This is a genomic window from Serratia oryzae (assembly GCF_001976145.1).
Taxonomy (GTDB): domain Bacteria; phylum Pseudomonadota; class Gammaproteobacteria; order Enterobacterales; family Enterobacteriaceae; genus Chania; species Chania oryzae.
Genome location: NZ_MOXD01000003.1, coordinates 56,794 through 172,136, shown reverse-complemented (window position 1 = coordinate 172,136; position 115,343 = coordinate 56,794). Strand labels below are relative to the sequence as shown.

103 protein-coding genes, 7 pseudogenes and 1 riboswitch (2 of these 111 only partly in view) are annotated in these 115,343 nt (G+C 52.3%); of the genes and pseudogenes, 51 read left to right on the top strand and 59 right to left on the bottom strand.

The features are described 5' to 3' along the window. Both BMI79_RS06780 and BMI79_RS06775 read left to right on the top strand, forming a co-directional pair. Positions 1-1,016: the 3' portion of an amino acid aminotransferase gene (locus BMI79_RS06780; RefSeq protein WP_076941386.1), read on the top strand. 181 nt of this gene lie to the left of the window's left edge; the window shows 1,016 of its 1,197 coding nt (coding positions 182-1,197); the start codon falls outside the window, past its left edge; the stop codon is at positions 1,014-1,016. A 15-nt stretch (positions 1,017-1,031) separates the two neighbouring features. Next, positions 1,032-2,435 carry an amino acid permease gene (locus BMI79_RS06775; protein ID WP_076941385.1) on the top strand — a complete coding sequence of 468 codons (1,404 nt, stop codon included), beginning with the start codon at positions 1,032-1,034 and terminating at the stop codon, positions 2,433-2,435. Positions 2,436-2,479: 44 nt separating this feature from the next. Here BMI79_RS06775 and paaY read toward each other — a convergent pair whose 3' ends face one another. The 19 genes from paaY to paaA all read right to left on the bottom strand — a co-directional run bounded on the left by paaY (position 2,480) and on the right by paaA (position 21,780). Then, positions 2,480-3,076 carry a phenylacetic acid degradation protein PaaY gene (paaY, locus tag BMI79_RS06770; RefSeq protein ID WP_076941384.1) on the bottom strand — a complete coding sequence of 199 codons (597 nt, stop codon included), beginning with the start codon at positions 3,074-3,076 and terminating at the stop codon, positions 2,480-2,482. Between the two features lie 12 nt (positions 3,077-3,088). After that, a complete protein-coding gene (gene paaX, locus BMI79_RS06765) occupies positions 3,089-4,030 on the bottom strand; it encodes a phenylacetic acid degradation operon negative regulatory protein PaaX (RefSeq protein WP_076941383.1) in 942 nt (313 codons plus the stop codon). Between the two features lie 375 nt (positions 4,031-4,405). Next, complete coding sequence (gene cueR, locus BMI79_RS06760) at positions 4,406-4,798, bottom strand: Cu(I)-responsive transcriptional regulator (protein ID WP_076941382.1); 393 nt, start codon at positions 4,796-4,798, stop codon at positions 4,406-4,408. 14 nt (positions 4,799-4,812) lie between these two features. Then, the gene (locus tag BMI79_RS06755; RefSeq protein ID WP_076941381.1) at positions 4,813-7,308 is read right to left on the bottom strand and encodes a heavy metal translocating P-type ATPase; all 2,496 of its coding nucleotides are present in this window, start codon (positions 7,306-7,308) and stop codon (positions 4,813-4,815) included. A gap of 60 nt (positions 7,309-7,368) precedes the next feature. Then, positions 7,369-7,578 (bottom strand): heavy-metal-associated domain-containing protein, encoded by a 210-nt coding sequence (locus tag BMI79_RS06750; RefSeq protein WP_076941380.1) that lies wholly within the window; start codon positions 7,576-7,578, stop codon positions 7,369-7,371. A gap of 250 nt (positions 7,579-7,828) precedes the next feature. After that, positions 7,829-9,256, bottom strand: coding sequence for a pyridoxal phosphate-dependent aminotransferase (locus BMI79_RS06745; RefSeq protein ID WP_083704385.1), 1,428 nt, complete (start codon positions 9,254-9,256; stop codon positions 7,829-7,831). 81 nt (positions 9,257-9,337) lie between these two features. Beyond that, complete coding sequence (locus BMI79_RS06740) at positions 9,338-10,543, bottom strand: cysteine desulfurase family protein (protein WP_076941378.1); 1,206 nt, start codon at positions 10,541-10,543, stop codon at positions 9,338-9,340. A 36-nt stretch (positions 10,544-10,579) separates the two neighbouring features. Beyond that, a complete protein-coding gene (locus BMI79_RS06735; protein ID WP_076941377.1) occupies positions 10,580-11,455 on the bottom strand; it encodes a hypothetical protein in 876 nt (291 codons plus the stop codon). A 676-nt stretch (positions 11,456-12,131) separates the two neighbouring features. Beyond that, positions 12,132-13,439 carry a phenylacetate--CoA ligase PaaK gene (gene paaK, locus BMI79_RS06730; RefSeq protein WP_076941376.1) on the bottom strand — a complete coding sequence of 436 codons (1,308 nt, stop codon included), beginning with the start codon at positions 13,437-13,439 and terminating at the stop codon, positions 12,132-12,134. Positions 13,440-13,456: 17 nt separating this feature from the next. Beyond that, entirely contained in the window at positions 13,457-14,662 is a 1,206-nt protein-coding gene (pcaF, locus tag BMI79_RS06725) for a 3-oxoadipyl-CoA thiolase (RefSeq protein WP_076941375.1), read from the bottom strand. After that, complete coding sequence (gene paaI, locus BMI79_RS06720) at positions 14,659-15,099, bottom strand: hydroxyphenylacetyl-CoA thioesterase PaaI (protein WP_076941683.1); 441 nt, start codon at positions 15,097-15,099, stop codon at positions 14,659-14,661. Before paaI ends, pcaF begins: the two co-directional genes overlap by 4 nt. Beyond that, positions 15,099-16,616 carry a 3-hydroxyacyl-CoA dehydrogenase gene (locus tag BMI79_RS06715; RefSeq protein ID WP_076941374.1) on the bottom strand — a complete coding sequence of 506 codons (1,518 nt, stop codon included), beginning with the start codon at positions 16,614-16,616 and terminating at the stop codon, positions 15,099-15,101. The genes paaI and BMI79_RS06715 overlap by 1 nt, the downstream gene beginning before the upstream one ends. A 2-nt stretch (positions 16,617-16,618) precedes the next feature. Beyond that, positions 16,619-17,410, bottom strand: a complete 792-nt coding sequence (gene paaG, locus BMI79_RS06710; RefSeq protein WP_076941373.1) for a 2-(1,2-epoxy-1,2-dihydrophenyl)acetyl-CoA isomerase PaaG — start codon at positions 17,408-17,410, stop codon at positions 16,619-16,621. Between the two features lie 3 nt (positions 17,411-17,413). Then, positions 17,414-18,187, bottom strand: coding sequence for a 2,3-dehydroadipyl-CoA hydratase PaaF (gene paaF, locus BMI79_RS06705; RefSeq protein WP_076941372.1), 774 nt, complete (start codon positions 18,185-18,187; stop codon positions 17,414-17,416). An 8-nt stretch (positions 18,188-18,195) separates the two neighbouring features. Then, positions 18,196-19,254, bottom strand: a complete 1,059-nt coding sequence (paaE, locus tag BMI79_RS06700) for a 1,2-phenylacetyl-CoA epoxidase subunit PaaE (RefSeq protein ID WP_076941371.1) — start codon at positions 19,252-19,254, stop codon at positions 18,196-18,198. Positions 19,255-19,262: 8 nt separating this feature from the next. After that, on the bottom strand, positions 19,263-19,760 hold the full coding sequence (gene paaD / locus BMI79_RS06695) for a 1,2-phenylacetyl-CoA epoxidase subunit PaaD (RefSeq protein ID WP_076941370.1): 498 nt from the start codon (positions 19,758-19,760) through the stop codon (positions 19,263-19,265). Positions 19,761-19,768: 8 nt separating this feature from the next. Continuing rightward, a complete protein-coding gene (gene paaC / locus BMI79_RS06690; RefSeq protein ID WP_076941369.1) occupies positions 19,769-20,530 on the bottom strand; it encodes a 1,2-phenylacetyl-CoA epoxidase subunit PaaC in 762 nt (253 codons plus the stop codon). Between the two features lie 9 nt (positions 20,531-20,539). Next, positions 20,540-20,827 carry a 1,2-phenylacetyl-CoA epoxidase subunit PaaB gene (paaB, locus tag BMI79_RS06685; protein ID WP_076941368.1) on the bottom strand — a complete coding sequence of 96 codons (288 nt, stop codon included), beginning with the start codon at positions 20,825-20,827 and terminating at the stop codon, positions 20,540-20,542. A gap of 14 nt (positions 20,828-20,841) precedes the next feature. Then, positions 20,842-21,780, bottom strand: a complete 939-nt coding sequence (gene paaA / locus BMI79_RS06680; protein ID WP_076941367.1) for a 1,2-phenylacetyl-CoA epoxidase subunit PaaA — start codon at positions 21,778-21,780, stop codon at positions 20,842-20,844. 317 nt (positions 21,781-22,097) lie between these two features. Between paaA and paaZ the strand changes: the two genes are divergently transcribed. Next, positions 22,098-24,176, top strand: a complete 2,079-nt coding sequence (gene paaZ / locus BMI79_RS06675) for a phenylacetic acid degradation bifunctional protein PaaZ (RefSeq protein WP_076941366.1) — start codon at positions 22,098-22,100, stop codon at positions 24,174-24,176. Between the two features lie 64 nt (positions 24,177-24,240). On the opposite strand, the gene BMI79_RS06670 is transcribed toward paaZ, so the two are convergent. Then, on the bottom strand, positions 24,241-24,657 hold the full coding sequence (locus tag BMI79_RS06670; protein WP_076941365.1) for a VOC family protein: 417 nt from the start codon (positions 24,655-24,657) through the stop codon (positions 24,241-24,243). 696 nt (positions 24,658-25,353) lie between these two features. Here BMI79_RS06670 and BMI79_RS06665 point away from each other — a divergent pair. After that, positions 25,354-25,602, top strand: coding sequence for a GlsB/YeaQ/YmgE family stress response membrane protein (locus tag BMI79_RS06665; RefSeq protein WP_076941364.1), 249 nt, complete (start codon positions 25,354-25,356; stop codon positions 25,600-25,602). Between the two features lie 121 nt (positions 25,603-25,723). On the opposite strand, the gene BMI79_RS06660 is transcribed toward BMI79_RS06665, so the two are convergent. Then, a complete protein-coding gene (locus BMI79_RS06660; protein ID WP_076941363.1) occupies positions 25,724-26,731 on the bottom strand; it encodes an NAD(P)H-quinone oxidoreductase in 1,008 nt (335 codons plus the stop codon). Between the two features lie 457 nt (positions 26,732-27,188). Between BMI79_RS06660 and cspE (BMI79_RS06655) the strand changes: the two genes are divergently transcribed. After that, positions 27,189-27,401 carry a transcription antiterminator/RNA stability regulator CspE gene (cspE, locus tag BMI79_RS06655; protein WP_004946278.1) on the top strand — a complete coding sequence of 71 codons (213 nt, stop codon included), beginning with the start codon at positions 27,189-27,191 and terminating at the stop codon, positions 27,399-27,401. A gap of 210 nt (positions 27,402-27,611) precedes the next feature. Continuing rightward, entirely contained in the window at positions 27,612-27,812 is a 201-nt protein-coding gene (gene dsrB / locus BMI79_RS06650) for a protein DsrB (protein ID WP_125828745.1), read from the top strand. 203 nt (positions 27,813-28,015) lie between these two features. On the opposite strand, the gene rcsA is transcribed toward dsrB, so the two are convergent. Further along, positions 28,016-28,645 carry a transcriptional regulator RcsA gene (gene rcsA, locus BMI79_RS06645; RefSeq protein ID WP_076941361.1) on the bottom strand — a complete coding sequence of 210 codons (630 nt, stop codon included), beginning with the start codon at positions 28,643-28,645 and terminating at the stop codon, positions 28,016-28,018. A 783-nt stretch (positions 28,646-29,428) separates the two neighbouring features. Further along, entirely contained in the window at positions 29,429-30,844 is a 1,416-nt protein-coding gene (locus tag BMI79_RS06640; protein WP_076941360.1) for a pyridoxal phosphate-dependent decarboxylase family protein, read from the bottom strand. 105 nt (positions 30,845-30,949) lie between these two features. On the opposite strand from BMI79_RS06640, the gene BMI79_RS06635 reads away from it, so the two are divergent. The 3 genes from BMI79_RS06635 to mgtA all read left to right on the top strand — a co-directional run bounded on the left by BMI79_RS06635 (position 30,950) and on the right by mgtA (position 35,888). Further along, positions 30,950-31,819: a LysR substrate-binding domain-containing protein gene (locus BMI79_RS06635; RefSeq protein ID WP_076941359.1), complete on the top strand. Its 870-nt coding sequence runs from the start codon at positions 30,950-30,952 to the stop codon at positions 31,817-31,819. 474 nt (positions 31,820-32,293) lie between these two features. Continuing rightward, positions 32,294-32,992, top strand: coding sequence for an MgtC family protein (locus tag BMI79_RS06630; protein ID WP_076941358.1), 699 nt, complete (start codon positions 32,294-32,296; stop codon positions 32,990-32,992). A gap of 196 nt (positions 32,993-33,188) precedes the next feature. Continuing rightward, positions 33,189-35,888: a magnesium-translocating P-type ATPase gene (gene mgtA, locus BMI79_RS06625; protein ID WP_076941357.1), complete on the top strand. Its 2,700-nt coding sequence runs from the start codon at positions 33,189-33,191 to the stop codon at positions 35,886-35,888. On the opposite strand, the gene BMI79_RS06620 is transcribed toward mgtA, so the two are convergent. Together BMI79_RS06620 and BMI79_RS06615 are read right to left on the bottom strand one after the other, a co-directional pair. Next, on the bottom strand, positions 35,883-36,659 hold the full coding sequence (locus BMI79_RS06620; RefSeq protein ID WP_076941356.1) for a DUF3307 domain-containing protein: 777 nt from the start codon (positions 36,657-36,659) through the stop codon (positions 35,883-35,885). The genes mgtA and BMI79_RS06620 overlap by 6 nt on opposite strands. Continuing rightward, on the bottom strand, positions 36,656-37,255 hold the full coding sequence (locus BMI79_RS06615; protein ID WP_076941682.1) for a hypothetical protein: 600 nt from the start codon (positions 37,253-37,255) through the stop codon (positions 36,656-36,658). Before BMI79_RS06615 ends, BMI79_RS06620 begins: the two co-directional genes overlap by 4 nt. Before the next feature lie 217 nt (positions 37,256-37,472). Here BMI79_RS06615 and BMI79_RS06610 point away from each other — a divergent pair, with 217 nt between their 5' ends. Both BMI79_RS06610 and kynA read left to right on the top strand, forming a co-directional pair. Then, on the top strand, positions 37,473-38,015 hold the full coding sequence (locus BMI79_RS06610) for a cytochrome b (RefSeq protein ID WP_076941355.1): 543 nt from the start codon (positions 37,473-37,475) through the stop codon (positions 38,013-38,015). 158 nt (positions 38,016-38,173) lie between these two features. Beyond that, positions 38,174-39,016, top strand: coding sequence for a tryptophan 2,3-dioxygenase (gene kynA, locus BMI79_RS06605; protein WP_076941354.1), 843 nt, complete (start codon positions 38,174-38,176; stop codon positions 39,014-39,016). Between the two features lie 61 nt (positions 39,017-39,077). Here kynA and BMI79_RS06600 read toward each other — a convergent pair whose 3' ends face one another. From BMI79_RS06600 to ydgT, 3 genes are all read right to left on the bottom strand, one after another. After that, positions 39,078-40,112, bottom strand: a complete 1,035-nt coding sequence (locus tag BMI79_RS06600; protein WP_076941353.1) for an NADP-dependent oxidoreductase — start codon at positions 40,110-40,112, stop codon at positions 39,078-39,080. Positions 40,113-40,477: 365 nt separating this feature from the next. Further along, positions 40,478-40,897, bottom strand: a complete 420-nt coding sequence (gene uspC, locus BMI79_RS06595; protein WP_076941352.1) for a universal stress protein UspC — start codon at positions 40,895-40,897, stop codon at positions 40,478-40,480. A 152-nt stretch (positions 40,898-41,049) separates the two neighbouring features. After that, positions 41,050-41,265 (bottom strand): transcription modulator YdgT, encoded by a 216-nt coding sequence (gene ydgT / locus BMI79_RS06590; protein WP_076941351.1) that lies wholly within the window; start codon positions 41,263-41,265, stop codon positions 41,050-41,052. A 1,562-nt stretch (positions 41,266-42,827) separates the two neighbouring features. Here ydgT and flhD point away from each other — a divergent pair. From flhD to BMI79_RS24565, 4 genes and pseudogenes are all read left to right on the top strand, one after another. After that, positions 42,828-43,178, top strand: a complete 351-nt coding sequence (gene flhD, locus BMI79_RS06585; RefSeq protein WP_076941350.1) for a flagellar transcriptional regulator FlhD — start codon at positions 42,828-42,830, stop codon at positions 43,176-43,178. Then, positions 43,178-43,762, top strand: coding sequence for a flagellar transcriptional regulator FlhC (gene flhC / locus BMI79_RS06580; protein WP_156293893.1), 585 nt, complete (start codon positions 43,178-43,180; stop codon positions 43,760-43,762). The genes flhD and flhC overlap by 1 nt, the downstream gene beginning before the upstream one ends. Positions 43,763-43,866: 104 nt before the next feature. Further along, positions 43,867-44,561, top strand: a pseudogene (locus tag BMI79_RS24105) (OmpA family protein); the annotation flags it as partial. A gap of 81 nt (positions 44,562-44,642) precedes the next feature. Then, positions 44,643-44,834, top strand: a complete 192-nt coding sequence (locus BMI79_RS24565; RefSeq protein ID WP_422066815.1) for a hypothetical protein — start codon at positions 44,643-44,645, stop codon at positions 44,832-44,834. Between the two features lie 126 nt (positions 44,835-44,960). Here the strand turns inward: BMI79_RS24565 and BMI79_RS06565 are convergent. Continuing rightward, positions 44,961-45,269, bottom strand: a pseudogene (locus tag BMI79_RS06565) (flagellar basal-body MS-ring/collar protein FliF); the annotation flags it as partial. Between the two features lie 276 nt (positions 45,270-45,545). On the opposite strand from BMI79_RS06565, the gene fliE reads away from it, so the two are divergent. Next, positions 45,546-45,842, top strand: coding sequence for a flagellar hook-basal body complex protein FliE (gene fliE, locus BMI79_RS06560; RefSeq protein WP_076941349.1), 297 nt, complete (start codon positions 45,546-45,548; stop codon positions 45,840-45,842). 1,238 nt (positions 45,843-47,080) lie between these two features. Here the strand turns inward: fliE and BMI79_RS24560 are convergent. The 5 genes and pseudogenes from BMI79_RS24560 to BMI79_RS06540 form a co-directional block, all read right to left on the bottom strand. Continuing rightward, positions 47,081-47,257, bottom strand: coding sequence for a hypothetical protein (locus BMI79_RS24560; RefSeq protein WP_158069106.1), 177 nt, complete (start codon positions 47,255-47,257; stop codon positions 47,081-47,083). A 213-nt stretch (positions 47,258-47,470) separates the two neighbouring features. Next, positions 47,471-47,770: a hypothetical protein gene (locus BMI79_RS24555; protein WP_143555409.1), complete on the bottom strand. Its 300-nt coding sequence runs from the start codon at positions 47,768-47,770 to the stop codon at positions 47,471-47,473. Between the two features lie 377 nt (positions 47,771-48,147). Next, positions 48,148-48,510 carry a flagella biosynthesis regulatory protein FliT gene (gene fliT, locus BMI79_RS06550; protein WP_076941347.1) on the bottom strand — a complete coding sequence of 121 codons (363 nt, stop codon included), beginning with the start codon at positions 48,508-48,510 and terminating at the stop codon, positions 48,148-48,150. Then, positions 48,510-48,803, bottom strand: a pseudogene (gene fliS / locus BMI79_RS06545) (flagellar export chaperone FliS); the annotation flags it as partial. The pseudogene fliS and the gene fliT, both read right to left, overlap by 1 nt. 1 nt (position 48,804) lies before the next feature. Beyond that, positions 48,805-48,975: pseudogene (locus tag BMI79_RS06540) on the bottom strand (flagellar cap protein FliD N-terminal domain-containing protein); the annotation flags it as partial. A gap of 488 nt (positions 48,976-49,463) precedes the next feature. On the opposite strand from BMI79_RS06540, the pseudogene fliA reads away from it, so the two are divergent. The 6 genes and pseudogenes from fliA to tcyN form a co-directional block, all read left to right on the top strand. Beyond that, positions 49,464-49,599: pseudogene (fliA, locus tag BMI79_RS23295) on the top strand (RNA polymerase sigma factor FliA); the annotation flags it as partial. 20 nt (positions 49,600-49,619) lie between these two features. After that, a complete protein-coding gene (gene fliZ / locus BMI79_RS06535) occupies positions 49,620-50,132 on the top strand; it encodes a flagella biosynthesis regulatory protein FliZ (protein WP_076941346.1) in 513 nt (170 codons plus the stop codon). A 199-nt stretch (positions 50,133-50,331) separates the two neighbouring features. Then, a complete protein-coding gene (locus BMI79_RS06530) occupies positions 50,332-51,318 on the top strand; it encodes a D-cysteine desulfhydrase (RefSeq protein ID WP_076941345.1) in 987 nt (328 codons plus the stop codon). A gap of 153 nt (positions 51,319-51,471) precedes the next feature. Further along, positions 51,472-52,272 carry a cystine ABC transporter substrate-binding protein gene (tcyJ, locus tag BMI79_RS06525; RefSeq protein ID WP_076941344.1) on the top strand — a complete coding sequence of 267 codons (801 nt, stop codon included), beginning with the start codon at positions 51,472-51,474 and terminating at the stop codon, positions 52,270-52,272. Then, on the top strand, positions 52,272-52,934 hold the full coding sequence (tcyL, locus tag BMI79_RS06520; RefSeq protein WP_076941343.1) for a cystine ABC transporter permease: 663 nt from the start codon (positions 52,272-52,274) through the stop codon (positions 52,932-52,934). Before tcyJ ends, tcyL begins: the two co-directional genes overlap by 1 nt. A gap of 3 nt (positions 52,935-52,937) precedes the next feature. Beyond that, positions 52,938-53,690, top strand: coding sequence for an L-cystine ABC transporter ATP-binding protein TcyN (gene tcyN, locus BMI79_RS06515; protein ID WP_076941342.1), 753 nt, complete (start codon positions 52,938-52,940; stop codon positions 53,688-53,690). A 64-nt stretch (positions 53,691-53,754) separates the two neighbouring features. Here the strand turns inward: tcyN and BMI79_RS06510 are convergent, their stop codons facing one another. Further along, the gene (locus tag BMI79_RS06510) at positions 53,755-54,690 is read right to left on the bottom strand and encodes an NAD(P)H-dependent flavin oxidoreductase (RefSeq protein WP_076941341.1); all 936 of its coding nucleotides are present in this window, start codon (positions 54,688-54,690) and stop codon (positions 53,755-53,757) included. A gap of 24 nt (positions 54,691-54,714) precedes the next feature. Next, complete coding sequence (locus BMI79_RS06505) at positions 54,715-54,957, bottom strand: YdgH/BhsA/McbA family protein (protein ID WP_076941340.1); 243 nt, start codon at positions 54,955-54,957, stop codon at positions 54,715-54,717. A gap of 211 nt (positions 54,958-55,168) precedes the next feature. Between BMI79_RS06505 and BMI79_RS06500 the strand changes: the two genes are divergently transcribed. Next, positions 55,169-55,798 carry a TetR/AcrR family transcriptional regulator gene (locus BMI79_RS06500; RefSeq protein WP_076941339.1) on the top strand — a complete coding sequence of 210 codons (630 nt, stop codon included), beginning with the start codon at positions 55,169-55,171 and terminating at the stop codon, positions 55,796-55,798. Between the two features lie 33 nt (positions 55,799-55,831). Here BMI79_RS06500 and BMI79_RS06495 read toward each other — a convergent pair whose 3' ends face one another. The 4 genes from BMI79_RS06495 to putA form a co-directional block, all read right to left on the bottom strand. Continuing rightward, positions 55,832-56,488: a DUF799 domain-containing protein gene (locus BMI79_RS06495; RefSeq protein ID WP_076941338.1), complete on the bottom strand. Its 657-nt coding sequence runs from the start codon at positions 56,486-56,488 to the stop codon at positions 55,832-55,834. Then, complete coding sequence (locus BMI79_RS06490) at positions 56,485-56,844, bottom strand: DUF4810 domain-containing protein (RefSeq protein WP_076941337.1); 360 nt, start codon at positions 56,842-56,844, stop codon at positions 56,485-56,487. The genes BMI79_RS06495 and BMI79_RS06490 overlap by 4 nt, the downstream gene beginning before the upstream one ends. An 18-nt stretch (positions 56,845-56,862) precedes the next feature. Further along, positions 56,863-57,531 (bottom strand): CsgG/HfaB family protein, encoded by a 669-nt coding sequence (locus BMI79_RS06485; RefSeq protein ID WP_076941336.1) that lies wholly within the window; start codon positions 57,529-57,531, stop codon positions 56,863-56,865. Between the two features lie 307 nt (positions 57,532-57,838). Next, entirely contained in the window at positions 57,839-61,807 is a 3,969-nt protein-coding gene (gene putA, locus BMI79_RS06480; protein ID WP_076941335.1) for a trifunctional transcriptional regulator/proline dehydrogenase/L-glutamate gamma-semialdehyde dehydrogenase, read from the bottom strand. 700 nt (positions 61,808-62,507) lie between these two features. On the opposite strand from putA, the gene putP reads away from it, so the two are divergent. The 4 genes and pseudogenes from putP to phoH all read left to right on the top strand — a co-directional run bounded on the left by putP (position 62,508) and on the right by phoH (position 66,601). Then, entirely contained in the window at positions 62,508-63,992 is a 1,485-nt protein-coding gene (gene putP, locus BMI79_RS06475; RefSeq protein WP_076941334.1) for a sodium/proline symporter PutP, read from the top strand. Positions 63,993-64,227: 235 nt separating this feature from the next. Then, positions 64,228-64,296: pseudogene (locus BMI79_RS24190) on the top strand (hypothetical protein); the annotation flags it as partial. Further along, positions 64,295-65,166: pseudogene (locus BMI79_RS06470) on the top strand (Dyp-type peroxidase); the annotation flags it as partial. The pseudogenes BMI79_RS24190 and BMI79_RS06470, both read left to right, overlap by 2 nt. 646 nt (positions 65,167-65,812) lie before the next feature. Next, entirely contained in the window at positions 65,813-66,601 is a 789-nt protein-coding gene (phoH, locus tag BMI79_RS06465; protein ID WP_076941333.1) for a phosphate starvation-inducible protein PhoH, read from the top strand. Positions 66,602-66,645: 44 nt separating this feature from the next. On the opposite strand, the gene BMI79_RS06460 is transcribed toward phoH, so the two are convergent. The 3 genes from BMI79_RS06460 to BMI79_RS06450 form a co-directional block, all read right to left on the bottom strand. Further along, positions 66,646-67,896 (bottom strand): MFS transporter, encoded by a 1,251-nt coding sequence (locus BMI79_RS06460; RefSeq protein WP_208611179.1) that lies wholly within the window; start codon positions 67,894-67,896, stop codon positions 66,646-66,648. A 109-nt stretch (positions 67,897-68,005) separates the two neighbouring features. Then, positions 68,006-69,112 (bottom strand): sodium-potassium/proton antiporter ChaA, encoded by a 1,107-nt coding sequence (chaA, locus tag BMI79_RS06455; protein WP_076941332.1) that lies wholly within the window; start codon positions 69,110-69,112, stop codon positions 68,006-68,008. Between the two features lie 421 nt (positions 69,113-69,533). Further along, positions 69,534-70,352 carry a siderophore-interacting protein gene (locus BMI79_RS06450; protein WP_076941331.1) on the bottom strand — a complete coding sequence of 273 codons (819 nt, stop codon included), beginning with the start codon at positions 70,350-70,352 and terminating at the stop codon, positions 69,534-69,536. Between the two features lie 480 nt (positions 70,353-70,832). On the opposite strand from BMI79_RS06450, the gene BMI79_RS06440 reads away from it, so the two are divergent. From BMI79_RS06440 to BMI79_RS06430, 3 genes are all read left to right on the top strand, one after another. Then, a complete protein-coding gene (locus BMI79_RS06440; RefSeq protein WP_076941329.1) occupies positions 70,833-71,528 on the top strand; it encodes a gamma-glutamylcyclotransferase in 696 nt (231 codons plus the stop codon). Positions 71,529-71,834: 306 nt separating this feature from the next. Further along, positions 71,835-72,788: an HTH-type transcriptional regulator Cbl gene (gene cbl / locus BMI79_RS06435; protein ID WP_076941328.1), complete on the top strand. Its 954-nt coding sequence runs from the start codon at positions 71,835-71,837 to the stop codon at positions 72,786-72,788. Between the two features lie 598 nt (positions 72,789-73,386). Then, positions 73,387-74,406, top strand: coding sequence for an NAD-dependent epimerase/dehydratase family protein (locus BMI79_RS06430; RefSeq protein WP_076941327.1), 1,020 nt, complete (start codon positions 73,387-73,389; stop codon positions 74,404-74,406). A gap of 27 nt (positions 74,407-74,433) precedes the next feature. On the opposite strand, the gene BMI79_RS06425 is transcribed toward BMI79_RS06430, so the two are convergent. Genes BMI79_RS06425 through BMI79_RS06415 form a run of 3 tightly spaced genes read right to left on the bottom strand, consistent with a single transcriptional unit; the run spans position 74,434 to position 76,993 of the window. Beyond that, positions 74,434-74,580, bottom strand: coding sequence for a DUF2474 domain-containing protein (locus BMI79_RS06425; RefSeq protein WP_095996098.1), 147 nt, complete (start codon positions 74,578-74,580; stop codon positions 74,434-74,436). A gap of 2 nt (positions 74,581-74,582) precedes the next feature. Continuing rightward, positions 74,583-75,590 (bottom strand): cytochrome d ubiquinol oxidase subunit II, encoded by a 1,008-nt coding sequence (gene cydB / locus BMI79_RS06420; RefSeq protein ID WP_076941326.1) that lies wholly within the window; start codon positions 75,588-75,590, stop codon positions 74,583-74,585. Between the two features lie 2 nt (positions 75,591-75,592). Continuing rightward, positions 75,593-76,993 (bottom strand): cytochrome ubiquinol oxidase subunit I, encoded by a 1,401-nt coding sequence (locus BMI79_RS06415; RefSeq protein ID WP_076941325.1) that lies wholly within the window; start codon positions 76,991-76,993, stop codon positions 75,593-75,595. Between the two features lie 145 nt (positions 76,994-77,138). On the opposite strand from BMI79_RS06415, the gene BMI79_RS06410 reads away from it, so the two are divergent. Continuing rightward, positions 77,139-78,557 carry an aminotransferase-like domain-containing protein gene (locus tag BMI79_RS06410; RefSeq protein WP_076941324.1) on the top strand — a complete coding sequence of 473 codons (1,419 nt, stop codon included), beginning with the start codon at positions 77,139-77,141 and terminating at the stop codon, positions 78,555-78,557. 1 nt (position 78,558) lies between these two features. Here BMI79_RS06410 and BMI79_RS06405 read toward each other — a convergent pair whose 3' ends face one another. Continuing rightward, the gene (locus BMI79_RS06405; RefSeq protein ID WP_076941323.1) at positions 78,559-79,533 is read right to left on the bottom strand and encodes an alpha/beta hydrolase; all 975 of its coding nucleotides are present in this window, start codon (positions 79,531-79,533) and stop codon (positions 78,559-78,561) included. A 663-nt stretch (positions 79,534-80,196) separates the two neighbouring features. Between BMI79_RS06405 and BMI79_RS06400 the strand changes: the two genes are divergently transcribed. The 6 genes from BMI79_RS06400 to BMI79_RS06370 all read left to right on the top strand — a co-directional run bounded on the left by BMI79_RS06400 (position 80,197) and on the right by BMI79_RS06370 (position 87,643). Then, positions 80,197-81,411: an aspartate aminotransferase family protein gene (locus tag BMI79_RS06400; RefSeq protein ID WP_076941322.1), complete on the top strand. Its 1,215-nt coding sequence runs from the start codon at positions 80,197-80,199 to the stop codon at positions 81,409-81,411. 110 nt (positions 81,412-81,521) lie between these two features. Next, positions 81,522-82,556 (top strand): arginine N-succinyltransferase, encoded by a 1,035-nt coding sequence (gene astA, locus BMI79_RS06395; protein WP_076941678.1) that lies wholly within the window; start codon positions 81,522-81,524, stop codon positions 82,554-82,556. Then, on the top strand, positions 82,556-84,028 hold the full coding sequence (gene astD / locus BMI79_RS06390; protein ID WP_076941321.1) for a succinylglutamate-semialdehyde dehydrogenase: 1,473 nt from the start codon (positions 82,556-82,558) through the stop codon (positions 84,026-84,028). Before astA ends, astD begins: the two co-directional genes overlap by 1 nt. An 18-nt stretch (positions 84,029-84,046) precedes the next feature. Continuing rightward, the gene (gene astB / locus BMI79_RS06385; protein ID WP_076941320.1) at positions 84,047-85,387 is read left to right on the top strand and encodes an N-succinylarginine dihydrolase; all 1,341 of its coding nucleotides are present in this window, start codon (positions 84,047-84,049) and stop codon (positions 85,385-85,387) included. A gap of 11 nt (positions 85,388-85,398) precedes the next feature. Further along, positions 85,399-86,382: a succinylglutamate desuccinylase gene (astE, locus tag BMI79_RS06380; protein ID WP_076941319.1), complete on the top strand. Its 984-nt coding sequence runs from the start codon at positions 85,399-85,401 to the stop codon at positions 86,380-86,382. A gap of 919 nt (positions 86,383-87,301) precedes the next feature. Continuing rightward, the gene (locus BMI79_RS06370; protein ID WP_076941317.1) at positions 87,302-87,643 is read left to right on the top strand and encodes a DUF1304 domain-containing protein; all 342 of its coding nucleotides are present in this window, start codon (positions 87,302-87,304) and stop codon (positions 87,641-87,643) included. A gap of 8 nt (positions 87,644-87,651) precedes the next feature. On the opposite strand, the gene BMI79_RS06365 is transcribed toward BMI79_RS06370, so the two are convergent. Continuing rightward, the gene (locus BMI79_RS06365) at positions 87,652-88,038 is read right to left on the bottom strand and encodes a helix-turn-helix domain-containing protein (protein WP_076941316.1); all 387 of its coding nucleotides are present in this window, start codon (positions 88,036-88,038) and stop codon (positions 87,652-87,654) included. Positions 88,039-88,506: 468 nt separating this feature from the next. Between BMI79_RS06365 and BMI79_RS06360 the strand changes: the two genes are divergently transcribed. From BMI79_RS06360 to BMI79_RS06330, 7 genes are all read left to right on the top strand, one after another. Next, on the top strand, positions 88,507-93,069 hold the full coding sequence (locus tag BMI79_RS06360; RefSeq protein ID WP_076941315.1) for a CHASE domain-containing protein: 4,563 nt from the start codon (positions 88,507-88,509) through the stop codon (positions 93,067-93,069). A gap of 6 nt (positions 93,070-93,075) precedes the next feature. Next, positions 93,076-94,044 (top strand): diguanylate cyclase domain-containing protein, encoded by a 969-nt coding sequence (locus BMI79_RS06355; RefSeq protein ID WP_076941314.1) that lies wholly within the window; start codon positions 93,076-93,078, stop codon positions 94,042-94,044. A gap of 601 nt (positions 94,045-94,645) precedes the next feature. Beyond that, positions 94,646-95,209 carry an HdeD family acid-resistance protein gene (locus tag BMI79_RS06350; RefSeq protein WP_076941313.1) on the top strand — a complete coding sequence of 188 codons (564 nt, stop codon included), beginning with the start codon at positions 94,646-94,648 and terminating at the stop codon, positions 95,207-95,209. A 59-nt stretch (positions 95,210-95,268) separates the two neighbouring features. Beyond that, on the top strand, positions 95,269-96,183 hold the full coding sequence (gene cbpA, locus BMI79_RS06345) for a curved DNA-binding protein (RefSeq protein WP_076941312.1): 915 nt from the start codon (positions 95,269-95,271) through the stop codon (positions 96,181-96,183). Further along, positions 96,183-96,488 carry a chaperone modulator CbpM gene (gene cbpM / locus BMI79_RS06340; protein ID WP_076941677.1) on the top strand — a complete coding sequence of 102 codons (306 nt, stop codon included), beginning with the start codon at positions 96,183-96,185 and terminating at the stop codon, positions 96,486-96,488. The genes cbpA and cbpM overlap by 1 nt, the downstream gene beginning before the upstream one ends. Before the next feature lie 122 nt (positions 96,489-96,610). Beyond that, the gene (locus tag BMI79_RS06335; protein WP_076941311.1) at positions 96,611-96,850 is read left to right on the top strand and encodes a DUF2766 family protein; all 240 of its coding nucleotides are present in this window, start codon (positions 96,611-96,613) and stop codon (positions 96,848-96,850) included. Between the two features lie 151 nt (positions 96,851-97,001). Then, positions 97,002-97,277: a YebO family protein gene (locus tag BMI79_RS06330; protein ID WP_076941310.1), complete on the top strand. Its 276-nt coding sequence runs from the start codon at positions 97,002-97,004 to the stop codon at positions 97,275-97,277. 89 nt (positions 97,278-97,366) lie between these two features. Here the strand turns inward: BMI79_RS06330 and fos are convergent, their stop codons facing one another. Next, positions 97,367-97,774 (bottom strand): fosfomycin resistance glutathione transferase, encoded by a 408-nt coding sequence (fos, locus tag BMI79_RS06325; RefSeq protein WP_076941309.1) that lies wholly within the window; start codon positions 97,772-97,774, stop codon positions 97,367-97,369. A 97-nt stretch (positions 97,775-97,871) separates the two neighbouring features. Here fos and BMI79_RS06320 point away from each other — a divergent pair, with 97 nt between their 5' ends. The 4 genes from BMI79_RS06320 (at position 97,872) to cspE (BMI79_RS06305) (ending at position 100,483) form a co-directional block, all read left to right on the top strand. Further along, positions 97,872-98,186 carry a phage protein NinX family protein gene (locus BMI79_RS06320; RefSeq protein WP_076941308.1) on the top strand — a complete coding sequence of 105 codons (315 nt, stop codon included), beginning with the start codon at positions 97,872-97,874 and terminating at the stop codon, positions 98,184-98,186. 152 nt (positions 98,187-98,338) lie between these two features. Beyond that, complete coding sequence (locus BMI79_RS06315; protein ID WP_076941307.1) at positions 98,339-99,337, top strand: MBL fold metallo-hydrolase; 999 nt, start codon at positions 98,339-98,341, stop codon at positions 99,335-99,337. Positions 99,338-100,115: 778 nt separating this feature from the next. Next, positions 100,116-100,232: a DUF2627 domain-containing protein gene (locus tag BMI79_RS06310; RefSeq protein WP_002211058.1), complete on the top strand. Its 117-nt coding sequence runs from the start codon at positions 100,116-100,118 to the stop codon at positions 100,230-100,232. 41 nt (positions 100,233-100,273) lie between these two features. Continuing rightward, positions 100,274-100,483, top strand: coding sequence for a transcription antiterminator/RNA stability regulator CspE (gene cspE / locus BMI79_RS06305; RefSeq protein ID WP_002221949.1), 210 nt, complete (start codon positions 100,274-100,276; stop codon positions 100,481-100,483). Between the two features lie 65 nt (positions 100,484-100,548). On the opposite strand, the gene pgeF is transcribed toward cspE (BMI79_RS06305), so the two are convergent. Next, positions 100,549-101,262 carry a peptidoglycan editing factor PgeF gene (pgeF, locus tag BMI79_RS06300; protein ID WP_076941306.1) on the bottom strand — a complete coding sequence of 238 codons (714 nt, stop codon included), beginning with the start codon at positions 101,260-101,262 and terminating at the stop codon, positions 100,549-100,551. 144 nt (positions 101,263-101,406) lie between these two features. Between pgeF and rlmA the strand changes: the two genes are divergently transcribed. Continuing rightward, a complete protein-coding gene (gene rlmA, locus BMI79_RS06295; protein WP_076941305.1) occupies positions 101,407-102,228 on the top strand; it encodes a 23S rRNA (guanine(745)-N(1))-methyltransferase in 822 nt (273 codons plus the stop codon). A 45-nt stretch (positions 102,229-102,273) separates the two neighbouring features. Here rlmA and mntP read toward each other — a convergent pair whose 3' ends face one another. The 5 genes from mntP to manX form a co-directional block, all read right to left on the bottom strand. Continuing rightward, positions 102,274-102,843, bottom strand: coding sequence for a manganese efflux pump MntP (gene mntP, locus BMI79_RS06290; protein ID WP_076941304.1), 570 nt, complete (start codon positions 102,841-102,843; stop codon positions 102,274-102,276). A 12-nt stretch (positions 102,844-102,855) separates the two neighbouring features. Further along, positions 102,856-103,036, bottom strand: a riboswitch (yybP-ykoY riboswitch). A gap of 220 nt (positions 103,037-103,256) precedes the next feature. Beyond that, on the bottom strand, positions 103,257-103,715 hold the full coding sequence (locus BMI79_RS06285; RefSeq protein WP_076941303.1) for a DUF986 family protein: 459 nt from the start codon (positions 103,713-103,715) through the stop codon (positions 103,257-103,259). Positions 103,716-103,880: 165 nt separating this feature from the next. Then, positions 103,881-104,723 carry a PTS mannose transporter subunit IID gene (locus BMI79_RS06280; RefSeq protein WP_076941302.1) on the bottom strand — a complete coding sequence of 281 codons (843 nt, stop codon included), beginning with the start codon at positions 104,721-104,723 and terminating at the stop codon, positions 103,881-103,883. A gap of 15 nt (positions 104,724-104,738) precedes the next feature. Next, positions 104,739-105,539: a PTS mannose/fructose/sorbose transporter subunit IIC gene (locus BMI79_RS06275; RefSeq protein WP_076941301.1), complete on the bottom strand. Its 801-nt coding sequence runs from the start codon at positions 105,537-105,539 to the stop codon at positions 104,739-104,741. Positions 105,540-105,596: 57 nt separating this feature from the next. Continuing rightward, positions 105,597-106,559 carry a PTS mannose transporter subunit IIAB gene (gene manX / locus BMI79_RS06270; protein WP_076941300.1) on the bottom strand — a complete coding sequence of 321 codons (963 nt, stop codon included), beginning with the start codon at positions 106,557-106,559 and terminating at the stop codon, positions 105,597-105,599. 556 nt (positions 106,560-107,115) lie between these two features. On the opposite strand from manX, the gene BMI79_RS06265 reads away from it, so the two are divergent. Continuing rightward, on the top strand, positions 107,116-108,651 hold the full coding sequence (locus tag BMI79_RS06265) for a TerC family protein (RefSeq protein ID WP_076941299.1): 1,536 nt from the start codon (positions 107,116-107,118) through the stop codon (positions 108,649-108,651). A 13-nt stretch (positions 108,652-108,664) separates the two neighbouring features. Here BMI79_RS06265 and BMI79_RS06260 read toward each other — a convergent pair whose 3' ends face one another. The 4 genes from BMI79_RS06260 to pabB all read right to left on the bottom strand — a co-directional run bounded on the left by BMI79_RS06260 (position 108,665) and on the right by pabB (position 114,329). Continuing rightward, positions 108,665-110,272 (bottom strand): EAL domain-containing protein, encoded by a 1,608-nt coding sequence (locus BMI79_RS06260; RefSeq protein WP_076941298.1) that lies wholly within the window; start codon positions 110,270-110,272, stop codon positions 108,665-108,667. 426 nt (positions 110,273-110,698) lie between these two features. Further along, positions 110,699-112,063, bottom strand: a complete 1,365-nt coding sequence (gene sdaA, locus BMI79_RS06255; protein WP_076941297.1) for an L-serine ammonia-lyase — start codon at positions 112,061-112,063, stop codon at positions 110,699-110,701. 317 nt (positions 112,064-112,380) lie between these two features. Next, positions 112,381-112,959: a CoA pyrophosphatase gene (locus BMI79_RS06250; protein ID WP_076941296.1), complete on the bottom strand. Its 579-nt coding sequence runs from the start codon at positions 112,957-112,959 to the stop codon at positions 112,381-112,383. After that, positions 112,956-114,329, bottom strand: coding sequence for an aminodeoxychorismate synthase component 1 (gene pabB, locus BMI79_RS06245; RefSeq protein WP_076941295.1), 1,374 nt, complete (start codon positions 114,327-114,329; stop codon positions 112,956-112,958). The genes BMI79_RS06250 and pabB overlap by 4 nt, the downstream gene beginning before the upstream one ends. 259 nt (positions 114,330-114,588) lie before the next feature. On the opposite strand from pabB, the gene BMI79_RS06240 reads away from it, so the two are divergent. Continuing rightward, positions 114,589-115,343, top strand: partial view of a glycosyltransferase gene (locus BMI79_RS06240; protein ID WP_076941294.1) — the 5' portion only. The gene runs 253 nt beyond the window's last position; the window shows 755 of its 1,008 coding nt (coding positions 1-755); it begins with the start codon at positions 114,589-114,591; its stop codon lies beyond the right edge, outside the window.

Below are 115,343 nucleotides of genomic sequence, written 5' to 3'. Positions count from 1 at the left end.
GGCCGCATACCTATCCACCGATCGAAGGTTCCGCCTTGTTCGCCCGTCAGGTTCAAACGTTGCTGTTTGGTGAAGCGGCGGCGCAGTCAGCACGTCATTTGGCTACGGTGCAAACCGTGGGCGGCTCGGGGGCATTAAAACTGGGGGCAGATTTTCTTTGTCATTATCTATCGCGGCGCGAAATCTGGGTTTCTGATCCGACCTGGGCCAACCATTGGGCCATTTTTGAAGGGGCGGGGCTCAGGGTGAATACCTATCCATACTTTGATAATGCCAGCGGCGAGCTGCGTTTTGACGCTATGCTCGACGCGTTCTCCGCCCTGCCGGAAGGCGCGGTGGTGCTGTTGCACCCCTGTTGCCATAACCCGACCGGCACCGATCTCAGCCAGGCGCAATGGCGTGCGGTCATCGACGTACTGCAGCGCCGCCGCTTGCTGCCATTCTTTGATATTGCTTATCAGGGGTTTGGCGATGGGTTGGAAGAAGACTGCTTCGCGCTGCGCGAGACGTTAAAAACCGATCTGGATTTTCTGGTCAGTAACTCTTTCTCCAAAAACGTGGCTTTGTATGGCCAACGGTTAGGGGGGCTTTCGGTGTGTTGTGGTTCGGCAGATAGCGCGGCAAACGTGAAAGGCGCCTTAAAAACGCTGATCCGCCGCAGTTATTCCTGCCCACCTACCCACGGCAGCCAGATTGTGGAAGCACTCTTGGCCGACGATCACCTGCGCCAACTGTGGGCAAGTGAACTGGCGAGCATGCGCCAGCGTATCAAGCAGACGCGCGTCAGCCTAGCCGCCGGGTTGGAGCAGGGGGGGACCACCCTCGATTATCGCCGCATTCGCGATCAAAAAGGCATGTTCAGCTACACCGGCCTGAACGAACAGCAACTCAGCCAGCTACGGCAGCAATATTCCATTTATCTGGTTGCGCCCGGCAGGATGTGTTTGCCGGGCCTGAATCAGCACAACCTGGACTATGTGACTGCCGCCATCCTGGACGTAACCCTTCCGGCGTGAAAAAGGTGAGCAATCATGAAAGATGCAAAACGTTTTGACGATATCGCTCAGCGGCAGGGGGGGCTGAAAAAGCAACTTACCGCCGGGCAAATGTCGATGTTGGCGATCGGCGGGGCGATTGGTACCGGCCTGTTTTTGGGCAGTGCTTATGCGATCCAAATGGCAGGGCCGAGCGTCTTGCTGAGTTATTTCATTGGTGGCGTGATCGCGTTGCTGCTGATGGGATGCTTGGCCGAGATGACTTCCGAGCATCCGACACCGGGTTCCTTCGGTGATTATGCCGAGTTTTATCTCAGCCCGCTGTTTGGTTTTCTGGTGCGTTATTCCTATTGGTCTTGCGTGGTGCTGGCGGTGGGCACCGAGGTGACCGCCATTGGGATGTATATGCAGTTCTGGTTCCCCAGCACGCCGATCTGGCCGTGGGTGCTGCTGTTCTCCGCGGCGGTCATCATTATCAACATCGTGGGGGTGAAATCCTTCGGTCAGGTGGAATATGCGCTGTCGACCATCAAGGTGGTGGCGATTTCGGCGTTTATCGCTATCGGTATCGGCATTCTGGTGTTTTCTTCCAACCCTACCTTCGGCATTCGCAACTTCACCGCCAACGGTGGCTTCTTCCCGTTTGGGGTGAAAGGCATGTGGTTCGCGGTGATCGTCTCTATCTTCAGCTATTTGAGCATTGAGATGATCGCCGTCGCCGCTGGCGAGGCCAAAAACCCAGTGGTCGCGGTCAAAAAAGCGTTTAAAGGCACCATCCTCAGGCTGTTTATTTTCTATATGCTTTCCATCGCCCTGATGCTGGCGATAGTGCCGTGGCGCGAGTCTGGCACCGGGGAAAGCCCGTTCCTGGTAGCGATGAACGTGATCCACCTGCCCGCCGCAGCCGGCATCTTTAACTTTATCGTGCTGGTTGCCGCGCTCTCGGCCATGAACAGCCAGTTGTATATCACCACGCGCATGATGTTCTCACTGTCGCGTGCCGGGCAGGCACCGGCGGCGCTGGGCAAGATCAGTCAGCGCGGGATCCCGGTCAATGCGCTGGCGATCTCTTGCGTTGGCATCGTGGTTTCCATTGTGCTGAGTATTGTCTATCCGGAAAAGTCGTTTGCGGTGATGATGTCGATCTCGGTATACGGTGCCTGTTTTACCTGGCTGATGATTTTTATCACCCATCTGTTTTTCCGCCGCCAGCATAAGGAGACAGTGCTGAAGTTCCGCATGTGGGGCTACCCCTATTTCACCCTGCTGGGCGCGGTTCTGATGGCCGCGCTGATGGTGACCACGCTGTTTACTGATTTCTTCAGAATGACGCTGTTGTTTGGTGTTCCCTTTACCCTGCTGCTGGTGGCGATCTACTTCTACAGCCGCCAGGCGCGAGCTGCGGTTGCGGCCAAAGTGCCAACGCCGGGGATGGAGTAAGCCAACGCCGCACCGGGGCTGGGGGGCCTTCGGTGCGGCTGAGGTTAAAGCAGGCTCTTAGGGATGATTGCATCGCCGAAGCTCAGGCGTTTACGGCCAGGTTCTTCGGCGCTGAGTGGTTCCACTTCCTGCAGGCTGTTTTTACAGCGTGCCACCAATTCCTGATACTGCTGGGTGCCGACGCGTTTCCACGCCAACTCCTGTTCGGTCAGATCGCGGATAACCCGTGCCGGGCTGCCGACGACCAGTTTATTGGCGGCGATCTCCGCGGCGGCTTTGACGAAGGCACCGGCACCCACGATGGTATTTTCACCGATATCGGCACCGTCCATAATCACCGCATTCATGCCGATCATCGCGTTACGGCGCACCCGGCAGCCGTGCAGAATGGCGCTGTGGCCGATATGCCCGTCCTGCTCAACCACCGTGTCCTGCTGTGGGAAACCGTGCATCACACAGTTGTCCTGCACGTTGGCGCCGTCTTCTACCACCAGGCGGCCAAAGTCACCGCGCAGGCTGGCATTCGGGCCGATATAGACGTTCTTGCCGATAATTACATCGCCAATCAGCACCGCCGTTGGGTGCACAAAGCTGCTCGGGTCCACCACCGGCGTCAGGCCATCAATCTGATACACAGGCATAGCATAGTCTCCTCAAAACGTAGCGCGATCGCGCGGTAGCCCACCAAAGCGCCGGTAATAGGCGGCACCAGGGGCGGGCAGGGCACCGATAGTGGTTTCTGCCAGCTCGCTGACATACTCCGTTGCGGCGCGATCCACCCGCTGATACAGGTTGATGCACAGATTGCGCGCAATCTGGCCTTCCCATTGGGCGGGCAGCAGGGCATCGGGCAGCAGCGGATCTTTCAGCACCACGCGGCGGAAGAAGTGGATCAACAGTAGCTTGATCTGGAAACAGCGCTTGGGCGTCAGCACGCCGTCGTCGGCTTCGCGCAGCAGCGCCATCAATGGGCGGAAAGAAACGATAAATTCATGGTAGTAGCCAGCGACTTCGCTCAGCGACCAGCAGTTGGCAACCATCTGCCGCAGCGTTTGCTCGGAGCGGTTATAGGGATAATCGGCACGGAAGTAGATCACCTGCTCACCGGCATTCAGTTCTCCTAACAGGGCCGTCACGTCGGTCTGCGCATGAGTCGGGGCGGCCATCAGGTTATTGGCGATCTGGCCAAAACCCAGCCAGCCCAGCTCTTTTTTCAGCCGCGCCCGCTCGGTTTTTTCTGCGTTCTCCAACAGCAGCAGATCCCACTTGCCATCCCAGGCCGGTTGTTCGCTGAGGTAGATTTTGGATTCAGCATGGCGGAACTGGCGCATGCCTTGCTCGGTGACGCGGTAATAACTGCGCCGACCGATCTTCTCTACGTCCAGCCAACCCTCTTTCTGCAGGCGAAATACCGAGGTGCGTACAAAGCGATCGCCAAACCCCAGCGCATCAAGCAGCGCGCTCAGGCTGCCGAGCCAGATTTCACCACCACGGTGGCTCAAGGCATCGCCGTATAACGAAATGATCAACGAAGTACCACTGATGGGCTGTGCTTCTAAGGCATGGCGAATAAATTCATCCAGTTTATGTTCCATATTTTCCCATGGGTTAGCCTTGGCTGAAGCACAACATTAGCATAAAAGGTAACGGGGTAAATATGGTGTCAGTTAACGGGAGCACTGTCTAACGCATTCACAGCGCTGAGCAATTTCCTGATTTGCTTGCAGGGTGGCTATCTGGAGCCTGGGAAGGCGCGCCATTATTCTTAGGGTCAAGATAGTCGATAAGCGCGGTATTCAACTGAGCTTGTTCATCATACGAGAAATGCATTCAGATCGGTTTTGGCTTAATGTTTTGATGGCGTTAGGTATTTTTTTGTCCGTAATGTGCCTGTATTTGTTGTCTGAAAGAACAGGTCAAAAACAGGCAATTACATAATCTTGCTGACTCTCTCCGGCTCGAGCGTTGCTTCACCTCATACCGGCCAGCCCCTCGATGATCGGACAGTTCGACCGATTATCACCGTGACAGTTATCCGCCAGATAGGCGAGCTGGCTGCGCATGGACTGCAAACGTGCAATGTCGCGATCGAGCTCATTCATGTATTGCTCAGCAAGCGTTTTAACATCAGCACTCATGCGCAGTTTGTTTTGCCATAATTCAATTAACGCCTTGATACGCTCCAGTGAGAAGCCAAGGTCGCGTGCTCTTTTAATGAACGATAATACTCGGACTTCGTCATTAGTGTAATAACGGTAACCCGACTCAACCCGGAGTGCTGGCGGGATGATGCCAATTTGTTCGTAGTGGCGGATCATTTTGGCGCTCAGCCCCGATGCTTTTGATGCCAGACCGATATTCATTCGTCACTCCTTTCTTACTTACCCATCTTGGCCGATAGTGTGAAACGACGCAGGCGCAGTGCATTACTCAGCACAAACACGCTTGATAACGCCATCGCTCCTGCGGCAAATACCGGCGAGAGCAGCGTGCCATTGATGGGGTATAACAGGCCAGCTGCCACGGGGATTAACGCCACATTGTAGGAAAATGCCCAGAACAGGTTTTGCTTGATATTGGCTAACGTTGCTTTTGATAGGGCGATGGCGGTGGAAACACCCAACAGATCCCCTGACATCAGCACCACATCGGCGGCTTCAATGGCGATATCCGTGCCGGTGCCGATGGCGATCCCCACATGTGCTGCAGCTAATGCAGGAGCATCGTTGATCCCGTCACCGACATAGGCCACCGGCCCGTAGGTGGTTTTGAGTCTTTCAATAGACATGACCTTACCGTCGGGTAAAACCTCAGCCACGACCTCGTCGATGCCTAACTGACGCGCAATTGCCTGCGCAGTACGGCGGTTATCACCGGTGATCATTGCCACTTTAAGCCCCTGAGCATGGAGCGCTTTGATGGCCGCTATGGTGGTATCTTTAATCGGATCGGCCACTGCAATCATGGCAGCGAGTTGACCATCGATAGCCGCATACAAAGGTGTCTTACCCTCGTCCCCCAGACGCGCCGCGTCTTCTGCAAGCTGCGCCACATCCACACCCAACTGCAGCATGTAACGATCCGCCCCCACTTCGACACGCAAGCCATCAATAGTGGCATTGACACCAAAGCCGGTTTTGGCCTCAAAGTGCGTCATCTGCGACAAGGGAATATTCTCTTTCTGAGCCGCGTCGACAATAGCGCGTGCGATGGGATGCTCTGACTTGGCTTCGACGGTCGCAACCAGCCTCAGCACATAGCGGTGTTCAAATCCATTTGCTAATACCAGGTCGGTCAATTCTGGGTGACCTTTGGTCAGCGTACCGGTTTTATCTACCGCCACTACGGTGGCATCTTTCAGTGATTGCAGGGCCTCGCCTTTACGAAACAACACGCCCATTTGTGCCGCACGCCCAGTACCAACCATGATCGATGTTGGCGTGGCCAACCCCATCGCGCACGGACACGCGATGATCAATACGGCGACCGCATTGACCAAGGCAAAAGATAGCGCTGGCGATGGGCCGAAGATAAACCAGACCAGAAACGTCAGCACTGCACCTGCCATAACCGCAGGCACGAACCACATAGTGATACGGTCAACCAGTGCTTGGATTGGTAGCTTAGCGCCCTGTGCCTGTTCTACCATGCGGATGATCTGTGCCAACATGGTGTCGCTGCCGACTTTGGTTGCTCGGAAAGTGAGCGTACCATTCTGGTTGATCGTACCCCCTACCACTTCAGTTCCTTTCTTTTTCTCGACAGGAATAGGTTCGCCACTGATCATGGATTCATCAACAAAACTTTCTCCTTCAATGACTTCCCCATCAACTGGAATACGTTCTCCCGGCCTGACCTCAATGAGATCGCCGCGGCTGACCTCGGCAATCGCAACCTCCACAATATTACCGTCACGCAACACGCGAGCTATTTTAGCTTGCAGGCTGATTAATCGTTTGATGGCTTCAGACGTATTGCCTTTGGCTATGGCTTCGAGGTAACGCCCAAGCAGAATCAGTGCAACGATCACGGCGGCGGCTTCGTAGTAGACATTAATGGTGCCGACAGGGAGCCACTGCGGGGCAAATGTGGCGACCAGCGAATAGGTATAAGCGGCGCTGACGCCTGTTGCGACCAGTGAATTCATGTCAGGTGCGCCACGCAGCAGAGCTGGAATACCTTTCTGAAAGAACCGCAGCCCAGGGCCAAACAGCACAATCGAGGTCAACACAAATTGAAGGTACCAACTCGCCTTCATACCGATCGTACCAGCGATAATCTCATGCAGGCCTGGAACGAGATGTGAACCCATTTCCAGCACGAAAACGGGAAGCGCAAACAGGGCCGCAATCAGAAGTGCGCGTTTCAGTTTTAGGGTTTCTGCAGCCTGGTGAGCCGCTTGCTCAGCAGTATTGTTGCCATCCTCGGCAATCACTTGTGCTTCATAACCAGCCTTAGCAACGGTAGCCAGCAAGTCAGCGACACGGACATCGGCCATAACCCGCAGTTGGGCACGCTCTGTGGCGAGGTTTACCGAGACGTGGCTGACACCGGGCACTGCGGCTAACGCACGCTCAACCCGGCCGACGCATGAGGCACAGGTCATGCCGGAGATAGACAGCTCGATGAGTTCCTGCGCAACGGTATAACCCACTGCATTGACAGCCTGAATGACCGCAGCCACGTTGGGTTGCCCCGAAAAGGTGACGGTTGCACGTTCAGTCGCAAGATTGACACTGGCGCTGGCTACGCCAGACACTGCTTTGAGTGCGCGTTCCACCCGCCCTACACACGAAGCGCAAGTCATCCCCTCAATAGGTAAATTGATTAATGTCGGTATCTCTGGAAAGGGTATTGTCGCATGAGTGTTCATAACTGATTCCTTATTACGAATGTCGCCCTAAAACGCAACGTACAATGTCTGTCATGTTGATCAGCCTTGTTCGACACTTGATGGGAAACCCGCTGTTGCAAGCGCGGCAATGATTACTGCGCCATCAGCACTGCTCTCGATGTTGACTCGCTTAGTCGCTGGATCGGCATCGATGCGGGCGGCGGAGTCCAGCGCCTTCACGGCCTTGGTGATTGAGGCTGCACAGCCGCCGCATTTCATGGTAGGGATGCGTAATTGAATGCTATTCATGATGAGCTCCTAGTCAGTGAATACTCATCATCAACCTTTCCCTAGAGTCAAGGTCAAGCATTTATCGTGATTAATTTTTGTTTTTAGGTTGGCCTAGAGTGTGAATTATTGGGGGAAGTATGGGAACGAGCAAAAAATCCCCCCAACCAGGGAGGATATTGTTGTTTACGGTGTGAACCGCAATAAATATATATCATTGATACATGAATACTGCGGTTTAACTCATTGAAAATCGCACGCTTACTTGTGCCTACTCTGAATATTCATCGGTTTTTGATACGGACGATAAACTCTCTGGCGCCCTGCGAAGAGGGGGGCCTTCATATGTAAAGTCTGGTTTCCTCAGCGCCCGGATCGCATTCTTCACTTTGGGTAACGCTGCCTCTATCTGCTCAGGTAGAACGGCACATACTGCAGCTCTGAACCACCATTCGGCGTGCGCCATGCCAAAAAAATCAAAAGGTACTACCGCAAACCCGGCATGATCGATGAAATATAGGCTTGCCTCTTTCGCTGTGCGTAAAATCTTTCCTTCCGGTGTAATCATTCCTTGCAGGTTGATTTGTAGAGAAAGATAGATTCCTCCCATCGGCTCCATTGAATCAACAGGCAGTCCTTCATCTTTCATCTGTTGAATGCCTAAATGCAATATCTGTAAAGAATTAAATATCTGCGTTTTAAAAGACGAAAGATGGTCTTGTAGCAATTTATCATTGTTCAATAATACCGCTGTAGCCAGCTGTTCTGCTTTTGGCGCGATGGCACCAACGTGCTCGATCATTAATTTCATTTTATCGATGACGTCAGCGGGCCCCATTCCCCATCCTACCCTAATTCCTGTTGCGGCAAAGGCTTTTGAACCACCGTCGACGATCACAACATACTCCTTCAATTCGGGCCTGAGTTGCACGGGGTGGTGATGTTGAAGTTGCTGGTAGGTCAACATCCAATAGACTTGATCAAAAACGATGTAAAGGGGCCTCTGATGGCCGCTGCGCCGTTGGTTTTCAGCAATGACTAAGTCACAAATATCTTCCAGAGTCTGTTTGGAAAACATCGTTCCCACGGGATTTTGCGGTGAGCAAAGCGCGATTACCCGGGCATTTTTTATTCGCTGAGCGAAATCGCCAGCAGTAGGTAAAAACTGATTTTCTACTGAAGTCTCTATCGCAACGCCATTAGCCCCACACATTGTGGCATAGTACATATTATTCCAGGAGGGGGCGGGATAGATGACGATTTCCCCTGGATCAACCAACGCCAATAAGGCCATATAAAGTAAAGGCCGCGCACCACCAGAGATAATGATCTCATGGGCAGAGTCATAATTAATTCCGAAATGGTTTTTAGTAAGCTGGGCGATAGCTTCTCGTAAAGGTAATACTCCCTCTAAAGGAGGATAATCGTTCTGGTTGTCGTCATAAGCCTGTTGAATGGCTTGGCGCAGAGCCGTTGGTAATCGAAATCGAGTGGTGTCAAAGTCACCGATAATCAGATCACAGATTGATTTTCCTCTACTCACCTGTTGCTGCACATATGATGCCAGTTTAATAATTCCAGAATAGTCAAGCTGAGTTGAAAGCGTTGACAGTCGGGAGGGGGGGAGTGAATCCTGAGTCGGATCAATGCTTAATAAACTGAGGTCTTCAGATTTGCTGGATAGCGTATTTATAGACATAATCTTTATACTCTCACCACTTAAATTGACCTGTTTTCACTAAGTGGAAACAGGAGTCATGAATATTTTTAGTGCTTATTTTTATGGCGTAGGCGTTACCTCAGCAAAAGCTGGAGATAGTACCCGAAGGGCCTTATGAATTTCTGTTATTGTAAATTCAATATCCTCATCTGTTGTCTGTCGCCCTAGGCTGAAACGAATGGTGGCTTGGGCCAACTCCTCTGATAACCCTAATTCTATTAATACATGACTAGGAGTGAGGTTGCTTGATGAACATGCTGAGCCGGTGCTGATGGAGAGGCTCTTTTTTAATATGTTTAATAACTTGCTCCCATCAACATTTTTGAAGGATATATTTGAAACATGAGGTAAACGACGACATGCCCCGCCATTCACCTGAATATTGCCGACTTGCATCAGTTCTTTTTCAAGTTTATCACGTTGATATTGGTACTGCTTCATCTCTAAACCGAGCTTATGGGAGGCTAACTCGGCGGCTTTACCGAAGCCTACAATCCCTGGCACATTTAATGTCCCCCCCCGCATTCCTTGCTCACTGTTTCCTCCAGTAATCTGAGGGCGAATATCCACAACCTTTTTACCCTTTTCCCGCCGAAGGTATAATGCACCTATCCCCTTTGGCCCATAAACCTTATGAGCTGAACAGGTAAGAATATCAATAGGGCATTCTTTCAGGTTAATGGGGATTTTTCCCACGGCCTGGGTCGCATCGCACATAAATAAAATATTATGCTGCTTGGCAATGGCGGCTATTTCTTCGATTGGATTAATGACGCCCAGTTCATTATTTGCATACATCACTGAAATGAGAATTGTTTCTGGTGTAATTAACGTCTTGAGAGCCTCAAGGTTAAAGCTGCCATCTTTTTTGGGTTTAATTAAAGAGACTCTTGCACCGGTGCGCTCTAAATCTTTTAAGGTTGCTAATGTTGCGGAGTGTTCGATAGAAGACGAAATAATATGATTCCCCTGGTGTTGGCAAGCCGCGTAAACACCACGTAGCCCTAAGTTGTTGCTCTCAGAGGCTCCAGATGTGAAGATAATTTCATTGGAGTTGGCGTGCAATAAACTGGCAATTTGTTCTCTACTTCGTTCAACGGCCAAGTGCGCCTTTAAACCATGCTGGCTTGATATACTTGCAGCATTTCCAAAGTGATCACAAAAAAAGGGGAGCATCTCTTTCAGAACCATTTCGTCGCAAGGTGTTGTTGCATTATAATCAAGATATACTGGTGCTTTTTTAGCTGTGTGATTTTCTGCAGACATGTGGAATATCCCTTATATAGAATTAACGGTAAAAAATCATACTTCCGTTTCTAATGCTTCAACTTTATTAGATGTGGAATGAATAATATAATCCTCCTCCTCGTAGGGAGAGAGAAATACATTGGTGATTTTCACTTCTCTATTGGCAGTCTGTTCCTTCGCTAGGAAAAGCTTTATTGCGACATCGGCACCATTAATGACTTTGTTATAATCATCAGTTTCAGAAAAGTCGATAATATGAACGGAGTGGGTTTGCGGGTGAAGCCTTGAAACCCTATGATATACATCACTGTAATGCTGGGCCATAATGAGAGGGCATTTAGCGATCCAAACATCTTTCGATTTAGACTCAGAGAGTACGATGCGTTGCCCATCCTCATTTATAAAAAATATTTTAGAAGCCTGGGTTCCACTTTCTTCTTCAATATCTAATTCAGGAAATGGTGTTTTATTATGCTGATTAAGAGTGCGCCTTAATGTTTGTATGCCGCGATTCTTACAATTTCTTTCGCCTTGTACAATGACACGTTCACGTTTAACAATAGTATATTTCGCTAGGATTCCCTCTAGTGAGAGAGGCAATTCACCAGTGGATTCTTCTTCATTAATTATATTTTCTGGTAGGGGGGATATGTCGCAATAATCAGCGCCACACTGTAATCCCAAGTCATCAACTAATACACCAAGTGATATCTTGAGATTTTTTTTATGATTAATAATCGCGTTATTGGCAATGTTTAAAGCATGATGTAGTGAGGTGACAGAAAACTCAGTGACGGGATAGCGGGGATCATAGTGCCCACCTTCAAGATAAATGACGGGTATTTGGGGTGTGATTAATTTAATATCATTGCTAATGATGCCAATTATCTTTCTTTCTAACTTATTTAAGTTAATTTCAGTCAGTTTCATTTCATTTACCTTTAACTATGTTAGCGTTTTTAACCTTAAGAATAGGTATATAAATAAAGCATTGTACATCTTTACTGTATGAAATTTTTAGCCTAGCATTTAGCTAGGATGTATTAGGCATTGAGCACAACCATATTTATTAACATGAGCATACTTTTTGAGTAATGCGATGTTAACTATGGAGCATTTCTGTCTCTTTAACGTAAACCTTCACCTAAGTGGAAGGTCAATAGAATAATCGTAGATTTGATTAAATACTTATAACAAATTGAAAAATAACGATAATTATTACAATGGATAGTAAGGGTATTGCTATCGGACTTCTTTTTGACTCTCTATTTTAATTATTTTTGTTAGAATAATCCTAATCATCGTGATTGTTGATATAATGATGGTGCTAATTAGTGCAATTGTTGGCATTGCATATTCTTAATATGAATATTTGCACACCACAATTTAGCATCAGCCGAGATGTTGATTCTGTAACCAATCTTATCTCGCTTGCCAGGCTTCATGAAGGTTAGATGCATAATCCTTATGGGCATCGAACATGAATGGGATAACGGGCAATTCTTTGCAGATTAAAGCGGTCATCAAGACTTATCTGGAAATGGGGCAGTCTCTTAATCAGGGGCGCTGATCAAGAGACTGCCCTTGAGAAGAATGCGAGGAATAACTAGCGTGGCCGCAGGTCAATCACCCGCTGGGCCTTGCCTTCCGAGCGTGGAATATCGCCGCAGTTGGCAATGCTGACGTCGGTGCTGACACCGACAATCGACTTAATATGGTGACGCAGTTGGTGGCAGATATCACAACGTTGCTGGTGGCTGAGCGTGAGCGCCGACTCTTTCAATTCTACCCGCACCGCCAGGGTATCCAGGTGCCCGGCGCGGCTTACCTGCAGTTGGTAATGCGGCGACAGATGCTCAAACTGCATAATCTGTTCTTCCACCTGCGATGGGAACACGTTCACACCGCGGATGATCAGCATATCGTCGGAGCGGCCGGTGATTTTGCCCATGCGGCGCATATTGCGCGCGTCACCCGGCAGCAGGCGGGTGAGATCCCGCGTGCGATAGCGGATCACCGGCAGTGCTTCTTTGGTCAGCGTGGTGAAAACCAGTTCGCCGTGTTCGCCGTCCGGGAGCGTAAGGCCGTTGTCCGGGTTGATAATCTCCGGCAGGAAATGGTCTTCCCAGATGGTGGGGCCACCACCGCTTTCCGCGCACTCCATCGCCACGCCGGGGCCCATCACTTCGGAGAGGCCATAAATATCCAGTGCCTTAATCCCCATGCGTGTTTCAATCTCGTGGCGCAGCGCCTCAGTCCAAGGCTCGGCCCCAAACACCCCCAAGCGCAGTGAACAGCTCCGCGCGTCGCCGCCCATTTTGCGCTCCAGTTCATCGATCAGCGTCAGGCAGTAAGAAGGGGTTACCATGATCACGTCGGGTTTAAAATCCAGGATCAACTGCACCTGTTTCTCCGTTTGGCCGCCGGACATCGGGATCACCGTTGCGCCTAAGCGCTCTGCGCCATAGTGTGCTCCCAGCCCGCCGGTAAACAGGCCGTAACCGTAGGCAACGTGGATTTTATCTTTAGCGGTGGCCCCGGCAGAGCGCAGGCAGCGGGCGACAATATCCGCCCAGGTATCGATATCGCGCTGGGTGTAGCCCACCACCGTAGGGCGACCGGTGGTGCCAGAAGAAGCATGAATGCGCACCACCTGTTCCATTGGCACGGCGAAGGTGTCGAACGGGTAGTTATCGCGCAGATCCTGTTTGGTGGTGTAAGGGAAGCGTGCCAGATCGCTTAACTGCCGCAGATCGCTGGGATGCACGCCCGCCTGATCGAACTTGCGTCGATACATCGGCACATTGTTGTAAGCATGGTGTAGGGTCCATTGCAGGCGTTCCAGCTGTAATGCTTCTATTTCGTCGCGTGAAGCAAACTCAATCGCGTCGAGTGGCCGTGGATTTGTAGTCATCTTTTTAGCCTCAGAAATTAGACACGTTCAATAATTATGGCAATACCCTGGCCGACGCCGATGCACATGGTGCACAGAGCGTAGCGGCCGGCTCGCCGTTCCAGTTCAAACAGCGCGGCCAGCGCCAGGCGCGCACCGCTCATACCCAATGGATGGCCGAGGGCGATGGCGCCACCGTTGGGGTTTACCTGCTCGGCATCGTCCGGCAGGCCAAGCTGGCGTAATACCGCCAGCGCCTGTGCGGCAAAGGCTTCGTTAAGTTCAATCACATCCATCTGTGCCAGGCTTAATCCGGCGATCTCCAGCACCTTGCGGGTGGCCGGAAGTGGGCCAATCCCCATCAGCCGGGGCTCAACGCCGCAGGTGGCGGTGGCGACGATGCGCGCCCGGGGGGTTAAACCTTGCTGCAGGGCCATGGCTTCGGAAGCGACGATCAGCGCGGCGGCGCCGTCGTTCACGCCCGAAGCATTACCAGCGGTAACGCTGCCCGGTTGGCGGAACGGGGTTTTCAGTTTTTGTAATTGTTCCAGCGTGGTTTCCGCGCGCGGGTGCTCGTCTTCGGCAAACTGGCTAATCACTCCCTTCTTGCTGGTGAGGCTAACCGGGATGATTTCCTGTGCCAGGATCCCTTTCTGTTGCGCCTGTGCGGTGCGTTGCTGGCTGCGTAAGGCAAAAGCGTCCTGATCGGCACGGCTGATAGCAAACTGTGCGGCAACGTTTTCGGCCGTTTCCGGCATGGAGTCGGTGCCGAAAGCGGCGTGCATCTGGGGATTCACAAAGCGCCAGCCAATGGTGGTGTCGAACAGTTGCGCCTGGCGGCTGAAGGCGCTGTCGGCTTTACCCATCACCAGCGGGGCGCGGGTCATCGACTCTGCACCACCGGCCAGCACCAGGCTGGCTTCTCCGGCTTTGATACTGCGCGCCGCCATCGCCAATGCATCCAAGCCTGAACCGCACAGGCGGTTAAGGGTGGTGCCGGAAACGCTCAGCGGTAACCCAGCCAGCAGCGCCGCCATGCGGGCCAGATTGCGGTTGTCTTCCCCCGCCTGATTGGCACAGCCGAGGATCACATCATCCACCCGCGACCAATCGACATGTGGGTAGCGCTCCAACAAAGCGCGCAGCGGCAGGGCGGCCAGATCGTCGGTACGTACGTTGGCTAACGCGCCGCCATAACGGCCGATCGGCGTGCGCACGCCATCGCAGATAAAGGCCTGATTCATGGTTGTTCTCCTAAAATGCTGTGGCCCAGGCGATGGGCACGGCCACGGAACCAGGCGACGGTTTTACCCTGTTGATTGACGATCTCGACGTCATATAACCCGGTGGTTTTACCCTGATGGCGCACTTCTGCGCTGGCGGTGAGGCGATCGCCAGCCACTGCCGGGCGGATGAAATCGATGCTGCAGCCAGAAGCCACCGCCGCCAGCCCTTGGCTGTTACAGGCGTAGGCAAATGCGGTGTCCGCCAGGCTGAACAGTTGGCCGCCGTGGCAGGTTTGGTGGCCGTTAAGCATTTGCGGGCCGACGATCATGCTGACCTGCGCGAAGCCAGCATCCACGGCGTCCACTTGCATACCCATCGCCTGGGCGCAGGTATCTTGTTTAAACATCTGTTCGGCGCAGCGCTGGGCCAGCGCGCGGGGAGTGTTGGCATTCATCAGCATTTGGCTCCTGAATAATTAGCGGCATAGCAGCGCAATAGCGGCATGGGGCGATAACGCGGCTCGGCGTAATAGCGTTGCAGGTTTTCCAGCGTGGCGAGAATGTGCGGCCAGCCGAGCTTTTCGCCCCAGGCCAGTGGCCCTTGTGGATAGTTGACGCCAAAGCGCAGGGCATTGTCGGTATCGGCAGCGTTGGCAACGCCTTTGTTCACCACGTCGAGCGCCTCATTGCTCAGCATGGCGACGGTGCGCATCACCAACAGGCCAGGGTAGTCCGGCAGGTGGATCACCCGTTTGCCCAGCGACTGCAGCAGGCGGATCACTTTGGCGGTTTGCGGCGCGCTGTTCTGTACCGCGCTGCTGATAGCGATAACCGGTGCGTGCTGATAGTTGACGGACAGATCGAACAACACCACGGGCGCTCCGATGTCTGCGGCAATCTGGCTGGCTGCCTGGCCATTAGTTAACATAAATGTAACATCATCGATGTGCGCCTCTGGGCTGGTCTGGCCAGGATGTTTGATCGCCCCGGCATTTCCGGCCAAGAGCTGGGCAAATTCGGCCATGGCTGACCAGTCGCCGTGCAACGTTATTGAACGTGGCAGTTCCCCGCTTTCCTTGGCGGCAAAAGTGGGCGGCGGTGCGGGATGATCGCTGCCATAGCGGTAAAAGCCGCGCCCGCTTTTGCGGCCCAGGTGCCCGGCAGCCACCAGTTCCTGCTGCAGCAGCGAAGGGGTATAACGCCCGTCCTGATAGAACGCATGGTAGACCGACTCGGTAACGGCGTAGTTAATGTCTTGCCCGATCAGATCCGTCAGTTGCAGCGGCCCCATGGCAAAGCCACCGGCATCACGCAGCACGGAATCCAACGTGGCCGGATCGGCGACCTGTTCTTCCAATGCCCGCAGTGTTTCGCCATAGAACGGGCGAGCGACGCGGTTGACGATAAAGCCCGGCGTGGAACGGCAATGAACGCTGTGCTTCCCCCAGTGCTGTGCCAAAGCCTGCAGCGCGGCTAAGGTTGTGGCGCTGGTTTCCAGCCCGCTGACGATCTCCACCAGCTTCATCAACGGCGCTGGGTTGAAGAAGTGCAACCCGGCCATGCGCTGCGGGTGCTGCAACGCGCTGGCAATTGCGGTGATAGACAGCGATGAGGTGTTGCTGGCAAACAGCGCGCTCGGGGAACAGATGGCTTCCAGATCGCGGAACAGGCTCTGTTTGATCGCCAGTTGCTCAGCTACCGCTTCTATCACCAAACCGCTGTTGGCCAGTTCGTTCAATGAGTTGGCCAACTGGATATTGCCCAGTAAAGCCTCTGTGCTGTGGGCATCGGCTTTGCCAGCCTCAACCCGTTGGCGCAGCCGCTGCCCGAGCAGCTCGAGTGCGTGAGCGGCAGCGGGCAGGGCGATATCAAACAGCTTAACCTGATGCCCTGCTGCGGCAGCGACCTGCGCAATACCGATCCCCATGGTGCCTGCGCCAATCACCGCCACTGACATTCCCGTGATATTCATGGTTATTTCCCGCTGAAATTCGGTGGGCGCTTGGCGAAGAAAGCGCTGACGCCTTCGCGATAGTCGGCGCTGCGGCCCCCCAGACGCTGCAGATCACGCTCTAAATCCAACTGCTGGTCGAGCGTGTTGGTCGCCGAGCTGTAGAGTGCTTTCTTGATCAACCCCAGGCCGTAAGTGGGCTGCGTTGCTAACTGTTTGGCCAGGCTTTGCGTGTGTTCGGCCAGTTCTGCGGCGGGCAGCACCTGCCAGATCATGCCCCAGGCCAACGCCTGTTGAGCGCTGATTTTATCGCCCAACAGCGCCATACCCATGGCGCGTGCATGCCCGGCCAAACGCGGCAGGAACCAACTGCCGCCGGAATCTGGCACCAGCCCCAGTTTGCAGAAGGATTGGATAAAGCTGGCATTGTCGGCCGCCACCACGATATCGCAGGCCAGCGCCAGCGCGGCACCCGCACCGGCCGCCACGCCATTGACCGCACAGATTATCGGTTTTGGCAGCGCGGTCAGGCGGCGGATCAGCGGATTGTAGAAACGTTCCACCGACAGGCCAAGATCCGGCGCGGCCTGTTCCACGCTGACGTTGCGATCGTTCAAATCCTGCCCGGCGCAGAAACCGCGCCCGGCACCGGTAATCAGCACGCAGCGCACGCTATCGTCACGTTCGGCCAGGGTCAGTGCTTCACTAAGCTGGTGGTGCATCTCATCGTTGAAACTGTTGAGCCGGTCTGGTCGGTTCAGGGTGATGGTTAATACCCCGGCATCGACGTGGCTGAGAATTAATGCGTTTTCCATAAATCAGCGCCCTGTGTAATGCGGTGTGCGTTTATCGAAGAAGGCTGCAATGCCTTCACGGCGATCGTCGGTAGCGGCCAGCGTGACAAACTGCTGGCGCTCCATCTGCAAGCCCTGGCTGAGGCCGATTTCCTGCGCCTGCTTCAGTGCCTGCTTGGCGGCGCGCAGCGCCAACGGGGCCTGCTGGCTGATGCGTTGGGCAATCTGTTGGCTGCGTTCCAGCGTCAGGGCATCGACGCAGACTTCGCTCACCAGCCCGGCCTGCTGTGCGCTGCGGGCGTCGATCGCCTCGCCGGTCAGCACCATTTGATAGGCGCGGGACTTGCCCACGCAGCGGATCAGGCGCTGCGTGCCGCCTGCTCCGGGGATCAGGCCCAGGGTGATTTCCGGCAGGCCGAAACGGGCGCTTTCGCCGCAGATGACGATGTCGCAGGCCAGCGCCAGTTCACACCCGGCACCGAGCGCATAGCCGTTCACTGCCGCCAGCAGCGGTTTACTGAATTGCGCCAGGCGCTGCCATAACACAGGGCGGCGATCGAGCAGGGCAGCGGCGACGTCCTGCTGTTGCAGTTCGCGCAGGTCGGCACCGGCGGCGAAGAAACGCGCGGCACCGGTGATCACCACGGCACCCACTTCCGCGTCGGCATCGGCCTGTTCAAGCTGGTAAACCAACTGTTTCAGGCATGGGGTGCTCAAGGCATTACGCGCTTCGGGGCGATGCAGCCGCAGCGTTACTACGCGCTGATGCTGTTCACGCAGGATCCAAGGGGTTTCCATGGCAGCTCCTAAACGTCAAAGTCCAGTACCACGCCTTCACCGCGTGGCCAGGACTGGCAGCTCAAGACGTAACCTGCCGCCAACTGATCCGGCTCCAGGCTGTAGTTGATCGCCATATCCACTTCACCGGCTTTCAGCTTGCATTTGCAGGTGGCGCAGACGCCGCCCTTGCAGGCGTAGGGCAGATCGGCTCCTTGGCGTAAGGCAGCATCAAGAATGCTGTCATCTTCGGTGCCGACGTCGATCTTCAGGCGGCGGCCATCAAGCTGGATCTCCACCTGAGTGGCATTGCGATTGGCGCTGTTGGCCGGGCGGGCAACGATGCCGCTGGTGTTGAAGCGTTCGCTATGAATGCGTTCGGCAGGCATACCGGCCAGTTCCAGCACGGTGTGCGCCTCGTCCATCATCACTTCTGGGCCGCAGATAAAGGCATGGTCGAAGTCGTTGAAGTCCAGCAGCGTTTTGCCGATGGCGGCCAGATGTTCACGATCGATGCGGCCGCTCAGCAGCGGGCTGTCGAGGCTTTCCTGGCTGAACAGGTACAAGGGCTGAAAGCGCTGTGGATAGCGGTTCTTCAGGTCCGACAATGCTTCTTTGAACATCACCGAGCGGCTGGTGCGGTTGCCGTAGATCAGCGTGAAGTGGCTATTTGGCTCTTGCTGCAGCGTAGCTTTGATAATCGACAGCATCGGCGTAATGCCGGAACCGGCGGCTATCGCCAGATAGTGGCCCCGTGTTTGGGGCTGTGGCTGGTAGCCGAAACGGCCTTGCGGCACCATCACGTCCAGTTCGTCGCCCACTTGCAGCCCGTGGTTGATAAAAGATGAGAAACGCCCCTGGTGAATGGCTTTTACCCCAATCTGCAACAGGCCTTCCTGCGGGGCACTACAGATGGAATAACAGCGGCGCAGCTCTTTGCCGTTAATCTTGGCTTTCAGCGTCAGGTGTTGGCCGGGGGTATAGCGGTAGTGAGATTTCAATTCATCCGGCACGCGCAGCGTGATGGCTACGGCATCCGGCGTTTCGCGTTCGATGGCTGCGACATTCAGGCGATGAAAGACCGTCATGGTTGCTCCTAAATACACTTGAAGTAGTCGAACGGTTCCCGGCATGCGCAGCAGCGATACAGCGCTTTGCAGGCGGTAGAACCGAACTCACTGATTTTTTCTGTCGTGGTGCTGCCGCAACGCGGGCATTGTACCGGGCTGGGTGTCAGCGGCTTTTCGCAGCTTTGCCCCTGCGGTGGCGCAACGCCGTATTCCCGCAGCCGTTGGCGGGCGTCGGCATTCATCCAGTCGGTAGTCCAGGCCGGGCTGAGGCTGATCACGATCTTCACCGGGCTGAAACCGGCGGCGGTCAGCGTCTGTTCAATGGCGTTGAGCAGAAACTCGGTGGCTGGGCAACCGGAATAGGTCGGCGTAAAGGTGATGCGCCAACCGGTGCCATCGTGCTCTACATTGCGCACCATACCGAGATCGGTAATCGACAGTATCGGTAGCTCCGGATCGCTGATCTGCTGCAGGCAGTGCCAGATCTGCGGAATTTCTGCGGGCTGTAGCTGGGAGATATGCATGTTGGCCTCTACCAGTTACAGTTCGGGTAAGCGCGTTGCAGGAACTGCATTTCTGCCAGCATCAAACCGAGATGTTCACTATGCTGCCCCTGCTTGCCGCCGTGGCGAAAAGCAGGTTCGGCAGGCAGCGCCAGCGTGGCCTGCTGCAAGGTGCTGTTCACCATCTCTTGCCACGGCGCCTGCAACTGGCGTGGATCGACGGCAATACCCAGTTCGGCCAGTTCAAGCTCAACCGCATCGGCGTGGAACAGTTCGGCAGTGAAGCGCCACAGATCGTTTAATGATTGCTGGATTTTCTGGTGGCTGACTTCATTGCCATCGCCCAGGCGGATCATCCAGCCGCGGCTGAAACGCAGGTGGTATTCGGCCTCTTTCAGCGATTTGGCGGCAATGGCGGCCAGTTGGCTGTCTTTGCTGCGGCTTAACTCACGGTGCAGCAGCACGTGGTAGGCATCCAACAGGAACTGACGCACCAAGGTGTCGTTGAAACCGCCGTTGGGTTGCTCGGCCAGCAGCAAATTACGGAATTCGCGCTCGTCACGGCCAAATGCCAGGCGATCTTCGCTGTAGCCTGGCCCGGCCAATTGCGCCGCATAACCTAAAAAGTTGCGCGCCTGCCCCAGTAAGTCCAGGCCGATATTGGCCAGCGCCAGATCGATCTCCAGCTCTGGCGCATGGCCACACCAGGCACACAGGCGTTGAGCCAGGATCAGCGGTGTGTCGCCCTGGCGCAGGACATAGGTGATTTTGGCATCGGTGATCGTTTTCATGGCCTGCCTCTACATGTTCTTGATGCCGTCGGGGATGGTGTAAAACGTCGGATGACGGTAAATCTTGTCATCGGACGGATCGAAGAAGGCCTCGCGGTCTTCCGGCTGTGAGGCCACCAGATGGCAGGACTGCACCACCCAGATCGAGCAGCCTTCATTGCGGCGGGTGTAGGCATCACGGGCATTTTCCAACGCCATCTGGTCGTCTGCGGCATGCAGGCTGCCCACGTGCCGATGTGCCAGGCCCTGCTTGCTGCGGATAAACACTTCATACAGCGGCCATTCAGCGTGAGTCATTTCTCTCTCCTCGTTTAAGCAGCGTTTGCCGCACGTTTAGCGGCATGGGCCATCGCGCCATCCCGTACCCAACTGCCTTCATCCCAGGCACGGTGCTTGGCCTGCAGGCGCTCGTGGTTGCACTGCCCGCGGCCTTTGATGACGTCGTACAATTCGTTCCAGTCGATCTCGCCGCAGCGGTAATGGCCCGTGGCCTCATCCCAGGCGAGATCGGGGTCCGGTGCGCTCATCCTCAGAGCCTCAAGCTGCGGCACGGTGTTATCGATAAATTTCTGCCGCAGCTCGTCGTTGCTGTGGCGTTTGATCTTCCAGGCCATGCTCTGCGCGCTGTGGGGAGAATCGGCATCGCTCGGGCCAAACATCATCAGCACCGGCCACCAGAAACGGTTGATGGCATCCTGCAGCATGGCTCTTTGTTCTGCGCTACCTTGCGCCATCGCCATCACGGCTTCGTAGCCTTGACGCTGGTGGAAGCTCTCTTCTTTACAGATTTTCACCATCGCTCTGGCATAGGGGCCGTAAGACGCGCGGCACAGGGCGACCTGGTTGACGATGGCGGCCCCGTCCACCAGCCAGCCGATAACGCCAATGTCTGCCCAGTTCAGCGTCGGGTAGTTGAAGATGGAGGAGTATTTCATCTGCCCGGCGAGCATTTTTTGGTAGATATCCTGGCGCGAGCAGCCGAGGGTTTCCGCTGCGCTGTACAGATACAAGCCGTGCCCGGCTTCGTCCTGCACCTTCGCCAGTAACACCGCCTTGCGGCGCAGAGTGGGCGCGCGCGTCAGCCAGTTGGCTTCCGGCAGCATACCGATCACCTCGGAATGCGCATGCTGGCCGATTTGGCGGATCAGGTTCTGGCGATAGGCATCCGGCATCCAGTCTTTAGCTTCAATCGAGGTATCTGCGGCAATCTTGTCGTCAAAATGCTGTTGATGTTGTGCTTCGGTTATCATGCTTGCCTCTGTTGATTCGTATTTTTTAGTTTAACCGCAAAAATGTGAATCACTTTGCATAGCCATGAAGTTACAAGTTGATAACAATAAGATCAAATGGCATAGGTGCGGTTTTGCGATACTCATCACAGGATTTGTTATTAATTTATTGTTTTTAAATGATGTTTAAATTATGCCGTTGCGAGCTATTTAGAGGGGAAGAGCGATTTTTCTCGGAGGTGTTTTATTTTTGTTAAATTTTAACTTGGCGAGGAGTGAAAAATATGTGATACGTAATTAAGCTTTGTTTGGTCTATTTATGAATTCTGGAGGAGCCAATGCAGCAGTTATACAGTTATCTCTCTGGCGGCTGGATGTACGGCCAAGGAAAAGCCCGTGAAATCCATCATGCTATCACCGGCGAACCTTTGTATCAGGTGTGTTCAGATGGGCTGCCGTTGGCGGCCAGCCTGAATTATGCGCGTGAAACGGGGGGTAAGGCATTGGCACAAATGACCTTCCAGCAGCGCGCCCAGATGATGAAAGCCGTAGCCAAACACCTGTTAGCGCACAAAGAGGCGCTGTATGACATTTCTTACCAGACCGGTGCCACGCGTAACGATAGTTGGGTCGATATTGAAGGGGGGATCGCGACGCTGTTCTCCTATGCCGGGTTGGCCGGGCGTGAATTGCCCGATGACACACTGTGGCCGGAAGATGAGTTGATCCCGCTTTCCAAGCAGGCGCAGTTTGCCGCGCGACATGTGCTGACCTCGCGCCCTGGTGTAGCGTTGCATATCAATGCGTTTAACTTCCCTTGCTGGGGCATGCTGGAAAAACTGGCGCCCACCTGGCTGGCGGGGATGCCCGCGATCATCAAACCGGCTACCGCAACGGCGCAACTGACCCAGGCGATGGTGAAGCTGATGATTGACAGCGGGCTGGTGCCGGAAGGGGCTTTGCAACTGGTCTGCGGCGGCGTTGGCGATATGTTCGATCATCTCGATTATCAGGATGCCGTGACGTTCACCGGTTCGGCGCAAACTGGGCAAAAGCTGCGTTCTCACCCGCGCTTGCTGGAAAAATCTATCGCGTTCACCATGGAAGCCGATTCGCTTAACTGTTGCGTGCTGGGGGAAGATGTCACACCAGATATGCCGGAGTTTGCGCTGTTTATCAAAGAAGTTTGCCGTGAGATGACCAGCAAAGCCGGGCAGAAATGTACCGCCATCCGGCGCATTATCGTGCCCGCAGCACGAATCGCCGAGGTACAACAGGCGCTGCTGCAGCGCTTGGCGGGCGTGCAGATTGGCGATCCGCAACTGGAACAGGTGCGTATGGGGGCGCTGGTCGATCAGGAGCAGCGCGACGATGTGCAGCAGAAAGTGGCGTTTCTGCTGCAAAACGGCTGTGAAGCCTTGTGTGGTAGCGCGTTGGATAAGCTGACGATTGCCGGTGAACGTGCGCACGAGGGCGCATTTTACCCGATCACCCTGCTGTATTGTGCCGATCCCTTTGCCCATCAGGCAGTGCACGGCACCGAGGCATTTGGCCCGGTGGCAACGCTGATGCCTTATCAGAGTACCCAACAGGCGATTGAATTGGCACTCTTGGGGCAAGGGAGCCTGGCTGGGTCGCTGATTACCGCCGATGAAGCGCTAGCAACCCGTTTTATCCGCGCTACGGCCTGTGCTCATGGCCGTATGCTGGTATTGGATCGTCATGCTGCGGCCGAATCTACCGGCCATGGTTCACCGCTGCCGCTGTTGGTACACGGTGGCCCAGGGCGGGCCGGTGGTGGCGAGGAGTTAGGGGGGTTACGCGCGGTAAAACACTATATGCAACGGACGGCGATCCAAGGCAGCCCGGCCATGTTGGCGGCGATTGGTCGTGAATGGGTGCGCGGTGCCAAGGCGGTTGAGGAACCGGTGCATCCGTTCCGTAAATACTTTGAGCAGTTGCAGATTGGCGAAAGCCTGTTGACCGCCCGCCGTACCATTACCGAAGCCGATATCGTCAATTTTGCCTGCCTGAGTGGCGACCATTTCTATGCGCATATGGATAAGATCGGTGCCGCAGAATCGCTGTTTGGTGAGCGGGTTGCACATGGCTATTTCGTGGTATCGGCAGCGGCAGGGCTGTTTGTCGATCCCGGCGTCGGGCCAGTGATTGCCAACTACGGCATGGAAAACCTGCGCTTTATCGAACCGGTGAAGATCGGTGACACTATTCAGGTGCGGTTAACCTGCAAGAAGAAAATCCGTAAACCGCAAAAAACCGCAGAAGATCGCCCACACGGTGTGGTAGTGTGGGATGTGCAGGTGTTTAACCAGCACCAGCAGGCAGTGGCGTTATACAGCATTCTGACGCTGGTGGCTCGGCAGGAAGGGGACTTCCCGGCGGTCGATGTGCCTTGATCCTGTTTGCGCTCACTGAACACGGTGTCTTTCATGTGAGAAAGGCATCGTTTCTGTGGTATCGCTATTCAACGTTAATCATCCAGTTAACGCCAAATTGATCCGTCAGCATGCCAAAGCCTTTGGCCCAGAAGGTGGGCTGGAACGGCATATTAACGCTGCCACCTTCTGCCAGGCGAGTGAATAAATCGCGGCCTTGGCTGACATCATCTAACTTGAGTGACAGCGAATAACCTTTATGCGCTAGCTCACCGGGTGCCGCCGGGCAACTGTCTGACGCCATGATGACGTTGTTACCGATCTCCAGCCGTACATGCATGATGGCTTCCGGATCGACATTGGGCGGGCCATTTTGCTGGTCTGTCGCTGGCATATCCTTATAGCGCATCATTACAACGATGTTACCGCCCAGTTGCTGGGCATAGAAATTGATTGCCTGTTCACAGTTACCGCTGAAAAACAGATAGGGTTGAATCAACATGATCATAACCTCGGTTAATGGAGAGCGCTTAAATTTGCGGGCGGTAGCATCACTAAGTGTAGACGCCCGTAAGAGTAGCTAGAAAAGGAGGGTGATCGAGGTAGGCTGAGAAGCGAGAGCTATTGTTTGTTGAGAGAAATCAGGGGCAAAAAAAAAACCGGTGAATACTCACCGTGATGAACAATCCTATCTGGATAGGATCACATAAATAGCAATGCGGCTGAACCATCCCACACTGCGGCTAGTGCATAGACTAGGACCAGAAACAGTATGAAAGATGTGTTACTCATGGCGCGATCCCCATCATTGAGTCCGTTGCGCATATGCCAAGTATAGCTTGTTATGCCTGCTGGAAATGACATTAGCATAAATTTTATACAACCAAAAATCTGTCGTTGATAACTAAGTAAAGTGCTGAGTTTTTACTATAGTAATAACATGCAGATACAAATTATTGCAGATATTCCCCCGGTTAATTGGCCGCTTGGAAGTACTTTTTACGGGGAACATCAGTAGGTAAGGTTCAGTCAGTATTGGTTCTGTATGGCAGTTTGTCAGCAGCTTTCAGGTTGTGTCGCGTTAATGATATGAAATGTTAGTCAATTGTTCCTAAAAAAACAGCATCCGATGGGGGGCGGTGCTGATGTTGGCTTGGTGATTGGTTTTTTAGTCAGAAAATAAATCGGGAGAGTAAAAATGGGTATCATTTCCTGGATCATTTTTGGGTTAATTGCCGGTATTCTGGCTAAGTGGATTATGCCAGGCAAAGATGGTGGTGGTTTTATCATGACTGTCATCTTGGGGATTATCGGGGCGGTTGTCGGTGGTTATATCAGTACCTTCTTCGGTATGGGCCGAGTCGATGGCTTCAATCTCGGCAGCTTTGTGGTGGCCGTTGTCGGTGCTCTGGTGGTGCTGCTTATCTACAGAAAGGTCAGGAGCTAGCCAGATAGTGATTAACGGGGTCGCTGCGGCGGCCCTTTTCTTTGCCCATCGATCAGAAAGTGAATGTAAAAACCTATGCTGTTGATGTTCCCTGCCGGCGGAAGCCCGCAGGGATTGGTTTTCAAGGCACTAAGACGATCTTGCCAATATGAACGCTGGATTCCATCAGCGCATGTGCCCGTGCGGCCTGTTCCAGTGGGAATGTCTTGAAAATCTGCGGTTTTAACGCACCGCGTTCCAATAATGGCCACACCTTTTGCTCTAATTCGGCGGCGATCTGCGCTTTGTCTTCCACGCTGCGTGCCCGCAAGGTCGAACCGGTGTGGGTGAGGCGTTTAAGCAGCAATGGCATCAGATTAAGTTCTTTGATCACGCCGTGCTGGGTTCCGATCTGCACGATACGGCCATCCATTGCGGCGGCCTGATAATTCTTGGCGACATAATCACCGGCAATCAGATCGACAATCACGTTCGCGCCTTTGCCATCGGTGGCGCGTTTCGTATGCTCAACGAAATCTTCGCAGTGGTAATTAATGGCTACGTCGGCCCCGAGAGCCAGGCTGGCCTGGCGCTTTTCCTCCGAACCTACCGTGGTGATGACGTGCGCACCGAACGTTTTCGCCAACATGGTGGCTACTGTGCCGATCCCGGAAGTCCCACCATGAATCAGCACCGTTTCCCCGGCTTGCAGATGGCCGCGTTGAAAGACATTCACCCAAACGGTGAAGAAGGTTTCTGGGATAGCAGCGGCCTCAATCATACTGAACCCCTTCGGCACTGGTAACGCATTGCTCTCATGTACTTTGCAATATTGCGCATAGCCACCCCCGGCGATCAGCGCACAAACCTGGTCGCCAGGTGCGTAGCGCTGCACTCCGCTGCCGACCGCAATCACATCCCCTGCCATCTCAAGCCCTGGAATATCAGAGGCCCCCGGTGGTGGTGCGTATTGCCCGAGGCGCTGCATGACATCGGGGCGGTTGACCCCGGCTGCGGCAACTTTCACTAATATTTCACCGGGTGCCAGCGCAGGGAGCGAGCGTTCTGCGAGCACGAGAACCTCTGGCCCTCCGGGCTGGCTGATTTCGATAACTTTCATGGTATTAGGCGGTGGTGTATTGGTTGACATGCCATTCTCCTTCTATAGGGAATCGGGAAAATGCCCGATTCAGGGATACGCCGACGGAACGGTATTATTTTATAGGAATAACCGCCGCGGTATGTAGGAGATAGGGCGCTCCTTGAGAGGATCAGGGTTTTTGGGGCCAACGCTCATCATTCTCTGTATTGCTAAGAAAGTGCCTATAATTCCGGCATTTTGGGTCGAATACTGTGCAGTCGCCCCGGTTTCTGCTCATGTGAGGCAAAAAAGAGTTGCTATTCAACGCCGGTCATGAGGTAATGCTTACCGGCCTGTGGTACAGACCTATTTATGCACGACATTTTGAGTAAAGTAGTTCAAATTTAAAGCGTTATCCTAGATAGCTCTTCACTGACGAATTTCCTTTCTAGTGCCTCCATAAGTAACTGATGACCGGCTATAACATGCCCATGGCGGCTTAAATTTATTATTGAAGGAATTAGACATGTCTAACATGATCAAAGGTCAAGTGAAGTGGTTCAACGAATCTAAAGGTTTCGGTTTCATTACTCCAGCAGACGGCAGCAAAGATGTATTCGTACACTTCTCTGCTATCCAAGATCAAGGTTTCAAGACCCTGGCTGAAGGCCAGAACGTACAGTTCTCTATCGAGAACGGTGCTAAAGGTCCGTCAGCGGCTAACGTTACCGCTATCTAATCGGCTTTTGCTGATTGAAAAAACCCGCCAAGGCGGGTTTTTTTGTGCCTGCAATTTGCTGGGCAAAATGTCAGAACAGTGAAAATCGTGTGGCGGTGCTCTGCTAAGCTTTAACGGTTTAGAATAATTGTCTGGGCGTGGTGTAGCCTGGGAGCGGAGCTTGGGCGATTCTGCCATGCGCTGATAATCACGATAAATGATGAGGTTATCATGAAAGTTAACGATCTGGTGACGGTGAAAACTGACGGTGGTCCACGTCGTGAAGGCGTTGTGCTGGCAGTAGAGGTATTTAATGAAGGCACAATGTATCTGGTGGCACTGGATGATTATCCTGCGGGTATATGGTTCTTCAATGAGATCGACAGTCGCGATGGGACTTTCGTTGAATTGCGTTCCGCAGAACAGAAGTAACCGCCCGGCTCATGGCGAATTTTTAGCTGACAGACACCTTCTTAGCAGATATCAGGATTAACAATTAAACGGGAATACCCGTTGCGACAGGACAAAACGTGTCGATGCGAACAGGTATTTCGATTTTGCTGGAGAAAGGCTCCAGCAGAGCGCTTGTTTGGCCTCACAGCAAAACAGCCTGTGAGATTGTGGCGCGAGCCGGATCAGCGGTTGTTAACGAATATGCCATTAGTCAGAGTGTCGGTTAAGCGAACAACATGATAAATAATCTGCTTGTTGTGTGTTTTGATTTTTCTTTTGATATTGCCCTTATGGGAAGAGACCGTTTTTGCTTTGATCTGCATCTGATCGGAGATCTGAATGGTTCCCTGGCCGGACATCCACATGCGTAGCATATTGGACTCGGTCTGGCTGAGCGTCACCGGAGTCTGGTCGAGCGAGTTTTTTTCAGGGCGAGTCGTTTTTTTCTCAAGGTAGTGAGTCAGCAGCTGGCTCATTGTTTCTGGCTTGATGGATTTTGACGAAATGATAACGTTTTTACGCACGTATAAATAATCGTCGAAATGTACATTGGTGATCGCCATGAAGATAAAGAATAACGTATCGGGGTGCTGAGAAATTACCCGTTTTATTCTTTCTGTTGCATCGGCTTCATGTATAAAGCAATCTTCGTTCAAGAAGACTAGGTTCGGCTTAAGCTTGGTACATTTTTCATTCAAAGAATCGATGTCGGTGACTGCACTAATATGGCGCTTCTTCATGCCATGTGCGGCCAGATAATCAGTCAGTCCTAGCTTAGTATAACTACATGAATCCATGATAATTGTTGACATATGAGACTCCCACTTAAACCCGTTTTACTGCAGTAGTAATAAGAAAAGCCCGAGTTTTTAAGGCTGAAAAGGTACAAAAGAATTACATTTTATGAACGCCAAGTTCTATCAATAAAACTGACACTACTCAATGACTTTTCAGACTAAATTTTTTCATCCTAACAATTCATCAGTTTAGCTTAAGTTGTCTTATTGTGCCTGCTGTTTGGATCACCATTCGCAATAACATCATATGCTACTTAATTGATTGGTTCATCGCCGATTAATTGTTCTACAACCGAATTAGGACTGTTTTTTTCTTTGTAGGATAATTATTAAACAGTATTTTAATGTTAATTTTTCTTTAATATATGCTGTCTTTTGATTGTCACTTGTGTGTTGCAAGCATCAATGATTTGAATTTAACATTTTAATTCAATTAATTACCTCAATTCATTTGCGTTATTTATCGTTGTTCGCATGGGGGATTCCCAGCCAAGAAAAAAGGTGTTCGGATTAATCTCATGATTTTTACTTTATTAACATAGGGTTAAGCGGTTTTCATCCTGGTTTATGTCGGTTTTTTCAATGGTGAGGCGGCATTCAGCGTAGCATTTTACATAATTTTTGTAGGTATAGATTGGCAGTAACATAAAGGCGCGTGTGAAGGGAAATGCAGATGTTCTAAGTATTTACAGGCACGCAGGATTAAACATGTTTGTGAACGACTGCATGATAGTGACATGTCGCAATGTTAGGCAAGATGCCGTTACGCTATCACAACGGCGTCATTTCGCCCGACGGTTAAATAGCCTCTGACCGGCAGGTACGCATTGATTCTAATGCCAAGATGATATCCCGCTCCTCGGTCATCCAGTTTACCAGTGCAGCACGAATGCCAGGCTGACCGGCATAGTGAGTGGGTGTACAGCGCACTACTCCATGCTGATCCAGACGTGCGAGAAAACGGTCACGCGCGGCTTCTGCTTCACCTTCAATCTCTGTCAAGGCAAAGCACAGGATGTTCAGGTTGACCGGGGCCAGCAGGCGGAATCCTTTACTGGCCGCTAACCCCTCCCCCAAACGGCGTGCTAGTGTGACGTTCCGCTCCACAATCTCCCGCATGCCGTTGCGGCCGTAAGCCTTCAATGCCATCCATAATGGCAGAGCGCGAAAACGCCGTGAGTTCTCTGGCGTCAGGTGCAGATAGTTATCTGGGCGCAAGGTCGGGGCTTCCAGATAAACTGAGTGATTCTGGAATACCTGCATTTGCAGCGCCAAATGACGGGTGAACTGAATCGCGCTGTCATAGGGGACGTTCATCCATTTGTGCGCATCGACGGTGATCGAGTCGGCTTGTTGCCAGCCTTGCAGCAAGTGTTCATAGCGGGGGGAACAGGCGGCCACGCCGCCGAATGCGGCATCTACATGCAGCCAGAATGGATAGCGCTCGCGTAACGCCAGCAAACCAGGCAGATCGTCGAAGGTGGCGGTGTTCACCGTCCCCGCGCTGGCTAATACCATCGTCGGTCTGCCGGGCGTCGCAGCAAGATGCTGTTCCAAAGCGGTGATGTCGATCGCTTCCGAGTTGTCCTGCTGGGCGATGCTTTGTAGTGCATCACGTCCGATACCGAGCATGCCGAGTGATTTCACACTGCTGGAGTGTGCATTGGCTGAAAGCACCTGAATTGGGCCCAAGGCTGCCAGCCCTTGCTGTGCCACATCAATTCCGCGCTGCAGCCCAAGCCATTGGCGGCCGATAGCGATACCGACAAAGTTGGCCATAGTGGCTCCGCTGACAAAGCTACCGCTGAAATCAGCCGGCAGATGCAAGAGTGCTTTGAGTTGCTCAATCGTGGCCAACTCGATGGCTGCAGCAATGGTATCATGGCTGAGCAGGCTATTCTGGTCGGTAGTGCTAACCAGCCAGTCGGCTGCTAAGGCCGCCGGAGTATTACCTCCGGTGACAAAGCCAAAATAGCGTGGTCCGGCGCTAGCAGAGAGCCCTGTGGCATAACGCTGCCAAAAATCGTCCAGAGCAGCTAGTGCTCCGTGGCCTTCTTCCCGCAGTATTTTATCCTCGGCGTTAAGCTCTTGTTCGGCCAATGGCGGGCATACTGGGCGCTGCTGCAGCCCTGCGAGAAACCCTTTTGCCAACTGATTGGTGTGGTCAAGTATGCCGGGAAGATCGTCAAGATCCTGTTGTAAACGAGGGTGCATGTATTTTTCCTCAGTGCCAATAAGTTAAGATGACAGAATAGAGGATTTGCATTGGCATCAATATCGATGAAAAATAGCCTTTTTGGATAATAAGGCTAACCAGCAATGAACGATCGTCTGCCTGTTCATCTTTTACCAACGTTTATTATTGCTGCTCGGTTGGAAAATCTGCGCGCAACCGCGCAACAGATACACCTGACTCATGGCGCCGTCAGCCAACAGATTCAGCAACTCGAACAGGCCATTGGTTGTCCGTTATTTGAGCGTAATGGGCGTGGGGTGCGGCTGAATGCTGCCGGTCGTGAACTGCTGGCCGTGGCTGAACCCGCGTTGGTAGCCTTGCAGCAAGGTATCAGCCGTGTCAGACGGATTGCGGCAAGCCAAACGTTGCGCATCAGCGTACTGCCTTCTTTTGCCCATTATTGGTTATTGCCTCGATTGGCAGAGTTCCATCGTGCTTGCCCTGGGATTCGGTTGGATATTGACGCTACCCTGGTCGTACAGGATTTGGCTCGTAAAGGTTTTGATGCGGCGATTCGCCTGGGGCAGGGAACATGGCCAGGTGTGCAAGCACAGCGAATTGCCACAGGTGAAGTGGTGCCGGTTGCCACCCCGACGTTGGCCTTGCAGTGGCAGCAGGCTTTTGCCCGTGCTGAGGCCACGCTTCCCCTGCTTGAACATGATGTCACGCCTTGGCGTACCTGGTTTCAGTCACAAGGGTATGCCAGCGGTGGTCAGCAAGTGGCGCTATTTAATGATGCAGGTTTGCTGATCCGCGCTGCTGAACAGGGGTTTGGCATTGCCTTGGTGAAAGCGGTACTGGTCGGCGACTTGATTGCTGAGGGCCGGTTGGTGCCGTTAGCAGCGGCACAGCGTTTGGGGAATGACGATACTTATCTGGTGTGGCCGCAGGCCACGGGTTTGCAACCTGCGGTTGAAGCACTACTGCATTGGTTACAGCAACAACTCGGGTGAATCAGGGGGGCTTACTTTTCTGTCACGCAAATTATTTAGGGGAGATTATTACCGACATAATTAAATAACGAGGATATTCAGTTTAGTATTCGTTTAATAAATTAGTCTTTACTTCATAGGGCCACATAACTATACTTCAGCCAAAATTTCAGCGGAGAAAATCAATTGGACAGTTGTAGTAGCAGCGAAATAATTAAGGCAAGCTGACCGATCTCCTTCTGATTTGTTGCTTGCCGAACACGGCGGGCAGCACCCTCTCTTGTTCTTCCGAGTTGTGCCAACCCGAACATCATTGTTGTACCTGAGGCTGAATGGCTTCGGGAGATTTGATTCGGATATTATTATGGTCTTTCATCGCTACAACCTTTTCCCTCCAGGCATTCAACGCTAATCCGCTGATTTATTGTCAGCGCAATCTTGCGTGTGCTTAACAGCACATGATTCACCCTCCTGCTGTTTATTAAGGGGAAGATCATGGCTATGACTCCTTTTGTCTTAAATTTATTACTGGCGATGAGCCTGGGCGCAATTATTGGGGCCGAGCGGCAATGGCGGCAACGTATGGCCGGCTTACGTACCAATGCGTTAGTGGCGACCGGTGCTGCGGTATTTATCCTGAGTTCGTTTACCACGGAACCCTCTAGTGCTGGGCGTATCGCTGCGCAAATTGTTTCCGGGATCGGCTTTCTTGGCGCTGGCGTCATTATGCGTGAAGGTCTCAATATTCGTGGGTTGAATACGGCGGCGACGCTGTGGTGTTCTGCGGCGATCGGCGTGTTGTGCGGCCTGGGGCAACATTGGGAGGCCGTGCTGGCGACGCTGGTGATCCTGTGTGCCAACATTCTGCTGCGTGAAGCGGCGCAGCGTATTAATCTGCAACCGCAACAACAGGCGGTTGATCTGGAATTACGCTACCGCATCATGGTGACCTGTGGCGAACAGGATGAAATATTGGTACGCACGTTAATTCTGCAAGCGTTGAACGGCGTTGCATTACGTTTGCAATCGCTGCGCAGTGCCGATATTGCCATTCCTGGCCAGTTAGAAGTGTGTGCGGAAATTATCGCCAATCCCGTTGCACAGAAAGATATTGAAAATATTGTCTGCCGCGTCAGTCTGGAAAAAAGCGTCAGTGCGGTGCATTGGCGAGTCGCTTCTGAATTGCCGGTTTAATTATTATCAACATTCACCTGCTTGGTGATAAGGAGCCGTTATGGACGAGCACCCCGGAGCGTTTATTATTCTGCGTTGTTAGCGCAATAATAATGACGTTAACAACGCTAATTCAATAAATTCCGCTTTGCGCATGTTCACCCGTTAATCCGGGCGGGGTTCCCCTGTGTGCAGAGTAAAATAAGAGAATAGCGTCATGACCTATATTAAAGAAAAAGCACGCCGCCGTGATAAAAACAGCACGCCCTATGCCATCGCTCTTGAGGCAAAGAACAGCCTCGATCAGACGTTGGCAAATTTAAACTGTAGCCGCATTGGATTAACTCAGGAAGATGCACAAGAACGTTTGCAACACTTTGGCACCAATCAGGTTGCTCATGAGAAGGCCCCCCATGCATTGGTGCAGCTCATCAGCGCATTTAATAACCCGTTTATTTTTGTTTTGATGGTGTTGGCGGGGATCAGTTTCTTTACCGACTATTGGCTTCCGGCCCGGCACGGTGAAGAAACTGAGCTCACCGGCGTGATCATTATTCTGGTGATGGTGACGTTGAGCGGTTTGCTGCGTTTCTGGCAGGAATATCGTACCAACAAAGCTGCCGAATCACTGAAATCGATGGTGCGAACGACCGCGACGGTGCTGCGCCGCAGCAGTTTCAGCGCTCAAGCCTTGGCGGTGGAAATCCCGATTCGGGAACTGGTCCCGGGCGACATTATCCAACTTTCCGCTGGGGATATGGTGCCTGCGGATGTGCGGTTGCTCAGTTCCCGTGACCTGTTTATCAGCCAGGCCATCTTGACCGGTGAAGCGATCCCGATCGAGAAATATGACGCGCTGGGTAACGTTAGTCAGAAATCGACTGAAATCGATGCCTCCAGCGAAAGCGAGTTGCTCGAGCTGTCGAATATTTGCCTGATGGGAACCAACGTTGCCAGCGGCACTGCCTCGGCGGTAGTGGTAGCGACCGGGGGCCGCACCTACTTTGGTTCTCTGGCCAAGTCGATTGTCGGTTCCCGCTCACAAACCGCGTTTGATCGGGGGGTGAACAGCGTCAGTTGGCTGTTGATCCGCTTTATGCTGGTGATGGTACCCATCGTCTTGCTGATCAATGGCTTCACCAAGGGCGACTGGACGGAGGCAGCGCTGTTTGCGTTAGCGGTGGCCGTTGGCCTGACGCCAGAAATGCTGCCAATGATTGTCAGTTCCAACCTGGCGAAAGGCGCGATCGCCATGGCGCGCCGCAAGGTGGTGGTCAAGCGTCTGAATGCCATTCAGAACTTTGGCGCGATGGATGTGCTTTGTACCGATAAAACCGGTACCTTGACGCAGGATCGTATCATCCTAGAGCATCATCTGGATGTGAACGGTAACAAAGACAGCCACGTACTGCATCTGGCCTGGTTGAACAGTTTCCATCAAAGCGGAATGAAAAACCTGATGGATCAGGCAGTGATCCGCTTTGGGCGTGGCAAACCGGGCGTTGAGGCACTCGGGCGTTATAGCAAGGTGGATGAACTGCCGTTTGATTTTGTACGCCGTCGCCTGTCGATTGTGGTGCAGGATGAAGAGCAGCGCCAGTTGCTGATCTGTAAAGGTGCCGTGGAAGAGATGCTGGCAATCGCCACCCACATGCGCGAAGGTCAGCAGGTACTGGAGATTGATGACGCGCGCCGTGCTGCTTTGCAGGCATTGGCCTGCCAGTACAACGAAGATGGTTTCCGTGTGCTGGTGCTGGCCACGCGCGATCTGGGGCAGGAAGGCTGCACGCTGCCACTCAGCGTGGCGGATGAGCGCGATCTGGTGATTGAAGGGCTGTTGACCTTCCTCGATCCGCCGAAGGAAAGTGCGCAGGAAGCGATTGCGGCATTGCAGGAAAATGGCGTAGCGGTGAAAGTGCTGACCGGTGATAACCCGGTGATCACCTGCAAAATTTGTCGTGATGTTGGCTTGGAGCCCGGAGAGCCGCTCTCTGGTTTGGAAATCGAACAGATGGATGACGTTCGGCTGGCACGTGAAGTGGAGCAGCGCACGGTATTCACCAAACTGACGCCATTGCAGAAATCACGTGTGCTGCAGATGCTGCAGGCCAACGGCCATACGGTTGGTTTTCTGGGAGATGGCATCAATGATGCTCCGGCGTTGCGCGATGCTGACGTAGGGATTTCCGTTGATACCGGCACCGATATTGCCAAAGAATCGGCCGATATCATTTTGCTGGAAAAGAACCTGATGGTGCTGGAAGAAGGGGTCATCAAAGGGCGCGAAACCTTCGGCAATATCATCAAATACCTGAATATGACCGCCAGTTCCAATTTCGGTAACGTGTTCTCTGTTCTGGTTGCCAGTGCCTTTATTCCTTTTCTGCCGATGCTTGCGATCCACCTGCTGTTACAGAACCTGATGTATGACATTTCCCAATTGTCGTTGCCATGGGACAAGATGGACAAAGAGTTCCTGCGTAAACCGCGCAAGTGGGATGCTAAAAACATTGGCCGCTTTATGCTGTGGATTGGGCCGACATCGTCTATTTTTGACATCACCACCTATGCCCTGATGTGGTTCGTATTTGCTGCCAATAGTGTGGAACATCAGGCGCTGTTCCAGTCTGGCTGGTTTATTGAAGGGTTGTTGTCACAAACGCTGGTGGTGCATATGCTGCGAACCCAGAAGATCCCATTCATCCAGAGCACGGCCGCGTTGCCAGTGTTGCTGACCACAGGGATTATCATGGCGCTCGGTATTTATATTCCGTTCTCGCCGCTCGGCGCTTGGGTTGGCCTACAGCCATTGCCGTGGGAATACTTCCCTTGGTTAGCAGCAACCTTGGTCAGCTATTGCGTCGTGGCGCAACTGATGAAGCGCTTCTACATTCGCCGTTTCGGGGAGTGGTTATAATAATTTCTTGATCATCAGCCCCAGCATGATGGTGAGCGTAAAAGAAAACAGCGTACCGAGTAGCACATACTCGGTACGCATTTTATCCCCAGTTTGCCGTAGATCGCCAAAGCGGAAAATGGACTTTGCTGCCAGCAGAAAACCGATGGCAGGAATCTGCCCAATCAGCACAAACGTCAGGATCAGCGTTCTCTCCAGATAACCAATTTGTTTACCCGCCCGTAGCAGTGAGTCGTTATCAGCTTTGGCACTGAGCGGCATTTGTGGTGCCCAGTGCGCCAGCAACTGCCCGATCAGAATGCCCATGGGCATATAAATCAGCAGATAGGCCAGTAAAGTCAGACTGAGTTGCCAACCGGACGCCTGTTGCCATATGACATATAGCACTTCTCCAGCATGCGGGCTGAGATACAGCCACAGGCAAAGGATAACGGCCATATGTAACCCCTGATCCAGCAAGAGACTGTTCACTGAGCTTATCCGAGTGAACCAGGTCACTTTCATCAAGTCGATCAGGTAATGGCTGATGCTGATTATCAGCAGTGCGCTCAACACGTTTAGGGCCGATAATCCGCTATGAATTAAGCCAAATAGAGAGATAGCAAAAGCTGCCAGCACGCCATGCAGCAGGGCATGTAACAGTAGAAAACGCGAACGGCGGCGATTCTGGGCCTTATCCTGCACCCAACTGAGTGGTTGCAGAGGAAAATCGGCAACCAGATGGACGACCAGCATCCAGATCAACAGTGAGGCATAGGTTAAATCCGTCATGAGGTGATCCTGTTTATTGCCGTGATAAATCGCATCATCTCGTCAAAGGCAGCCCGTTTTAAGGTGGCAGAGACCGTAGAGGTCGCTTTCTGCAACGCTGCGGCTACGCTTTTGTTGGTGCAGGTAAACATCCTGGCCTGGACAATCTTGGCTTCAGACTGTGACAAACGGCCGATGACATGATCTAACATCGGCAACAGATCGCTGACAATGCTGTTGATTTTTTCATTGTCGGTTTTCAGAGCCAGATAGCAATTTTTTGCCATGTTATCCAGCGAGTTGCCGGAATTAAGGAATGCGCTGCCATAACCGGTGTTTTTTGCCTGTTGGGTACCCAATCCTATGGCTAAACGAGCATCCCAGTGAGCGGTATTGGATGCCCGTAGTACGATACGGATATACACAGCCAAGAGCAATCCCTGCTCTGGCTTAGAGACGATCTGGAAACTATCACCGCGAAAGATATCGTATTGTTGTAGGCGCTTGGCTTGTTGTAGCTCGGAGAGTAACTTATCGAGATGTGCAATATAGCTGGCTGTATCAACCTGCTGTGAATTTGCCAAATCTCCAGTGATGACGCTGATTTTTGCCTTCATTTTATCGACCAACAAGAGAGGAGGGTGTCATAGTAAATTCGCATCCAAAGACGAACTTGTCAAATATTCGTATCTGGATACGAATATCATTAAAATTCGCACCTGGATACGAATTTCAATGAGCAGCAGCTAAAGGCAAAGAGAGCCTTTTAATGTTGATTTAACTAAACAGGACTATAGTTGGCGTAGTTTATATATTGAGATGAAAGGGGGAAGCATGAACCGGAAGTTTGCACCGAGTCAGATCTTTTTCCATTGGGTAATCTTCATTTTGGTCGTGCTCACTTATGCCGTGATGGAACTGAAAGGGATTGCACCCAAGGGCAGCAATCTCAGGGAGTGGATGAAAACACTGCATTACACCTTTGGGGTCACGATATTGTTCCTGATGTTAATTCGGGTTGTCCTCAAGTTTGCCTATAAAGATCCAGAGATAATCCCAACGCCTCCACGCTGGCAGATTCGTTTAGCCAAAGCGACCCATGGCATTCTTTACCTGATGTTCATCAGCCTGCCTTTGCTGGGGGGCTTATCGCTGTATTACGGCAATGTGGAATGGTCATTTTTCTCATACCCCATGCCGATTGCGGGCCTGCCGAATGCTGACGTACAACATAATCTGAAAGAGCTCCATGAGCTGATTGCCGATGTTGGGTACTTTATTGTCGGTATTCATGCGGTTGGGGCACTGTTTCATCACTATATTATGCTGGATAACACCTTGATCAGAATGATACCGGGCAAAAAACGGTATCCATAAAGGTACGGTGGGTTTGATGCGTGGAAGAGGCAGGCATGTGATCTGCAGAACATCTTTGGTTAATTGTTGCCTATTTGTTACGTAAATGAACTATTGTTTTCTCTCATTTTGCCAACCAGCAGCGCGTTTCCCCAGAACGGAGCGCCGGGAGAGAAAAGATGAATCAGCGGGAATTAGAGGACACTATCGTCACCGATTTTTCTAAACGTATGAGTTACGGTGATTACCTGTGCCTGGATCGGTTACTGGTCTGCCAACAACCTCTTTCCAACCCTCAGCATCATGATGAGATGCTGTTTATCGTGCAGCATCAAACGTCGGAATTATGGATGAAATTGATGCTGCACGAATTGCAGGCCGCGCGGCTTCTTGTTCAGCAGGATCAACTTAGCCATTGCTTTAAGATTCTGGCCAGGGTAAAGCAGATCCAGCGCCTGTTGTTTGAGCAGTGGGCGGTATTAGAAACGTTGACACCCTCGGAGTATGCAGAATTTCGTGAGGTACTTGGCAGCTCTTCTGGTTTTCAATCCCATCAGTATCGTTCAATCGAGTTTTTGCTGGGTAACAAGAATGCAACGATGTTGGCGGTTTTCAGCGCTGATGCAGAAAAATATGCGGCGTTAAAAACGCTGCTGGAAGCCCCCAGCTTGTACGACGAATTCCTGCTTTATCTTTCCCGCCACGGGTTACCCATTCCACAGGCGAGCATTGAGCGTGACTGGACTCAGCCATACCAGCGCAACCCGGATTTGTTGCCAGTGTTCAAGCTGATCTACAACAATCCTCAAACCTATTGGGAAGCCTACGAAATGGCAGAGAAACTGGTAGATATTGAAGAAAGTTTCCAGCTGTGGCGCTTCCGCCACATGAAAACGGTGGAAAGAATTATCGGATTCAAGTCAGGAACCGGTGGCTCCAGCGGCGTCAGTTTTTTAAAAAAGGCCTTGGAACTGACCTTTTTTCCCGAACTGTTGGATGTACGTACCGAGATTGGTATCTGATCACTACAGAGTTTGCTAATGAAAAGGGCGCCAGCGTGAGCCGGGCACCCTAGCCCGATCGTTATTCGTTGCCGACGCGGATCACCAGCTTGCCGAAGTTTTTCCCCTGCAGCAGACCAAAGAATGCCTGAGGAGCGTTTTCCAGCCCATCGACGATATCCTCACGGAATTTGATTTTACCTTGGCTGACCCACTCCTCCATTTGCTGCAAGAATTCGCCAAAACGTGGGGCATAGTCATCGAAGATGATAAAACCCTGCATCTTGATGCGCTTGCGCAGAATCAGGCTTTGCAGCAGAGGCAACCGATCTGGGCCAGCCGGTAATTCGGTGGCATTGTATTGGGCGATGACGCCACAGACTGGAATACGTGCTTTGGTATTAAGCAATGGGATAACCGCATCGAATACTACACCGCCGACGTTTTCAAAATAAACGTCAATACCTTGTGGGCAGGCGGCGGCCAGCTGTGCTGCAAACTGAGGCGCGCGGTGGTCGATACAGGCGTCAAAACCCAGCTCATTGACAACGTAACGGCATTTTTCTTCACCACCGGCAACGCCTACTACGCGGCAGCCTTTCAGTTTGGCGATCTGCCCAACCACCGAACCAACGGCACCGCTGGCGGCGGCAACCACGACCGTTTCCCCCGCTTGTGGTTGGCCAATATCCAGCAGCCCCATGTAAGCGGTAAAGCCTGGCATGCCTAAAACGCCAAGCAGCCGGGAAGGGTGGTTCAGCTTGGTGCCCAGATTACGCAACCCTTGGCCATCGGACAGCGCATACTCTTGCCAACCCTCGTAGCCCAACACCCAGTCGCCGGTTTTGAAGTCAGGATGCTGTGATGAAACGACGCGGGATACGGTACCGCCGACCATAACCTGCCCGATTTGCACGGGTGCTGCATATGAAGGAGCGTCGCTCATACGGCCACGCATATAAGGATCAAGCGAAAGGTAGAGGGTACGCAACAATAACTGGCCTACCGCAGGCTGCGGTATCTCGACAGTTTCCAGGCGGAAATTTTCTGCCACGGGTTCGCCATGTGGGCGAGAGGCTAAAACAAAACGACGATTATAGCGCGTTTGCTGGGACATTGGATTCTCCTGAACGGCAGGGTGAGTTATTTAGTCTACTCAATATGTGGTATGAGAAAATAACGTTATGTGCGCATGGATATATACTAAACAGGAAACTTTAATTCTAAAGAGAAATAATTAATATGTATTTTTTATGTCACTTAATGAAGGGGGCTTTGCATTGTTCATTTTCATGAGCTGAATAGCTATTCTATAAGAGGTTAATATTTTCTGGGGAGTGATTGCGTTTGGCAATTATTTATTGCCTGTAGGATAGTTTCACTCATTTAGAATGGCTTAATTTACACTATAAAATAAGCGTTACCCAAACCTGGGTATTGTAAAGGTAAGCCGTCAGAAGCGACACAGCGATTGCCCGTTCATCATAGTGGAATGATCAGTACATCAATCCTGCTGGTATTAATAAAACGCACAGCGGAACAGGTCACTTTGCTCAGCATACTGTCACTGTGGTTACCGCAAATTACCAGATCAAAGGGTTGGCGCTGATTGGCATAAGTCAGACAGTCGCCCAATTCACCGTGGATAATACGGGTATTGTCGATCGGGTAATCGGTGCGCGAGCGCAACTCCTCCATAAACAGCAGCGTCTCTTCTTCCATCAAAGCACGCAGATCGCCGAACATCGGGCCAGCAAAATTATTATAGATCTCGGGGTTAGCGATCATACTCACCAGCGTGATTTGGCCATTGTAGGGGCGCACAATCGACACGGCTTTTTCTACCAGCCGATGACTGTCTGCAGCCACTGCGACTGCAACCAGAACGTTGTAGTACCCCATATTCTACTCCTGTAGCTTGATGATTTGCTTAAAGGGTAGAACTTTGGCAACCCAATAAATGTGTTTCGTATCACGCGCGGCAGCAAATCTTGGGGTAGGCAAGACGATCCGCCATAAAAGATAAAAAGAAGCGCGCGCGTAATCGTGGGCAGTTAAAGCACTTGCGCCCACAGTGACTTCGGTACTTTTCCTAGGTCGAATAGCTTTCCTGACACCAATTCTGCGCGGCGATGATCGGCTGCGCGGTACATGTTACTCATTTCGCTATCGTTGGTGATGGAGTAATTAAGCTTGTCATAGACTTTTTCTAAGCTGTCCAAACTTGAGCATTTGCGAAATGTCATCAGATAATCGATGGTATTGGTCATGGTTGAAATGTAGCCTGTTAATTATTTTGAAACAGTAAGAAAAACATCACCTGCTTACGGGGTAACCGTGAGCTGAGATGCGCCGCCGGACACAAACAAAGAAAATGAACAAACGAATCACGCGACAACAAAATAAACCTAATGGCGTTGTGAGCGCATAGGGAATGATAATATGTGCCAGCCATATCGGCAATATTCCTGAGCGTGCAAAGCATTAATTAGGGATATTCCTAGGTGAACGCGTTGGGAAACTATTTTCTTTGCCATTTTGAGCATGGCAATACTCATGCAAGAGGGAGCAGGAAGACAGCGAGGTGCTCACGGTGCCTATCCGTGTTGCAAAATGTTAGTGGTCTGCAGTAACTATATTCTTTGGCGCCAGCACCTGGTCTGATGACTTAAGTCGTCGAACACACTTTAAGATTTCATTGTTCTTCTGAGTGGCGGTTTGAAAACGATGATATGCTCTTATAAGACGCTTACCTAAGCATGAAACAGTAGTAAATTTTCTTATCTTTAGAGTGAAAGTCATCTGCTTTTGGGCAATAAAATAACAGCAGGTAAATTATTTTTGAGAGGATAAATGGCAGGATTATAATAAGAAAAAATTAAAACAGGGTGAATAGCAGTCAGGTTTATCTATATAGCGCCTTTCAAAAGTATAAAGTTGAAAGCTAAAAAATTCGCGCTTGGAATGACAATAAATTAAAGGAGTAACTACGAAAGAAAAAAATTAATATTTTAATAATTTGTAACGATAGCCGTTTTAGCCATCTCCTATTGGTGATGACTCTGGTCATGATGATGGTACTTTTCATTATTTTTGAAACATCATGTTGCTTTTGTTTTGTTGTTCAAAACCATAAAGTACAATCTCTAATCGGATAGGAGCTCTATGGTTGAAATTGAAACAGTGTTTTTTTTAGGATATTACGTCAATTTTGAAATGATAAAACCTTATAATTTACATGTGTTATTTTATATTTATGTGGGTTTTTCAATCTAAATAATTGTTATTAATGGATTTATTATAAATTTTCGGTTTTTCGTCCTGTTATTTGGCTTTGGAGAAATGTTTGTTCGAACTGATCTAAAAAAGTGTGTTTTTAAGCGAGTAAACAATATTTTTAAGACTCTTTCTTACTTTTGGTTGCTTTTTGAACTACAATGATTCAAAAAACAGGCTCGCATCTTGATGCTTTTCTTAAGTATTTTTTATTTTTGTGACTTGTATTGCATTTTTTTTAAAATAACCTACCGCCCTCGTTGTGTATGCTAAAGGTTCAGAGGTAGAGTTATACCGATATTCGGAATAATCCTAATAATTTGTAAAATAGTTTTATGACGAAAGTGTCATAAAGCGGGGTTACTGTATATCTAGACCGATTGGTTCATATACGTACCAAATACTGAGTAACGCGGCCCTAATGGAGTAAGGCTTCAGCATTGTCATGGTTGACATGAAGAGATCTGTTTGCCAACTTCGGGAATAAACCCAAATCACGGGCGATAAGTTTATCACCCAGCGTATGTTTTTAAACATAGTCTGTCGGGATGGGAATATGGGTACGTCTGAACTACTTAAACATATTTATGATATCAACTTGTCATATTTGCTTTTGGCGCAGCGTTTGATAAATGACGAGAAGGCGTCTGCAATGTTCCGCCTGGGGATTGACGAAACTATGGCCGATGCCTTGTCGCAACTCACGTTGCCGCAAATGGTCAAATTGGCAGAGACCAATCAATTAGTCTGTCATTTTCGTTTCAACGATCACAATACTATTGAACGTTTGACCAAAGAGTCCCGTGTGGACGATCTGCAGCAAATCCACACTGGGATTTTGCTATCAAGCCATTTACTGCAAGGGCTACCGGATAAAAGCGGTGGCACGACAAAGAAAAGGGCCTGATGATGAGCGATAAAAGCATTGTGCAGGAAGCGAAAGATATTCAACTCGCTATGGAGTTGATCTCCCTAGGGGCACGTTTGCAAATGCTGGAAAGCGAAACGCAACTTAGCCGCGGGCGTTTAATCAAACTTTATAAGGAGTTACGTGGCAGTCCACCGCCTAAAGGCATGCTGCCGTTTTCTACTGACTGGTTTATGACATGGGAACAGAACATTCACTCATCCATGTTTTATAACGCCTACCGTTTCCTGCTGAACAGTGGGCAATGTCGGGGAGTGGAAGTAGTGATCAAGGCTTATCGTCTGTACCTGGAACAGTGTCCACAACAGCCAGATAAAGCGCCATTGTTGGCTTTGACCCGCGCCTGGACGCTGGTACGTTTCGTCGACAGCGGCATGTTGCAGCTTTCTGCCTGCAATTGCTGTCATGGCATCTTCATTACCCATGCCTACCAACCAGTTAACAGCTTTGTTTGCAGCTTATGCCAACCACCTTCCCGCGCAGTAAAAAAACGTAAACTTTCGCCGCAACTGACCGATATTACTCCTCAACTGCTGGACGAGCAGGTTAAGCGTGCGGTTTGAGCCTGCACCTATGCCGATTTATTGAAACCAAAAACAAACAATAAAACGCAGGAGCCCGGCACACCGGGGCCATGGAGTGGCCCGTGCTGTGTTTATGTTATTCCTCTGCGCTGCTCCTAGGTGGCGGTGACGATCCCACTCAACAGGATGGATTGGTGAGTAAACAGGTGGACTCACCTGAAAAACGGGCGGAAGAGCTGCGGTTGAACAAGCTGCGCTATAAGCTGAATGAACTGATTGAGTCCGCTCCTCGCCTGAAGGCGCTGCGCCCGCATTTGCTGATCAACATGATGGACGAAGGGCTGCGTGTCCAAGTTATCGACAGCCAGAACCGGCCGATGTTTAAGTCCGGCAGTGCGCAGTGGAAAGCTATAGGCGCGATATCCTGCGAGCCATTGCTCCGGTGCTGAAGGACTTGCCGAACCGGATCAGCCTGGCGGGGCATATTGACGATCTGCCTTATGCCACAGGCGAACGCTATTACAGCAACTGGGAACTGTCAGCCAATCGCGCCAATGCCTCACGGCGAGAACTGATCGGTGGCGGTTTGGCGGAAGGAAAGGTGCCGCAGGTGCTCGGCATGGCGTCGACCATGAGCCTGAAGCAGCATGGTGCTGAAGACGCCATTAACCGGCGTATCACGATCCTGGTTTTGAACAAAGAAATCCAGCAGAGCATCGAACACGAAAATGTGGAGAGCAATGCGATGGAAATCGGCCAGCCTGAAGGCGTACTGCGGCAACTGGCTTTGGAAGCACAGCAGCAGGGTACGTCCGCAGCGGCTCTGGCCATAGCCCCCCCAATCGTGGAGTCAACTGCAGCGAGCGACGAGGGCGTGTGTATCTGCCTGAGCGGCCTGAAACCGAGCGAAATTCCGTTGATGCTGGAAGAACTGGGTAGTCTGGGGGAAGTCCAACATCCACAGCAGAGCGAAAATAGCCTGGAAGTCACGTTGCTGACCTCAGCCAGAGAAGAGGCGATCAGCGCAGTGTTGTGTTTTGTGCTGGAAATGGAACAGATTGCGTTCACCGCGCCCGCTCAGCGAAGCGCAGCCGGAAGCACCACCTGGTAGCGTACTCCTGACCATTGCGGCAGAAGCCCCGAAAGCCCGCGCCAAGGCGGGCGAATCCGGCAGCATTCGCGTGGCGGTAGAAAAGTCCGATCAACTGATCAATCTGTGCGGTGACCTGAGCACGTACGCTAGGCGCAAGCGGGTTTCGTGCACTTTCTCTGCCGGGAATAGCAGCGCAGAATCGTTCTCGGTAAATCGGTAGGGGATATTCATCTGCGATAGCTGCGTGATAATGGCCCCGCCGTCGCAACCGCTGAGATTGCTATACAGCACCTGATAATTCGGGCTTTTCGCCCATAACAGCAGCGCTACCACAATGGCGATTGTCGCAGAGGCGGCGATCGGCAGTGGCATTTTCGGGTTGGCACGCAGGCGGCTCCACATAGCCTGAAGGCCGCTATGCTGAGGTTCGCAGGCATTGGTCGAGGCATTCATGCTGGTCCCTTGCCTGGCCGATTCTCGGTATGATGGTTAGCGTTGTGTTGTGACAAAACTGGCTCCCTGATACACGGTTCTTTACGGGCGCACAAAAGGAATGGCCCCCTTTTTTGACATACCAATGTTTGCGCTCAAGGCCAAGAGTTGTGGCTCGATAAACCGGAATTTTTACAGCTAATTAAGGGCGTTAACCGGAAAATGCTGTGGTAGGTTGCACAACATCAGAGAAACATATGGCGTAAATGAAATGGGGTCCTATGACAATTTAAGGTATTGAAAGGGGGGCAGCAGTTGCAGGGCAGGGCGATACAGGCTGGCGGTGTGACACCCGGTAATTTGGCGCTGGATACCAGCTTTGCCAGTGAATTGAAGATTGCGCTCGGTAAAATCAGCTCCACCCAACAGAGCGCACGCCAGCAGGCGCAGGATTTCGCTTTAGGAGTGCCGGGAAGCAGCCTGAATGACGTGATGGTCGATTTGCAGAAATCGTCGGTTTCGCTGCAGTTAGGTATACAGGTGCGAAATAAGCTGGTAGCCGCTTATCAAGAGATTATGAGCATGCCGGTGTAGCCAAAAAGCGTCAAAAAAATACTAATTGAACAATAGTTAAACACATTCCCTGGTGCTCAAGTTATCAAGCGGTTGCAACCATAACTCAGCTTGTAACGCGAAAAAATGACGAATATCGCCTAGTTTGCATACTCTGGGCCGGTATCGTTCTACAAAACTGAGGGAACGATCAACAAAGTTTTTAAAATTTTGTTAAGGGGGATAATTGATGCCAATTTACTGATTAATAGATTAAAGAAACTCTGTGTCTTGAACGCCGCCGATGCTTCTTGCGCGAGACCCCAATTTTTTTCGCGTCAATGATATTAGAATGTTTCCTGAAGGAAAACACACACAAGGCCATCAGGGATGCCACCAAAAACTCCATCTTACTGCTCTCCATGATAATTGATTAGTGAATCTAATACTTGAGCGAATTGAGCTGGCTGTCAATTAAAATACCGGAAAATAATTGCATTCCTACTTTTTATAAGGATTTTTCTTAATTTTTGCTTCACCAATATGATGGTTGTTGTTATTTCAATTCGATATTAATATATATAATTCAACAGATTTTAATGAGAAAACATTAAATATACATATGTAATGAGATTGCCGGGAGAGGGGGCGCAGACTTTTTGCCAAGAGAATATGCGGTTTGTTACCACCATGTGGGTGTAAAGCCGTCTTGGCTGGGCCCGGAACACTGACGGATGCGAGATCGTCATCCCATAAATAGTATCCAAAAAGCACCTTTTTTCACAGATTATTCCTTGAGGAAATTCTTGTTGGTGAAACTGAGGAGGCTTTTAAGGGTTATTACCTGTCGAGCAGGCGCGTTATGGGTGGTTTTCTCTTTCTTCCACGCCAGCGTTCACACAACTCCGTTTCACGTCTCAGCGTCTTGGTGAGGTATTATTGGTAGATTTAACTTCCTTTCAATTATCTGCTAACGTTTATGCTTTAAATGAAATCATTTGAGGAGTATGAAAAAAGAATATGGGAAGATCATTTTTAGTAGATGAGAGCGTTTTTTAGGTGAGAGATGTTTGTTTTTATAAGTTTCGCAGCGCTATAGTTGGTAAGTGGAAAATGATTAAAAGTGCTTTTTAATATCTTAATGCAGGTAATATAATGAGTTCAAAAAGTGAGATGAGATGGCGTTTTTTTAGCTTTATTATGCTGATTGCGTTAATCATATTGACAATTTTATTGGTTAAATCCAGTTAAAATCCAGGGCCACCTACGGTGGCCACCCCTTAGATGCTTGGTCGACAAGTTGCAATTTTAGCTTCAGCCGCTGGAATCTTCTGCGGTTTACTCTGCAAGGCCAACAATGGGCGGAGCAATAACAAAGAAATACGTACATCGATCATCCGGTCGCGCAAGGTGATATTCTCTGCCGACAGTTTACGGCGCAGCATCACTTCACTCATCGACAAGCTCTGTGCCACTTTTGCGGCTGTCCAGATACTGTGCGGATCGGTGGCCAGACAGTGACGCACGCGTTGCGTTAGGCGTGTGATCTCGTTTGGTAAAAACGGATGCCCAGGTAGGCCAGCCAGAGCAGAATCTCAAGCATCTTATGACGAGTGATGACCAGTGGGAAAAGTGCGTCGAGCGCCAGAGCTTGGGCTGTTGCTTCGAAACTATGTAAAAATGCGCTTGGATAAGGTGCTTAACGCCAAGACGCCACTGAATGGTGCGGGCGGTGAGGGATCAACCGCACAAAACAGGGTACTGAACAGCAAAGGATCGTAAATCAGCAGTTGGCAACTGAAGGTGCCGTTATCCGCAGCGGTGTTGAGAATATCCACCGTCTGGCTGCTGTTGACGATCAGTAATTGACCGGCATGTGCTACCACATCCGCTTGTTGCCACCGCACGCGTGTCTGGCCTTGCGGTATCAGATACAGGTGAGTGTATTCAAAATAGAGGGACGTAAGCACCAGTCCAGAATGCTGAATTAGGTGTGCCGATGCCCCGATCCCGGGATTAAGATTAATTGTGCGTGCCATTGATATTCATTTCATAGTCATGATCTGAGAATATCTTTACGCTTTGCGTTGCGCGTCGGCAACATTTTTCCATCTGCCTTAGGTTACTATTCAGTAAAATATGGGGCACAAGTCAATTTCCTGTTGAACATAAAACATCCATATCGGGAGCAGAGTTATCCATAAAAAAGCCATGCGTGAATTTTTAGGTTCATGCACGATATGTCATTTGAGTTAATCAAGTGCACCATAGCGCTGTTATTATAAAGCAGGCTAATAATAGCATCTTGTATTATTTCTTGTTCAAAATAAATAATCGGGATTGAGACTCATCTGGACTGCGGCTCTCCTAATAACAGTGCCTGGTCATAGAATTGGCAGTAGGTGTTGTTAACGACATTTTGCTGTGTGGATTGCCCAATCAAGACTTTTAATTCATCCATGCGCAGTTGCAATAATCGTCTCAGCTCAGCTTCATTGTCCAAGATCCGCTGCAGCTTGTGGTGCAAAATCTCCTGCAGTACCGCAGATGAGCCGTTGGCAGCGACGAAGTTGCTGGTTTTTTCAACGGCGCAAAGGTAGGTCATTTCCAACTCAATCAGTGCATCCCATTGCTGGGATTGAGCCAGGGCGATCATTTGGTTACTCAGGTTGTAAATATGTTGATAGGTAGATAACAGTTGTTGTTCCATTACACGACGTCCTGTGCAGGTTGATAGTTCGGGCAAATTTGGCGCTCGGCGTCAGCAATGTTTTCCAGCAAATTGATGACTTCCTCAATAGCTGCCGTATCATTATGCAGATTGGCCTGCATCAAACGGCGTATTATATAGTCATACAGTGCGGCAAGGTTATCGGCAATTTTCCCTCCCTGTTCATGATTAAGCCCGTGCTTCAGGCCATTATCGATTATATTAATCGCCTTCGAGATGGCTTGCCCCTTGCCAACAATATTCCCTTGTTTCATCAGTAGCCGTGCGCGAAGCGAATTTTTCCAACGCCCCTTTCAAGGTGCCATATGCGGTCGGTTTAGCGTTATAGCTGGTTTGCTGAGTGGTATACGGCGTCGGGCGTAGTTGTTCTGCGTTGCTCAGTTTATCCAGCAAGTTATTAAGGTCCAACTCTGAACCGATGCCCAATGAACTAATCGATGCCATTCGTGATTCTCCTAGGGTCAATGACTCATTCTTGGCGTTATCGGCTACGCTAGTAGAAAAGTTTACGTAAAAATCTAAAAAGCGATGGCGCAGTAGAAGAGAGAAAAACAGCGTTATTTGCGCCATTGGCGAAAAGTAAAAAAGCAGCCCCCGTTAGCTATAAAACCGATGATGCAACGGGTGATCTGTACGCGATTGGTGCTGGTACCCAGTCTTAAAAAGTCACTATCGATAGTGCGATGGGAAAAGTAACCTCCATTGCTGGCACTGGCCAACCAGTCAACACAGAACGTGCTGAGCCTGCTGCGCTAATTTATTCGCTGGCAGATTTGGACGCAAAAGCCCCGAGCAGGTTGGCGGGGCTTTTTTACGTCTGTATCAGAAGACAAAGGGCAAATAAGGCGCATTTTGTACGGCTGTTCTGCCGATTGGCGCTTTGCTCCTTGCGGATAATAGCTATGACCCTCTTATTCGCAGGTTTAGACATAGTGAGCGATCTGTATACCGCCGAAGGCGTAAATAGATAAAAATTCTCTCTGGCATCGCTATGTACCGTTAGTACTCCACGAGGCGCTGCGCCTGCAAGTCAGGTTGCCCGCCAGCCTGCAGCCTTTCAACCTGATTACTGAAACGGATTGCACGATATGCCAAGAATAATACCATCCAAGAAACGGCCGCTTAGCCGCTACCTGAAAGATTATAAACACAGCCAGACCCACTGTTCTCAGTGTGGTAAAGTGCTTGATCGTATGGCACTGGTTTTCCGCGGGAAAATCATCAGCAAAGAAACCATTGCCCGTATGGATAAGTCGATTGATGAGCAGGTCTGGCTCAACGTACAAAGCGAACTGACGGCGCTATGCCGTTTCTGCAGCGAAATCGCTTATAACAGCGCTCCCAGCTACTTCGATATTATGGCGTTTAAACAGTATCTGTTTGAACAGACTGAGATGAATCACAGCACTATTCGGGAATACGTTGTGCGTCTGCGCCGGCTGGATGAAATGCTGGTGGCGCACAATTATCCTGCCGAGCAGTTTGCCGACGGAATTAGCCACCAGCGTATTATTGATGATGTTCCGTACGCGGCACACGCTAACTATCGTATTGCGCTACGTAAATACGATCAGTATCTGGCCTGGCAAAAAAGCTACTGACCTCCTATATCTAAACCCACCCTCTGATACCATAGGTGGGTTTTGGCGGCATTCATCTGTTACCTTGCTCATCCTTATTCCATTCTCGAGCGGTTCATTAGCCCATTATCTCCTGCCACGAATAAAGAGTGATTATTTAGAGCACATCTGATAAATCTATCACTTGGACGTCGTTATTTTTATTCCCTAGGGGGAAGTTGTGAATCTGCAACAGCAACTGGCGCAGTTCCCGCGCTTGGATTTTGTTGGCTCAGCCACACCGCTCGAAAAGTTATCTCGCCTTTCTGATTATCTCGGCCGCGACATTTACATCAAGCGTGACGATGTCACGCCGATGGCGATGGGCGGTAACAAACTGAGAAAATTGGAGTTTCTGGCTGCAGACGCCTTGCGCCTTGGTGCTGATACGCTGGTGACTGCCGGTGCTATCCAGTCAAACCACGTGCGCCAGACGGCCGCTGTAGCGGCCAAATTGGGCCTGCACTGCGTGGCGTTGTTGGAAAACCCTATCGATACTAAAGCGGAAAACTACCTCAGCAACGGTAACCGTCTGTTGCTCGATCTGTTCAACGTTGAGGTGGTGATGTGTGATGCCTTGCACGATCCGCAGACGCAGTTGGCAGATTTGGCTACGCGCCTGGAAGCACAAGGGTTCCGGCCTTATGTGGTGCCGGTTGGCGGTTCTAACGCTCTGGGGGCACTGGGTTATGTGCAATGTGCATTGGAAATTGCTGCGCAGAGCAGCGATATCGCTTTCAGTTCTGTCGTCGTGGCTTCTGGCAGTGCTGGAACCCACGCCGGTTTAGCCGTTGGCCTGCAGCAGTTGCTGCCAGACAGCGAGCTGATTGGCGTGACCGTTTCACGCACCGTGATCGATCAGTTGCCGAAGGTTGAGCAAATTCAGCAAGCGCTGGCCTGTTCTCTAGGCATTGAGGCATTGGCGCCGATCGCTTTGTGGGACGACTATTTTGCGCCGCAATACGGCATGCCGAATGATGAAGGCATGGCGGCGGTGCAACTGCTGGCGCAACAGGAAGGGGTGCTGCTCGATCCGGTTTATACCGGCAAAGCCATGGCGGGCCTGATTGACGGCATCGCCCAGAAACGTTTCCGCGACGAAGGCCCGATCCTGTTCATTCACACCGGCGGGGCTCCGGCGCTGTTTGCTTATCATCCACAGGTGTGAGATGAGCTATACCTCATAGGGGTATATCCGTTTTACGCGGAATGTTGATATATTCCACTTTGAACTATATTTATTAATTTATATTCCTTTATGCAGTCGAAATGACTGTTAAAGTCCTGATATCAAAAAAGATAAACAACAGATGGGGTGTCTATGGTCTTTTCTAAAATTCGTCGTCAATGCCTGTTGGGTGTGATGGCCGTTGCGTTGGTCACCGGGTTGAACGTGAAAACCTATGCGGCTGATAACCTGCTCGATCAGGTCAAACAACGCGGTACGCTGATTGTTGGGCTGGAAGGGACTTACCCGCCATTCAGCTTCCAGGGGGAAGACGGCAAACTCACCGGCTTCGAAGTGGATTTCGCCAATGCGCTTGCTGAGCGCTTGGGCGTGAAGGCCAAGCTGAACCCAACCAAATGGGACGGCATGCTGGCTTCGCTGGAGTCCAAACGTATCGACGTGGTGATCAACCAGGTCACCATCTCCGACGAGCGTAAGAAAAAATATGACTTCTCAACGCCTTATACCGTTTCGGGTATTCAGGCGCTGGTGAAGAAAGGCAACGAAGGCACGATCGCCAAGGCTGACGATCTGAAAGGCAAAAAGGTCGGGGTTGGGCTGGGTACCAACTACGAGCAATGGCTGCGTGAAAATGTGCAGGGTGTTGACGTGCGCACCTACGATGATGACCCAACCAAATATCAGGATCTGCGCGTAGGCCGTATTGACGCCATTCTGGTCGATCGCCTGGCTGCGCTGGATCTGGTGAAGAAAACCGGCGATACGCTAGCGGTTGCCGGTTCCGCTTTCTCCCGCCAGGAAGCGGGTGTTGCGGTGCGTAAAAACAATCCGGAACTGCTGGCTGCCATCAATCAGGCGATTGCTGAGATGCAGAAAGACGGAACGTTGGCAAAGCTCTCTGAAAAATGGTTTGGCGCGGACGTAACTAAATAATGCATGAGAGTATCCAACTGGCGCTGGATTCAGCGCCATTTTTATTAAAGGGTGCTCTGTTGACTCTCCAGCTTAGCTTGGGGGGCATGGCACTGGGGTTAATGCTTGGTTTTCTGTTGGCGCTGATGCGCCTTTCGCCATTGTGGCCGGTATCCTGGTTATCCCGCATTTATGTCTCGCTATTCCGTGGCACTCCGCTGATCGCACAACTGTTTATGATCTATTACGGTCTGCCGCAGTTTGGCATTGAGCTGGATCCGTTCCCTGCGGCGCTGATTGGCCTTTCACTGAATACTGCGGCGTATACTTCGGAAACCCTGCGTGCGGCGATCTCGTCGATTGACAAAGGGCAATGGGAAGCCGCAGCCAGTATCGGCATGACGCCATGGCAGACAATGCGCCGGGTGATTCTGCCACAGGCGGCACGCACCGCGTTACCGCCGCTCGGCAACAGCTTTATCGGGCTGGTCAAGGATACATCGCTGGCTGCGACCATCCAGGTGCCAGAACTGTTCCGGCAGGCGCAGTTGATTACCTCACGCACGCTGGAGGTGTTTGCTATGTATCTGGCGGCATCGCTGATCTACTGGGTGATGGCAACCTTGCTTTCTGCGCTGCAAAATCGCCTGGAAGCGCACGTTAACCGTCAGGATCAGGAGTAACCGATGAGTGCCATTGAAGTAAAACAGTTGGTCAAACAGTTCAAAGGGAACACGGTGCTGCACGGTATCGATCTCGAGGTGAACTCCGGCGAGGTGGTGGCGATTATCGGGCCAAGTGGTTCTGGCAAAACCACCTTGCTGCGCAGTATCAACCTGCTGGAAGTGCCTGAATCAGGCACCATCCGCGTAGGGGATATCGAGATTGACGGTGCGCGCCCGCTGAGCAAGCAGAAGCAGCAGGTGCGTGCTCTGCGCCAGCAGGTGGGGTTTGTTTTCCAGAGCTTTAATCTGTTTCCGCACCGTTCGGTGTTGGAAAACATTATTGAAGGGCCGGTGATCGTCAAAGGTGAGGCGAAAGCCAGTGCAGAAGAACGTGCCCGCGCACTGTTGGCGAAGGTGGGGCTGAGTGGCAAAGAGCAGGCTTACCCCAAGCGTCTTTCTGGTGGCCAGCAGCAGCGCGTGGCGATTGCTCGCGCGCTGGCGATGCAACCGGCGGTGATTTTGTTTGATGAACCGACCTCGGCGCTCGATCCCGAACTGGTAGGCGAGGTGCTCAACACCATCCGCGCTCTGGCAGAAGAGAAACGCACCATGGTGATTGTGACGCATGAAATGAGCTTTGCCCGTGATGTTGCCGATCGCGCCATCTTTATGGATCATGGCCGCATTGTGGAGCAGGGGCCGGCGAAAGAGCTGTTCGCCAACCCGCAGCATCAGCGCACTAAACAGTTTCTGGATAAGTTTCTGAATCAATAGCCAGTGGTTTTAATCTGGTGGGAAATGAAGCGCCCCCTTCCTGATGGTTGGGGGCGTTTTGCTGCTAATTAAAAGCGTAAGAAAGCTCACAGACAACGTCTTTTGCACTGCTGATCTTTTCAATACCTCCCGCTGATTCGGAAACGGTGATCACGCCGTGCTGGTGATCGCCGTCCAGCATGCCTGTTTTGATAATGCCGACCTCACTGTCTCCTCGCCCAGCGCGGATGCTTTCGGTGACGATGACTCGTACGTCTCCTGCCGGAGTATTAATCTCGATCAGCTCCTCAGACAAAACGTTAACGATCGCCTCTTTGGTGTTGAGGCTGGCCGGTGATTCAAAGGTGGTAATAAAACGCGTGCCCACGTATACCCCCGCAGCCCCCATGGCCGTGGCGGCCTTTGCCGTTTTCTGGTTATAGATGCCACCGGCGGCAATCACTGGGATCTTGACCACATCGGTGACCTGGGGCAACAGGGCCAAAGTACTGATGCGGTGTTCGCTCAGGTGCCCTCCGGCCTCGTGTCCGGTGATGATAATCGCATCCACTCCCATTTTTTCTGCCAGTATCGAGTTTTCAACCGTCGGTGAAATTTCGCGGTGAATCACGATCACGCCAGCGTCTTTTAGCCTGCGAATGTATTTCTTGCCTTTGGTGACATCTTTGCCGCTGGTAATGACGATATTGATCTTTTCCTGCAGGATCACTTCCAGTAAGGGTTCGGCATATTTAAAGCTGATCTCGACGCCTTCAATCGGCAGCAGGTAGTTAACGGCAAAGGGTTTATCCGTTAATGCCCGGGTTTTAATGATTTCCTGCCGAAAATCCTCGGCGGTTTTAGCGATCCCGCCATCAGCCCTTTTGCGCCCGGCATTTGGGCCCAATACTCCTAATCCTCCTGCGTTAGATACCGCAGCGGCAAGTTCAGCTGAGTTTAACCACACCATAGAAGCTTGAATTACCGGTGTATCAATCCCTAATAAGGCTTGTAGTCTCATAATGTCATTCCTTACTAAGCGTAATCAGCGGTAAATCACTGCGCTGGCATGCAGTTTGTTCTTGCCGGAGACAGAAATAATTCTGTAGTGGCTGGCGCTTTTCACTTTCGCCTGTTCCGCAATGCCTTTTTCAGCCTCGGCCAGCGTTGTCATGGCCGAAACTGTCACGCTACCCATTGGATGCAGGTTTGGCTGTTGGGTGGGTTGTGCCGCCAGTGCTGATACCGAGAACAGGCAAGCGGCAACGGTAATGGTAATTTTTTTCATAGCAAGAGTCCTTTTGATAATTAAAACAGCAAGATGTGTTATCTTGATATTTTCGTAACGTTTGTTATTTAAACCCTACGCGAAGAATTTAACCTGTGCAATAGTTTTTTGTAATGATCATTATTTTAATGTAAGGTGGCGATTATCTTCAGCACTAGACTTTATAATGATCGTTCCATAAATTTGGCAGGGCAGGTTGGGAACCGTGGACATGAGTAAAAATCAAAAAGAGGTAACCGTGCGCGGCAGGCCGAAAAAATTTGACCGCGACAGCGTGCTGGAAAAGGCGATGAACCTGTTCTGGCGTTTTGGCTATGAACCTACATCGATGTCTGAATTGATTGATGGCACCGGAATCAAGCCTTCTTCGCTGTATGCGGAGTTTGGTAGCAAGGAGGGGCTATTCTGCGCGGCGGTGGAAAAGTATCTGGCGACTTACGGTCAGGCCAGGGATGCGATCCTCGATCAGGATGAACTGCCCTTACCGCAGGTGATTGAACAACTGCTGCGCACAAGCGCTGAATGGTTCACCGATGCCGCAACGCCTTCCGGCTGCTTTATGGTGGCGGCCACCTTTGGTATGTCTGCCGCAGATGATGCGTTATTCAACCAGCTTAGCCAACAGCGTAATTCCGCGGAACAAAAGGTCATTGAGTGTCTCGAACGCCGCGTTGGTAAAGGGGAACTGCCTGGTAACACCCATTGTGCGTTATTAGGGAAGTATCTCGTGAGCGTTATTCAGGGCATGTCGGTGCAGGCGCGTAATGGCGCAACCCGCGACGAGCTTTTCGGGCTGGTGGACATTTTTATGCGTCAGTGGCAAGCGATTTCAATGGCTTAAATCAGGCAGCCTTGCGGCTGCCTGAGATGTTGATTAACGCTGACCTGCGTATTTAGGTGAGCGTGGGCCATACAGGATGGCACCATCTTCCCCGGCGGAAAGGAGACGCGTATTGGCAATCGCACCAATATCGAAGCCTTTGTCGCTGATGGTATCTACAACTTGGTTTATCGCCGCAGTAACCAGTATCCCGACGAGACCACCACCCGAATTGCTGTTGTTCTCGTTGCTGGAGGCAGTGGCGCTGCCCGCCCACAACTGCTTACCCGTGCGCAGATCGACCAGTTTGGCATTCACGGTAACGCGGGTTTCACTGCCGATCACGATATAGCTGGTGCCATATTGGGTGACATCCAGATACAGCACGGCGTCAGCACCGAAGATCTTATGCAGCTTCTGAGTACTGACCGCGCGGATATCGTTGGCATTGGTCAACCCATTCTGCTGGAAAGTTTCTTCCACCACGGCGACCGGCAGCACGTAGTAACCCGCTTCTGCCAGCGGTAAGGTCGCGGTAGACAGCACACTGTGGCTGGCTTTGACGTCAGGAGACTGGCTGGTTGGCGGCAAAACCAGGATCGATTTTGGCTTGCTTGCGTGGAAGGCGGTGTAATCATAAGCGGGTTTCTTGGCGCAACCCGCCAGCAGCAGTACTGCAACCGCAGCCAAAAGACCTAATGCACGTTTCATTTGAAACTCCCTTTATCTTTGCTCATCAGGAAATCCATGAACGGCACTGATTCCGGGAACAGGGATTTTTCAGTGTTGAATTCAGCCATCGCCAATTCGGTGCGCCCGGTTTTAACGTACAGCATACCGAGATGAGCATGTAACCCTGGTGGAACGGCTTGGCCTTTCGCACGGGATTTTTCGAGGCTTTCTTTTAACGCGGCGATCTGCTCTTCCGGGCTAGAAGCGTCCTGCTGATAATATTGGTATACCGTTTTCTGGTAACCATCCCAGTTGTAAAGAGGTTTTTGTGGCGTAGCACAGCCGCCTAACAGAGTTGCTGCCAGCAGCACGCCGCCCATTTTTTTAGTCATCATTATTGTTTTTATAATCCGTTAGTTAGTTGGGCGCCACGCACCACTTTCGATCCCTGCAACCAGGTTGTTAACCGCTTCGCGCACGGCCAGATCCAGCACTTTGCCGTTCAGGGTTGAGTCGTAACTTGCCGTGCCACCAAAACCGATCACTTCGCGGTTCGACAGGGTGTATTCCCCTGCGCCCTGGCTGGAGTAAACGACTTCAGAAGTTTGCACGTTAACCACGTTCAGGTTGACTTTGGCATAGGCGACCTGTGATTTACCGCGGCCCAGAATGCCCCACAGTTGCTGATCGCCCACTTCCTTGCGACCGAACTCGGTAACATCACCGGTGATCACATAGTTTGCGCCTTTCAGGGTTTGCTGTTGGCCCTTGATACCCGCTTCGGCTTTCAGCTCATCCATATTGGCGCGATCCAGCACGTTGAAACGGCCAGTCTGCTGCAGGTGGGTGATCAGGATGGTTTTTGACTGGTTACCCAAGCGGTCAACGCCATCGGAGAACACCCCATTCATATAGCTGGAACGGTTATCAAATTTGCCGACGGCGATCGGGCTACGCACGCCTTGATACGCCGTATTGTAGGAGGCAACCTTTGGCACCTCGAGCGAACGCGAAGATTCGGTAGCACAACCCGCCAAGAGGGTGGTGAAGGTAATAGAACAAACAATGAGTGATTTTTTCATCGAAATGAAATCTCTCCATGATGACGAATTCGGGAAATAACCTTCATGTATAATTACAGGATGGGTATTTAGCTAATGTATATTTAAGTGAAGTATCGGAGTACTTATATCAGTGAGATAGATTCACGCCGCGTATCCTAACAGAAAGATGTTTCTTAAAGGATAAGGCTGCTCACTTTACTTAAGATTTTTACCCTATGGCGGGATAAATATCTTTTAAAAATCCCCAGTCACTCAGTTTGCTGAGCTTCTGGGGATTTCTATTTATTCATCCTGAAAATTAATGACGCTGCTTTATTTGCACAGGTTAGCCAATCGTCATCAGGCTGGCGTTACCCCCTGCGGCGGCAGTGTTGACGCTCAATGAACGTTCAATTAGCAGGCGCTCGAGCAGAATATGGGTTTCACCGCGGGCGAAGCCCTGCACCGAGACAATGGCACCGCTGCGCTGAGCGATGTGCTCGCACAGGGTGCGTAGCTGATCGGCATCGCCGTGGTAGATCGCGGCATCAAACGCCACCTTATCCTGCTGCCAGTCTTTGCTGAAGCTGATACGTGCCTGCACGGCGGCGGGCAGGCGGCGGAACAGCGCGCGCTGCAACTCCGCTTCCGGCCACAGCACCTGGCTGCCCACGGCCAACACTGCCGCCAACTGAGCCAGCGCATCGGCATCGTTATCGGCCAGGCACAGCACGCGTTCACGTGGTAGCAGGGCGTAAGTATTGCGTTCCCCGGTCGGCCCCGGCAGCGGCCGCACGATCCCACCTTGGCCCAGTTCGGCATACTGTTGCGCCAGCGCTGCCAGGTCATGCTGCTTTTCGGCCACGGCCCACTGCTCCAGTGCCTGATGCGGTGCCAGCAAAGCCGGGCGCGCCGTTGCTTCCTGCGGGCGTTCGCTATCTTGGCGATTCAGGGTGCGTTGCACCGCATCCATTGGGCGGCTAGCGAGCAGACGGTACAGATAGAGCGGCCCACCGGCTTTCGGACCGGTGCCGGACAGGCCTTCGCCACCAAACGGTTGTACGCCGACCACCGCGCCGACCATATTACGGTTAACGTATAGGTTGCCGACCTTGGCGCTGCCGGTGACGCGGGCGATGGTTTCATCGATACGCGTGTGAATGCCTAACGTCAGGCCATAGCCAGCGGCGTTGATCTGCTCGACCAGTTTATCCAGATTTGCGCGCTGATAACGCACCACGTGCAGCACTGGGCCAAAGATCTCTTTCTGCAGCTCATCGAAGCTGTCCAGTTCGATCAGCGTGGGTTTGATGAAGGTGCCGCGTGCCCACTCTTTCTCGTCCTGCCCGGTGCCTTTGGCTGCCTGATAAACCTTACGGCCTTTGGCGCGCATGGCTTGAATATGGCGCTCAATACCGGTCTTGGCTTCAATATCGATGACCGGGCCAATGTCAGTCGACAGGCGTTCCGGGTTACCCATCCGGCATTCGGCCATGGCTCCGCGCAGCATTTGCAGCGTGTGTTCCGCCACATCTTCCTGAATACACAAAATGCGCAGTGCAGAGCAGCGCTGGCCCGCGCTGTCGAAGGCCGAAGCCACCACGTCGGTTACCACCTGCTCGGTCAGTGCGGAAGAGTCGACGATCATGGCGTTCAGGCCACCGGTTTCGGCGATCAACGGCGTTGGACGGCCTTGCGGATCCAGGCGGCCAGCGATACTGCGTTGCAGAATACCAGCGACTTCGGTAGAGCCGGTGAACATCACGCCGCGCACGCGGGCGTCGTTGACCAATACCGATCCCACGGTTTCACCCTGGCCTGGCAGCAACTGCAAGACACCCTGCGGTATCCCGGCCTCCAGCAGGATCCGCACCGCCTGCGCGGCCACCAGCGGCGTTTGCTCCGCCGGTTTGGCCAGCACGCTGTTGCCTGCGGCGAGCGCGGCAGCAACCTGGCCGGTGAAGATCGCCAGCGGGAAGTTCCACGGGCTGATGCACACCACCGGGCCGAGCGGGCGATGGCTGTCGTTGGCAAAGTCGTCACGCACCTGTCCAGCGTAGTAGTACAGGAAATCAACCGCCTCACGCACTTCGGCGATGGCGTTGCTGAACGTTTTGCCCGCTTCACGCACCAGAATGCCCAGCAGGCTTTGCAACTGGCCCTCCATCAGTTCAGCCGCTCGCTCCAGAATGGCCGCGCGTTCAGCAGGAGGGGTGGCAAACCAGATTGGCCCGGCGGCGGCCGCGGCGTCCAGCGCCCGGTTGACTTCGCCTGCGGTGGCTTCACGCACGTAACCGACGATATCCCCCGGTTCTGCTGGGTTGAGCACCGGTTGTTGCACGCCCTGATCCAGCGCGGCATCGATAATAGGTTCGGCGCGCCATGGCTGTGCGGCACTGGTGAGCAGCGCGCTGGATAGCGAGGCCAGGCGATGTTCGTTGGCGAGATCCAACCCGTTGGAGTTGACGCGTTTGTTGCCGTATAGCTCACGCGGCAACGGAATGCGTGGATGCGGCAGGCCGATCTGGCCTTCGCTGGCCGCCAGCGCTTCAACGGCGCTGACCGGATCGGCCACCAGTTCATCCAACGGCAGTGTGGCATCGGCGATACGGTTAACAAATGAGGTGTTAGCCCCGTTTTCCAGCAGGCGACGCACCAGATAAGCCAGCAGGGTTTCATGCGTGCCTACCGGGGCGTATATGCGGCAAGGGCGGTTCAGTTTGCCGTCGGCCACTTTGCCAACCACCTGTTCGTACAGCGGTTCACCCATGCCGTGCAGGCACTGGAACTCATACTGGCCCGGATAGTAATTATTACCTGCCAGATGATAGATGGCGCTCAGGGTGTGGGCGTTGTGGGTGGCAAACTGCGGGTAGATCAGGTTCGGCACGGCCAGCAGCTTACGGGCGCAGGCCAGATAGGAAACGTCGGTATATACCTTGCGGGTATAAACCGGGTAGCCTTCCAGGCCGTCCATCTGGGCGCGTTTGATCTCGCTGTCCCAGTATGCGCCTTTCACCAGACGGATCATCAGGCGACGACGGCTGCGGCTTGCCATATCAATCACCGCATCAATGGCAAACGGGCAGCGCTTCTGATAAGCCTGGATCACGAAGCCAATGCCGTTCCAGCCCGCCAACTGCGGCTCAAAGCACAGCTTTTCCAGCAGATCGAGTGAGATCTCCAGCCGATCGGCTTCTTCGGCGTCAATGTTGATGCCGATATCATACTGGCGTGCCTGTAATGTCAGCGACAGCAGGCGCGGATACAGCTCGTCCATTACGCGATCGTACTGTGCCCGGCTGTAGCGCGGGTGCAGGGCTGAAAGCTTGATCGAGATTCCTGGGCCTTCATAGATGCCGCGGCCGTTAGAGGCTTTGCCGATGGCGTGGATCGCCTGCTGATAGGATACCAGATACGCTTGCGCGTCGGCTTCGGTCAGCGCCGCTTCGCCCAGCATGTCGTAAGAATAGCGGAACCCTTTATCTTCCAGCTTGCGGGCGTTGGCCAGCGCTTCAGCGATGGTTTCACCGGTGACAAACTGCTCGCCCATCAGGCGCATGGCCATATCCACGCCTTTGCGGATCAACGGTTCACCGCTTTTACCGATAATGCGGTTCAGTGAACTCGACAGGTTGGCTTCGTTGTGGGTAGACACCAGCTTACCGGTGAATAACAGCCCCCAGGTTGCCGCGTTGACGAACAGCGATGGGCTGCGGCCAAGGTGCGAATGCCAGTTGCCGTTGCTGATTTTGTCGCGGATCAACGCATCGCGCGTCGGTTTGTCTGGGATACGCAGCAGCGCTTCCGCCAGGCACATCAATGCCACGCCTTCCTGTGAAGAGAGGGAGAACTCCTGCAGCAACCCTTGCACCATACCGGCGCGGCCGTTGGCACTCTTTTGGTTACGCAACTTCTCGGCAATGCCATACGCCAGCTTGTGGGTCGCCTGGGCCAGATCGGCTGGCAGACGCGCCTGTTCCAGCAGCATCGGCACCGCTTCGGTTTCCGGGCGGCGGTAGGCGGCGGTAATGGCGGCGCGGGTGACGGACTGCGGCAGGATCTGTTCGGCAAAATCCAAGAATGGCTGGTGGGACTCTTCATGGGTTTGCGGCATAATGTCGTCCGCTTCGGCCAGCCCGGCGGCGAGCGCAGGCAGTTCGGGAAGATCGGAACCGCTTTCGAGACGCTCGAGGTAATTAAAAATGGCTTGCTTGATTAGCCAGTGCGGCGTGCGGTCGATGCGCTGTGCCGCGCTTTTAATCCGGTCACGTGTGGCTTCATCAAGCTTCACGCCCATAGTGGTAGTGCCCATGCCAGTCCAACTCCTGTGTTTAGAACCTATCCCATCAGGCATACAGAGCGCGCGCAGATAAGCCTGCTGGGATAGGTTCGTAGCTAGGTTGTGTTATTAATGCGGACAATATCCAGCATGTTGCAACTTTGTGCAACCTTGTTAAATCAGGGCCGTGATTGAACTGTGATTTCAATCGGTTTTTTAACATCGAACTACGCACGGATCTTGCGGGTATCTGCGGTTGCTGGTTATCCAAGGCCGTATTTCCCTGCATTAAACAGGGGTAAGGGAGAGGTGCAACTCATTTTATGATGGATGAGTGCAACCTATTGAGTGGTTAAATGTGACGCAGGGTAAACTTTGTGTAACTTTATTGTTAAATATCTTGTTGGCTGCGGGGGGCCTCATCTAGGATAGCCAGCGTTTATACACGCCATACTTCAAGTTGCATCGGTATTGGCTACGTCCGCTCGCACCCGTCACAGAGTTTTCTATGCTCCTGGCGACTCTAGGACTGGCCGCCTGCATGCAACTCGAATTATTTAGGTATAGATCATGCCGGGCAGAAACTATCTTTACCCGCTACCTATCGCAATGCGCCACGTTCCGGCACTTGGCGGGTGAAATACATGACATAAAAATACCCGATGCATTTCAGCTGCCTGCCAATAACGTGGCCGTCTGAAAGATAAAGGGAATAATAAAAGTGGAGAGTTGAATGACAATGAGCACACCGATGCTGGTGACCTTCCTGGTGTACATTTTTGGGATGGTGTTAATCGGCTTACTCGCCTACCGGGCGACCAACAACTTTGATGACTATATTCTGGGCGGCCGCAGCCTGGGTAGCGTGGTGACCGCGCTTTCCGCCGGGGCATCCGATATGAGCGGCTGGCTGCTGATGGGCCTGCCGGGGGCGATCTTCCTGTCCGGTATCTCAGAAAGCTGGATCGCCATCGGCCTGACGATTGGCGCTTACCTGAACTGGAAGCTGGTGGCGGGCCGGTTGCGCGTGCATACCGAAGCCAACAATAACGCCCTGACGCTGCCAGACTATTTCACCAGCCGTTTTGAAGACAACAGCAAGCTGCTGCGGGTGATTTCCGCCATCGTCATTCTGGTGTTTTTCACCATCTACTGTGCTTCGGGCATCGTGGCCGGTGCGCGTCTGTTTGAAAGCACCTTCGGCATGAGCTATGGCACGGCGCTGTGGGCCGGTGCGGCAGCCACCATCCTTTACACCTTTATCGGCGGGTTCCTGGCGGTGAGCTGGACCGATACCGTGCAGGCCAGCCTGATGATTTTTGCGCTGATCCTCACGCCGGTGATCGTGATTTTCGCCGTTGGCGGGATCGACACGTCGATGCTGGTGATTGCCGCTAAAAACCCGGCCAACGTTGACATGATGAAAGGGCTGAATTTTGTCGCCATTCTGTCGCTGATGGGCTGGGGGCTGGGGTATTTCGGCCAGCCGCATATTCTGGCGCGCTTCATGGCGGCAGATTCCCACCGCACTATCCGCAGCGCACGCCGGATCAGTATGACCTGGATGATCCTGTGCCTGACCGGCACCATTGCGGTCGGTTTCTTCGGCATCGCCTATTTTGCCAATAACCCGGAACAGGCGGGGAATGTGTCACAGAATGGTGAGCGGGTCTTCATTGAGCTGGCCATGCTGCTGTTCAACCCTTGGATCGCGGGCATTCTGTTGTCGGCGATTCTGGCGGCGGTGATGAGTACCCTGAGCTGCCAGTTGCTGGTGTGTTCAAGCGCGATTACCGAGGATTTGTACAAAGCCTTCCTGCGTAAAGGTGCCAGCCAACGAGAGCTGGTGTGGGTGGGGCGTGCCATGGTGCTGCTGGTGGCACTGATCGCGATCGCGCTGGCCGCCAACCCGGAAAACCGCGTACTGGGCCTGGTTAGCTATGCCTGGGCAGGGTTCGGTGCTGCGTTTGGCCCGGTGGTGCTGATCTCGGTCATGTGGTCACGCATGACGCGCAACGGCGCTCTGGCCGGTATGCTGGTGGGGGCGATCACCGTGATCGTCTGGAAGCACTATGCCTGGCTGGATCTGTATGAAATCATCCCTGGCTTCCTGTTTGGCAGCATCGCCATCGTGCTGGTCAGCCTGATGGGGCGTAAGCCTTCGGCGACCATGATCGAACGTTTTGACCTGGCTGAAGCCGAGTTTAAAACGGTGTAATACCTGTTTAGCCTCCTCCTGACGATCGGGAGGAGGCTGCAACATCACTCCCTTCCTGACCAGCTTTTCTCCCTGCTGTAACAACTGGCGACATTTGATTAGTAAAAATCACGTGCCCGTCTCTTGTATTTCTCTTTTCTATAATGATAATCACTATCGTTCTTGTTTGCCTTTCTTTAGATTGCTTGCGGCTGGGTTGCTCGCGTGCTAGCACCTTTTCAGGGGGGACTTATTTATGTTCGTTCCCTTTCTTATCATGTTCCGTGAGGGGCTGGAGGCCGCGCTGATCGTCAGCCTGATCGCCGGCTAACCTGACGATCACCCTGTCTGTCGGCGCTTTGCTGTTTGATGAACGTTTCGGCCTGCAGGCGCATAAACCGTTGCGCTTGCAGAAAATGACGCGCTTCCCGAACGATTCGCTGGATGCTGCGTTATGCCATGGCGATCTGCTGCTGCAAATCTGTGCCAATACTAATGAAACCGTGATCCACGCGCTGCGCGATATCATCAAGCACGCACCGGACTTGCTCAGCGTGCGCTGGAAGCGTGAAGGGTTTATTTCTGCCCATGCGGCGCGCAGTAAAGGCAAAGAGACCCCGATCAACCTGCTCGGCTTTAAAGATGGCACCGCTAACCCGAAAACCAGCGATAAGCCGTTGATGGATCAGGTGGTGTGGGTGGGGGACAACGCGGGTGAACCTGCCTGGGCGGTGGGGGGGAGCTATCAGGCCGTGCGCATTATCCGTTTCCACGTGGAGTTCTGGGATCGTACCCCTCTGCAGGAACAGTAAAGCCTCTTTGGCCGAGAAAAGCACAGTGGGGCGCCGCTGGGGATGAACCAGACTATGCCAAAAACCCAGAGGGGAAAATGATCCCAATGGACGCGCATATTCGGCTGGCTAACCCGCGCACGCCGCAAACCCAAAGCAGCCTGATGCTGCGCCGTGGCTACAGCTATTCGGTGGGGGGCTCTAATTCTGGCCAATTAGAAATGGGCTCGCTGTTTGTCTGTTATCAGTCCGACCTGGAAAAGGCGTTTCTAACGGTGCAGAAACGGCTGAATGGTGAAGCCTTGGAAGAATACGTTAAGCCGATTGGTGGCGGGTATTTCTTTGTTTTACCGGGTGTCAAAGAGGCCGCTGATTATTTGGCCAGCGGTTTGTGGCAAAGCTGAAGCGCTGAAATGTTGAGCTGTCTACTAAAGGCACAGTGCAGGTTGTGCCTTTTTGTTTGCTGCTATTTTAATCTGGCAATCAAAATGCCATTGCTGAATTTTAATGATAACTAATTGATTTAAAGTGATAAAAAATTTATCTGGAATGGTATGAGCGGCATGATATAGTGTTTTTGCACGATCTGAGAACAGCGAATATTAAAATTTTTTACATTTTAGTAACACAGCAAGTTTGAATGTCATTATACTGTAATCATCTGGCGGTAGTTTCACTCGGTGCACAGCTTAATGCTGTAAATATCACTGCGGGGATCGCTAATGGTAAAGTCCTTGGTTGGGCTACAAAAGACAAATAACATCACCTCCCTGATTTCTCGTTATAACGAGGGCTCTCCCTCCGACTCTCAATTTCTCAACAATTCTTGGCTTTTCTTGCGCCGCAATCTGGCTGACACACTCTCTTATTGCGTACCCACCCTCGCGTTGTCCTGTGAAGAAACGGTGCATTACCCTGCTGCCGCGTATTCACGTTATTCATCGGCTTATATTGGCTCTAAAGGAAGCCAAAACCTAATACGTGTGTGAAACATAATCGTACGGCATCTGATGCCGCTGCGGTAGGTGAAACAAACTGTAAGGTGCCACCATGGGAAGACAGAAAGCAGTGATCAAAGCACGTCGTGAAGCTAAACGCGTTATTCGCCGTGACGCACGTAGCCATCGTCAACGTGAAGAAGAAAGCGTGACCTCTCTGGTGCAAATGGGAGGGGTTGAGTCTATCGGCATGGCACGTGACAGCCGAGATACTTCTACCATTGAGGCGAGAACCGAAGCTCAGGGTCATTACTTATTAGCGATAGAAAATAAACAGCTGATATTTGCCACTGGCGAAGCCGGCTGCGGTAAGACATTTATCAGCGCCGCCAAAGCGGCAGAAGCCTTAATACATAAAGAGGTGGATCGGATTATAGTGACGCGTCCGGTTCTGCAGGCGGATGAAGACCTCGGCTTTTTGCCTGGGGATATCTCTGAGAAATTCGCCCCTTATTTCCGGCCGGTGTATGACGTGCTGCTGCGCCGTTTAGGATCGTCGTTTATGCAATACTGCCTGCGCCCGGAAATCGGCAAGGTAGAGATCGCGCCTTTCGCCTATATGCGCGGGCGTACCTTTGAAAATGCGGTGGTGATCCTGGACGAAGCCCAGAACGTTACGGCCAGCCAGATGAAGATGTTCCTGACGCGCCTGGGTGAAAACGTCACGGTGATCGTCAATGGCGATATCACCCAGTGCGATTTACCACGCGGCGTGAAATCCGGCCTTAGCGACGCGTTGGAACGCTTCGAAGAGGACGAAATGGTGGGCATTATCCGCTTTGACAAACAAGACTGCGTCCGCTCGGCACTTTGCCAGCACACGCTTAATGCTTACGATTGAGATCGTTGAACTTTATGAAAGGCCACTGCGGTGGCCTTTCTACTTTATTGGGCTGGTGCCGGTTGTTTTTTTTCTGACAGATACTGAATAAATAACAGCCCTAACGCGATAGTCACCGGTATGAACACCAGAATATTGAGCCAGAACCAGCCGATGGTATGCAGCATCTGCCCGGATAACAGTGAGGCTAATGCGGTGGTGCCAAAGACAAAGGTGTCGTTCAGGGATTGCGTTTTTAGCCGTTCCTGGTGGGTGTAACAGGAACTGAGCATCACCGTGGCGCTGACAAAACCAAAGTTCCAGCCCACGCCCAGCAGGATGAGCCCGCTCCAGAACCAGATCACCTCGTTACCGACCATGGAAACCGCAGCGGCACAGGCCGTTAACAACAGCCCGGTGACACAGATTTTACGCGGGCCAAAACGCGTCATCAGCCTGCCGGTAACAAATCCCGGCGCATACATCGCCAGAATATGCCACTGGATACCCAGCGTTGCGGTAGACAGGCTGTGGCCGCTATGCAGCATGGCCAGCGGGGTTGCGGTCATCATAAACGTCATCAATCCATAAGAGACCAGGCCTGCCACCGCGATAGCAATAAAGCGGAATGAGCTGGCAATTTCTCTCAGGGAGCGGGGAGGGGCCAGCAGCGTTTCGTGTTGAGGCAGTTGCTCGGAAAGATGGCGCTGCTGGGCCGCTAACTGTGCCGTCATACGCCGCATGCGCCATAAAAACAGCAGGGCGATCAGGGCTAATAAAGACTGGCTGAGAAAGCTGGCGGACAGCGGCACCGGTAAGAGATTTTGTGTCCAAATCACCAACTGTGGGCCAATCAGCGCTGCCAGCAGCCCGCCGAGCATAATACGTGAGATCGCCATGGGTTGCTCTGGTCTGGCGACATAGTCTGTTATGGCAAAGCGATAGTTCTGTACGCATGCCGCATAGCACCCTGCCAGCAGGCAGCCCAAACAGAACAGGCCGAAAGAACCGCTGATCACTCCCCAGGTGGCTATGGCACCGCCGAGTAACGCACTGAGCGCACCAAGGGTATAAGCATTAACGCGGCCAATGCGAGCCATCAGGAAGCCGATGGGTAAGACGGACAACGCCAGGCCGATGTTAAACAGGCTGACCGGTAGGGTCGATAAGGTTTTGTTGCTGCTTAAGGTTTCGCCCACCAATCCACCCAGCGAGATAATAATCGGTGGTGAAGAGGCCCCGATCGCCTGCAGGGCAAATAGCAAATAGATATAGCGCTTGGTTTGCGCCTGGTACGCGTCTGTCCCTGTTTTCACGCTTGCCTGCTCCACAGTCGGCATCCTTTGGTTAGCGACGATATAAAAAATCAGGCGGAGTATCTGCACCGCCTGATTTGGGGATGTTATTTATGGCCGCAGCCTGGCATCAGGCGAAAATAGTCATCATATAAGCGGCAAACAGGGCTAGGTGCGCGGTGCCGTTCAGCACGTTGGTTCTGCCGGTTGAGAAGGAGATATGGCAGAGGATCAACACCGTCAACATCACCACCATATGCGGTGCCTGCAGGCCGAAGATCAGCGTTTGGCCGGTCAGGGTGGCGATGATCGTGACTGCAGGGACCGTCAGCGAGATCGTCGCCAGCACGGAGCCGAAGAACAGGTTCATGGCGCGCTGCACCTGGTTGTTCAGCACCGCACGCAGCGCTCCCAGCCCTTCCGGTGACAGAATCAGCAACGCGACCAGAAAGCCGGTGAACTGCGTCGGCGCATTCAGCTTGGTCAACAACCCTTCCAACGGATTGGCGTTGAACTTGGTCACGGCGATAACCGCCACCAGATGTACGACCAGCCAGACTGCATGCCACAGGCTGCTGTGAGAAGAGGGCTTGCCGTGGTGCGGATCGCCATCGTCACCGTCATCTTCGTGTTCATACACGAACAGGCTCTGGTGTGTTTTGGTCTGGATCAGCAGGAATACGCCATACATTGCCGCCGAAATAGCCGCGACCAGCAGCGACTGGCCCACGCTGAAATTACCGCCCGGCAACGCGCTGGGCAACACCAGCACGATGATCGCCAGCGGGAAAATGGCCATCAGATACTGCTTGATGCCGCCAAGGTTAACGTACTGGGTGGCAAACTTGCGCCCACCAAGCAGCAGGGCAACGCCCACCAGGCCAGCGGTGACAATCATGATGATCGAATACAACGTGTCACGCATCAGTGCAGGAGCGGCGTCGCCAGTTGCCATCAGGGCAGAAATCAGGCTGACCTCCAGAATCACCACCGACAGGCTGAGGATCAGCGAGCCGTAGGGTTCGCCCAGCCGATGGGCCAGTACGTCGGCATGGCGTACCACGCTGAACGCACTGCTGAGGATCCCCACCAGCGCCACAATATTTATACCGACGATCAGCGGAAAACTGCCGGTACCGCCCCACAGGTTGAGCACAACCAGTGCCGCAATAGCAAAAATCAATGAATACTCGGTATGGCGGGATTTGGATCGGCCAGGATCGTTGTGCGACTTCATTTTGGTGATTCTCCTTCTCAAACTGCGTGGCCCCGTCATCGCATAATAGGCAGTGAATAGCCGTTCTGCGTATCCAGAAGTTGTTATTCCCCGAAGGATTCAGGCCACAGGTAGGCACCCACTTAGCGGCTCCTGACAAACTGGGTCTAGAGCCTGTAGGGCAACCAACCTCCGCAGCTTGAAAAGCGAAGGGGATAATAATAATAGGATACACCCTGCATATGAAGCTGGGTAATGATGTGATGTTGTTTTAACTAGGGAAAGCAATGGGTTGCTTTATGTGACAAGCGTAACAAAAAAACCGCAGTTAATGCGGTTTTTTTTACGAACTTTTACGTAATAAAGTGCTTTTTTTGTGCTAAGGCACCATAAAATCGATTTAATACCACATTATCTTATTAAATCAGGCAGAAATTAACCGTCAGGAGTCAATATCATCCATGATCTCATGCCTTTTATCATGATAACTTTCTTCATTTAGCCCTTCACGCCAGTAAGGTACGGCATAAAGCTGGTTACGATCGCATTTCCACACGCGGCGCACGTGACGGCGCAGTTCGACCACCAGGCGGTCTTCACCGGCCAACCAGAACTGGGTGCCTGCTTGCGGCAAGGGTTGCGCACAGAATTGGGTAATGAGCTCTGCGGTTTTTTCGGTGTTGCCAATAATCCAGCGTAGCTCAATGCCGGTGGGTTTCTTCAGATCGAGCAGGTCTGCCGGTGTATCGACGCGAATAAATGCACATCCGGTACTGTGCGCAGGCAGGTTTTCCAGCAGCGCGGCGATCGCTGGCAGCGACGACGGATCGCCAGCCAGGTAATAGAAGTCTGCGGCTGGCAGCATGGGTTTGGGGCCACCGGGATTGCTGATACCGATTTTATCGCCCGGTTTGGCCTGACGGGCAAAGTTCACCGCCGGGCCGCTGTGATCGTGCAATGCGAACTCAATGTCAATTTCAGCCTGCTGTGGCCGAATGGCACGTATGGAATAAGTGCGGATCAACGGGCGCACGGCATCGGCAGCCCATACCGGCCCATTGTCACTGAGCGTTGGCAGATCTGGCTGGGTTTGGCCCGCATGTGGCAAAAACACCTTGATGTGCGCAGCGGCGGCATTCGCCGGGTAATAACACAAATCCGCAGCGCTGAAGGTGATGCGGCGTAGGTGCGGCGTAATATCGCGCAGGCGGATGACTTCGATCAAATAGGGCGCGCGGCTGCGTGGGGTCTCTGTGGTCACGGTGTTCTCCTTTATCATTCTGCGCCGAGTATACCATGCCATATGATAATGAGAATCGTTTAATTTCATGGGTAAAACCCGTCAGTTAAGAGGGTGTTTTATGCGCAGCCTCGGTTAAGAAAATGTTTGAGGGAGAAATACAGAGGTAAAAAATACGCTGACTCATATTATCGCTGTTACAGATAAATACTTTTTCACACTAAATCTGCCGGTAAACTTGATTACGCTGCCAGAACCGAATAAGGTTATTAATATAACAGCGGGGTTATTAAATTAATAAATCCCGCAAACTCAATTTCAAAGATGTATACCCAAAATAATTCGAGTTGCTTGTAGGCGGCAACGGAGTGAAGCCCCAGGAGCTTACTCAAGTAAGTGACTGGGGTGAACGAAGGCAGCCAACACCCAAGCAACTTGAAGTATGACGGGTATAGTGGCAAATGGGATTAGGGCAATCCTACTCCTAGGGGGTTGTATTAGGTGTTAACACGAGATTTTCTACAAAAGGCAGATTGCAAGACGGCATTCGGCACAATTGAAGAGTCGCTGTTACTGACACCAGAACAGCGTATGGCATCGTTGGCATGCACGTTGTCGCGTCGGCCAGACAATAGCCCGGTGTGGATATTTGGCTACGGTTCATTAATGTGGAACCCGGTATTTGAATCTGAAGAGGTCAAACCTGCTACTCTGCAAGGGTGGCATCGTGCTTTTTGCCTGCGGCTGACCGCCGGGCGCGGCACTCTGCATCAGCCAGGGCGTATGCTGGCGCTGAGCGAAGGCGGGCAAACCGCTGGCCTGGCGTTCCGGTTACCGGAAGAGACGCTGCGCGAAGAGTTGGAGTTGCTGTGGAAACGCGAGATGATCACCGGTTGCTACCTGCCAACCTGGTGCGACCTGACGCTGGACGATGGCAGAATGGTGACAGCGTTGGTATTCGTGATGAACCCGCAGCACCCATTGTTTGAGGAAGATACCCGCCATCAGGTGATTGCACCGCTGATTGCCAGCGCCAGCGGCCCGTTGGGCACCAATGCGCAATACCTGTTCGCCTTGGATAATGAGTTAAAAAACTACGGCATGAAGGATGACTGTATCGGTGACTTGGTCAACATGGTGCGGCAGTGGTTACAACAGAACGGCTCTGGCTCGGCCGGGAGTGAAGCAACGGCTTAGTCTGGCTCTGTCGCATGGCACCCTCGTGGGTACCATGCTCGTTTTTATCTGATCGCTGATATAACGAATCTCTCTATTTAATAACCTGGTTCAGCATAGCATCTAAATCACCCCATTTATAATGGTTATACATCTTATTGATTATAAAAACATTGTCCTTGTCTTTGTTAAATCATGAGGGTGAGTCAGCAATGAAAAAAAGTATTTAGCATTAAAAGATATAAGTAAAGATTATTTCTTATTTGTTCCTTCTCGGCAGAATCCGTATCAATATTGTTAACTATATAGGTTCAAAGAGAACATTGGATGAACTTTCAGCAATTAAAAATTATCCGTGAGTCAGCACGTTGCAACTACAACCTGACGGAGGTTGCTAATACGCTATTTACGTCCCAATCGGGAGTTAGCCGCCATATTCGTGAACTGGAAGAAGAGCTGGGCATCGAGATATTTATCCGCCGTGGTAAACGATTATTAGGCATGACGGAGCCCGGTAAAGAACTATTGATTGTCGCTGAACGAATCCTAAACGATGCCAACAATATTCGCCGCCTGGCGAATGTATTCAGCAACAATGACGCTGGCCAATTGCACATTGCCACGACCCACACTCAGGCATGCTATAGCCTGCCGGGAGTCATTAAAGAGTTTCGAGCGCTGTATCCGCGTGTGCGGGTGGTTCTCAATCAGGGTAGCCCAGAAGAGATCGTGTCGATGCTGGCTTCCGGCGAGGCTGATATCGGCATCGCCAGCGAACGCCTGATGAATGATGAGTCGCTGGCGGCTTTTCCTTATTACCGCTGGCACCATGCTATTCTGGTGCCGGAAGGGCATGAATTGACGCGTCAACCGCAGGTAACGCTGGAGATGTTGAGCACCTTGCCGTTGATTACCTACCGCCAGGGGATCACCGGGCGTTCGCGGTTAGACGCCGCTTTTAAGGCCGCAGGGTTAACGCCAGATATTGCTCTGAGTGCACAGGATTCCGACGTAATAAAAACCTACGTTGAACTGGGATTGGGTGTGGGGGTGTTAGCCGACATCTCTTTTGAAAAAGAGCGCGACCGTGGCCTGGTTTGCCTTAATGCGGAACATCTGTTTGATAGCAATACCGTCTGGCTGGGGCTGAAAAGTAGTCAGTTACAACGTAACTATATGTGGAAATTTATCCAGCTCTGTAACCCCACGCTTTCTCTGACGGAAATCAAAGAGAAAGTTTTTTCGGCTCACCTGGAACAGGTGATCGATTATCAGATTTGATATTTGCCATGTTTATTATGCGGAGCGTAATGTTGGGCGCGAAGTTGCCCCAGGCCCCCAGTTTTTTTGCGATCACAATGACATCGGTTAATCGCAACAATCGGTAACCGCGACATTGATAAGAAAAAACCTTCCTATCTTGTTAATGTTTTTTCACCTTTTTTTCATCGGAGCCGCCAATTATTGCCCCTGTAAATTGTGGGGCCCGCTACGTGTCTGTTCCTTCGGCTAGGAACTAACTTAGTGTATTCCTATGGATCTCTTTTCGTCGTTGATTTACGCTGTTGCGCGTTCGTAAAAGGCATTGTTTGCCGTATTAGTTAAATGAACGGAATCAATCAGTAATAAATACTTTCAAGGTTTTTATTATTCTGATTTTAATCAATAGGTTGGCAAAAATTAGCCTGTTAATTATTAATTAATAGCGCTTGATTTTTGCTGGGCCGAATTATGGATAAGCAGACTGAATACCTAAAATGACGACTGAAATTCTTCCTGATATCGCATTTCCGCTGACATTTTTTGCCCCTAGAGCGGCATTCTCGCTACCTCATGCTGTATCGTCGACGTTGCTGTTTGCTATTCCGATGAGCCTGCCATGAGGGTGCTGGTGACAGGCGCAACCAGTGGGCTGGGGCGCAACGCTGTTGAGTGGTTACTGGCAGCCGGGCATCAGGTACATGCCACTGGGCGTGATGAGGCCGTCGGACTGGCGCTGGTGGCGTTGGGCGCAAAGTTCACTGCGCTGGATCTGACCCGTGCGGGCGTGGAGCAGTGCGAGCAACTGATGGTGGGTTGTGAGGTGGTCTGGCACTGTGCGGCTAAATATTCCTCTTGGGGAAGACGCTCAGAGTTTTATCAGGTCAATACCTACGTGACGGATAAACTGGCTCACGTGGCCGGGCGTTGCGGCGTGCGGCGGTTCATTTATATTTCAACGTCTGCGGTCTATTTTGATTTTCAGCACCAACACAATATTGCGGAAAGTGAGTTTGCGGATAGCTTTGTCAACCATTATGCCGCCAGCAAGTTTGCCGCCGAGCAGAGTATCGCAGCGTTGCTGCATCTTTACCCGCAAACCACCTATCTTATCCTGCGGCCTCGTGGCCTGTTTGGGCCATATGATCGGATGAATGTGCCGAGGATCCTGGCTCAACTGCGGCGTAACAAGGGGGTGCTGCGCCTGCCTGAGGGCGGCAAGGTGTGCCTGGATCTGACCTTTGTGCTCAACGTGGTGCATGCGCTCGATCTGGCCAGCCGTAAGGAGCATTTAACCTCCGGCAGTATTTACAACATCACTAATCAACAACCGCAGCCGTTGGCGGATGTGCTGCACCAATTACTCATTGAACAACTCGGTTGGCAATATCGCTTGCAGGTAGTGCCTTACCGGCTGTTGCTGTCATTAGCATGCGCAATGGAAATGTTGGCGTTTATCACTGGCAAAGAGCCGTTTCTGACACGCCACGGCGTGGCATCTATCCATTTCGATATGACGCTGGATAACACACGAGCGATTGAGGAACTGGGTTATCGGCCACTGTACAGTATGGAGCAGGGGATTGAGCAAACAGGGCAGTGGCTAAAGCAGCAGGGCGTTCTGGAAAAGAAGGGCTGAGGTAGCGGCTCCCTAGAGCCGCCAGATTTAGTGCGTTTTCATCCCTGCCATGCCCATCAACAGGCGAAACAGCGTTGCAACCAGAAACAGCCCCAGTACGCTGGCACTCCAGATAATCACCAGCCAGCCTAGGCGTCGCCACCAAGGCGTTTTAGACTCCATCGTCTTTTTCATGATCAATGATACCCATCTTCATGGCTGACTTTGCCGCGGAATACGTAATAGCTCCAGAAGGTATAAACCAGGATGATCGGGATAATGAACAGCGCGCCAACCAACATAAAGCCTAGGCTCTGTGGCGGAGCGGCGGCCTGCCACAGCGTGATGGATGGCGGTATCAGCAGCGGCCAGATGCTGATTCCCAGGCCGCTCAAGCCGAGAAACACCAACAGTAACGTCAGTAAGAAGGGCGAATAATGGGCACCGTGACGCACGCCATGCCAGATACCCCAGGCGCTGAGCAACACCAGCAGCGGCACTGGCAGTAGCCAGAACAGGTTTGGCAGGCTGAACCAGCGTATCGCAATAGCATGATGTGCGATAGGGGTCCACAGGCTGACCACTAACAGCACCAGTAGCAGAATGATTAACAGCGGAGTCGCCAGACGGTACATGCGTGCTTGCAGATCGCCCGCCGTTTTCATCACCAGCCAGGTACAGCCCAGCAAAGCATAGGTCACTACCAGCCCCAGCCCGCAGAACAGCGCAAACGGCGTCAGCCAGTCGAGCGCGCCACCCGCATAGGCACGGCCTTCCACCGGAAAGCCGTTGAGGATCGCTCCCACTACCACCCCTTGGCTAAAGGTGGCGAAAATCGATCCGCCAATAAAGGCTTTGTCCCAGATATGGCGTTGTTCCGGTTTTGCCTTGAAACGGAACTCAAAGGCGACCCCTCGGAAAATCAGGCCAAACAGCATCAGCGTGAGCGGAATAGCCAACGCTTCGAGGATCACCGCATAGGCAAGCGGAAAAGCGCCATACAGCGCTGCACCGCCGAGCACCAGCCAGGTTTCATTACCATCCCAAACTGGGGCCACGGTGTTCATCATCACATCGCGATCGCGGCTGTTTTTCACCCAGGGGAACAGAATGCCGATACCTAAATCAAAACCGTCCATCACCACGTACATCATGGTGCTGAACACGATAATCACAAACCAGATCAGTGGAAGATCGATACCCATGTTCAGCTCCTGTCGTCCAAGGTTTCTTTAACCGCCGACAGCGGACGAGACGGCGTGCCGTTGCTGTTGGTTTCGTCACCCTCGTGTTCCTGCGGGCCTTTGCGGATCAGGCGCATCATATAGGAGTAACCGACACCAAACACCGAACAGTAGACGACGATAAAGGCCAGCAGGCTGATGCTCATCTGCAGTTCACCGTGGGCAGAGACGGCGTCTTTGGTGCGCAGCAAGCCATAGACGACCCAGGGCTGGCGGCCAATCTCTGTGGTAAACCAGCCTGCCAGTAGGGCCAATATGCCGGATGGTCCCATCCAGAGAATAAAGTGCAGGAAGGGCCTGGAGTGATAGAGCCTACCGCGCCAGCGCAGCCACAGGCTCCAGACGCCTGCCAGGATCATCAGCACGCCCAGTGCCACCATAATGCGAAATGACCAGAACACCACGGTGGCGTTGGGGCGATCTTCCGGCGGGAAGGATTTCAAGGCCGGTACCTGCTCGGTCAGGCTGTGGGTCAGAATCAGGCTGCCAAGGTAAGGAACTTCCAGCTTAAAACGCGTTTCTTCACGCTGCATATCTGGCCAACCGAACAGGATCAGCGGCGTGGCTTCGCCTGGGCGGTTTTCCCAGTGGCCTTCCATCGCCGCGATTTTTGCTGGCTGATACTTTAGCGTATTCAAGCCGTGGGCATCACCGATGACTGCCTGGATCGGAGCTACGATCAGCGCCATCCACATGGCCATCGACAGCATTTTGCGCATAGCCGGGGTGTCACGCCCGCGCAGCAGATGCCAGGCGGCGGAAGCCGCAACAAAGAAGGCCGAGGAGAGGAACGCCGCCGTGGTTGTGTGCAGCAGGCGGTAAGGGAACGACGGGTTGAAGATCACCTTCAGCCAGTCAACCGGCACCACCACACCGTTGATGATTTCATGCCCTTGTGGGGTTTGCATCCAACTGTTGGAAGCCAGGATCCAGAAGGTGGAAATCAGCGTGCCGAGTGCCACCATGCAGGTGGCAAAGAAGTGCAACCCAGGGCCGACGCGGTTCCAGCCAAACAGCATCACCCCCAGAAAACCGGCTTCAAGGAAAAAGGCGGTCAGCACTTCATAGGTGAGCAACGGGCCGGTAATGCTGCCAGCAAATTCAGAAAAAAAGCTCCAGTTGGTACCAAATTGATAGGCCATCACCAGGCCGGAAACCACCCCCATGCCGAAGTTAACGGCAAAGATTTTTGACCAGAAATGATACAGATCGCGATAGGTACGATCGCCGCTCTTTAACCATAACCCCTCCAGCACTACGAGATAACTGGCCAGACCGATGGTGATGGCCGGAAAAATGATGTGAAAGGATACGGTGAAGGCGAACTGAATACGTGCTAATTCCAACGCGTCAAAGCCTAACATGACGCCTCCTGCTGCTGTACATAAATTGACCCCTCAAGTATAGCTCTAATTTTCCAAACCAACCCTTGGTATTCAGTAGAGCATGGAGTACAGTAGCTATAATAGTGACAATTATTTTATATTTACCTATAACAGTTGGGTGCGAATGACCAGATACGAACTGCTTGCTCAGCAGATCCGCGAGCAAATTCAGAATCGCGTGTGGCGTGCCGGTGACAAACTGCCCTCGCTGCGTGAAAGCGGCAAACGCGCAGGATTGAGCCTGATGACGGTGGTGCAGTCGTACCAACTGTTGGAGAGTCAGGGTTGGATTGTCGCCCGGCCACAGTCTGGCTATTACGTTGCTGCTCGTCCGCAGCCCTTGCCACAACCGATGCGCAAGGAAAAATTGCTGCTAAGTGAACAGGTGGATATCAACGCCTTTATTTTTGAAGTGTTGCAGGCGTGTAAAGATCCGGACATTGTGCCTTTTGGTTCCGCTTTTCCTGATGCCACGCTGTTTATGCAACCGAAGCTGGCGCGAGCGCTGAGCAGCGTGGCGCGTAAATTCACCCCGCACAGTTCGCTGGCCAACCTACCGCCGGGCAATGATGCCTTGCGCCGTCACATTGCCCAGCGTTATGCGTTGAGCGGGATGCAGGTGGCTCCGGACGAGATTGTGATCACTGCCGGTGCCATGGAGTCATTGAGCCTCAGCCTGCAGGCGGTGACGCAACCGGGCGACTATGTGGCGATCGAATCCCCGGCATTTTACGGCGCGTTGCAGGCATTGGAACGCCTGCGGCTGAAGGCGGTGGCGATTGCCACCCATCCGCAGGACGGTATCGATCTGGATGCGTTGCAGCACGCGCTGGAACAGTATCCGATCAAAGCCTGCTGGCTGATGACTCACTTTCAGAACCCGCAGGGTGCCACCATGCCGCAGGAGAACAAACAGCGGCTGGTGACGTTGCTGCGCGAGCGCCAGATCTCATTGATTGAAGATGACGTGTACGGCGAACTGTATTTCAGCGCCGAACAACCACTGCCCGCCAAGGCGCTGGACAGCGGTGGGCAGATCCTGCACTGCTCGTCGTTTTCCAAATGTCTGGCACCGGGGTTCCGCGTGGGCTGGGTGGCCGCAGGGCGTTATGCCCAGCAGATCCAGCGTTTGCAACTGATGAGTACCGTATCCACCAGCGTGCCGACCCAGATGGCGATTGCCGATTATCTGCTGCACGGTGGTTACGATACTCACCTGCGCCGCCTGCGCCGTTTACTGGCCCAGCGTCAGAGTGCGATGCGTCAGGCGATCGCCCATCACTTTCCGTCCACCGTCAAGGTGAGCCAACCGGACGGTGGCTATTTTCTCTGGCTCGAGCTCGATCCGGCACTGTCTGCCATGGTGTTGTATCAGCGGGCATTGGCTGAAGGCGTGAGTATCGCACCAGGGCGGATGTTTACCACCGGCAACCATTTCAACCATTGCTTCCGTTTAAACGCCTCTTTTGAATGGTGTGACAAGTTTGAAACGGCGATCAAGACCTTAGCCAGACTCATCCGCGAGCTGGAGCCGGTGGGGTGAGTCAGGTTAAATAATGTTTTAGCGCTCGCCCTGCCTGGTGGAGGGCGGAATGCACCGCAGGGACGTGGGCCAGCGGGTTCAGCAGGCCGTAATCATGGATCAGGCCGTTGTAGCGGGTGGCAATGACCTCCACGCCCGCAGCGTTCAGCATGCGGGCATAGGCTTCGCCTTCGTCACGCAATACGTCCAGCTCTGCCGTTTGGATCAGGGCTGGCGGCAGGCCTTTCAGTTGTTCCAGTGTGGCATTGAGCGGCGAAGCGTGGATCTCCTTGCGCAGGGCTTTATCAGGGGCGTAATGGTCCCAGAATCCTTTCATCATACTGCGCGTCAGGAAATGGCCTTCTGCGAATTGATGATAGGAGCCCGTATCAAAACTGGCATGGGTGACCGGCCACAGCAGGACTTGGCAACGTAACGCGGGTGTGGCCTGCTCTTTGGCCAGCAGGCTGACCACCGCCGCCATATTGCCGCCAACGCTGTTGCCGACAACGGCCAGACGCGTGCCGTCGACGTTGATTTTCTCGCCAAACTCCGCCACCCAGGCGGTGGCCGCATAGGCCTGATGAATGGCGCCAGGATAGTGCGCTTCTGGTGACGGCGCGTAGTTGACGAACACGGCGACTGCGCCGGAGCTGTAAACCAGATCGCGCACCAGCCGCTCATGAGTGCGGAAATCACCCAGCACCCAGCCGCCACCGTGGAAGAACATAAACGCCGGTAATTTCCCCTTCACTCTGGGCGGGCGCACGATGTGCAGCAGGAGATCGTTGCCGGCGACACGGATAACCTTTTCCTCAATCTCAACGTCACGCAGCGGCACCTCGACGCTGCGTTGCAGCGCTTCCAGCACCTTGCGTGCCTCTTTCGGCTTCATATGCTCCATGGGTTTACTCACACGGGTATTCAACGCCTGCAAAAAGGCGGCAGTGTGCTGTTCCGCAAGCGGCTGGCTAGGATCAAAGGTTTTTTTAGACATGCTGGATCCTCAAAGGTGGCGGAGGGAAGCGTGAACTGGCGCAATCAAAGTGTAGCTAATGTGCTTATTTTGTCTGGTAACGAGTGAGTAAAAAATGTGTCAGGCCGCGTCATTGCTGATGTGCGCGCTGGTTTGCCTCAATTGAGTGCGCTTAATGCCCCAAAGTGGTGCGGCGCTGTGAGAAAACCGCTAGCAGGCCAAATTATTTTTGCGAGCACGATCAGAAAAACAGAAGAATTTTACGATTGAATAGGATTTCGCGGCCAACGATGATTTCATTCCGTATTTTTGCCATTATTCATTACCAATGCATAAATATTGCATATTTATGCAATATAACTGTTTGTTTTACCGGAAAAAATTCCAGAAAGCGCTGAAAAACCCAATTTGGCACGATAGCTGCTCTACACTCTTTATGAAGCGACATGTATTTTAACTACTCGTTAACATTTATTCCCCGTTCCGGGGTGCTAAATGCGACAGATATAGCGAAAAACCGATTTTATGTAACAGATTTGTAGCTGAATGGCCGTTGATAAGGAGCATTATCGTCGGCCAGAGGATATCGCCAGTAAGACGGTTTTTTGTCGTGTTGTATTACTTCCGGTGCAGGAACGGCCCTTACAGTCAAAATTCAGCCTTTGCTGAAGTCATGAGGTCATTATGGAACAGCCAATCGCAGTTACCCGCCAGTCTTTTGATGACTGGATGATCCCGGTGTACGCACCCGCTGATTTTATTCTGGTGCGCGGAGAGGGATCGCACGTTTGGGATCAGCAGGGCAAATGTTATATCGACTTTGCCGGTGGCATTGCCGTGAACGCGCTGGGGCACGCGCACCCGCAGGTTAAAGCGGCGTTGGTTGAACAGGCTGGCAAGCTGTGGCACCTGGGCAATGGTTATACCAACGAACCGGTGCTGCGTTTGGCAAAACAGCTGATCGACGCCACCTTTGCTGAAAAAGTGTTTTTCTGCAACTCCGGGGCAGAAGCCAACGAAGCTGCGCTGAAGTTGGCGCGCAAATATGCGCTGGATAATAGCGGCAGCGAAAAGAACCAGATTGTGGCGTTTAACAATGCTTTCCACGGCCGCACGCTGTTTACCGTTTCAGCCGGGGGGCAGCCGAAGTATTCGCAGGATTTTGCGCCGCTGCCTGGTGGGATCCTGCATTCGCCGTTTAACGATCTGTCCGCGGCGGCGGCCGTGATTAATGAGCGCACCTGCGCGGTGATTGTCGAACCGATCCAGGGTGAGGGCGGTGTACTGCCCGCCGATCCGCTGTTCCTGCAGGGGTTGCGTGAATTGTGCGATCGCCACGGTGCGTTGCTGATTTTTGATGAAGTGCAAACCGGTATGGGCCGCACCGGGCATCTGTATGCCTATATGCAATATGGCGTGGTGCCGGATGTGCTGACCACCGCCAAGGCGCTGGGCGGCGGTTTCCCGATTGGGGCGATGATCACCACCGATAAACTGGCACCAACGCTGGGAGTCGGTACGCACGGCACCACCTACGGTGGCAACCCGCTGGCAACGGCGGTAGCCGGTGCGGTGTTCTCGCTGATCAATACGCCAGACGTGTTGGACGGGGTAAAACAGCGTCACCAGTGGTTTATCGATGGGTTGAATAAAATCAATCAACAGTATCCGATCTTTGCGGAAATCCGCGGTGGCGGTCTGCTGATTGGCTGTGTATTAAGCAAGGACTATGCGGGTAAAGCCAAACAGATCACGCAGTTGGCCAACGAGGAAGGGGTGATTGCCCTGATCGCCGGCCCGGACGTGGTGCGCTTCACCCCTTCGCTGATCATCCCGGAACAGGATGTTAAAGAGGGGCTGGCGCGATTCGCGCGTGCTGTCGCGCGGATCTGCAGTTAATAAAGCGGCTGCACCCGGGTGGTGCAGCCGATACCCAGCGGGTTCCAAGCCATAATGACTATTCCGATAGCTTGGAAAACGCGGGGTAGATGACTTTCGAGGTTCGCATCATGATGATTATCCGCCCTATAGCGCGTCGCGATTTGGCTGACTTACTGACGCTTGCCGGTAAATCCGGTATTGGTTTGACTTCCCTGCCGCAGAATGAGGACACGCTGTCGGCACGTATTGAGCGGGCGTTAAAAACCTGGCAAGGCGAACTGCCGAAAAGTGAACAGTGTTACCTGTTTGCCCTGGAAGATACCGAACGCCAACAGGTGGTTGGCGTCAGCGCCATCGAAGTGGCGGTGGGGCTGTCTGAGCCCTGGTACAGTTTCCGCGTGGGTACGCAGGTACACGCGTCAAAACAGCTTAACGTGTATAAATCGGTGCCGACGCTGTTTTTGAGCAACGATCATACCGGCCATTCGGAATTGTGCACGCTGTTCCTCGATCCTGACTATCGTCACGGCGAGAACGGCAAACTGCTGTCTAAGGTGCGTTTTCTGTTTATGGCCGCGTTCCGCGAACATTTCTCGCGCAAAGTGATTGCCGAAATGCGTGGCTTTTCCGATGAGAACGGCCGTTCACCGTTCTGGGAAAGCGTTGGCCGCCACTTTTTTTCCATTGAGTTTGCTAAAGCGGATTATTTGAGCGGGACTGGGCAAAAAGCCTTTATCGCCGAACTGATGCCGAAACATCCGCTGTATGTTGATTTTCTGGCTGAAGATGCCCGGAATGTGATTGGTGAAGTCCACCCGCACACCGCACCGGCGCGCCGGTTGCTGGAGGCTGAGGGGCTACGCTATCAGGGCTACGTGGATATCTTCGACGGTGGCCCGACGCTGGAAGCGGAGCTTGATGAAATCCGCGCGGTGAAGCGCAGCAAACTGGTGAAAGTGGTTCTGGACGATGCGCCAATGAATAACGAGGCCCCGGTGTATCTGGTGGCTAACGACAACTATCCCCATTACCGCGCACTGCTGGTGCATGCCGATCTGTATGACGATCGCCTACGTATCAATGCCGATACCATGGCAGCGCTAGGCGTTGAGCAGGGCAGCCAGGTGCGGGTAATCACGCTGATTGCACAGGAGAAAGCCTAATGTCACACCCAGCATTGTTGATTAACGGGACTTGGCGCACGGGCCAGGGGGCCGAGTTCAGTAAAACCGATCCCGTGGATAACCAACCGCTGTGGCAGGCTAATGCGGCAGATGCTGCCGATGTGGCCGCGGCTTGTGAGGCGGCGCGTGGCGCCTTTTCTGCCTGGGCTCGCACGCCGTTTGCCGAACGCGAACAACTGGTCAAACGCTTTGCGGCGCTGCTGGAAGAGCATAAGCAGGCGCTGGCTGAAGCGATCAGCCGTGAAACCAGTAAGCCACGTTGGGAAACCCTGACCGAAGTACAGGCGATGATTGGCAAAGTGGGGATCTCCTTGCAGGCCTATCAGACACGCACTGGGGTAACAGAAACGGCGATGGCCGACGGGGCTTCGGTGCTGCGCCATCGTCCACACGGGGTATTGGCGGTATTCGGCCCGTATAACTTCCCCGGCCATTTGCCGAACGGCCATATTGTGCCCGCCTTGCTGGCGGGCAATACCCTGGTGTTTAAGCCGAGCGAACTGACGCCGCTGACCGCAGAAGCCACGCTGAAACTCTGGTTGCAGGCCGGTTTGCCGGATGGGGTGATCAACTTGGTGCAGGGCGGGCGTGAAACCGGCGAAGCGCTGGCCGCCAGCCCGGCTATCGACGGATTGCTGTTCACCGGCAGCGCCAATACCGGCTATCACCTGCATCGCCAACTTGCCGGGCAGCCGGAAAAAATTCTGGCGCTGGAGATGGGCGGTAACAATGCGTTGATCGTCGAACAGATTGAAGATCGGGATGCGGCGGTGAACTTGGCGATCCAATCCGCGTTTATCTCTGCCGGGCAGCGTTGCACCTGTTCGCGCCGTATTCTGGTCAAACGCGGGCAGGAAGGCGATGCCTTTATCGAACGCCTGGTTGAGGTGGCTGGCGCGTTACGCATTGGCCGCTGGGATGCCGAACCGCAGCCATTTATGGGGGGCGTGATCTCGGTGACTGCCGCCGAGAAGATGTTGGCGGCACAGCAGCAACTGCTGGCGCTAGGGGGAAAAGCGTTGCTGACTCTGCGCCAGTTGGAGAGTGGCAGCGCCTTGCTCAGCCCGGGGATCATTGAGATGACGGGGGTGGCCAATGTGCCGGACGAAGAGTATTTCGGTCCGCTGACCACCATTATTCGCTACGACAGCTTTGACGAGGCCGTGCGCATCGCCAACGATACGCGCTTTGGCCTGTCGGTTGGGCTGGTGTCACCACAGCGCGAGCAGTTCGAACAACTGCTGCTGGAGGCGCGGGCCGGTATTGTCAACTGGAACAAACCGCTCACCGGGGCCTCCAGTGCCGCTCCCTTTGGCGGCGTCGGGGCTTCGGGTAACCATCGCCCGAGTGCATTCTATGCGGCAGATTACTGCGCCTGGCCGATGGCTTCGCTGGAAAGCCCCAGCCTGACGTTGCCTACCAGTCTGTCACCCGGTTTGTCGTTCAACTGATGCCCAGAGGAGAGAAACATGTCGGGATATGAAGTTAACTTCGATGGGTTGGTCGGTTTGACGCACCATTATGCCGGGCTGTCGTTTGGTAATGAAGCCTCAACCCAGCACCGCAATGCGGTATCCAACCCCAAGTTGGCCGCTAAGCAAGGTTTGATAAAAATGAAAGCGCTGGCGGATTTGGGCTTTCAGCAGGGGGTGTTGCCCCCGCAGGAACGCCCGCATTTGCCGATGCTGCGCAAACTGGGGTTCAGTGGCACTGACGAAAACGTGTTGGCTCAGGCGATGCGCACCGCACCACAGCTGCTTTCTGCGCTCAGTTCGGCCTCTGCCATGTGGACGGCCAATGCGGCAACGGTTTCACCCTCGGCCGACAGCGCCGATGGCAAACTGCACTTTACCGCTGCCAACCTGAATAACAAATTCCACCGTGCGATCGAAGCAGAAACCACCTCCGCCGTGCTGCAGGCGATTTTCAGCGATCGGCAGCACTTTGTTCACCATGATGCATTGCCGCAGGTGGCGCTGTTTGGTGATGAAGGAGCGGCTAACCACAACCGATTGGGCGGTGACTACGCCAAACGCGGTGTGCAGGTGTTCGTTTACGGTCGCCAGGAGTTCGGCGGGGAACGGGCACCCACGCGTTATCCGGCGCGGCAGACGCGCGAAGCCAGCGAAGCGATCGCCCGCTTGCATCAGTTGGATGCGGAGCAGACGGTGTTTTTGCAGCAGAACCCGGCAGTGATCGATCAAGGGGTCTTCCATAACGATGTGATCGCGGTCAGCAATCAGCAGGTGCTGTTTCATCATCAGCAGGCTTTCTTGCATCAGCAGCGTGGGCTGGATGAGGTTCGGCGCAAGATGGCGGCGGTGGGAGCAGAACTGCTGGCGATCGAAGTGCCCACTGCGCGCGTTAGCGTGGCGGATGCGGTAGCGACCTATCTGTTTAACAGCCAGATCCTGACCAAACCGAATGGCCGGATGATGATCGTGGTGCCAGAAGAATCCCGCCAGCACGAAGGGGTTTGGCGTTATCTGACAGAAATGGTGGCCAGCGGCGGGCCAATTGATGAAATCAAGGTGTTCGATCTGCGTGAGAGCATGCGTAACGGCGGTGGCCCGGCCTGCCTGCGGCTGCGGGTGGCGATGAACGAACAAGAATTACACGCGGTCAACCCGCGGGTGATGATGAATGATCGGTTGTTTACCACCCTAAACCAATGGGTTGATCGCTATTATCGAGACCGCCTGACGCAGGACGATTTGGCCGATCCGCAGCTACTGCGCGAAGGCCGCGATGCCTTGGATGCCCTGACATCGCTCCTCGGTTTGGGCTCTGTTTATCCATTCCAGCAATAACCGGAGCATTTATGATCGATCTTTTGGCGCTGACGCTGGCAGGGGAGGAACCGGCACAATCCGGTGGTGAAAACGCCATGCTGCGTTGGCACTGGCTGGGAGAAGGGCTGCTGGAGATCTGCCCGTTGCACGGTTATCAGCGTGCAGCGGTGATTTCAGCCGGTATCCACGGTAATGAAACGGCACCCATCGAATTACTGAACCAGTGCGTAGATGAAATACTCGCGGGCACCCGCCCCCTGGCGGTGCGTTTGCTGGTGGTACTGGGTAACCCATCCGCGGTGCGGGCCGGTAAACGCTATCTGGTTAGCGATATGAACCGCATGTTCGGTGGCCGCTACGGCCAGTTTGAGCCTAGCGAGGAAACCTTACGGGCACAGCGGTTGGAGCAGGCCGTCAGCGCCTTCTTTGCTGGCGAAGAGGCTGCACGCTTTCACTTTGATTTGCATACGGCGATACGTGAATCGTATTTACCTCGCTTTGGCCTGTTACCCTTCCAACAGCGGCCATACAGCGCGGCAATGCTGGCATTGCTGGATGCGGCGGCGCTGGATGCAGTGGTGATCCATCAGGCTCCTGGCGGCACTTTCAGCCATTTCACCAGTGAACAGCTACAAGCGGCCAGCTGCACGTTAGAGCTGGGAAAGGCGCGGCCGTTTGGCTGTAACGATCTGCAGCAGTTTAGCGGGATCCACCAGGCGCTGCGGGCATTTATCAGCGCTGAACCGTTGCCGCAGCGTGCACAGGCACCGATGCGGGTATTCCGAGTGGAGCAATCACTGATCAAGCGCAGTGAAGCATTCAAGCTTTACCTGAGTGATGACACGGCCAACTTTACGGAATTACCCCGTGGCACGTTATTGTGTGAACAACCCGGAGAGGCTTATCGGGTGCAGCACGACAGTGAATGGATATTGTTCCCCAATCCCCACGTTGCCCTGGGGCTGCGTGCTGGCATGATGTTGCGCGAAGTCCCCCGTACGGCTCTGTTCTAATCCTTTCCTCTATGCCGCAGGTAGAAAAAAGCCTGCGGCGGCATTATCTACGATTTACGCAACAAATTATTTAATGGCACTTTGGGCTCGATGAAATTATTCAGATTAATGTAAATTTATTTTTCATTGGTTTTGCGGATGTGTTGTGCGCTAGCTCTGCTAACTACCTGATGAGTGTTGACCCGATAGTGGAAAATTGGTAGCGTCTGCGCCACAGAAAATTCTTAGTATACTGGGCGCGGAGCCTGATCTTCCGCCAAAGCGGGTGAGAAAGCAGACTCGGTGAAAAACAGTGTACTGATGTTGTTATCGACGGGAGAGAAGATGGAGCACAATCGGCATGATGACACTAAACTTATTGCGGTTATCGGATTATTGGTTTCAGTACTGCTCATTGTCTCAATCTTGTTTGGCGTAACGTACTTTTTCGATTTCAAACATACTCATAAAGTGATTGATATCAGAAGTTGTTACAGCAAAGGTTTTTAGCTATTCAGGATGGGCTGCACCTTTCGGCAATGCGAGCCATTTAGGGTATAACCAGAGAGAATCGCGAACAAATTATCTTTTTTGGTGCAAGATCTCCCTTTCGTAAAAAGGTGATCTGGCGCAAATAAAAATAGCCACAGCGAGCTAAATTAATTCAAAAGGGTAGTTTTGGTCTGTTGCTCGTTGACGTCAGTGAGGTTGCTATGAACCAATTCCTCTCTCCTGCAAGGCTGTACCATATTGTAATCGCAACGGCAGTATTTTGGGTTTCGATTGCGGCATTGGTCTCCGTGATGCTTAACTAACTCTAAACGATTAATTAAAAATCCGCTACGGCGGGTTTTTTTATGTCGTGAAACAAATCACTTAACGATTGGGCCTATACTTTATGTTTATTTAACTAAAAATAACCCAATTAAGTGTGACACTCATGGTTACTATTCTGGTTAGTCTCGTCGCCATCCTGCATATTTATATTCTGGTGCTGGAGATTTTTCTCTGGCAAAAACCCATTGGAAGACGGGTTTTTGGCACCACCGTGGAGTTTGCTGCGGCTACGCGAGTGTTAGCGGCTAATCAAGGGGTGTATAACGGTTTTCTTGCCGCTGGCTTGCTGTGGGGGATATTGCGGCAGGATGTCCCTATTCAAGTGTTTTTCTTGAGTTGTGTGTTGGTTGCGGGCATTTTCGGTGGCTTGACCGCCAGCCGTAAAATCCTCTGGGTGCAGGCGTTGCCAGCACTGGTAACCCTCTTGGCATTGCTGGCGGAGTGAAGCGTGACTCAGGCCGTTTTCTGATGGATGACGTGCAAGGGGGGCTCAATATGCAGGTCTACGCTCAGATCCTGACGGAAATCATAAGGAGTAATATTGAAGCGCTTTCTAAACATGTAAGTAAAGTGTGACTGGGAGCCAAAACCAAAATCCAGCGCGATGTCGAAAATGGAGGCTTCGCTGCTGCGCAGTTGGTACACCGCCCCTGCGAGACGGCGTTCACGAATATATTTGCCGAGCGAGATCCCCGTTGCTTCTTTGAACAACTTCTGCATGTGCCATAGAGAATAGCCTGAATACTCGGCGACTTCTTCCAAGTGGATCACGCGTCCGAGGTGAGTTTCAACCCACTTACTGAGAGCACAGACTAATGCGAGGTGGTTTTGTTGTATCAATACACTTACCCAATTGATTTTTCTGTTAAATTTATAAATCCCGTACGCTCATTGATACTCGATTAACGTCATGGTTTAGCCGGATTTATACCCAAAATAGCTCGAGTTGCCTGTAGGCGGCAAGCAACGGAGACTCAGGAGCAATAGCCCACTATGTAGCAGGGGCGAAGCTGCACAGCCAACACCCAAGCAATTTGAGCTATGAAGGGTGCAGCGCCTTAACCTTAACTGATAGCCGTTGGTAAACTTACTTAGCCTAACTCACAGATTTTAGGTTGTCACCATTGAGCGTCTTGCCTCATGCTCCTTTGCTGGGTTGCGCGAGGTAACGTCACTTCAGCATGAGCAGGGTTTCAGCCTTGCTCAAAAGTGTTGCTTTCGTTAGACAAAGCTGTTTGAACAGGTTTGAATCATATAACAATACGTCTATGCTTGAGCTATTGCTGATTATAGGGACTGTGACGCTATATGGCTTCTCCAAACTCAAGTGAAAGTGCTCATGCTCAGAAAACCTTATTTTCCTGGGATAAATATAGGTCACAGCAAGTTAACCTGTTGCCAATATTGTTATTTATCGTAGGAGTGATCTTTTCAGGCGTTGGTGCCTGGCGGCTTTATAATGAGATTGAACGTAATGCTCTGGCCGAGTTTCAACGCGATGTTGAGAGAATCTCAGATGAGATCGTCAGGCGTTTCTATCAGCCGGTATATGGACTGAACGGGGCTAAAGGTGCTTATGCGACCAATAACCACTTAACTCGCGAGCAGTTTCGCTCTTATGTTGTCTCTCGTAATCTGTCGGTCGAGTTCCCTGGGGTGCGTGGGTTTGGTTTTATTCAGCATGTACCGCGCAGCCATCTGGATGCTTTTCTTGCAGAGACCAGGGCCGATGGCGCGCCGACATTTACCGTTCACCAGCTTGATGATAAGCACTATGACGACCTGTATATTGTTAAGTATCTTGTGCCGACAGAAGATAATCTGGGGGCTGAAGGGCTGGATATCGGTTCTGAGGCGATCCGGCGTGCGGCAGCATTACTGGCGATTAATACGGGTAAAGCCACGCTGTCAGACACCATTAGTTTAGTGCAGGATAACCGTAAAACTCCCGGGGTTTTACTGTTTGTGCCGGTCTATGCTGATGGATCCAAGCCGGTGACGCCTGCTGAACGGCGGGCAGCCTTGGTGGGGTTGCTCTATGCTCCGATCGTGATCGCCGATCTGCTGCGTGATATTCCAAAGTTTACCAATGGGGAAGTGGACATCGAGTTGTTTGATAGCCTGGATGATTTATCCAGGCAACATTTAATTTTTGATGTTGATGGCAGCCAAGATCCCAATTTTGTACCCAATAATGGCTACTTTAGTCGCCTTATCAATACAAGAGTGTTTGAGAATAAAAGTATATTGTCATTGCCAGGCAGGCAAATGACTCTGCGGGTAGCCAGTACTCCTTCTTTTAAATTGATGACGGAGCGTTATGCGGCGTGGTTATTGTTTGCTTTTGGTTTTGTGCTCAGTTCGGCATTGGCACTATTACTGCGCCAACAAATAAGCGGAAGACACCGAGCAGAAATATTGGCGCGTGATATGACGGCAGATCTTGAGCGTTTGGCTCTGGTGGCGAAAAATACCTCTAATGCCGTGATTATTACGGATATAGACCGCCGTATAGTGTGGGTTAACGAGGGATTTGAACGGATCACGGGTTACAGTAAAACTGAGGTGCTGGGGCAGGCACCTGGGAAGTTATTACAATGTGCCAATACGGATAAGAAAGTGGCGGCGGCGATGAAGGCCGCATTGGATGCGGGTGAACCCTTTAATGGCGAAATAGTAAACCGTTCTAAATCAGGACAGGAATACTGGATTGAACTAGAAATCCAACCTCGCTATAACGAGCAGAATGAGCCTATTGGCTTTATGGCCATCGAGTCGGATATCAGCGAACGTAAAGCAACCTATCTACGGCTTGAGGCGGCGTTACGTGAAAATAATGCGCTACTGAGCACCCTTAATTTACATGGCATCATTTCTTCCGCCGATAGCCATGGGCTAATCACGGAAGTAAATGACGCGTTTTGTAAAATCAGTGGTTATCAACGGCAAGAGTTGCTTGGGCAAAATTATCGATTATTAGACTCACATACTCATCCCACCGAGTTTTGGCAATCTATGTGGAACGATATTTCCAGTGGGATCTCCTGGCGTGCAGAGATTTGCAACAAGGCCAAAGATGGGCGTATTTATTGGGTCGACACTACGATTGCCCCGTTCAAGAACAGCGCTGGTGAGATCGATCGCTATATCGCCATTCAGATTGATATTACCGCCAGTAAAAATCAGCAAACCAACCTGATCATTGCCCGTAACCAACTGATCCGCGCCGCCGAAGTGGCGGAATTGGGGATCTGGTTTTGGAATATCCCTGATAGAACCTTCTCTTTTGATGAACGGATGAACGATATTTACGGGCTGCCCGAAGAGTTATGCAATGTGCCTATTCCCCAAGAACATTGGTATAACCTGCTGCATCCAGAAGATCGTCAAGACGTTACGCATGCGGTGAAAATGGCGCTGGAAAGTGAAAATATTTACCGCCAGAACTTCCGGATCGTTATTAATAATCAGGTCCGCTTTATTCAATCGAGCGGCATGGTTGAACGGGATGAGAATGGCCACCCTGTCTCAATGATGGGAATAAATCGTGACATCACTCAGCAGCATGAGGATGAGAATATACTTCGAGCGGCCAGGCTGGCGGCGGAAGCAGCGAATAATGCCAAGTCTGCCTTCTTGGCGACCATGAGCCATGAGTTACGGACGCCAATGAATGCCATTCTCGGAATGATGACATTACTGAGAAAAACTGGGCTGAATAATAAACAGGCCGACTATGCTATCAAAATCGAAGCGGCTGCACGCACGTTGCTACGGTTGCTGAATGACATCTTGGATTTCTCTAAAATCGAATCAGGCAAAATGGTTCTGGAGTGCATTCCGTTTGATATTCATACCATGCTGCGGGATCTATCCGTTATTTTATCCAGTAATCTGAGAGTTAAAAACGTCGAAGTCTTATTTGATATTGATCCGCTCTTACCGACATTTGTGATCGGGGACAGCATGCGGTTGCAACAGATATTAATTAACCTGGGTGGAAATGCGCTGAAATTTACCGAACAGGGTGAGGTGATACTGTTTATCAAGGTGCTTAAACAAGACGACCAGCAGGTGACCTTGGAATTTGGGGTACGTGATACTGGGATTGGCATCGCACCTGAGCATCAGGAACGTATTTTCAGTGGGTTTACGCAAGCAGAAGCCTCGATCACCCGCCGTTTCGGCGGCTCCGGACTAGGCTTGGTGATCAGCCAACGTTTTGTGGCTTTGATGGGCGGGACACTGGAACTAGAAAGCCAGCTTGGCCAGGGTAGCCTGTTCCATTTCACCATTACGCTGCCACTCCCTGCGCATCCGCCGATTGATAATGAGAACTCAGAATCATTGGCCGTCAGAGCTCACGCATTAAATCATTTACGCGTCCTGGTGGTTGACGATAACCCTACCGCCTGCGATCTGATCAAGCGCATGGGGGAATCGTTAAAATGGACCGTCGATGTGGCAACCAGTGGCAATGACGCATTGCAGTTGATGAAGCAACAGCGCGAGCAGGGAATTACCTACGGAGCGTTATTTATCGACTGGCAAATGCCGGGCTTGGATGGTTGGCAGACCAGCAAATCAGTACGTGAACTGATGCCGGAAGGGATTGTCCCGATGATTGTGATGATCACCGCTCACGATCGTGAAATGCTGTTACAGCGCAGCGAAGAAGACCAGGCATTGCTTGATGGGTATCTGGTGAAACCCATTACTGCCTCAATGCTGCTGGATTCGGTGACGGACGCCTTAAGCGATGGCAAACAGCCTGAGAATTCGTCAATCAGGCCGATGCCAGCGTCTTCACACCAGCTATCCGGCATCAGGCTATTGGTGGTCGAAGATAACGTGAATAACCAGCAGATTGCCCGTGAGCTATTGGAAGACGAAGGCGCTAAGGTGCGTATTGCCAATCATGGTCAGGAAGCAATTGATATACTTGAGGAAAACCCTTCTTCCTTTGACGTGGTATTGATGGATTTGCAGATGCCGGTGATGGATGGTTTAAGCGCGACGCAGTATATACGCAGCACGCTGGGGCTATTGGAACTGCCTATTATTGCCATGACCGCCAATGCAATGGCTTCCGATCGCGATGCCTGTCTGGCGGCGGGTATGAACGATCATATCGGTAAACCCTTTGATCTAAACAATTTGATCCGCGTGATACGCAAATACGGTAAACAACCCGATCTCGCCATCGTCACGCAGAAAGAGACGCTTTCACCGCTCTTAACGGAGTGGAAAGAGGCGGCAACGGTCGCTGGTATTGAGCTGGAATCGGCTCTTAATCGATTAGGCGGAGACGTTTCGTTGCTGCAGAAAATGCTCTCGTTGTTTGGCGCTGAACTGGCCGATTTCCCTGGGCAACTAGATACGCTGGTTGCCCAGCGCGATTGGCGAGCCGCTTCGCGTTTGTTACACACGATCAAGGGGTTGGCGGCGCAGCTTGGTGCCACGCATTTGTCACAAAATGCCAGTAAAGGGGAGCGATTATTGAACGAAGAACCGCTACCCGCAGCGGAAGCGGTGGAGGCGTTGCTGAATGAAATAAAAGATCAGGCCCAATCTGTTCAAGCTGGAATGGTGGAATTGAGCCTCCTGTTGTTGGGGAAAGTGACGGATGCCGACTCAGCAGAAGATAAATATACCGACACCCTTGATTCAGCTCTTAACGCTCTGATATTACTGTTACAAAATTCAGACATGGCGGCATTGGAGGCAATGAATCAATTACAGGCGACTTTTGGTCACCAGGTTGGTGACAAATTGTCCCCGTTGAGCCAAGCGATCAATCAATTAGATTTCGCTCTGGCCATTCAGATAGCTCAGGCGTTGCTGGACAGTTTTTTAAATGCAAAGGAATGAAAAATAATGACAATAAATGACTCTCCTGACCAGGAGCCTGTCGTGTTTTTACCAGGGTTAGAGAAACCCAAGCTGTTGATTGTGGACGATCACCCGATCAATATTCAGGTGTTATATCAGGCGTTTTCTGCCGATCACCAGGTTTGTATGGCAACCAATGGCAAACAGGCGCTAGAAGTTTGTCTTAAGCAGAAGCCGGATCTGATCCTGCTGGATATTGAAATGCCGGATATCAGTGGTTATGAGGTTTGCGCTCAGCTCAAGGCGCTGACTGAAACCAAAGATATTCCGATTATCTTTGTTACCGCCCATATTGATGAAGAGACGGAAACCCGCTGTTTTAATGAGGGAGCGGTCGATTTTATCAGCAAGCCGATCAATAGAAACACGGTCAGAGCACGCGTGCGCACGCATCTGCTGCTGAAGGCGCAATCTGATTTATTACGCCAACTGGTGTACCTTGACGGCTTAACTGAAGTGCATAATCGGCGCTATTTTGATGAACGGTTAGCTCAGGAGTGGAAACTGTCCTGCCGTCATCATACTCCGCTCAGCCTGATTATTATTGATGTTGATTCTTTCAAAAAATATAACGACTTGTATGGCCATTTGGCGGGGGATGATTGTTTACGCCGGGTGGCAAAAACGATCCAACGGACCCTGAAGCGCGCTACCGATCTGGTTGCCCGCTATGGTGGCGAGGAATTTGCCTGCTTGCTTCCGAATACCGAACTGAGCGGTGCTATGGCAGTGGCAGAATTAATCAGAACACAGGTGCTCGAGCAGGGGATCCCACATGCCGACTCTTCGGCTTCCTCCTTTGTCAGTATCAGCCTTGGGGTGTGCTGCCGAGGTGCAGAAAGCACCGCTGCGCTGGCCGATTTCTTGCTGCAGGCGGATACGCAACTGTATCAGGCGAAGAAAAAGGGCAAAAATCAAACGTGCGGCACACTTTTAGAAAATAGTGGGCTTTGAGCCAGAGGGGATTTTGCATAGAGACGGGTCATTGCCTGTGGCGAAAATCAGAGGCCTCGCCGCATCCAAGCCCGTTGTTGTAGCTGGCTCTGGCCTATGCAATGCGCTTGCTGTTTGCAGTTCTCATCAATAAAAAGCTTGGCTGGATGACTTGCCATCATCCAGAAAAACCAGCTAATCTGAAATTGCCCGTTACCGCCGCTTGTGAGTGGTTCAGGTTCGAAAGTCATTAACCTAAACAGAGAGTCAGCCGAAACAACTTCATGTTGATGGGGTGATCGCATGTTAATAACAGTGATTATTACTCTTGTTGTCATTGTGGGCGTTGCTGCTTTTATGGCCACGCCAGTGATGGTGGTGAATAACGCGGAAGGTGTGAGAGGTGAAGATCAGTGAAATCAGACAAACAACTCGCTCACCGGAATTAATTCAACCCAGTGCTTAATGAATGATGGCGGGTTCCAGGAAGGAACCATGTCATCATAGTTTCAAGTTGCCTACCTCGTAAAAATCCGCCCAAAACGCTAAATTAGCGCATTAATGAATGCCGCATACTAAGCTAAATGATTGATGACGTTTAAATTAGCTAAGGAAGTGCATCATGTTGAATATCGATCGTACTCACTTATTATCCCTTCAAGAGAATATTCTTAAGAAACAAAGAGTCCCCTTGTTGATTACGGCGGCGTTACTGTTGCTGGGGGGGATTTTGTGCCTGCTGAACCCCTTTGCCTCTGGCGTTGCTCTCAGCGTGATGATCGGTGTCTTTCTGCTGTTGAGCGGGCTGGCTCTCATTATTGAGATGTTCATTAACCGGGCACAAAACACCTGGCCGATGATCGGTGGTATCCTGCTGGGCCTAGCCTATTTGATGGTCGGTTATGTTTTTATCTCTAATCCGACGGTCGGTATTTTGGCGCTGGCGGTCTATTTGGCGGTGTTGTTTGCTTTGGGCGGCATTGCGCGACTGATAGCCGGTTTTATCTGGCGTGGGAGCGAGGGGCGCTGGCTGCAGGTTGTCATCGGTATCCTCGATCTGGCGATCGCCGGAGTGTTGATTGGCGCAGGCCCCGAGACCACTCTGACGCTGGTGACGGCTATTGTCGGTATCGAAATGCTGATCAGCGCATTCAGCCTGTTCCAGGTGGTTAATCGACTGAAATAAACGGATTGAACAGTGCGTTCATTTTTCCCGGCTACTGATAAATACGAGATGAGAAGGTTATGGAAATCAAGGATTACTATGCCATTTTAGGGGTTAAACCTTCTGATGACATCAAGGCGATCAAGACCGCATACCGCCGTTTGGCACGGAAATTCCATCCTGATGTCAGCACCGAGACTGATGCAGAAGCCCGTTTTAAAGAAATTGCTGAAGCCTATGAAGTGCTGAAGGACAACGAACGACGTGCGCAATATGATGAACTGCTCCGGCACCGTAACGATCCTGGCTTTGGCCAACAGACTCGGCGGGCAGAGAGCGGCGATGCTGAAGATTACGCTGATATCTTTGCTTCAATGTTTGGCCGTGGTGCGCAAGGCCGACAGCAGCGGCATGCGGCACGTGGGCAGGATGTCGAGATCGCGGTGGCCATGTTCCTGGAGGAAACGCTGACTGAACACACCCGGCCGCTGAGTTATACGGTGCCGATATATAACATTTTTGGCCTGGTCGAAAAAGAAATCCCCAAAACGCTTAATGTGAAAATTCCCGCAGGGGTGGTGGATGGCGAACGCATCCGCGTTAAGGGGCAGGGGGTGCCTGGTATAGATGGCGGGGCTAATGGTGATCTGTACCTGGTCATTAAACTTGCCCCGCACCCTCTGTTCGATGTGATTGGGCACGATCTCGAGGTTGTTGTGCCGTTGGCACCTTGGGAGGCTGCGCTGGGGGCGAAGGTTTCAATCCCCACCTTATCAGATAATATTTTGCTGACTATTCCTGCCGGTACTCAGGCTGGCCAGCGGCTGCGAATTAAGGGGAAAGGCCTGGTCAGCAAAAAGGAAACCGGCAATCTGTATGCGGTGATCAAAGTTGTCATGCCGTCAAAGCCTGATGCCAAACAGGCGGCTCTGTGGCAACAACTGGCTGAAGCCAATGCGGCCTTCGATCCCCGCACTGTATGGAGTAAAGCATGATGACCAAGTTACAGATCACCTTTACCGTAACGGAGTTTTGCCTGCATACGGGAGTGACGGAAGCTGAATTGAGTGAAGTGGTGGGATTAGGGGTTATTGAGCCACGTGATCCTGGGGCGGCCGATTGGCTGTTCGACGACGCTGCGCTGGCGGCGTTTAATCGTGCCCAACGCTTGCAGCGCGAACTGGCCTTGGACTGGCCGGGCATCGCCGTGACGCTGACGCTGCTGGAGGAGATTGAGCAGTTACGCAAAGAGAACAGCCAGTTACGCCATCGCCTGGAACGTTTTATTGCGCAGCAATGATCGGCATGCTGTATTATACCCGCCCTATTTCGAGCGGCAGGGCGTTGGCTTGGTAACTCACCGCACTTGTCACTTGAAGTATGACGGGTATATGCCGTGTCTGAATCAAGAAGGGAGTTATTATGTCTGACATGCTGAGCAACGATCAGGAACTGGTTTCTGATCTGGTTGCCTGCCAACTGGTTATCAAACAGATCCTGGACGTGATCGACGTTATTGCGCCGACGGAAGTGCGGGACAAGATGGCCAATCAACTGAAGAGTATCGATTTTTCCACCCATCCGGCCGGGGCCGATCCCATCACCAAGCGTGCGATTGAAAAAGCTATTGCGTTGATTGAGATGAAGTTCAGCCGCGAGTAAACGGTGAGTTGTCGCCAAGAGTGGTGGATTTAAACCACTCTTGGTGTCATTGCGGTAACAGGGTGTAATAACAATTTCTCACGAACCTGCCCTTGGCTCTAAAGGGGATGCTAAGATAGCGGCTCAGTTTATGCAGTAGGTAGGGTTGTTCATGTTCGATTTAGGTTATGGTCCATCCGGCCTGATTTCCATCGCCGTTGTCATTTTGTCCGCACTGCTTGGCTTGTGGGTGTGGTTCTTGGTCAACCGCGCCAGCGTGCGTGCCGATGAGCAGATCCGCTTGTTACAGGAGATCGCCGAGCAACAGCGCCAGCAAACAGCGTTGCTGAAAACGTTGGCGAAAAGCGCGCGTGGGGACCAGGATCCGAACGATGATGACGACCTCAGCCCTGCGCTGAGTTTCAAAGGGTTTATTCCAGAGCGTTAAGCTCGCCGCAGATTGGGTGAGAAGGTCAAGAACGGGTCGATTACCTCAGTTTCCGTGTTAATCGGAACGCCCTCTCACCACCTTCATCGTCAATAAAACACCATGCCCGCATAGGGTTTCTCCCGGCAGACTGCCAAACGGCTGGCCAGATCGCCACAGTGAATTTCCAGAGCATGTCGATCGGGATCGAGAAAATACACCGACTCCCCCTCGCTGCGGTTAGTTTTCCACTCTTCGACCCCATTTGAGCGTAAGCGCGCGGCGAAAGCGGCAAAATTTGCCGGTGCCACGCTGAAAGCATAATGGGTATAGTCACGTCTTGATAACCCACTGCAAGCATCATCCAGCGACAGGCAAAGCCACAGTTCACCCAGCGTCAGATAGGCACCTTGTGCCCACCGGGCCTTGGGGCTGAAGCCCAGAAGATCAATGTAAAAAGCAAAGCTGCGGTCAAGATCGCTGACGGCGAGCGTCAGGTGGTTAAGGCCAGATAGCATGGTGGCGGATATCCTTAAGGGTAATCGTTGGCTGTCATAAATCTGTCGTATCGGCATCGTAATGTAGCCTGAACCCTACGCAAGATGGATATAGCCAATGATTAAATGGTCTGAAGAAAGTGATGCTGAAGTAAACCGTAACATTGCGTTAATCACCGGGGAGAATCCGGAAAAATGGTACCCTTACGGGGGGATGAAAGGCAAAGACTATTGCAAGAACCCGGCGGATGCCTGGCCGATTATCTGTGCCAACAAAATCAGCCTCAACGCCATCAGCCAGGATAATCCCCCCCAGTGGCAGGCCAGTATCACCAACCCGTGCGGCGTGTGGCTGGCGGGTAGCCACAGCCCACTGCGAGCCGCCATGATCTGTTTCCTGCTGAGCCAGCAGACGCCAGAGAGGGCGAGTTGACGTAAGGCGTCGTTCACTCTTTTCCCTCATCGCTCCCGCTAAATTAATTTATCTGCCAGTAAGATAGGCAAAAAGGCCAGATGTTTATCATACTGGTCACATAAGCCGCTAGCGGGCTATCTTGTATGACTTGAGGCAGGGAGAGGTCGGGAATGAAGATCACCAATCGTTATTACGATGCGAATAAAGCACATCATACGCCGCAGGGATTTATCAATCCGGAACCAACGCTGCATCAACCGGGGGATTTGCGGCGTTGGCAAGATGAGCGCAAAAAGCTCGGCTTACCCAAGCCGCCGCAAGAGGGGTACGAACAGTTTAACCAGCGCTGGTGGCAAGCCGCCGATCTCGGTGGCAACCAGGACAGCGTTTGGTGGCTGGGCCATGCTTCGCTCTTGTTGCGCCTGGGAGGGCGTTATGTGCTGATTGATCCGGTATTGTCGCCCCGTGCCTCACCGGTGAATTTTTATGGCCCAAAACGTAAAACGCCCCCTCCGTTGACGGTGCAGCAGTTGCCTGCCGTGGATGTGGTGCTGATTTCTCATAACCATTACGATCATCTGGATCGCTGCACCATCAGGGAACTGACCAAGCGTTTCCGCGAGATCACTTTCGTGGTGCCACTGGGCCTTAAACGCTGGTTCAGCCATTATCCAGCTAAACGTGTGGTTGAGCTAGACTGGTGGGAAAGCCTGGTATTGGATGATATGACGCTGCACGCCACCCCTGCGCGCCATTGGAGCATGAGAACCCCCTGGGATCGCAACCGCTCTCTCTGGTGTGGCTGGGTGATCCATCATCCTGCGCTGCGTTTTTACTTCTCCGGTGACAGCGGCTACTCCGAAAAACTGGTCGACATTGGCACTCGCCTGGGGCCGCTCGACATGGCCGCGTTGCCTATCGGTGCCTACGCACCAAGATGGTTCATGCAGGAGCAGCATATGGATCCGCAGCAATCGGTCATGCTGTATCAGCAATTAAATTCACCTCAAGTTATTCCTATTCATTGGGGGGTTTTTGAATTGGCCGATGAATCGTTAGATGAGCCCCCGCAGCAGTTAGGTGAGGCATTAAAGACCGCAGGAATTGAGCAACATCGATTTCATCCGGTGAAGATTGGGGCGCGTATTGATCTTGATACTAACTCTTAATGAGTAAATGGCGAAGGCATAAGGGATAGGCCGCATCCCGCACCGTACGGGCTTTGGCGTAGATGGCCTTTAGTTGGGCAATGACGCGAGTTGCAGCGGAAATGGGTAAAAACAAAGCCAAAGTTGGCGGTTGAAATTACATAACTCCTTAAGTTAATCCTGGGGGAAATAAGAATTTTATTATCGGGGGGCTTTTTTTTTATTTATTTTCTTCTACCTAAGTTAACTCCGAATATTCATCATTTTGCGGCCACCGCTATTTCACCGAGCTGCACTTTCCTGGTGCGTAATTCCCAGTGATGCATGTTTATGCACCAGTAAACGGCAGCTTGGTACTGCGCCAAAAGGGGGATAACCGCCGCAGCAGAGGAGGAAGGTGATAATACTATCCTACTGCAGCAGGCGTTGGCGGTAAGAGGTCAGAGCGATGAGCGATTTGGCCACCCGTTCATCGATATTCAAATCTTGCATATAAAATTCCATAAAGATTCAAAAATTTTTATGCATTTGTGCTGGTCAGGCGTTTATATGTTGTCAAAGGTATGCGTTGTCAGGTTGAAAGAATTGTTAAAATTCAGGCAGCACGCGGATTACAGCGCAAGTCGTTTACAAATCAGAAAATAGCCAAGGCTTCAACATCTTTTACGGTATTTTGGCTATTCATGCGCTCGACCGTTTCAAATATGTGCGACAGGTCGATCAGTGATTAAAAATGGCTTGCCATAGTTTCCAGAGTATGTGATAACGCATCTGGGTAAAACGAGGTACAGTTCTGTATATGTGTGGCATTTTCAGTAAAGAAGTTCTGAGTAAAGACGTTAGCGTTGAATACCGCTTCTCTGCCGATCCTTATCTTAGTGCCTCAAGCAGTAACGACTCTAGTTTGTCTATGTAACGCCGCTGGGCGGTTTAAACAATCCAAAGGAAATACTCAAGATGGCAAAGATCAAAGGTCAAGTTAAGTGGTTCAACGAGTCTAAAGGTTTCGGTTTCATCACCCCAGCTGACGGCAGCAAAGATGTGTTCGTACACTTCTCTGCAATCCAGGGTAACGGTTTCAAAACCCTGGCTGAAGGTCAGAATGTTGAGTTCGAAATCCAAGATGGCCAGAAAGGCCCATCTGCAGTAAACGTTACTGCTATCTAATCAGCGTCAGCTGTACAAAAAACCCGCCTTTGTGCGGGTTTTTTCGTTTCTGTGATTCGCTCGCTTCAGCCTGTAATAACAATGCCGGAATACTGATTTCGCCCTTTGATGCCCGGATGACTGGGATCCTGCGTGCGGCGATGGCTGTTACGGCGATAACTGGTGTATTTAAAGCGCTGTGGCAGCCTAGGGTCGTGGTTCTGAGTGCAGATGGTGCAACTGCCTGCGCGATCGACAGCGGCAAATCCCAAGGCATACAGCTTTTTCTCGGCGATAGCGGCCAAATCCAGATGGCGGTGTTGCGGGCTGATCAATTCAGGTGGCAGAGGTAACACCTCCTGAAAGCGCGCCACCAACTCCTCGTTGACCTCATAGCAGCATGGGCCAGCCGCAGGCCCGATGGCCGCGACCCAGTTTGCGGTGCCATCTTCGCGGTTGATATGCTGTGCCATCTGCTCAAGAATGCCGTCCAATAATCCGCGCCAGCCAGCGTGAACCGCTGCAATAGCCTTGCCGTCGTTACGGCTGAATATGACCGGTAGGCAATCGGCGGTTAGCACGCTGATCAAAATCCCCGGTTCGCGGGTAAAGAAGCCATCGGCCTCGCCACAGGTTTGCGCCGGGTGATGAACATCGACAATACGGATGCCGTGGACCTGCTTTTTTTCTGGCAGCGTGGCGTGATAAGGCAACAGTAACTCGGGTAGCAGGGCCCCTTTATTACCGAAGCCATGTTTGATGCCGGGAACGGCACTAAGAAGCGGGGAGTAGTCGGTCATAAAACGTCTTTTACCTGCAACTGATGATGGGCTCCAGTGTAGCTAGCTTTTTTACCGCTTGGCTAGCAGCAGAGAGTATCCACCTTGCATCCCATAGCCTCGTTCTTTAGACTAGCCGCGCCGTATCTCTCTGGAAATCAAGCCATGTCCTATCAGTGCCCCCTGTGTCACCAGCCGCTGCACCATGCGCGCCAGCAATGGCATTGTGAAAATCATCATCAATTCGACTGTGCCAAAGAAGGTTACGTCAACTTAATGCCGGTACAGCATAAGCGCTCAAAGCAACCAGGGGACAGCGCTGAGATGATGCAGGCACGCCGTGCGTTCCTGGAGGCGGGGTATTATCAGCCTTTGCAACAGCGGGTCGCTGAATGGCTGGATGAGGCATTGCCTGCGGGGGCCGAGGCGTCGTTGTTGGATATTGGCTGTGGGGAAGGCTATTACACCGCAGCAGTAGCCGCGCGGTTATCCCAACGGCGAGCATTAGCCGCTTTTGGCCTGGACGTGGCCAAGGTGGCGATTCGTTCCGCCGCCAAACGTTACCCGTCGGTATCGTTCTGTGTTGCCTCAAGCCATCGCTTGCCGTTTGCCGACGCTTCGCTCGATGCGGTATTACGCATCTATGCGCCCTGTAAAGCCGAAGAGCTGGCGCGGGTGGTGAAGCCGGGCGGTGTTGTTGTGACGGTATCACCGGGGCCACGCCATCTTTATCAGCTCAAACAGCAGGTTTATCAGGATGTTCAGCTACATGCGGAAAACGACGAGCAGCTTGCGGGATTCACGTGTGAAATCGCAGAGTCGCTAGCCTATCCGATGACGTTGCCGGGCGAGCAGGCGGCTAATCTGCTGCAGATGACGCCGTTTGCCTGGCGTGCCTCAGTACAGGTGCAGCAAACGCTGGCGGAGAACACGGCTTTTGCCTGTGAGACAGACTTTGCGCTCCGCCTGTATCGCCGCTTCTATTAGAAACCAAAAAACCTGCCGAGGCAGGTTTTTCACTTCCGCTGGACGTCAGGCCAGATAGCCCAGGTGCTCGAGCAGGATATTGACTCCAATGCCAATCAGCACCACGCCGCCAAGAATTTCGGCGCGTTTACCCAGCAGAGGGCCGATATAGCGGCCAATCATCATCCCCAGCGTGGCCATAATCATGGTGGCACAACCGATCGCCATGGCGGTATGGACAATGTTAACCTGCAGGAAGGCCAAGCCGACGCCGATAGCCATCGCATCTAAACTGGTGGCGATAGCGGTAGCCACCAACACCCAGAAGCCATGACGTTTAACCTTTTGTTCTTCGTGCGGCTTGTTCTTGGCACCTTCCACGATCATACGTGCGCCCAGAATAAACAGCAGGCCGAAGGCCACCCAGTGATCCCACTCCATGATGTATTGGCTGGCGAACAGCCCGATAGCCCAGCCGATCAACGGGGTAATGGCTTCAATCACGCCAAAGATCAGGCCGGTGCGCAGTGCTTCACGAAAACGCGGTTTATGCAGGGTAGCGCCTTTACCGATCGAAGCGGCAAATGCGTCCATAGACATACCAAATGCGAGAATAAGAGTTGCTGACAGGTTCATGTAAAATAGCCTCGGCCGGGTGGCTCCATATACACGTAACCCACCCCCAACCATACGACGGAGTTACGTGTCTATGGTCTCGCCAACCTGTTCGGCTGCCCGCACCACGTTTCGAGTTGCGAAACGAGTATGTTGATACGGGCGTTTCTGGTATTTGTTGCTCAGAAACCGGCTACTCCCCAATGACGGCGCAACCTTACCATAATATTTTTAGCGGAGACAACCTTTAAATTGCTGGGGTGACGCAATAGGACTGAGAATGGTTTTTACTTAAGATGGAAAGGCAAAAAATATTGGTGATAATAGCATCAGTGCTGCGAAAGTAATAAGCAACATGTCAGGGTAATTGCTGATTAATTACCCGCCGACACCGCTGAATGTTAAATTTAAATAAAGTGAGGGAAGGTTTTTTGTTACTGATTTTCAACAAGAAAATGATAAATCCTCTCCAGATCGTCTAATTTCGTGACCTGAATCAATAATCTGCGCTGTTCTAAATCAATAACCAGAATGCCGTCTTCAGATAAATTCATCGCTCTGATCCGCGAGTATTCGATAAATGCATTGGCATAGAAGAAACCCTGTGATTTAAACAACAGTTTGGGCCAGCGAATATAGGAAATATACACGGCAATCAAGGCGAGAGAAATGAGCAGATAGGTGGTTAACGGCGCGCCTTGCGTGGTGATGTTGCGGTAAATCAGGATGGCCAGCAGGCCGACAAAAATCAGGCAGTCAAGTCGGTTACTGCGCTTTAACTGCACCTTGAGCAGGGTTTTGCCCTTCAGCAGGTTCATGCCGAATTCGTCGTACATGGCATATAGCAGCATCAGCACAATAAAAATCAGTAATACCGCGTCGGTCAGCGACATCTTATCACTCCATCAATAAAAAACCGGGGGTTTTGCCTCTAATGCCGGTCAGTTAAGCGAACAGTGGCATAACCATGCGGCATAATGCCAAAGGCAACGCCCCCTCTCCCCGAAGGAGAGGGGACTGCTTAGCCTTTAGATTTTTATCCTCGCTTGTTGACGCGATTATAGCCCTAGCAGACCGATCCAATAGCCGAAAATACCAATACCAAAGAAACCGATGATGATCCACAGCGCATTGACCTTCTTGCGCAGCAGCCACATACAGCCAAAGGTTAACAGCAGTGGCACCAACCCCGGCATCAACTGATCGAGGATGGTTTGCACCGTGGTGATCTTGGTTTGCCCGGTCTGATCGGTGATCTTCGACACCACCAGCGGAATATTGACGTGCGTCCACTTGTTAACCAAGGCCCCCATGACAAACAGGCCGAGAATCGACGCTCCTTCCGTCAGCTTCTGCAGGAAACCACCGCCCATATCGTTAACGATATCAACCCCTTTGCGGTAGCCGTAGGCCACGCCGTAATAGCGGGTCAGCAGGCGTACCAGGTTAAACAGCACGAAGAACAGGATCGGGCCGAGCAGGCTGCCGCTCATGGCGATACCCGCCCCCAGAGCTGCAAACACCGGGCGCACGGTGCCCCAGAAAATCGGGTCGCCCACGCCAGCCAGCGGCCCCATCAGGCCCACTTTGATACCGTTGATCGCCGCATCGTCAATCGGGGCACCGTTGGCGCGCTGCTCTTCCATTGCCATAGTGACGCCGAGCACCGGTGCCGCAACGAAGGGTTGTGTGTTGAAGAACTCGAGATGGCGTTTGATCGCCTGCTTACGATCGTCGTTATTCTCCGGGTACAGGCGGCGGATCACCGGCACCATTGAAAAACAGAACCCCAGCGCCTGCATACGTTCAAAGTTCCATGACCCCTGGAATAGGTTCGAGCGGATGAATACGCCACGAATATCAGCAGGTGTCAGTTTCTTTTGCGTCGTTGTATCAACCATTTCTTTCACCTATTCCTAGTCCAGTTCGTTATCAAGGTCGTTGGCATTGGCCGGGCCGGCCTGAACCACCTGAGACTTGTTGTATTTCGGGCTGAGTTGGATATAGAGCACGGCCATCACCACGCCGATCACCCCGAGTGCAACCAGGTTAAAGTTGGTAAAGGCGGCGGTAACGAAGCCCAGGTAGAAGAATGGCATCAGGTAGCCGGCACGCATCATGTTGATGACCATGGCATAACCAACCACCACGATCATGCCACCGGCGATGTTCAGGCCGCTGGTCACCACTTCCGGGATCGAGTTAAGCAGCGCGTGAACGCCAGCGGTACCGACCGAGATAGCCACGATCACCGCCGGAATGGCGATACGCATCGCCTGTAACAGCAGGGCAGAGATGTGGATCACCGTGATGCCGCGCAGGCTGCCACGTTCCGCCGCACTGTCGGCCGCGTGCTGGAAGGCCACGGTCAGGGTACGGACGATAATAGTCAATACCTGGCCTGCTGCTGCCAGCGGAATGGCCAGAGCGATACCGGCGCCGATATTTTGCCCACCGGCAATAACCAGAATGGTAGAAATGATGGACGCCAATGCCGCATCCGGTGCTACTGCGGCGCCGATATTCATCCAACCCAGGGCGATCATCTCCAGCGTACCGCCGATGATGATGCCGGTTTTCATGTCGCCAAGGACAAAACCAATCAACGTACAGGCGACTAACGGACGATGGAACTGAAATTCATCCAGAACGGAACCCATCCCGGCAATACAGGCAACGATAAATATCAGCACAATCTGAAGAGTGGTGATCTCCATTGTACTTCTCCTATTTGACCGAAAAGCTTTGAATAAAAGAATTAACGGCACAGGCCATTAATTGAGTTTGTTAATCAGGTCCATCATTTTCAACTGGGTATCGGACGACACTTTACGCACTTCCAGTTCAATACCGCGTTGGTTTAATTTATTAAACGCATCGATGTCTTTTTGATCGACAGACACGGCGTTATTCACCTGGGTTTTGCCCTGACGGAACGCCATACCACCGATATTGACGGATTTAATCGCCACGCCGCCTTCCACCAGGCGCCAGACATCGGTGGGATTGGTAAACAGTAGCATCACGCGCTCACCGGCATATTTCGGGTTATTCCAGACGCGAATCGCTTTTGCTACGTCGACAACGTGTGCGGTCACGCCGGGAGGAGCCACCTGCGTCAGCAGGGTTTTGCGTACGTGATCGGCCGCGACTTCGTCACTGACCACGATGATACGGCTAACGTTGGTTTCCTTGGTCCAACGGGTGGCGACCTGGCCGTGAATCAAACGATCATCAATGCGAGCCAGGCCAATCTTCATATGATCGTCAGGGCCGAGTGGAGCTTGTGGCGCGGCGGTTTTTATCGGGGGGGGAACGGTGGTTTTGGCGGGCTCTGCTACCGGTTTCTTCAGCGCTTTTACGCCTTCACGGCCGGTTTCCAGCGCCAAGGCCACCAGTTCGTCGAAGCTGGGGTTGTCGTCTCGCGCCATAAAGGTTTCTACCAGCATCGGAATGTTAACCCCGGTGATCACCTCATAGTGCGGTTTATCGACAGCAATACGGCTGGCCGCATTAAACGGGCTGCCACCCCAGGTATCGACCAGAAACAGGACGCCATCGCTGGTGTCGAGCTCGCTGATTTTTCGATTGTATTTTTCAATTAGCGTTTCGGCGTTTTCACCGGGGACAAAATCTATATAAGCGACGTTAGCCTGTTCGCCTAATAGCATTTCTGCGGTTTTCAGCAATTGCTCCGCTGCAGTCCCATGTGTGCCGATGATAATAGCTATTGCCACTCGCTACCTCCTCGTTGAACTTAAGACACCGATCGTGTCTTTCTCGTTACCATCCTGGCAGTCGGTTTCCATGGTGTAGATACAAAAAGCTGACTTCATATTTTTTGCGCAGTTTCATCAACCTGTGCGCGTTAACTCATACGGGTGTTAATTTATTTTAGTGAGTGAAAAAATAAATTTTGTGATGCTGCTCTGTTATTGGCCGATCGAACGACTGCCAGCGTTTGTTTGAAGGATTAAACAGCAAACAGATGACAAAATGAGGCGCAAAGTAGCAGAAGCCACTTTTCCACTAAAAAATTTCCTGCTAGAGTGCCTGCTTCTTTCATCGTTAAGGAGTGAAGGGCCTCAGCCCTCCCTATGGACTGTCACCGAAGTTACTGTTTTTCAACGTTTCACCCGCCCCCTGTTGGCGTTATAGATATCACCCGGCCCGTTGGCTGCTTCCCGGTACTGCGATTCTATTCCACCGTTGTTTCTGCTCGCGCAACCTTTGCGTATGCATCCTTATGCTTGAGTATTGCTCAGCAAACCCGTCTTTCTTCTGGAGTCTGATATGGAAATATTAATGGACCCCTCCATTTGGGCTGGGTTATTGACTTTGGTGGTGCTGGAAATTGTACTGGGCATCGACAACCTGGTGTTTATTGCCATTCTGGCCGACAAACTGCCTCCCAAGCAGCGTGATAAAGCGCGTATTCTTGGTTTGTCGCTGGCGTTGGTGATGCGCCTTGGTCTGCTGTCGGTGATTTCGTGGATGGTGACCCTGACCACGCCGTTGTTCCGCGTGGCAGAGTTCAGTTTCTCTGGCCGCGATCTGATCCTGCTGTTTGGCGGTATTTTCCTGCTGTTCAAGGCAACCATGGAACTGCACGAGCGGTTAGAAGGGCATAACCACCAAGGTGGCCTTAACCGCGGCTACGCCAAATTTTGGGTGGTCGTGGTGCAGATCGTTATTCTGGATGCGGTATTCTCCCTCGATGCGGTGATCACCGCCGTGGGAATGGTGAACGATCTGCCTATCATGATGGCGGCGGTGGTGATTGCCATGGCGGTGATGCTGCTGGCATCGAAACCACTCACCAGCTTCGTCAACGCCCATCCTACCATCGTGGTGCTCTGTCTGAGCTTCCTGCTGATGATTGGCCTGAGCCTGATTGCCGAAGGTTTCGGCCTGCATATTCCGAAAGGGTATCTGTACGCCGCGATCGGCTTCTCGATCCTGATCGAACTGTTTAACCAGATCGCACGTCGCAACTTCATCAAGCATGAGGCGCGCCGCCCGATGCGTGAGCGCACGGCAGAAACCATTATGCGCCTGATGGGCCAGGAAAGGACGCCGCAACCGGATGAAACGGCAACGCGTGAAGTGAGCCAGACCTTTGCCGAGGAAGAGCGCTATATGATCAGTGGGGTGCTGACGCTGGCTTCGCGCACCCTGCGCAGCGTCATGACACCGCGTACCGAAATCTCCTGGGTGGACTGTGAACGCTCCCGTAAAGAGGTGCGCGAGCAACTGCTGGATACGCCGCATAGCCTGTTCCCTGTGTGCCGTGACGAACTGGATGAAATCATTGGCGTAGTGCGCGCTAAAGACTTGCTGGTGGCACTGGACGAGGGCGTGGATATCGCGGAGTTCGCCGCCCGCACGCCGCCGATGGTGGTGCCGGAAACCATGGATGTGATCAAGCTGCTGGCCGTATTGCGCCGTGCCAAAGGCCGCCTGGTGGTGGTCACTAATGAGTTCGGGGTGGTGCAGGGGTTGGTAACACCCTTAGACGTGCTGGAAGCGATTGCCGGTGAATTTCCTGACGAAGACGAAACGCCGGATATTATTGCGGAAGATAGCCGCTGGCTGGTGAAAGGCGGGGCGGACTTACACTCACTGGAGCAGGCATTGGACTGCGACGACCTGGTCAGCCCGACGGAGGATTACGCGTCGCTGGCAGGTTTCCTACTTTCCCATTACGGCCAGATGCCGGAAGTTGGCGACGTGGTGGAACTGAACTCGCTGCGTTTTGAGATCCTGGAAGTGTCCGACTATCGCATTGAACTGGTGGGTATTACCAAGGTGAAGCCTCACGACGAATAAAATCAGTAATACTTCAGGCCGGAGGGTTCTCCTCCGGCCGCTGCCGCCGCGGTGTACGCAACTCCTGCTGGTGGATTTCATATTGCTGTAACCACACTGGAAACACTTTGATCGGCATCGGCTTGGCAAAGTAGTAACCCTGCAGCGCATTGACGCTGCGGGAGCGCAGGTAGTCGACCTGCTCTTGAGTTTCCACCCCTTCTGCAACCATTTTGATCTTCAGGCGTTGTGCCAACGTGATAATGGTGTCGGTGACGGTGGCATTCACCGCATCGGTACCGATAGCGGCGGTAAAGCTTTGATCGATTTTCAACACATCCGGGCTCAGATTCTTCAGGTAGCTCAATGAGCTATGGCCCGTACCAAAATCATCAATCGCCAGCATGATGCCCATTTCCTTGAGCGCCTTAATCTGCTCGTGCTGAATTTCCGACAGTGCCGTGCGTTCGGTTAATTCCAGCATCAGCGAGGGCATCGGGTTTGCCGGTAACCAAAGGCGCCGGATGTCATCAATAACACCGACGCTGTTGAAATGCTCGGCGGCAACGTTGATGCTGATATAGAACGAGGGGCGCTGTGGGAATAGGTTCAGGTTCTCTATGACGTTGCTCATTAGGTAACGGGTGAGAGCAATAATCAGATCGTGCTGTTCGGCCAAGGGGATAAACACATCCGGTGAAATCCAACCTTGGCGTTTATTCTTCCAGCGTAATAGTGTTTCGACGCCAATGCAGCGGCCATTATCGCTATTAATAATCGGCTGGCAGTAAACGCGGAACTCATGGTGTGTAATGGCATGGCCGATGTAGTAAGACAGGCTCATGCGGTTAGCGGTAATCAGATACACCAGATAAGCGACCAGCAGGCTAATCATTAGGGCGAGTGGGATATGGCGCGGTAAGGCGGCCAGAGCCAACGAGTTGGTGCTAGGGCCAAACAGTGAAATAGAAAAGGGGTACTTATCTGATTTTGCCGTATATTGTCGGCCTTCAGACTGCGTACTACCAAGAATAATTTCGCGCTGACCATACATCAGGCTTGAGTCACCAACGTTAAGCATGACTCGATGAGCGTAAGGCTCCTGTGGCTCAAGTAAAAAATTGGCCAGCAATTCAATATTGAATACGTGCAGCACGCCACTGGTGCCGCTATTGCTTTGCGGCGTCCACAGCACCAGCGTCGGCACGCCTTTGGCCACCGACAGAGAAGGGCGTAGGGCCAATTGCACACCTTCATTGTTCATCTTGGGGAAGATAATTGAAAATACATAATGGCGCTGGCCAAACAGGCTTGAACAGTAAATAACCCCATTCTTCACCAGCAGCAGGGCGCGCAAGGCCTGATTTTGTGCTGCACGAAAGCGCAGCGTTGGCATGATAGGCGCGCAGGGCTGGCCAACCAACTGCATGATGTTCCCGGCCTGTTGCTGTGCAGGTAGCAGCAGTTCATTAAGTTTGGTGATAATTCGGGTGGCTAAAATCTGTCGATTCTGTTCAGTCAGGCGAACTTCCTGATAATAGTGGGTATAGAGCGAAATCAATAAGATAACTACCCCAACCGCACTGGCGAGTAGCCATCGGTAATAGCGATATTTCGATGCGGCAAGCTGGGTCATCAACATCAGGTAGATCCTTGTTTAGCGATATAGCCTGAGCCACTCCAAGCCTAAATTTTGCAATGGGATACTTGGCTAATTCTAGTCGGTCAACATTGAAAGTTGATGGTAATCCAACAAATTATTGCAAGTTCCTGGCATAAAGATGAAAACAGGGGGTTAACCGCGGGATAAACCAGAGTCAGGGGAATGTACAAAGGCTCTGAGCATCAAGAAAAACCCCGCCGGACGGCGTAATGCTCATCAGTTAAGGCTAACCAGTTCCCTCTCCCTTGGGGAGAGGGTTAGGGTGAGGGGACAATCACCGCACGACTTGCCCTCACCCCGGCCCTCTCCCACAGGGAGAGGGGGCGATGCCTTGAACCATTGATGCATGATTATGCTGCTTCGCGCTTAACTGACCGGCATTACGCCGGACGGCGGGGTAGTGAGTCAATCACACTGGACTTTGATCGCTAACCCCCCACGGGAGGTTTCGCGGTATTTGGCATTCATGTCTTTGCCGGTTTCATACATGGTTTCGATCACTTTATCCAGTGAAACCCGGGGTTCACTGGTGCGGCGTAGCGCCATACGCGCTGAGTTGATGGCTTTTACCGCGGCAATGGCGTTACGCTCAATGCACGGCACCTGCACCTGGCCAGCAACCGGATCGCAGGTCAGGCCCAGGTTATGTTCCATGCCGATCTCTGCGGCAATGCACACCTGTTCCGGGCTGCCACCCAACAGTTCTGCCAGGCCTGCGGCGGCCATGGAGCAGGCAACGCCCACTTCCCCTTGGCAACCTACTTCGGCACCTGAGATCGAGGCATTCATTTTATACAGTGCCCCAATGGCACCGGTGGCCATAAAATAGCGGATATAAATATCCGGGCTGACGGATTCAATAAAGTGATCATAATAGGCCAGCACCGCAGGCACGATGCCGCAGGCTCCGTTGGTTGGCGCGGTGACCACTCGGCCACCGGCGGCGTTTTCTTCGTTTACCGCCAGCGCAAACATGTTCACCCAGTCGATCACGTTCATCGGATCGTTAGACAGCTTGTCTGAAGAGACCAACATACGGCGCAATGCTGAAGCCCGGCGCGGCACGCGCAGTGGCCCAGGCAGCACCCCTTCGGTATTCAGCCCGCGATCGATGCAGGCGCGCATGGTCTGCCAGACGTTGCCGAAATAGCTTTCGATCTCCTGCTTGCTGTGCAGCGCCAGTTCGTTCTGCATCACCAAGCCCGACAGGGAAAGACCGGTAGTGTGGCAATGTTCAAGCATTTCACTGGCCGAATGGAACGGGTAAGGCACGCTGACATCGCTGCTGTCGGCTTTGCCGAAGTGCTCTTCATCGACAATAAAACCACCGCCGAGGGAGTAATAGGTTTTGCTGTAAACCTGTTTCTCGCCGGCGAAGGCATGGATCTGCATACCGTTTTCGTGCAGCGGCAGATTATCGCTGCGGAATACCATGCCGCCGTCGCGCGGGAAATCGACTTCATGCAGGCCGCTGGCCAGCATCAGGCGTTGGCGCTGTTCAACATCGCGTATAAAACCGGGAATGCTGTCGATATCGACGGTCGCTGGCAAATTGCCCGCCAGGCCGAGAATGATGGCAATGTCGGTATGGTGACCTTTACCGGTCAATGAGAGTGAGCCGTAAACATCCACGGCAACACGCGTGATTGAAGACATCAGGCCTTCGCTTACCAGATCGTCGACAAACTGTTTGCCGGCTTTCATTGGGCCAACCGTATGAGAGCTGGACGGGCCGATGCCGATCTTAAACATGTCGAAAACGCTAATCACGCTAAAACTCCTTTAAAGAGGCATTATTATTATGGCTGCGGCAACCTGAGCTGCGCAGGAAACCAGGTGCTGATATCAAGCGTCTGCGGCGCTGCTTCCTGGGTTGAAACCTTACTGTGACAGTGGTTTGTCCCGGGTGTTGGTATTTTACAGGTATTTCATAATGTTTAAGAGAGTATTTACGGTTTTTTTAAAAGACGGATGCGCTGCACAGTAGTTGAAAAACCATTGCTATTAAGTGATAGCGATCGCTTTACATAGGGAAATTATAAGAGATAGGTACAATATTGCGCGGTAAGTCACAGAAACTGGCGGCTTTAAATGCTCACCTGCTGTGCCAGACGGCGGATGATGGCGGCAGTCAGCCCCCAGACAAACTGGCTTTGATACCAGGAAAGATAGAGCCGATGTGAGTGGCCACCGCGGTGAATATCCAGCGGATAATAACGTGAAAGCGTCAGCGCTTCGTGCAGCGGCATTTCAAACACCTCTGCCACTTCTTCGGCATTGGCATAGAATTCGATGTCTGGTGGTATCAGGCCAACGATGGGGGTGACTTGAAAGCCGGTGTTGCTGTCCAGCGGGGCCAGTTGCCCCAGCACATGCACTGCCTGCGAGGGGATCGCCACTTCTTCCTGCGCCTCCCGCAACGCGGTGACGATCGCTGAACCGTCTTCGGCATCGGTTTTACCGCCAGGAAAGGCCACCTGGCCCGCGTGCTTGCGCAATGAGTCGGCCCGGCGGGTAAGCAACAGGGTCGGTTCCGGCCGGCAAATAATCGGGATCAGCACCGCTGCCGGGCGCACGTTGTGTGAGGCCTGCGTTGCCTGCGGCAACTGCAGCTGAAAACGGCTGATGAAAGCGGCCAGCGACGCCGGATGATCCTGAGTTCTCACGAAACGGTAAACTCCCCCAACTGTGGCAATATTCGGCCTACCTTATCAAAGGTTTCCTGATATTCCGCCTGTTCCTGGCTGTCGGCAACGATGCCACCCCCTGCAGAACAATATAGACGACCTTTTTCGGTCATCAGCGTTCGGATGGTAATATTGGTGTCCATGGTGCCGCAGGCGCTGATGTAACCGATGCTGCCACAATAGGCATTACGCCGCTGCGGCTCCAGCTCTTCGATGATCGCCATGGCGCGGACCTTAGGAGCGCCGGTGATCGAGCCGCCAGGGAAGCAGGCACGCAGCAATTCGGTGGCTGGCGTGCTGGTGGGCAGAACGGCGGTGATGGTGCTGACCAGGTGATGCACCGCCGGGAACGGCTCTACGACAAATAGTTCCGGTACGCGCACGCTGCCCGGCAGTGCCACACGGCCAATATCATTGCGCAGCAGATCGACAATCATCAGGTTTTCAGCGCGATCCTTGGCTGAATGGGCCAACTTTTGTGCCTGGGCGGCGTCTGCCGCCGCATCGGCCAGGCGTGGCAAGGTGCCTTTGATTGGCCGAGTCTGGATCCGCTGGTTTTCCAGCCACAGAAAGCGCTCCGGTGACACACTCAGCACACTGTTTTGCGGTAGCCGCAAAAAAGCAGAAAACGGGGCACGGTTGCTGGCACTCAATTGGCAGAAAGCCTGCCATTCGTCACCTTGATAAGGCGCGGAAAAGCGCTGTGCCAGATTGATTTGGTAGCAGTCACCGCTACGCAGGTATTCCTGGATGCGGCGAAATTTCTCACCATATTGCTGGCGCGTCATATTCGCCTGCCAGTGGCCCGTCAGGGCAAAAGGCACGCAAGCGGGGGCCTGCTGTTGGTTGAGCCAGCGCCAGCGTTGTTCAACATCGCCATAGCTGAGCAGCGTCAGTGTTTGCCGCTGATGATCGGCAATTAACGCCCAGTCGTAAATACCGACCGCCATATCCGGCAGGGCGATATCCGCCTGAGCCCACTGCGGCAGGGCTTCTACGCGCCGCCCTAAATCGTAACCGAACAGCCCTAATGCGCCGCCCTGGAAAGGGAGGTCCGTATGCGGCTCCGGCTGCAGGTGCAGGGCATCCAATTGCTGTTGTAACAGCAGGAAAGGATCTTCTAGCGAGTTTTCACGCTCTGCGCCACGGCAAATCTCGGTGTTTGCGCCATGGGTGGTCAGAGTGGCGCGCGGTTCAGCAACCAGGATATCAAAGCGATTATGTGAGTGTTCGGCAAACCCGGAATGCAGCAGCATAGCCCAGGGTTGCTGCGCCAGTGGGGCAAACAGTTCCAGCAGTGACTCACGGGTATAGGGCAAAGATTTAAGGCTTGGAGTGGTTGCACTCATGGGTTTCAAAAGACCTGGCAGACTGGAATGACGATGTTGACCGGGCATTCTGCCATATTCTGTTCGTGGGTGCAGCTTACAGCGGTTCCTGATGAAAATTAAACGAAAGTTAAATGAAGCATTTTTTGTGAATTTTCTTCTCCGTTAAAATGTGAGTATTGAGGGTTATCAGCATTACAAAATATCGATTTTAGCAAGGTAGTGCATTGAACTTATTAGAATAATTAAACTTCTTACTTTTGCCAGCAATGAGTCCGGTATGTCATTAAAACTGAGTGTGATTGTCCCTCTGCATAATGCCGGGGAGCTGTTTGTGCCTTTTTTGGCGTCTTTGCTCGCACAGCAGGAGCCATCGCTGGAAGTGATCATAGTCAACGATGGTTCTACCGATGGTTCAGGGGAAATTGCTCACCGCTATGCCGCTCAGTACCCGCATATTAGCGTGATCGATCAAGAGAATGCAGGCGTATCTAATGCGCGTAACGCCGGATTGGCCGTCGCGCGTGGCAAATATGTCGCCTTTCCTGACGCCGATGATGTGTTAGCCCCTGACATGTATTCAACGCTGATTGAACAGGCAGAAAAGTATCAATTGGATGTGATGCAATGTAACGGTGAACGTTATTTTGCCAGCCATGACGAGCAGCAGTTGATTATCCCACCGCAGCGCTTGAAGAGCACCCGCGTGCTCAGCGGCGCGCAATGGCTGGAAAAGGCGCTGAAATCCAGGCGCTTTATTCATGTGGTGTGGCTGGCGGTTTATCGTCTTGATTTTATCAGGCAGCATCAGCTCTATTTTGAACCTGGCTTGCACCATCAGGATATTCCCTGGACCACCGAGGTGATGTTTAACGCTCAGCGGGTGAAATACCTCAGCAAACCGCTGTATCGCCAGTGGGTGCACGATCGGTCTATTAGTAACCGCCGCCGTGTAGGGTTGGCGAATGTTGAATATCAGCGTCATTACATGAAAATTGTAGAGATGCTGGTGGCATTGAATCAGCGCTATAGCCA

Coding starts and splice junctions, on each gene's coding strand:
- BMI79_RS06355 (WP_076941314.1), top strand. CDS start 93,076: ATGACAATAAATGACTCTCCTGACCAGGAGCCTGTCGTGTTTTTACCA.
- pgeF (WP_076941306.1), bottom strand. CDS start 101,262: ATGACCGACTACTCCCCGCTTCTTAGTGCCGTTCCCGGCATCAAACAT.
- astA (WP_076941678.1), top strand. CDS start 81,522: ATGATGATTATCCGCCCTATAGCGCGTCGCGATTTGGCTGACTTACTG.
- pcaF (WP_076941375.1), bottom strand. CDS start 14,662: ATGAATCAGGCCTTTATCTGCGATGGCGTGCGCACGCCGATCGGCCGT.
- ydgT (WP_076941351.1), bottom strand. CDS start 41,265: ATGACCAATACCATCGATTATCTGATGACATTTCGCAAATGCTCAAGT.
- flhC (WP_156293893.1), top strand. CDS start 43,178: ATGATGAGCGATAAAAGCATTGTGCAGGAAGCGAAAGATATTCAACTC.
- BMI79_RS06285 (WP_076941303.1), bottom strand. CDS start 103,715: ATGTCGCTGACCGACGCGGTATTACTGATTTTTATTGTGCTGATGCTG.
- BMI79_RS06500 (WP_076941339.1), top strand. CDS start 55,169: ATGAGTAAAAATCAAAAAGAGGTAACCGTGCGCGGCAGGCCGAAAAAA.
- BMI79_RS06370 (WP_076941317.1), top strand. CDS start 87,302: ATGGTTACTATTCTGGTTAGTCTCGTCGCCATCCTGCATATTTATATT.
- BMI79_RS06775 (WP_076941385.1), top strand. CDS start 1,032: ATGAAAGATGCAAAACGTTTTGACGATATCGCTCAGCGGCAGGGGGGG.
- BMI79_RS06665 (WP_076941364.1), top strand. CDS start 25,354: ATGGGTATCATTTCCTGGATCATTTTTGGGTTAATTGCCGGTATTCTG.
- tcyN (WP_076941342.1), top strand. CDS start 52,938: ATGAGTGCCATTGAAGTAAAACAGTTGGTCAAACAGTTCAAAGGGAAC.
- BMI79_RS06740 (WP_076941378.1), bottom strand. CDS start 10,543: ATGTCTGCAGAAAATCACACAGCTAAAAAAGCACCAGTATATCTTGAT.
- BMI79_RS06425 (WP_095996098.1), bottom strand. CDS start 74,580: ATGAAAAAGACGATGGAGTCTAAAACGCCTTGGTGGCGACGCCTAGGC.
- rlmA (WP_076941305.1), top strand. CDS start 101,407: ATGTCCTATCAGTGCCCCCTGTGTCACCAGCCGCTGCACCATGCGCGC.
- mgtA (WP_076941357.1), top strand. CDS start 33,189: ATGACCTATATTAAAGAAAAAGCACGCCGCCGTGATAAAAACAGCACG.
- BMI79_RS06405 (WP_076941323.1), bottom strand. CDS start 79,533: ATGTCTAAAAAAACCTTTGATCCTAGCCAGCCGCTTGCGGAACAGCAC.
- paaB (WP_076941368.1), bottom strand. CDS start 20,827: ATGACTCACGCTGAATGGCCGCTGTATGAAGTGTTTATCCGCAGCAAG.
- BMI79_RS06745 (WP_083704385.1), bottom strand. CDS start 9,256: ATGTCTATAAATACGCTATCCAGCAAATCTGAAGACCTCAGTTTATTA.
- putA (WP_076941335.1), bottom strand. CDS start 61,807: ATGGGCACTACCACTATGGGCGTGAAGCTTGATGAAGCCACACGTGAC.
- paaC (WP_076941369.1), bottom strand. CDS start 20,530: ATGAAAACGATCACCGATGCCAAAATCACCTATGTCCTGCGCCAGGGC.
- BMI79_RS06735 (WP_076941377.1), bottom strand. CDS start 11,455: ATGAAACTGACTGAAATTAACTTAAATAAGTTAGAAAGAAAGATAATT.
- cspE (WP_004946278.1), top strand. CDS start 27,189: ATGTCTAACATGATCAAAGGTCAAGTGAAGTGGTTCAACGAATCTAAA.
- dsrB (WP_125828745.1), top strand. CDS start 27,612: ATGAAAGTTAACGATCTGGTGACGGTGAAAACTGACGGTGGTCCACGT.
- BMI79_RS06600 (WP_076941353.1), bottom strand. CDS start 40,112: ATGTCCCAGCAAACGCGCTATAATCGTCGTTTTGTTTTAGCCTCTCGC.
- BMI79_RS06410 (WP_076941324.1), top strand. CDS start 77,139: ATGACCAGATACGAACTGCTTGCTCAGCAGATCCGCGAGCAAATTCAG.
- paaF (WP_076941372.1), bottom strand. CDS start 18,187: ATGGAAACCCCTTGGATCCTGCGTGAACAGCATCAGCGCGTAGTAACG.
- paaD (WP_076941370.1), bottom strand. CDS start 19,760: ATGCATATCTCCCAGCTACAGCCCGCAGAAATTCCGCAGATCTGGCAC.
- kynA (WP_076941354.1), top strand. CDS start 38,174: ATGAATCAGCGGGAATTAGAGGACACTATCGTCACCGATTTTTCTAAA.
- paaE (WP_076941371.1), bottom strand. CDS start 19,254: ATGACGGTCTTTCATCGCCTGAATGTCGCAGCCATCGAACGCGAAACG.
- tcyL (WP_076941343.1), top strand. CDS start 52,272: ATGCATGAGAGTATCCAACTGGCGCTGGATTCAGCGCCATTTTTATTA.
- BMI79_RS06280 (WP_076941302.1), bottom strand. CDS start 104,723: ATGGTTGATACAACGACGCAAAAGAAACTGACACCTGCTGATATTCGT.
- BMI79_RS06350 (WP_076941313.1), top strand. CDS start 94,646: ATGTTGAATATCGATCGTACTCACTTATTATCCCTTCAAGAGAATATT.
- paaG (WP_076941373.1), bottom strand. CDS start 17,410: ATGGAAAACGCATTAATTCTCAGCCACGTCGATGCCGGGGTATTAACC.
- astD (WP_076941321.1), top strand. CDS start 82,556: ATGTCACACCCAGCATTGTTGATTAACGGGACTTGGCGCACGGGCCAG.
- paaY (WP_076941384.1), bottom strand. CDS start 3,076: ATGCCTGTGTATCAGATTGATGGCCTGACGCCGGTGGTGGACCCGAGC.
- BMI79_RS06615 (WP_076941682.1), bottom strand. CDS start 37,255: ATGAAGGCAAAAATCAGCGTCATCACTGGAGATTTGGCAAATTCACAG.
- paaX (WP_076941383.1), bottom strand. CDS start 4,030: ATGGAACATAAACTGGATGAATTTATTCGCCATGCCTTAGAAGCACAG.
- BMI79_RS06335 (WP_076941311.1), top strand. CDS start 96,611: ATGTCTGACATGCTGAGCAACGATCAGGAACTGGTTTCTGATCTGGTT.
- paaZ (WP_076941366.1), top strand. CDS start 22,098: ATGCAGCAGTTATACAGTTATCTCTCTGGCGGCTGGATGTACGGCCAA.
- BMI79_RS06635 (WP_076941359.1), top strand. CDS start 30,950: ATGAACGATCGTCTGCCTGTTCATCTTTTACCAACGTTTATTATTGCT.
- cueR (WP_076941382.1), bottom strand. CDS start 4,798: ATGAATATCGGTCTGGCATCAAAAGCATCGGGGCTGAGCGCCAAAATG.
- BMI79_RS06260 (WP_076941298.1), bottom strand. CDS start 110,272: ATGTTGATGACCCAGCTTGCCGCATCGAAATATCGCTATTACCGATGG.
- BMI79_RS06490 (WP_076941337.1), bottom strand. CDS start 56,844: ATGATGACTAAAAAAATGGGCGGCGTGCTGCTGGCAGCAACTCTGTTA.
- BMI79_RS06620 (WP_076941356.1), bottom strand. CDS start 36,659: ATGACGGATTTAACCTATGCCTCACTGTTGATCTGGATGCTGGTCGTC.
- BMI79_RS06495 (WP_076941338.1), bottom strand. CDS start 56,488: ATGAAACGTGCATTAGGTCTTTTGGCTGCGGTTGCAGTACTGCTGCTG.
- tcyJ (WP_076941344.1), top strand. CDS start 51,472: ATGGTCTTTTCTAAAATTCGTCGTCAATGCCTGTTGGGTGTGATGGCC.
- fos (WP_076941309.1), bottom strand. CDS start 97,774: ATGCTATCTGGCCTTAACCACCTGACGCTCGCCGTCAGCGATCTTGAC.
- BMI79_RS24560 (WP_158069106.1), bottom strand. CDS start 47,257: ATGAGTGAAGTGATGCTGCGCCGTAAACTGTCGGCAGAGAATATCACC.
- BMI79_RS06610 (WP_076941355.1), top strand. CDS start 37,473: ATGAACCGGAAGTTTGCACCGAGTCAGATCTTTTTCCATTGGGTAATC.
- fliZ (WP_076941346.1), top strand. CDS start 49,620: ATGCCAAGAATAATACCATCCAAGAAACGGCCGCTTAGCCGCTACCTG.
- cydB (WP_076941326.1), bottom strand. CDS start 75,590: ATGGGTATCGATCTTCCACTGATCTGGTTTGTGATTATCGTGTTCAGC.
- fliT (WP_076941347.1), bottom strand. CDS start 48,510: ATGGAACAACAACTGTTATCTACCTATCAACATATTTACAACCTGAGT.
- BMI79_RS06750 (WP_076941380.1), bottom strand. CDS start 7,578: ATGAATAGCATTCAATTACGCATCCCTACCATGAAATGCGGCGGCTGT.
- flhD (WP_076941350.1), top strand. CDS start 42,828: ATGGGTACGTCTGAACTACTTAAACATATTTATGATATCAACTTGTCA.
- BMI79_RS06630 (WP_076941358.1), top strand. CDS start 32,294: ATGGCTATGACTCCTTTTGTCTTAAATTTATTACTGGCGATGAGCCTG.
- BMI79_RS06275 (WP_076941301.1), bottom strand. CDS start 105,539: ATGGAGATCACCACTCTTCAGATTGTGCTGATATTTATCGTTGCCTGT.
- BMI79_RS06320 (WP_076941308.1), top strand. CDS start 97,872: ATGATTAAATGGTCTGAAGAAAGTGATGCTGAAGTAAACCGTAACATT.
- astE (WP_076941319.1), top strand. CDS start 85,399: ATGATCGATCTTTTGGCGCTGACGCTGGCAGGGGAGGAACCGGCACAA.
- BMI79_RS24565 (WP_422066815.1), top strand. CDS start 44,643: ATGCTGGAAGAACTGGGTAGTCTGGGGGAAGTCCAACATCCACAGCAG.
- BMI79_RS06755 (WP_076941381.1), bottom strand. CDS start 7,308: ATGAACACTCATGCGACAATACCCTTTCCAGAGATACCGACATTAATC.
- rcsA (WP_076941361.1), bottom strand. CDS start 28,645: ATGTCAACAATTATCATGGATTCATGTAGTTATACTAAGCTAGGACTG.
- pabB (WP_076941295.1), bottom strand. CDS start 114,329: ATGAGTGCAACCACTCCAAGCCTTAAATCTTTGCCCTATACCCGTGAG.
- BMI79_RS06485 (WP_076941336.1), bottom strand. CDS start 57,531: ATGAAAAAATCACTCATTGTTTGTTCTATTACCTTCACCACCCTCTTG.
- paaI (WP_076941683.1), bottom strand. CDS start 15,099: ATGAATGCCAACACTCCCCGCGCGCTGGCCCAGCGCTGCGCCGAACAG.
- paaA (WP_076941367.1), bottom strand. CDS start 21,780: ATGATAACCGAAGCACAACATCAACAGCATTTTGACGACAAGATTGCC.
- chaA (WP_076941332.1), bottom strand. CDS start 69,112: ATGAAGTCGCACAACGATCCTGGCCGATCCAAATCCCGCCATACCGAG.
- BMI79_RS06640 (WP_076941360.1), bottom strand. CDS start 30,844: ATGCACCCTCGTTTACAACAGGATCTTGACGATCTTCCCGGCATACTT.
- paaK (WP_076941376.1), bottom strand. CDS start 13,439: ATGACTACAAATCCACGGCCACTCGACGCGATTGAGTTTGCTTCACGC.
- BMI79_RS06330 (WP_076941310.1), top strand. CDS start 97,002: ATGTTCGATTTAGGTTATGGTCCATCCGGCCTGATTTCCATCGCCGTT.
- BMI79_RS06360 (WP_076941315.1), top strand. CDS start 88,507: ATGGCTTCTCCAAACTCAAGTGAAAGTGCTCATGCTCAGAAAACCTTA.
- BMI79_RS06510 (WP_076941341.1), bottom strand. CDS start 54,690: ATGAGACTACAAGCCTTATTAGGGATTGATACACCGGTAATTCAAGCT.
- BMI79_RS06400 (WP_076941322.1), top strand. CDS start 80,197: ATGGAACAGCCAATCGCAGTTACCCGCCAGTCTTTTGATGACTGGATG.
- BMI79_RS06265 (WP_076941299.1), top strand. CDS start 107,116: ATGGAAATATTAATGGACCCCTCCATTTGGGCTGGGTTATTGACTTTG.
- BMI79_RS06715 (WP_076941374.1), bottom strand. CDS start 16,616: ATGAATATCACGGGAATGTCAGTGGCGGTGATTGGCGCAGGCACCATG.
- BMI79_RS06310 (WP_002211058.1), top strand. CDS start 100,116: ATGTGTGGCATTTTCAGTAAAGAAGTTCTGAGTAAAGACGTTAGCGTT.
- cbpA (WP_076941312.1), top strand. CDS start 95,269: ATGGAAATCAAGGATTACTATGCCATTTTAGGGGTTAAACCTTCTGAT.
- cbpM (WP_076941677.1), top strand. CDS start 96,183: ATGACCAAGTTACAGATCACCTTTACCGTAACGGAGTTTTGCCTGCAT.
- BMI79_RS06505 (WP_076941340.1), bottom strand. CDS start 54,957: ATGAAAAAAATTACCATTACCGTTGCCGCTTGCCTGTTCTCGGTATCA.
- cspE (WP_002221949.1), top strand. CDS start 100,274: ATGGCAAAGATCAAAGGTCAAGTTAAGTGGTTCAACGAGTCTAAAGGT.
- putP (WP_076941334.1), top strand. CDS start 62,508: ATGACAATGAGCACACCGATGCTGGTGACCTTCCTGGTGTACATTTTT.
- BMI79_RS06670 (WP_076941365.1), bottom strand. CDS start 24,657: ATGTTGATTCAACCCTATCTGTTTTTCAGCGGTAACTGTGAACAGGCA.
- cbl (WP_076941328.1), top strand. CDS start 71,835: ATGAACTTTCAGCAATTAAAAATTATCCGTGAGTCAGCACGTTGCAAC.
- BMI79_RS06415 (WP_076941325.1), bottom strand. CDS start 76,993: ATGTTAGGCTTTGACGCGTTGGAATTAGCACGTATTCAGTTCGCCTTC.
- astB (WP_076941320.1), top strand. CDS start 84,047: ATGTCGGGATATGAAGTTAACTTCGATGGGTTGGTCGGTTTGACGCAC.
- BMI79_RS06430 (WP_076941327.1), top strand. CDS start 73,387: ATGAGGGTGCTGGTGACAGGCGCAACCAGTGGGCTGGGGCGCAACGCT.
- mntP (WP_076941304.1), bottom strand. CDS start 102,843: ATGAACCTGTCAGCAACTCTTATTCTCGCATTTGGTATGTCTATGGAC.
- phoH (WP_076941333.1), top strand. CDS start 65,813: ATGGGAAGACAGAAAGCAGTGATCAAAGCACGTCGTGAAGCTAAACGC.
- BMI79_RS06315 (WP_076941307.1), top strand. CDS start 98,339: ATGAAGATCACCAATCGTTATTACGATGCGAATAAAGCACATCATACG.
- BMI79_RS06660 (WP_076941363.1), bottom strand. CDS start 26,731: ATGTCAACCAATACACCACCGCCTAATACCATGAAAGTTATCGAAATC.
- uspC (WP_076941352.1), bottom strand. CDS start 40,897: ATGGGGTACTACAACGTTCTGGTTGCAGTCGCAGTGGCTGCAGACAGT.